This window comes from Pseudomonas sp. B21-009, from assembly GCF_024749345.1.
In the GTDB taxonomy this organism is placed as follows: domain Bacteria; phylum Pseudomonadota; class Gammaproteobacteria; order Pseudomonadales; family Pseudomonadaceae; genus Aquipseudomonas.
This window is the reverse complement of record NZ_CP087199.1, coordinates 466598-581940: the sequence shown is the minus strand read 5'-3', so window position 1 is coordinate 581940 and position 115343 is coordinate 466598. Positions and strand designations below refer to the sequence as shown.

The window sequence follows — 115343 nt, the reverse complement described above, 5'->3', positions numbered from 1 at the left end:
CGGTTGAGAAAATCCACCCGCTCGCCAAAGTCCGCCTCGGCATCTTCCAGGCATTGCGCCTCCCGCTGCAGCTCGACCAGCGCCTGCCAGTTCTCCCGCGAGAGCTTGCCGCGCACCTGCGACGCCGCCCAGTGCAGACGCTGCAAATTGGCCCGCAGGCTGAAGGCCCAGTCGCCATCGTCCAGCGCCGCGCGCAGGCGCTCGGGCAACTCGCCCTCCTCCGGCAGCAGCGACAATTCATCGGCCAGTTCCACCGCCGCCTGCAGGGCCAGCGGATCGTCGCCGTCCAGGTAGCGGGTGAGGATGATCCGCAGCAGGCGCGCACTGGCATCGCAGCGCTCGCAGTAGCGCCCGAACCAGAACAGGTTCTCCACCACCCGCGACGGCAGGTAAGGGTCCTGGCGGATCAGTTCGGCCACGCCGATGGTGCGCTGGGCCCGCCATTGCTCGCCCGCTGGCGCCGCTTCGCCGAGCACCCAGGTGTCCTTGCTGGCGCCACCGCGCTGCATCGACACCACCTCGGCGTCAGCTTGCGCAGCAACCCGGGTCAGGCCACCGGGCAGCACCCGATAACCGTCCGCCGAGGCCACCGCGTACACACGCATGCCAATGGCCCGCGGCTGCACCTGGCCCTTGTCGGCCTGCCACACCGGCGCCTGGGACAACTGCGCCAACTCCTGGGCGACATAGGCGTAGGGCCGTGCCTGGATGCGTTCGGCCAGGGCCTGGCGCTGGGCCGGGTCGAGGTCACGGCCGAACACCGGGCTGAAACTCTGTGACGGGAACGCCGGCTTGACCAATAGCTTCGGCAACTGCTCCAGTGCCCGCGCCATCACCGGTGGCTCACCGCACCACCAGGTGGCGATCGACGGCAGGCTCAGTTCTTCAGCAAACAAGCGCTGGTTGATCGCCGGCAAGAAACCGAGCAGGCCCGGCGACTCAAGCACGCCGCTGCCCAGCGCATTGGCCACCAGCACCCGGCCCTGGCGCACGGCATCGAGCAAGCCGGGCACGCCCAGGGCCGAGTCGGTGCGCAGCTCCAGCGGGTCGCAGAAATCATCGTCCAGGCGCCGCATGATTGCGTGCACCCGGCGCAGGCCGCTCAGGGTCTTGAGGTATACGGTGGCATCGCGCACGGTCAGGTCGCTGCCCTCGACCAGTGGATAACCCAGCTGCCGCGCCAGGTACAGGTGCTCGAAATAGCTCTCGTTGAAGCGCCCTGGGGTCAGCAGCACCACCAGTGGCGCCTCCTGGTCACTGGGTGCCAGGCGCGCCAGGGATCGTTGCAGGGTGCGGAAAAAACCGGCCAGGTGTTGCACCTGCAAGTCGCGGTATAGCTCGGGCAACGCCCGCGAAACGATGGTGCGATTCTCCAGCGCGAAGCCTGCGCCCGACGGCGCCTGGGTGCGGTCTGCCGTCACCCACCAGCGCCCGTCCGGGGCACGGGCCAGGTCCACCGCGTAGACATGCAGGTAGGTGCCTTCAGGTGGCGCTATACCCTGGCAGGGCCAGAGGAAATTGTTATGGCCATAGACCAGCTCGGCGGGCAGCAGGCCTTCGCTGATCAACTGCTGTGGCCCGTAGATATCGGCCAGTACCGCATTGAGCAAGCGCGCGCGCTGTTCGACACCGGCGGCCAGTTGCTGCCATTCGGCGGCGGGCAGCAGGTGCGGCAACAGGTCCAGCTCCCAGGGCCGGTCGGCGCCCTTGGGGTCGGCGTAAACGTTGTAGGTGACGCCGTTCTCGCGCAACTGGCGGGTCAACGAGGCCTGGCGCTGGGCCAGTTGCGCCGGCCCGCTGCGCTGCAGGTAGGCGCACAACGGCTGCCAGTGCGCACGCACCGCACCCTGGCTTTCGAGCATCTCGTGATAAGTCCCCGCACTCAGCGGGTAAGCATCCAACAGGTCAGGCATGGCAATGCTCGAAGGCCACAGGTCAGTTCAGAGTAGCGCTCAGCCGCGGCGCAAATCCAGGGTAAAGGGTAGTTCCGGGTTCACCTGCGCCGATGGTATGTCCACTGCACCCGGGCTGTGTCCGAGGCGGAAGAAGCGCGCCTGGCGCCGGCTCTGGGCTTCGTTGGCATTGACCGGCAGGGTCTGGTAGTTGCGACCGCCCGGATGCGCCACGTGGTACTGGCAACCGCCCAGCGAGCGGCCCATCCAGGTATCGAGCAAGTCGAACACCAGCGGCGCCTGTACCGCAATGGTTGGCTGCAGGCAATTGGCCGGCTGCCAGGCGCGATAGCGCACCGCCGCGACGAACTCACCGACGCGCCCGGTGGCTTGCAAGGGTAGCGCCCGACCGTTACAGGTCAGTTGATAACGCTCCGGCGGCAGGCCGCTGACCTTGACCTGCAGGCGCTCCAGCGACGAGTCGACATAACGCACCGTGGCACCGCCCGCGCCCTCCTCGCCCAGTACATGCCAGGGTTCCAGGGCCTGGCGCAGTTCCAGCTCGATGCCGTTGACGGCATAGTCGCCGACCTTGGGGAAGCGAAACTCCAGGTGTGCGGCAAACCACTCGGCACGCAGCGGGTAGCCTGCGGCGTTGAGCTCGACCAGCACATCGGCAAAGTCCTGTTCGATAAAGTGCCCCAGCATGAACCGGTCATGCAGCTCGGTACCCCAGCGGGCCAGGCGTTTGGGCGCATAGGGCTCACGCCAGAAACGCGCGACCAGGGCGCGCAGCAGCAGTTGCTGGACCAGGCTCATGCGCGCATGCGGCGGCATCTCGAAGGCGCGCAGTTCCAATAACCCCAAACGCCCGGCCGGGCCGTCCGGGGAGTACAGCTTGTCGATGCAGAACTCGGCGCGGTGGGTATTGCCGGTAACGTCGATCAGCAAGTTGCGCAGCAGCCGGTCGACCAGCCACGGCGGGCCTTCCTCGCCCGCTGCCGGCATCTGCGCGAAAGCGATTTCCAGCTCATACAGCGCATCGTTACGCGCTTCATCCACCCGCGGCGCCTGGGAAGTCGGACCAATGAACAGGCCGGAAAACAGGTAGGAAAGCGACGGGTGATTGTGCCAGTAGCTGATCAGGCTACGTAGCAAGTCAGGGCGGCGCAGGAACGGCGAGTCGGCCGGGGTGGCGCCACCGAGGACGAAATGGTTACCGCCACCGGTGCCGGTGTGTCGGCCGTCGATCATGAATTTTTCGCTGCTCAAGCGCGTCAGGCGCGCCTGCTCGTATAGGAACTCGGTGCGCTCCACCAGTTCGTCCCAACTGGCCGAAGGCTGCACGTTGACCTCGATGACGCCGGGGTCGGGAGTCACCTTGAAGTTGGCCAGGCGCGGATCGGCCGGCGGCTCGTAGCCTTCGAGGATGACCGGGCAATGCAGCTCGGCCGCGGTGGCTTCGATCACCGCAACCAGTTCGAGGTAATCCTGCAAGCGAGACAGCGGTGGCATGAACAGGTACAGGCGCCCTTCTCGCGGCTCTGCACACAGCGCGGTACGGGTCAGCCAGTCGGCCGAGGCATCGACCTCGGGGGCTGCGTGCTCCTGCTCATCGAGCGCCTGCCCGGCGCTGGCCTTGAGCAGTTGGTCACGATCAGGCAGATCGCCGAGCACCTGGTTGGGATCGGTCGGATGCACGTAGGGATATTCCGCGGCCTTGACCCAGGGCTGCGCCGCCAGCGGCAAGCGGTAACCCAGCGGCGAGTCGCCCGGCACCAGGCGGCAATGCTCATCGCGCAAGTACCAGCGCCCGCTCTGCCAGCGTTGCTCGTCGGCGCTGCGGGCCAGCGGCAGCACCTGGCCGATGACCTTGTCCAGGCCCTGGCTGAACACCTTGCGCAGCCTTGCACGCTCCATCTCGTCGTCCAGGCGCGCAGCGTCGGGGCGCACGTTGGACGGCAGGCCGCCCTCGCGCCACAGGTAATAGAGTGAGTCTTCGTAGGCGCCAAAGACATAACGCGCAGGCAGCCTCAGCCGTTCGGCAACGCTGGCCAGGAAGCGCGCGGCCAGCGCGCTGTCGGCGCCGAGATCCTGGTGTTGGTCGGCGATCAACGCCGGATTGTTCCACAGCGGCACACCATCACGCCGCCAGAAGCAGTTGAGCGACCAACGCGGCAGTTGCTCGCCCGGGTACCATTTGCCCTGGCCGAAGTGCACCAGGCCATGGGGCGCGTAATGCTTGTACAGGCGCTGGAACAGCTCACCGGCCAGGCGCCGTTTGTTTGCGCCCAGCGCTGCGGTGTTCCACTCGGCGCCGTCAGGGTCGTCAATGGCCACAAAGGTCGGTTCACCGCCCATGGTCAGGCGCACGTCCGCTGCCTTCAGGTCGCTGTCTACCTGGCGCCCGAGGGCGACGATGGCCTGCCATTGCTCGTCGCTGTACGGCAGCGTCACCCGCGGCGATTCCCACAGGCGCTCGACACTCATTTCATGCTCGAAGGTGCATTCGCAGGGCTCGACCAGGCCGCTGATCGGTGCCGCTGAAGTCGGATCAGGGCTACAAGCCAATGGGATATGCCCTTCCCCGGCAAACAGCCCGGAGGTGGCATCCAGGCCGATCCAGCCGGCGCCGGGCAGGTACACCTCGCACCAGGCGTGCAGGTCGGTGAAGTCCTCTTCGGTGCCCGACGGGCCGTCCAGTGCCTTGATGTCGGCGGTCAGCTGAATCAGATAACCGGAGACGAACCGCGCCGCCAGGCCCAGGTGGCGCAACAACTGCACCAGTAGCCAGGCCGAGTCGCGGCAGGAGCCGGAACCCAGTTCCAGGGTCTGCTCCGGGGTTTGCACACCGGGCTCGAGGCGGATGAGGTAGCTGATGTCCTCGCTCAGGCGCTGATTGAGTGCCACCAGAAAATCGACACTGGCCAGTGGCGTGCGCTCGATGCTGTCCAGGTAGGTGGCGAACTTCGGCGTCAGCGGCAGTTGCTCCAGGTAGGGCAGCAGTTCGTGGCGTTCATCTCGGCCATAACTGAAGGGAATCTGCTCGGCGTAGGGTTCGAGAAAGAAGTCGAACGGATTGAACACCGCCATCTCGGCGACCAGGTCGACTTCCACGCGCAGGCTGTCAGTCTTTTCCGGGAATACCAGGCGCGCCAGGTAGTTGCCCTGTGGGTCCTGCTGCCAATTGATGAAATGTCCGTCCGGCTGCACCTTCAGCCCGTAGGAGAGGATCCTCGTGCGGCTGTGAGCAGCCGGGCGCAGGCGAACAATTTGCGGGCCCAGTTCAACTGCACGGTCGTAGCGGTACTCGGTGACATGGTGCAAGGCGACATGAATCGACACGGCGGGCCTCCTGCGAGCCTGGGCGGTAGTGGAACCGCGCAAGACTTGTGCCATGGGCCCAGGCCTGCGATTCCCTGCATGCAGCCGGTACAGTCGCACCAAAAGCGCACCGTAGCGAGGCCGCCGTGCAAGCCTTGCACAGATTTGAGGCTTTGCCAGCGATACAAACAAAAACGCCAGCCCGAAGGCTGGCGTTTCACTTAGCGCGGCAGAACCGGCTGGCGGGCGGGCTTTTTCTTGCCCTTGCCGCCCTTGGCGGCATCCTTGCGCGCCTTGGCCGCTTCCTGGTTGCGGGCAAACGCCGCCGCCTTGGCCTGTTCACGCTTGTCCCACGGCTTGGAACCATCGCTGGCACGCGGCGGCAAGCCGTTGTGCTGGGTAAGGATCTTCTGCTCTTTGGCCACCTTGTGGCTGCCGGCCGGGGTCGAGTTCTTGCGCCGGGCACTCTGGTAGCTGTCGGTCGCCGGCTGGTGCAGCGGGATCAGCTGGTGCTTGCCCGGGCCGATCAGGTCGGCGCGACCCATGCGTTCCAGGGCTTCACGCAGCATCGGCCAGCCCTTCGGATCGTGGTAGCGCAAAAAGGCCTTGTGCAAGCGGCGCTGCTGCTCGCTCTTGACGATGGTCACCGGGTCGCTCTTGTAAGTGACCTTGCGCAGCGGGTTCTTGCCCGAGTGGTACATGGCCGTGGCCGAGGCCATTGGCGACGGGTAGAACGCCTGCACCTGGTCGGCACGGAAGCCGTTGCCCTTGAGCCACAGGGCCAGGTTCATCATGTCTTCGTCGGTGGTGCCCGGGTGCGCGGCGATGAAGTACGGGATCAGGTACTGCTCTTTGCCCGCCTCTTTCGAGTACTTCTCGAACATGCGCTTGAAGCGGTCATAGCTACCGATGCCCGGCTTCATCATCTGGTTCAGCGGGCCTTCCTCGGTGTGCTCCGGGGCAATCTTCAGGTAGCCGCCGACGTGGTGGGTCACCAGCTCCTTGACGTACTCCGGCGACTCTACCGCCAGGTCGTAACGCAGGCCCGAGGCGATGAGGATCTTCTTCACCCCTGGCAGGTCACGGGCGCTGCGGTACAGCTTGATCAGCGCCGAGTGGTCGGTGTTGAGGTTCGGGCAGATGCCCGGGAACACGCACGACGGCTTGCGGCACGCCGATTCGATCTCGGGGCTCTTGCAGGCGATGCGGTACATGTTCGCAGTCGGGCCGCCGAGGTCGGAGATGACCCCGGTAAAGCCGGGCACCTTGTCGCGAATCTCTTCGATCTCGCGAATGATCGACTCGTGCGAGCGGTTCTGGATGATGCGCCCTTCGTGCTCGGTGATCGAGCAGAAGGTGCAGCCGCCGAAGCAGCCGCGCATGATGTTCACCGAGAAGCGGATCATGTCGTAGGCAGGGATTTTTTCCTTGCCGTACGCCGGGTGCGGGATGCGCGCATAGGGCATGCCGAACACGTAGTCCATTTCTTCGGTGGTCATCGGAATGGGTGGCGGGTTGAACCACACGTCCACTTCGCCATGCTTCTGCACCAGGGCACGGGCGTTACCCGGGTTGGTCTCCAGGTGCAGCACGCGGTTGGCGTGGGCATAGAGCACCGGGTCGTTGCGGACCTTCTCGAACGACGGCAGGCGGATGACCGTCTTGTCACGGGTCATGCGCGGGCTGGCGAGGATCTGCACAACCTTGGCTTCGTTGGGGTCTTCGACCTCGCCCTTTTCCTGCTCGATGGCGCAGGCCTGGGTGTCCTGGGTGTTGACGTACGGGTTGATGATCTTGTCGACCTTGCCCGGACGGTCGATACGGGTCGAGTCGACCTCGTACCAGCCTTGCGGGGTATCACGGCGTACGAAGGCGGTGCCGCGAATGTCGGTGATGCTCTCGATCGACTCGCCGAACGACAGGCGCTGGGCCACTTCGACGATGGCCCGCTCGGCGTTGCCGTACAGCAGGATGTCGGCGCAGGCGTCGATCAGGATCGAATGACGGACCTTGTCCTGCCAGTAGTCGTAGTGAGCGATGCGGCGCAGGGAGGCTTCGATGCCGCCGAGGACGATCGGCACATGCTTGTAGGCTTCCTTGCAGCGCTGGCTGTACACCAGGCTGGCGCGGTCCGGACGCTTGCCGGCCATGCCGCCCGGGGTATAGGCGTCGTCGGAGCGGATCTTCTTGTCAGCGGTGTAGCGGTTGATCATCGAATCCATGTTGCCGGCCGCGACGCCGAAGAACAGGTTCGGCTCGCCGAGCTTCATGAAGTCGTCTTTGGACTGCCAGTCCGGCTGGGCAATGATGCCCACGCGAAAGCCCTGGGCTTCCAGCAGGCGGCCAATGATGGCCATGCCGAACGACGGATGGTCGACGTAGGCATCACCGGTCACGATGATGATGTCGCAGGAATCCCAGCCGAGCTGATCCATCTCCTCCCTGCTCATCGGCAGGAACGGTGCTGGCCCGAAGCATTCGGCCCAGTACTTGGGATAGTCGAAAAGTGGTTTGGCTGCTTGCATGTCAGTGACCGGTGGCTAATCGATGAAAAATCGCGGGCGCGGAATATAGCACAAAAATTGACCAATTCCGACGCTCAAGGTCGGAATTGTCCAAATTGCCCTTACTCGTCGTCGTCGAAGTTGTAACTGCCCGGCGCGAGGTTTTCGAAGCGTGTGTACTTGCCGATGAAGGCCAGGCGGATAAAGCCGATCGGGCCGTTGCGCTGCTTGCCGATGATGATTTCGGCAATGCCCTTGTGCTCGGTCTCCGGGTGGTACACCTCGTCGCGGTAAACGAACATGATCACGTCGGCGTCCTGCTCGATCGCACCCGATTCGCGCAAGTCGGAGTTCACCGGGCGCTTGTTCGGCCGCTGTTCGAGGGAGCGGTTGAGCTGCGACAGGGCAACTACCGGGCAGTTGAACTCTTTGGCCAGGGCCTTGAGCGAGCGGGAGATCTCGGAAATCTCGTTGGTACGGTTGTCGCCGCTGGAGCCCGGGATCTGCATCAGCTGCAGGTAGTCGATCATGATCAGGGCGATGTCGCCGTGCTCGCGCACCAGGCGGCGGGTCCGGGCGCGCATTTCCGACGGGCTGATGCCGGCGGTGTCATCGATAAACAGCTTGCGGTCGTTGAGCAGGTTGACCGCCGAGGTCAGCCGCGGCCAGTCGTCGTCTTCAAGCTGGCCGGAGCGCACCTTGGTCTGGTCGATGCGCCCGAGCGACGACAGCATACGCATGATCAACGATTCGCCTGGCATCTCCAGCGAGTACACCAGCACCGCCTTGTCGCTGCGCAGTACCGCGTTCTCGACCAGGTTCATGGCGAAGGTGGTCTTACCCATCGACGGACGGCCGGCGACGATGATCAGGTCGGCCGGCTGCAGGCCGCTGGTCTTCTCGTCGAGGTCGGTGTAGCCGGTGGACAGGCCGGTGATCGCACTGTCGGTATTGAACAGCGTGTCGATGCGGTCGATGGCCTTGGTCAGCAGGTCGTTGACGCCCACCGGGCCGCCGGTCTTCGGCCGCGCTTCGGCGATCTGGAAGATCTGCCGTTCGGCTTCGTCGAGGATCTCGGCAGCATTGCGCCCTTGCGGGTTGAAGGCGCTGTCGGCGATCTCGTTGCTGATGCTGATCAGCTGACGCAGGGTTGCCCGCTCGCGGATGATCGCGGCATAGGCCTTGATGTTGGCCACCGACGGGGTGTTCTTGGCCAGTTCGCCCAGGTAACCCAGGCCGCCAACCTGCGAACTCAGGCCTTCCTTGTCCAGCTGCTCGTGCAGGGTCACCACGTCGAACGGGGCGTTCTGGTCGGCGAGCTTGTGGATGGCGCGGAAGATCAGGCGGTGGTCATGCCGATAGAAGTCGCCGTCGGAGACTTGATCGAGCACGCGCTCCCAGGCGTTGTTGTCCAGCATCAAGCCACCGAGCACGGCCTGTTCGGCCTCGATGGAATGCGGCGGCACCTTCAGGGCAGCGGTTTGCAGATCATATTGCTCGGGGGCGGTTATCTCGTTCATGGCCACGCAGGAATCAGGGTGATGAAAAAGACAAAGGGCACGACCTGCAAAGCAGGATCGTGCCCGATGTTAACCGGCTGACACCCAAGGTGCCAGCCGATCGGTACAGCTTAGGCTGCGACAACAACCACGCGAACGGTGGCTTCAACGTCGCTGTGCAGGTGCACGGCAACGTCGTATTCGCCGACGTTACGGATGGTGCCGTTCGGCAGACGAACTTCAGCTTTAGCCACTTCAACGCCGGAGGCGGTCAGGGCATCAGCGATGTCGTGGGTGCCGATCGAACCGAACAGCTTGCCTTCGTCACCGGCGGTGGCAGTGATGGTCACTTCCAGCTCAGCCAGTTGAGCAGCGCGAGTTTCGGCCGAAGCTTTTTTCTCTGCAGCGATTTTTTCCAGCTCAGCACGACGCTCTTCGAACGCAGCCAGGTTGGCAGCGGTCGCAGCGGTGGCTTTGCCGAATGGCAGCAGGTAGTTACGACCGTAACCGGACTTAACTTTTACCTTGTCGCCCAGGTTGCCCAGGTTGGCGACTTTTTCCAGCAGGATCAGTTCCATTTGGTAATAACCTCTTAACTTTTAACCTTCACCGTTCGCGGAATCGTTATCGGCACCTTTTGGGGGCGCCTTGCGACCGCGAAAATCAATCAGGCTGTCGACAATGGCCAGGACCACGAGCAACGGATAAGTCAGCTGCATAAACAGCACCAGCGTCACGTACAACCCGACCAGCCAGAACTTGGCCAGTCGTCCTTGCGCCACCAGCCCATGCAGCAGGGCGAGCCCTGCAAACATCAGTGGAATGCTGCACAGGGGTGTCAACATCGCCAGCTCAGGACCGAAATTCGGCCCCACCAGCATGAGCACCACCAGCACCAGCGCCGGCACCAGGGGGAGCCTGACCGCTTGAAACTCGCGACCAAAACCACCCGGGTTATACAACAACGCCTGCCAGTAACGGCCCAACATCAGGGCCAGCACACTGACGGCTTGCAACAACGCCGCAATCAGGCCGACGAGCACCGGTGCAATAAGGCTTCCAAGGCGGCCCCGCTCCTCTACCGATAACTGTTGGTAGAGACCGTCGAGCATCTGCGGCAGGGCTTTTTCAAGCGCTCCAGCCAGAGCTTCAATCGGTTCGCGGAACACCGAACCCAGTACAACCCCGTACACCAGGCCCATGCCGATGCTGAACAACAGCACCCGGTTCCAGGACTGCCCGGCGCGCAACAGCGCCGCCAGACCCAGCGTACCCAGCAACACCATCAAGGTGCGCGGCTCGCCGAAGAACCACCAGGCCATCGCCGGCAACAAAGCCCAGGCGAGGACACCGGAAGCGTCCTTGAAACCGCGCCGCAGGAACACCAGGCTCCCGGCGGCGGCACTCAACCAGAACAACAGCGGCAAAGCCGCACAACCCACCACCACGAGGGTGGCTTGCACGCGACCGCGCATGATGAAATCAGCCAAGGCGCGCATGCATTTTATCCTTTGCTACTTGTCGACGACCCGGTCTCAGCGGCCGTGGCTGTCGGTGTAGGGCAGCAGGGCCAGGAAGCGGGCGCGCTTGATAGCGGTAGCCAGCTGACGCTGATAACGAGCTTTGGTACCGGTGATACGGCTTGGAACGATTTTGCCGGTTTCGGATACATAAGCTTTCAGGGTGTTGAGATCTTTGTAATCGATCTCTTTCACGTCTTCAGCAGTGAAGCGGCAGAATTTACGACGACGGAAGAAACGTGCCATGTAATAGGCTCCTCAAAAGGTCCGTGGATTACTCGTCAGCGTTATCGCTGTTGTCGCTGTCATCACTATCAGCGCTTTCGGCGCTTTCGTGCTCAGGACGGTCGCGACGCTCACGGCGCTCACTGCGGTTCTCTTCAGCCTTGAGCATCTCGGACTGGCCGGTAACGGCTTCGTCGCGACGGATGACCAGGTTACGGATCACGGCATCGTTGTAGCGGAAGTTGTCTTCCAGCTCGGCCAGGGCCTTGCCGGTGCACTCAACGTTCAGCATCACGTAGTGAGCCTTGTGAACATTGTTGATTGCATAGGCCAGTTGACGACGGCCCCAGTCTTCCAGACGGTGGATTTTACCGCCGTCTTCTTCGATCAGCTTGGTGTAACGCTCAACCATGCCGCCGACTTGCTCGCTCTGGTCAGGGTGGACCAGAAAGATGATTTCGTAATGACGCATGAATGCTCCTTACGGGTTGTAGTCTGCCACCAGAGTGGTCAGACAAGGAGTGAAGGACACTTGTATGTCTTGCCCTGGGAAGAGGCGCGTGAACGCCTGCCAACATGGCAAGGGGCGCAATTGTAGAGAAGCGCCGGGGGACAAGCAAGGTCATTGGTGATTATTTGAACAGCCTTAAAAGCATCGCGGGTCCAGCCCGCTCCCACAAGGACCTGTGGGAGCGGGCTGGACCCGCGATAGATGCAACGCCGAAATCAAGCCTGGCGCTTTGCCTGGCGCTGACGAACGGCCTCGAACAGGCACACGCCCGTCGCCACCGACACGTTCAGGCTGCTGACGCTGCCTGCCATCGGCAGCTTGACCAGAAAATCACAGTGCTCGCGGGTCAAGCGGCGCATGCCCTTGCCCTCGGCGCCCATGATCAGGATGGTCGGGCCGGTCAGGTCCTGCTGATACAGCTCTTGCTCGGCCTCGCCCGCAGTACCGACCACCCACAGGCCACGTTGCTGGAGCTTCTCCAGAGTCCGCGCGAGGTTGGTGACCGCCACCAGCGGAATGACTTCTGCCGCACCGCAGGCCACTTTCCGAACCGCTGGGGTCAAGGTCGCCGACTTGTCTTTGGGCACCACCACCGCCAGCGCGCCGGCGGCATCGGCGGTGCGCAGGCAGGCGCCGAGGTTGTGCGGGTCGGTGACACCGTCGAGTACCAGGATCAACGGCGCGCCTTCAGTGCGGTCGAGCAGTTCTTCAAGCATCGCCTCGCCCCAGACCTGGCTCGGGCTGACTTCAGCCACCACGCCCTGGTGCACGCCTTCAACCCAGGCATCCATCTCGCGGCGTTCAGCCTGGCCGACCGCCACGCGGTTTTGCCCGGCCAGCTCCAGCAGCGCCTGCAGGCGCGGCTCGCTACGGCCTTCGGACAGCCAGATCTGCTTGACCCGCTTGGGGTGGTGACGCAACAGGGCTTCCACGGCATGTACGCCGTAGATTTTTTCCAACTGACTCATGACTTGGCCTTGGGTTTACGTGACGCGGAGCCGGCTTTCGGCGGCCCTTTACGATGCTTGCTCGGTTTTTCCGATTTGCCCGACTTCGACGCAGGCTTGCCGCCTGCGTGCTTGGCATCGGACATCAAGGCCTTTTTCATTTCCCGGCTCTTGCGCACTTCGGCGTTGTTGGCCACGGCATTGGCTGGGAAATAGGCTTCGGCAGTTTCGTTCTTGCGGCTGCGACGGGCAGGCTCTGCAGCCTTGGCCGGCGCCTCGGCCTTCTTGTCGAGCACCGGCACCGGCTTGCCGTCTTGCGGGCGCACGCCTTCACCACGCTGCTTGCGGCCAATCGGCGCCTTGAGGGTGTTCTCGGCCATCTCGAAGTCGATCTTGCGCTGCTCGAGATCGACGCGCATCACCCGCACTTCGACGGTATCGCCCAGGCGGAAGCTGCGCCCGGTACGCTCACCGGCCAGGCGGTGGTGCACAGGGTCGAAGTGGTAGTAGTCGCCCGGCAGGGCACTGACATGGACCATGCCTTCGACGTAGATGTCGGTCAGTTCGACGAACAGGCCAAAGCCGGTCACCGCGGTGATCACACCCGGGAAGCTCTCGCCGACGCGGTCTTTCATGTACTCGCACTTGAGCCAGTTGACCACGTCACGGGTGGCCTCGTCGGCACGCCGCTCGCTCATCGAGCACTGCTCGCCGAGCTGCTCCAGGGTCGCCTCGTCGTACGGGTAGATACGCGCCTTGGGGATGCTCATGGCACCGGCACGCTTGACGTGCGGGGTTTCCTGACGCGAACGGATCACGCTGCGGATCGCCCGGTGGGTCAGCAGGTCCGGATAGCGGCGGATCGGCGAGGTGAAGTGGGTGTACGCCTCATAGTTCAGGCCGAAGTGGCCGTTGTTGTCGGCGCTGTACACCGCCTGGCTCAGCGAGCGCAGCATCACGGTCTGGATCAGGTGGAAATCCGGGCGGTCGGCGATGCTCGCCAACAATGCCTGGTAATCCTTGGGCGACGGACCGTCCTTGCCCTTGTGCAGGGACAAGCCCAGCTCGCCGAGGAAGGCGCGCAGTTTTTCCAGGCGCTCCGGTGGCGGGCCGTCGTGAACACGGTACAGGGCCGGAATTTCGTGCTTCTTGAGGAACTCGGCGGTGGCTACGTTGGCCGCCAGCATGCACTCTTCGATCAGCTTGTGAGCGTCGTTGCGCACGGTCGGGCGGATTTCGGCGATCTTGCGCTCGGAACCGAAGATGATCCGCGTTTCCTGGGTTTCGAAGTCGATCGCGCCACGGGTATGACGGGCCGCCAGCAGCACCTTGTACAGCGCATAAAGCTGCTTGAGGTCCGGCACCACTTCGCTGTACTGCTCGCGCAGGGCCTTGCCTTCGCGGGTACGAGCGTGTTCGAGCATGCTGCTGACCTTGTTGTAGGTCAGGCGTGCATGGGAGTGGATCACCGCTTCATAGAACTGGTAATCGACCATCTGCCCGGACTTGTTGATGGTCATTTCACAGACCATCGCCAGCCGGTCGACGTGCGGGTTCAGCGAGCACAGGCCGTTGGACAGCTCTTCAGGCAGCATCGGTACCACGCGCTCGGGGAAGTACACCGAGTTGCCGCGCACCTGGGCTTCGGCATCCAGGGCAGAGCCCAGGCGCACGTAGCTGGAAACGTCGGCAATCGCCACGTACAGGCGCCAGCCACCGGAGAACAGGCGCAATTTGCCCAGGCTCTCGCAGTACACCGCATCGTCGAAGTCGCGGGCGTCTTCGCCGTCAATGGTGACGAACGGCAGGTGACGCAGGTCGACGCGGTGCTCTTTGTCTTTCTCTTCGACTTCCGGCTTGAGCTTGCGCGCTTCCTTGATCACCGCTTCGGGCCAGACGTGCGGAATGTCGTAGCTGCGCAGGGCAACGTCGATTTCCATGCCCGGGGCCATGTAGTTGCCGATCACTTCGGTAACGTCGCCCTGGGGCTGGAAGCGCGGGGTCGGCCAGTGGGTGATCTTGACTTCGACGAACTGGCCGATCTTGGCACCGCCGTTACGCCCCGGGGTGATCAGCACTTCTTGCTGGACCTTGGGGTTGTCGGGGGTGACAAAGCCGATACCGCCTTCTTCGAAGTAGCGGCCAACGATGCTTTCGTGGGCGCGGGAGATCACTTCGACCACCACGCCTTCGCGGCGGCCACGACGATCCAGGCCGGAAACCCGGGCCAGGGCGCGGTCGCCATCGAACACCAGGCGCATTTGCGCAGGGCTCAGGAACAGGTCGTCGCTGCCGTCATCCGGGATCAGGAAGCCAAAGCCGTCACGGTGGCCGGCGATGCGGCCGAGGATCAGGTCGAGCTTGTCTACCGGGGCATAAGTGCCGCGCCGGGTATAGATCAGCTGGCCGTCACGCTCCATCGCGCGCAGACGGCGGCGCAGGGCTTCGATCTGGTCTTCGGTGGTCAGGCCGAACTCTTCGACCAGCTGCTCACGGGCTGCCGGCGAGCCGCGCTCGTCCAGACGCTGGAGGATCAGCTCACGGCTAGGAATAGGGTTTTCGTATTTTTCCGCTTCACGAGCGGCCTCGGGATCGAGGGTCTGCCAATCGGCCATTAGGAGGGGTTCACCTTGTCTATATAAGGGTTAGTTTGGCATAGGCGTATTGAAACCGGAAATTTCAGGCTTGGACAGCCCTGTCAGAGCCCCCTGGATGCTGCCAAAACCATCATAAGGAACAACGACTTGAATTTTTTAAGATTTTTTCTGAACGGGGGTTTACAGCTCTCAGGAGCATCCGTATAGTGCGCACCACAACGACGGACACCGTCGTTATAGTTGAGAAGCAGCACGATGTGAAGCATCATGTTCCTCAGCGAAATGCCCAGATGGTGAAATTGGTAGACACGCCAGCTTCAGGTGCTGGTGACCTTACGGTCGTGGAAGTTCGAGTCTTCTTCTGGGCACCAATTTCAAATCTTAGAACTGCCGCTGGCTTCTGAGATTTACTGCAACACGCTACACTGTTTTCGTTACAAGCTACACCGCTTCATTTTGCCCAGATGGTGAAATTGGTAGACACGCCAGCTTCAGGTGCTGGTGACCTTACGGTCGTGGAAGTTCGAGTCTTCTTCTGGGCACCAATTCAGATCAAACCCGCGAAAGCGGGTTTTTTCGTTTCTGCCCTACCCTTTTCCTCGCCTGCAATCCCGAAACGACCGATAGCCTGCTCATGAATTTTCCCTCACAAGGGCATTTGAGAAGCGATATCGATTATCATTGTTTCCAGATATGTAGCCGCAAGCGAGGAAGTACCCGCATGACGTTCCGCAATAACCCCCTGTTGCGCGGCCTGGCCGTCTCTGTTTTCGCCATGCTGCTCGGCACCCCAGCCGCCATGGCCGCCGACCCGGTGTCGCTGACCCTGTACAACGGCCAGCACAAGGAAATCGGTGAAGCCATCGCCAAGGCCTACGAGGCCAAGACCGGCATCCACATCAATATCCGTAAGGGCAGCAGCAACCAGCTGGCCAGCCAGATCATCGAAGAAGGTGATCGCTCCCCCGCCGACGTCATCTACACCGAAGAATCGCCACCGCTGAACAACCTCGGCGAACTGGGCCTGCTGGCCAAGATCGATGATTCGACCCTGCAGGTCCTGCCCAAGGAATACGTCGCCGCCAACGGTACCTGGATGGGCGTTACCGCACGCACCCGCGTGGTCGCCTTCAACCCCAAGGTAATCGACGAGAAAGACCTGCCACCTTCAGTGATGGACTTTGCCGACCCCGAGTGGGACGGCAAGATCGGTTTCGTGCCGACCAGCGGCGCCTTCCAGGAACAGGCCGTGGCCATCCTCAAGCTGCACGGTCGCGAGGCCGCCGAAGAATGGCTGACCGGCCTCAAAGCCTTCGGCAAGACCTACACCAACAACATGGTTGCGCTCAAAGCCGTAGAGAATGGCGAAGTGGCGGCCGTGCTGGTCAACAATTACTACTGGTACGCCCTGAAGAAAGAGCGCGGCCAGCTGGATTCGAAACTCTATTACCTGGCCGACGGCGACGTCGGTGGCCTGGTGACCATCTCCAGCGCCGCGGCGGTAAAAGCCAGCAAGCACCCGAAAGAAGCCCAGGCCCTGCTGGCCTGGATGGCCAGCGAAGAAGGCCAGCGGGTAATCACCCAGACCACCGCCGAGTATCCGCTGCATAAAGGCATGGTCTCGGACCAGGGCCTGAAGCCCTTCGAAGACCTGCGTCCGCCGAAAATCACCCCGGCCGACCTGGGTAACGCTGAAGAAGCCCTGGAACTCGAACGCGAAGTTGGCCTGCTGTAATGAGCGCAGCCCTGCCCGCGGCCGCACTGGCCAGCCGTTATATTCCCAAGCGCAAGCGCCCGTCGATCTGGGTGGTGCTGCCGGTGCTGCTGCTGGTCGGGCTGAGCCTGCTGCCGCTGCTGTACGTAGCGCTGAAAACCTGGGAAGCCGGCTGGCGCGAAGCCTTGCACTTGCTCTGGCGCCCGTTCGTCTGGGGCCTGATGCGCAACACCCTGATGCTGATGGCCGGCGTCACCCTGGCCTGCATGGCCTTGGGTGTATCCCTGGCCTGGTTGCTGGAGCGCAGTGACCTGCCCGGACGGCGCCTGTGGGGCGTGATCCTGTGCCTGCCGTTTGCCGTGCCAGCCTTTGTCAGCGGCTTTACCTGGGTGTCGCTGAGCCCGCGCTTCGAAGGCCTGGGCGGTGCCATCCTGGTGATGAGCCTGTCCAAGTACCCACTGGTGTTCCTGCCGGTTGCAGCGACCCTGCGCAACCTCGATACCTCACTGGAAGAGTCGGCACGGACCCTGGGGCAGACGCGCTGGGGCGTGTTCTGGCGCATCACCCTGCCACTGCTGTGGCCGTCGATCATTGGTGGCAGCCTGCTGATTGCCCTGCACATGCTGGTGGAGTTCGGCGCCCTGTCGATCCTCGGCCTGCAGACCTTTACCACGGCGATCTACCAGCAATTTGAGCTGGAGTTCAGCAACGCCAACGCCGCGATGCTCTCGGCAGTGCTGTTGTTCATGTGCCTGCTGATGCTCTGGCTGGAGCTGCGTGTGCGCGGCAAGGCCCGCCATGTGCGCATCGGCCAGGGCGTGGCGCGTCGCGGTGCGCCGATTCGCCTGCGCGGGTGGATGCCGGTCGGGCAGCTGTATTGCCTGGTCCTGGCGCTGCTGGGCAGCGGTATTCCACTGGGCATGCTCGGTTACTGGCTGAGCGTTGGTTCGTCGGCGGCCTTTCCGGTGGCCGATATCAGTCGCGCGCTGTTCTCATCGTTGTCGCTATCGCTGGGTGGTGCCGGATTGAGCTTGCTGCTGGCACTGCCGGTGAGTTTCCTGGTGGTGCGCTACAAGGGCCGCCTGGCGATCTGGGCCGAACGCCTGCCGTACCTGCTGCACGCCCTGCCCGGCCTGGTGATCGCCCTGACCCTGGTGTACTTCGCCCTGCACTATGTGCCGGCGCTGTACCAGACCACTGGCTTGTTGCTGCTGGCCTACGCGCTGCTGTTCCTGCCCCTGGCCCAGGCGCCGGTGCGCACGGCCTTGAACAAGGCAGCGCCGCAGCTCGAAGAAGCCGCCCGCACCTTGGGCGCAACCCAGTTCACGGCGTTTTGCCGGGTGACCCTGCCGATCATCTTCCCGGCCCTGGCGGCGGCGTTCGCACTGGTGTTCCTGGACGCCATGAAGGAGCTGACCGCAACCCTGCTGCTCAGCCCGACCGGCATGACCACCCTGGCCACCGAAGTGTGGGCGCATACCGCCAACGTCGAGTTCGCGGCGGCAGCGCCCTATGCGGCGTTGCTGATCCTGGTGTCGGGGCTGCCGGTGTACCTGCTGACCACGCGGATGTATCTGAACCGCGCGTGATACCTGAAAAGCATCGCGGGGCAAGCCCGCTCCCACCGTGGGAGCGGCGGTGCGACGACTCGACTTGCCCCGCGATTACTCTCACGCGCGGAACTGCCCCAGGCTGGCCTTGAGCTGCGCCGCCAGGTCATCGAGCACCTTGCTGCTGGCGGTGGTTTGCAGCACCACCTCGGCAGCCCGCTCGGCCTGGGCGTGAATGGTCTGCACCCGACCACGCACGGCCTGCGCGCCATGAGCCTGCTGCTCGGCCGCACGGGTAGCCAGGCCAATCGCCGCATGCACCTGCTCAACCGATGCCTGCACCGATTGCTGCAAGCGCGCGTTGTCGCGCAGCACCAGCAGGCCTTCGCTAGCCTGGCGCCCGGCCTGGCTGATCGCCGCCACTGCCTCTTTGGCACCCTGCTGCAATGCGCCGATGTGCGCCTGGATATCGCCGGTCGAGCTTTGGGTCTTGCTCGCCAGTGCTCGCACCTCATCGGCCACCACGGCAAAACCGCGCCCGGTTTCCCCGGCGCGCGCCGCTTCGATGGCAGCGTTGAGCGCCAGCAGGTTGGTCTGTTCGGCAATGCCGTGAATTACCGTCAGCACCACCTCGATCTGCTCGCTTTGCTGGGCCAGGCGCTCGATGACCTTGGAGCCGGTCTCGACCTGCCCGGCCAGGTCTTCGATAAGCTTGGCCACCTGGGTGGAAGTGCGGCTGTTCTCGTCGGTGGCCTGGCGAATATCCACCACTTGCTGCAGGGCCGATTGCATCGCCTGGCTTTCGGCCTGGGCCTCATCGGCCATGCTCGACAGGTCGCGCAGGCTGGCGGCGACTTCATCACGCTGCAGCTCGGCAGCAGCATCGGCGCCGGCATTGCGCTGGGTCATGGCGCCGATCTCGATGCCGGTACGCTGGGCCACTTCGCCAGCCTCACGCACAATAGGCTGCAGCTTGGCGACGAACTGGTTGACCGCCGCCGCCATGTCGCCGATCTCGTCGCGACTGTCGATGGAAACACGCTTGGTCAGATCACCCTCACCCGCCGCCAGGTCGTTCAGTGCCGCAATCAGCAGGCGCAGCTTGTTGACTACGCGCCGGCCCAGCACCACGGCGACCACCAGCAGCACGCCCAGGCCGACCAGGGCCAGCCCCACGCCGATGTTCCAGCGCAGGGTCGCGGCCGCGTCCTGAACGCTTTGCGAGGTGTTGGCCTGCATACCGGCAGCACTGCCCTGCGCTGCCTCCAGGCGCGCGCGCAAAGCCTTGTTGCTGTCGGCGGCGGCACCCACCAGGCTGTCGCCGACCAACTGATCACCGCTGGCGATCAACGCCGAGAAGCGCTTGTCCAGCGCCACCAGCTCGTGGTCGACCACGGCCGTGGAAACGCCCATCAATACCTTGCCGATCTCGACCCCGTTAGGGTTGATCGAGGCCTCGACGAAGTACACCGAAGGGTCGTTGCGCGCGGCGTCCAGTACCTTGTCCAGCGCCCGCTCGCCCTGGCCCTTTTCCAGCAGCGCCTGGTTGATCGGGTTCTGCCGGTTGAGGTAGCGGGTCAAGTGCTGACCCTGGGCGTCGTCGTACACCACGAACAGCACGCTAGGGTTGCGCTGGGCCCGGCGGGAGAACTCCGACAGGGTCGGCACGTCGTTGTCCCACATGGCCCGTGGCGCCACCGAGGCGAGCAGTTCGGCCATGTCGTTGGCCGAATCCTTGAGGTTCTTTTCCAGGGTCGCGCGCAACTGCGCCTGCTCATCCTGCAAACGCGTGGACAAACCTGCGGTCAGGCGCTGGCGGGTACTGGCGGAGAGGCTGTCGAGCCCGGAGCTGACTTCGCGCCCGGCCTGCTCAAGCTCGGCGGAAAGTTGCTGGCTGTCGGCGGCCAGACGCTTGCCCAGATCGGCCTCAAGGGCTGTGACCGTGCTCCGGGTCAGCGCGACCGCGACCAGCACTTGCACCAAAAGAGCGATACCGAGGGCAACAAAGACAGGCCGCAACAGGCGGCTTCGTAACAGTGAGAGAACGGCGGACACGAAAGAACCCTCTACTTCTGGGGCCATTAAAGTGATGGCACCACTGGAGTGATTCTTACAGCAAAGGTTGTGCCGATCAGCCGACAGAAACGACAAAGGCCCCTATCAAGGGGCCTTTGTCTTTACATCAGTCGCGAATCAGGCGAACGGATGACGCAGCACGATGGTCTCGTTGCGGTCCGGGCCGGTGGAGATGATGTCGATCGGCGCGCCGACCAGCTCTTCCACACGCTTGATGTAGGCACGGGCGTTGGCCGGCAGTTCTTCCAGGGTCTTGGCACCCAGGGTCGACTCGCTCCAGCCCGGCATTTCTTCGTACACCGGCTCCAGGCCGATGTAGCTGTCGGCGTCGGTCGGGGCATCGATGACCGCACCGTTCTCGTTCTTGTAGCCAACGCAGATACGGATGGTTTCCAGGCCGTCGAGCACGTCCAGCTTGGTCAGGCACAGGCCGGAGATGCTGTTGACGTCGATGGCGCGACGCAGGATCACGGCATCGAACCAGCCGCAACGGCGGGCGCGACCGGTGGTGGCGCCGAACTCGTGACCACGCTTGGCCAGGAAGGCACCGACGTCATCGAACAGTTCGGTCGGGAACGGGCCCGAGCCAACGCGGGTGGTGTAGGCCTTGGTGATACCGAGGATGTAGTCCAGGTACATAGGGCCAACGCCCGAACCGGTAGCGATGCCGCCAGCGGTGGTGTTGGAACTGGTCACGAACGGGTAGGTACCGTGGTCGATGTCCAGCAGCGAGCCCTGGGCGCCTTCGAACATGATGTCCTTGCCGGCGCGACGCAGGTTGTGCAGCTCGGCGGTGACGTCGAGCATCATCGGCTTGAGCAGCTCGGCGTATTCCATGCACTCGTCCAGGGTCTTCTGGAAATCGATTGCAGGTTCTTTGTAGTAATTGACCAGCACGAAGTTGTGGTAATCCAGCAGCTCGCCGAGCTTGGCAGCGAAACGCTCGCGGTGGAACAGGTCACCGATGCGCAGGCCGCGACGGGCAACCTTGTCTTCGTAGGCCGGGCCGATGCCGCGACCGGTGGTGCCGATCTTCTGCTCGCCACGGGCTTTTTCACGAGCCTGGTCGAGGGCCACGTGGTAGGACAGGATCAGCGGGCAGGAGGGGCTGATGCGCAGGCGCTCGCGCACCGGTACGCCTTTCTCTTCGAGCTTGTTGATTTCACGCAGCAGGGCGTCCGGTGCTACCACCACGCCGTTGCCGATCAGGCACTGCACGCCTTCGCGCAGCACGCCCGACGGGATCAGGTGCAGCACGGTCTTCTCACCGTCGATCACCAGGGTGTGGCCTGCGTTGTGGCCACCCTGGTAGCGCACTACGGCGGCAGCATGTTCGGTCAGCAGATCAACGATCTTGCCTTTGCCCTCATCACCCCACTGGGTGCCCAGGACTACGACATTCTTACCCATAACACTTGTCCTCATTCGCGCAAACTTGGCGCCGGCTCGTGCCGGCGGGGAATCTCAAATGGCCAGCGGCAGAACCTGCCAAAGCCCGTTTTGCTGAATCAATTGCCGATCGCAATCCGCCTCTACGGCGGCAGTCAATGGCTGCCCAGGCAACGCCTGAACCACCCGCTGACCTTCACTGCGCAATTGGCAGACCAACTGCCAGAGTGCCGCATCGCTGCTGTCGGGCATCCAGATCCCGCCAGACGGCAATACCACCTCGGCTCGCCCCAGTGTGACCAGGGTCTTCAAATCCGTGGAGAAACCGGTAGCCGGGCGTGCCCGGCCAAAGTCCGCTCCGATGTCGTCGTAACGACCGCCCTGGGCGATCGACTGACCGACACCCGGGACGAACGCGGCAAACACCACACCGGTGTGGTAGTGGTAGCCGCGCAACTCGCCCAGGTCAAAATACAGCGGCAGCCCGGGATAACGCGTGGCCAGCCGCTCGGCAATTGCCATCAGGTCATCCAGTGCCGCCAGTACCGCAGCCGGTGCACGGCCCAGGCGCACGCGCGCCTCGGCCAGCACTTCACGGCCACCGCACAGCTCGGTGAGCGAGCGCAACATAGCGGCGAGGTCCGCTGGCAGCTTGGCAGTCAGCTCGATCACTTCGTCGACGGCCTTGCGCTGCAGGGCATCGAACAGCTGTTGCTCGATTGCCCCGGACAGCCCGGCAGCGCGGGCCAGGCCACGGTAGATACCGACATGGCCGAGGTCCATGTGCACGTCCGGCACATCGGCCAGCTGCAGCATGGCCAGCATCAGGCTGATCACCTCGACATCGCTGACCGGGCTGGCGTCGCCGTACAGCTCGGCACCGAGCTGGATCGGGCTGCGCGAAGTCGACAGCGCCCGCGGTAAGGCGTGCAGCACGCTGCCGGCATAGCACAGGCGGCTCGGGCCTTCACGACGCAGAGTGTGCGCATCGATACGCGCCACCTGCGGGGTGATGTCGGCACGGAAGCCCATCTGCCGACCCGATTGCGGGTCGATGACCTTGAAGGTCCGCAGGTCCAGGTCCTGGCCGGCACCGGTGAGCAGCGATTCCAGGTACTCGATATGCGGGGTCACGACAAAGTCATAACCCCAGCTCTGGAACAGATCCAACACCTGCCGACGCGCGATCTCGATACGCGCCGCCTCAGGTGGCAGTACTTCTTCGATGCCATCTGGCAGCAGCCAGCGGTCTACCGTTGCCATTACGCCATTTCCCCTATGGTCCGGGCGGCTTGCCCGCGGGCGAGCCTTGAGTGAAGCAGGTATCGGCAAACAATGGCGCGCAGCACCGATTCCAGCGCTACCGCCGTGCCTATACCCTCGAATACCTTGGGCTGCTCTGTAGACCCGAGCCGGGTTTGAACCGTTCGATCTTGCAGACGCAAAAAAGCCGGGAATTTCCCGGCTGCCGCATCATACACCCGTTTTCTCGCGGGATCACCCCGCCAGGCGTTTTAGCCGCCCGGCGGGGTAGATGCTTATGGCTTGGTCTTGCCCATAAAGCGGAAGAACTCGCTGCTCGGATCGAGCACCAGTACGTCGCTCTTGTCGGCAAAGCTCTCGCGGTAGGCCTTGAGGCTACGGTAGAACGCGTAGAACTCCTGGTCCTGACCGTACGCCTTGGCGTAGATCGACGCCGCCTGGGCATCACCGTCACCGCGGGTCTCTTCCGATTCCCGGTAGGCTTCAGCCAGCAGTACCCGGCGCTGACGATCGGCGTCGGCACGGATGCCTTCGGCCAGCTCGTTACCCTTGGCGCGGTGCTCGCGGGCTTCACGCTCGCGCTCGGTGCTCATGCGCTCGAACACGCTGCGGTTGACTTCCTTGGGCAGGTCGATGGCCTTGACGCGAACGTCGACCACTTCGATACCCAGTTCCTTGCTGGCCATACGGTTCAGCGAGGCAGTGATGTCAGCCATCAGCGCGTCACGTTCACCGGAGACCACTTCGTGCAGGGTGCGTTTACCGAACTGGTCACGCAGGCCGCTTTCCAGACGGCGCGACAGACGTTCGTCGGCAATCTGCTTGAGGCCCGAGGTCGCGGTATAGAAGCGCTCGGCATCCTTGACCCGCCACTTGGCGTAGGCATCGACCATCACCGCTTTCTTTTCCAGGGTCAGGAAGCGCTGGGTCGGGGCGTCCAGGGTCATCAGGCGGGCGTCGAACTTGCGCACCTGGTTGACGTAAGGAACCTTCACATGCAGGCCGGGCTGGACATCAGCCTGGACCACACGACCAAATTGCAGGAGTACCGCACGCTCGGTCTGGGCCACGATGTAGAAGCTGTTCCAGGCCACGATCCCCAGCACCACGGCCACGATCAGGGCGATCAGCGATTTATTGCTCATCAGCGGCTCTCCCTAGTACGCAACTGTGTTTGCTGCTGTTGCAGTTCCGCCGCACGGGCCGCATCAGCGTTGGCCGAAGGCGCAGCGCTGGTGGTCGGCGCAATACGCGAACCACTGTTCTGGATCATCTTGTCGAGCGGCAGGTACAGCAGGTTGCTCTGACCGTCCTTGCCGGAGACCAGGACCTTGCTGGTGTTGCTGTAGACTTCCTGCATGGTGTCCAGGTACAAGCGCTGACGGGTCACTTCAGGGGCCTTGCGGTACTCGGCGACCAGCTTGGTGAAGCGGTCGGCCTCACCCTTGGCGCGCGAGACGACTTCGTCGCGGTAACCGTTGGCGTCCTCGATGATCCGCTGGGCCTGACCACGGGCTTCTGGCACCACGCCATTGGCGTAGGACTCGGCCTGGTTGCGGGCACGCTGCTCGTCTTCACGGGCACGGATCACGTCGTCGAAGGCTTCCTGCACTTCACGCGGGGCTGCCGCGCTCTGTACGTTGACCTGGGTGACGGTGATACCGGTACGGTAGGTATCGAGGAAACGCTGCAGGCGCTCCTTGATTTCCACGGCCATCTGCTCACGACCTTCGGTCAGTACCTTGTCCATTGCGGTGGAACCCACCACATGACGCAGGGCGCTGTCGGTCGCGTGCTGCAGGCTGACTTCAGGCTGATCGACGTTCAGCACGAAATCCTGCAGGTTGGTGATCTTGTACTGCACGGTCAGCGGCACCTCGACGATGTTCTCGTCTTCGGTCAGCATCTGCCCCTGCTTGGTATAGGCACGTTCGCGGGTAACGTTCTCCATGTACTTGCGATCGATCGGCGGGAAGTAGATGTTCAGGCCCGGCCCTACGGTTTCGTAGTATTTGCCGAAGCGCAGCACGACTGCCTGCTCCTGTTCGTCGACCACGTACACGGCGCTGTACAGCCAGATAGCTGCAAGCACGGCGAGACCGATACCGAGCAGGCCGAAGCCACCGCCCTTGCCGATGCCGCCATCACCACCGCGTTTCTTGCCACTGCCGAACATGCCGTTCAGGCTGTCCTGCAGCTTGCGGAAGGCCTCGTCGAGATCCGGTGGCCCTTTCTTGTCGCCACCACGGCGCCCGCCCCACGGATCCTGATTGTTCGAGTTGCCACCCGGCTCATTCCAAGCCATAGCGCTCTCCATCTGATAAAGCAAAGACGCGCCCACGGCGCGCCGTCCAATGCTACAGAATGCCTGTCACGGCTGCCCGACCGCGTCGCCGGGCATTTATTGCAAAGTATGTTGCTCGATGAACTCCAGCGGCTGCAAACCTTCGCGGCTGACCAGGCGGTTCAACTCCACCCGCGGCAGTCGCACAGCCAGCAGGCTGCTGCCTTCATCGTCGTGCTCTTCGCTCTGCACCGCACCCAGTTCAAAGAACTGCGCGCGCAGCCGGGCAAAACGCTGCTCAAGGCGCAAGGTACCGACAAACAGGTCATCCCCCAGCAATTCGGCGACCGCCTGCCCCACCAGTTCCAGCCCCCGACCATCGCGGGCCGAGACCCAGACCCGTTGCGGCTTGCCATCGGCATCGCGCTGAATCTGCGGCTCGACGCCTTCAAGCAGGTCGAGTTTGTTATAGACCTCGAGGATCGGCAAGCCTTCTGCACCGATCTCTCCCAGTACCGCCATGACCTGCTCGATCTGCGCCATGCGCTCAGGCTCATGGGCGTCGATCACGTGCAGCAGCAGGTCGGAGTTGCTCGACTCTTCGAGCGTAGCCCGAAATGCCTCGACCAGCTTGTGCGGCAGGTGACGAATGAAGCCCACGGTGTCGGCCAGCACGATCGGCCCGAGGTCGTCGAGCTCGAGCCGGCGCAAGGTCGGGTCGAGGGTCGCGAACAATTGGTCGGCAGCGTAGACCTCGGACTGGGTCAGGGCGTTGAACAGCGTGGATTTGCCGGCGTTGGTGTAGCCGACCAGGGAAACCGAAGGGATATCCGCCCGTTTACGGCCACGACGAGCCTGCTCACGCTGGCTGCGGACCTTCTCCAGGCGCGCCTTGATCTGGCGCAGGCGTACCCGCAGCAGGCGGCGGTCGGTTTCCAGTTGGGTTTCACCCGGGCCGCGCAGGCCGATACCGCCTTTTTGCCGCTCAAGGTGAGTCCAGCCACGTACCAGCCGCGTGCTCATGTGCTCGAGCTGGGCCAGTTCGACCTGCAGCTTGCCTTCATGGGTACGCGCCCGCTGGGCGAAGATATCGAGAATCAGACCGGTGCGGTCAAGCACGCGACACTCGAAGACTCGTTCGAGGTTACGTTCCTGACTGGGGGTGAGGGTGTGATTGAAAATCACCAAATCTACCTGTTCGGCGTTGACCAGGTCGCGCAATTCTTCGACCTTGCCGCTGCCAATCAGGTATTTGGCGGTGGGCTGATGTCGCGCCACATTGGCGAACGCGACAATATCGGCCCCAGCCGACAGTGCCAGCTCCTGAAACTCCTGCGGATCTTCGCGCGCCTCAGGGTTCTGACCTTCCAAGTGAACGAGGACTGCCCGTTCACCACCACCGTGGCGCTCAAAGAACAAAGCAGACTCCTATCAGGCGTTACCTGGCTCAGCGTCGCCTTGCTCGGATTCGGTTGCGCTAGGCAGACGGATCGGACGCACAGGGACAACTGTCGAGATGGCGTGTTTGTAAACCATCTGGCTGACGGTGTTCTTCAGCAGAATCACGAACTGGTCGAAGGATTCGATCGTGCCTTGCAGCTTGATGCCGTTAACCAGATAGATCGAAACCCCAACTTTTTCTTTTCTCAAAGTATTCAAGTAAGGGTCTTGTAGCGAATGCCCTTTTGACATATGCCGCACTCCTGTAAGGATCAATAGTAAAAAAATCAAAGAAAAACTGATGGCTCAAGCCGCCCCACCCCAAGGATAGACGGCAATTGCAAGGACTCAGCTCAATATGGAGACCGATCCAAGGTATTTCAAGGTGCGAGACAGATTGTCGCAGTCCAGGCTGTCCAGCCAGTGCAGGTCAGCCCAACTACGCAACCAGGTGAACTGCCGCTTCGCCAGTTGGCGAGTGGCAATAATGCCGCGCTCCTGCATTTCAACTGAAGTCAACTTGCCATCAAGGTGATCCCAGACCTGGCGATAACCAACCGCCCGTATAGACGGCAGCCCCGCGTGCAAGTCACTTCTGGCTCGCAGCAATCGGACCTCGTCAACGAAGCCCTGTTCCAGCATTTGCCCGAATCGTAGCGCAATCCGCTCGTGCAGTATGTGCCGATCGGTTGGCGCAATGGCCAGGCTGGCGACAGTATAGGGCAATTGTCCCGCTGCGGACGCGCCTGCGGCGCTACTTTGCGCGGATTGACGCTGACGATGTTCGGTCATCGTCAGGCCGCTGACCCGGTAAACCTCCAGCGCGCGGATCAGCCGCTGCGGGTCATTGGGATGAATACGCGCCGCCGACTCCGGGTCGACCGCCGCCAGTTGCTGGTGCAGGGCGTGCAAACCCAGGCGCTGAACCTGCTCTTCGAGCTCGGCACGCACCTGCGGGTCGGCCGCCGGCATGTCCGCCAGGCCTTCGAGCAATGCCTTGTAATAAAGCATGGTGCCGCCGACCAGCAGCGGAATCTTGCCGCGCGCGGTGATCTCGGCCATGGCCTCCAGGGCATCACGACGAAAATCGGCGGCCGAATAGCTTTCGGCCGGGTCGAGGATGTCGATCAGCCGGTGCGGATGGGCGGCGAGGATCTCTTTCGACGGCTTGGCGCTGCCGATGTCCATGCCACGGTAGACCAGCGCCGAATCGACACTGATCAGCTCGCACGGCAACACCTTGGTCAGTTCGATGGCAAGGTCGGTCTTGCCCGCCGCAGTCGGGCCCATCAGGAATATCGCGGGGGGTTTGCCGCTCATGTCATCGACCGCGCAAAAACAGTTTGTCCAGATCGTCCAGGCCCATCTGGGTCCAGGTCGGCCGGCCATGGTTGCATTGACCGCTACGCTCGGTGTTTTCCATATCGCGCAGCAGGCCGTTCATTTCAGCGATGGCCAGGCGCCGGTTGGCGCGGATGGCGCCGTGGCAGGCCATGGTTCCGAGCAGTTCGTTCAGGTGTGCCTGAATGCGGTCGCTGGTGCCGTACTCCATCAGGTCGGCCAGTACGTCCTGGACCAGGCGGTTGGCCTCGGCCTGCTTGAGCAGCGCCGGAATCTGCCGGATCGCCAGGCTTTCCGGGCCCAGGCGCTGCAACTCGAAGCCCAGGCGCTGGAACCACTCGGCGTGCTCTTCGGCGCAATCGGCTTCGCGCTGGCTCAAGGCCAGGGATTCGGGCACCAGCAGCGGCTGGCCGCTGAGGCCTTCGCTGGCCATGGCCACCTTGAGGCGCTCGTACATGATCCGCTCATGGGCGGCATGCATGTCCACCAGCACCAGGCCGACGGCGTTTTCAGCCAGGATATAGATGCCCTTGAGCTGGGCCAGGGCATAGCCCAGCGGCGGGATGTCGCCCTGGCCTTCGGGCAAGGCTGGCGGTGCTGCCTCGGCCAGCGGCGCGAAAAATTCCCGGTACACACCCTGGGCCTCGGCCGCAGGCAATGCCTGGGTCGGCCTTGGCGTGTACTGGTATTGATAACCGGCGCCACTGCCATTGCTGCCCACGGACGGGCGCAGGCCCGGTTCAGCGGGCGGCTGCTCCAGCAGATTGGCGGCCAGGCGCATCTCGCCCTGGGGGCCGAATTCACCGGCCTGGATACCGCTCGGGCGGACGATCTCGCTGCTGGCAGCGGGCGCGGCCAGTTGGTCTTCCGGGCGTACATCGGCCAGGGCGCGGTGCAGGGTGCCGTACAGAAAGTCATGGACCATGCGCCCGTCACGAAAGCGTACTTCGTGCTTGGTCGGGTGCACGTTGACGTCGACACCGGTAGGGTCGACCTCGAAAAACAGCACGAAAGTCGGGTGCCGGCCGTTGAACAGCACATCACGGTAGGCCTGGCGCACGGCGTGGGCGACCAGCTTGTCGCGCACCGCGCGGCCGTTGACGAAGAAGTACTGCAGATCAGCCTGGCTGCGCGAGAAGGTCGGCAACCCGACCCAGCCCCACAGGTGCAGGCCGTTGCGCTCGACCTCGATCGGCAGTGCCTGCTCGAGGAAACCCGGGCCGCAGATTGCCGCGACACGGCGAGCGCGCGCGGTATCGTCATGGGCTTCATGCAGGCTGAGGATGCTCTTGCCGTTGTGGCGCAGGTGAAAGCCGACGTCGAAGCGCGCCAGCGCCAGGCGGCGGATCACTTCCTGCAGGTGATCGAATTCGGTTTTCTCGGTCTTGAGGAACTTGCGCCGTGCCGGGGTATTGAAGAACAGGTCGCGCACTTCCACCGAAGTGCCGACCGGATGCGCCGCCGGCTGCACCCGCGGGGCCATGTCGCGGCCTTCGGTTTCCACCTGCCAGGCCTGTTCGGCGTCGCGGGTACGCGAAGTCAGGGTCAGGCGCGCCACCGAGCTGATCGAGGCCAGGGCCTCACCGCGAAAGCCCAGGCTCATGACCCGCTCAAGGTCTTCCAGGTCGCGGATCTTGCTGGTGGCGTGACGGGCCAGGGCCAGCGGCAAGTCGTCGGCAGCGATACCACCACCGTCGTCGCGAACGCGCAGCAGCTTGACGCCGCCCTGCTCAACCTCTACATCGATGCGCTTGGCACCGGAATCGAGGCTGTTTTCCAGCAGTTCCTTGATCACCGAGGCCGGGCGTTCGACCACCTCACCGGCGGCAATCTGGTTGGCCAGCCGCGGGCTGAGCAGCTCGATCCGGGCACTGCTGCTCATTGCTGGGCCGCCAGTGCCGTGGTCGGGATGTTCAGGTGCTGGCCGACTTTCAGTTCATCGGTCTTCAGGCTGTTGGCACTGCGCAGGCTGGCGACGCTGACCTGATAACGCACAGCGATCATCGCCAGGGTCTCGCCTGGGCGCACCGAATGCTCGCGCGGGCCCTGGGCGATCTTGCCGCTGTCACGCAACCAGGCCACATAGGTGCCCGGCGGCGGGTTCTGCTGGAAGAACTGGCGTACGCCACTGTGAATCGAACGCGCCAGCGACTGCTGGTGGCTTGGGGTGGCCAGCTTGGCCGCCTCGTTGGCGTTGGAGATAAAGCCGGTTTCCACCAGGATCGACGGGATGTCCGGCGACTTCAGCACCATGAACCCGGCCTGCTCGACGCGCTGCTTGTGCAGCGGGGTGATGCGGCCCATGTTGCCCAAAACCTTCTGGCCGACGTTGAGGCTGGAGCTCAACGAAGCGGTCATCGACAGATCAAGCAGCACGCCGGCGAGCATGCGGTCCTTGTCATCGAGACTGACGTTGCCGGCGCCACCGATCAGGTCGGAGCGGTTTTCGCTATCGGCCAGCCAGCGTGCGGTTTCCGAGGTAGCGCCGCGATCGGACAGGGCGAACACCGAGGCACCGAACGCGGCCTTGGACGGCGCGGCGTCGGCGTGGATCGAGATGAACAGGTCAGCGCCCTTCTTGCGGGCAATCTCGGTGCGTTTGCGCAGCGGGATGAAGTAATCGCCGGTACGGGTCAGCTCGGCGCGAAAGCCCTTCTCGGTGTTGATCTGGCGCTGCAGCTCCTTGGCGATGGCCAGGACGATGTCTTTTTCATGCTGGCCGCGCGAACCGGAGGCACCCGGGTCTTCACCGCCGTGACCGGCGTCGATGGCGATGACGATGTCACGTTTGCCATTGGGCACCGGGGTCAGCTTGATCGCCGGTTGCGCCGGCGTGACCGGTACCGCAGGGGTGGTTGCCACCGGCGGTGTGGGCGGTGGTGGCGCGGCATCGGCTTCCTGGTCGAACAGGTCGACTACCAGGCGGTTACCGTACTGGGCATTGGGCGCCAGGGTGAAGCTCTTGGGCGTCACCGACTTTTTCAGGTCGACCACCACGCGCAGGTCGGTCGGCGTACGCTGGGCCGAGCGCACGCTGGTAATCGGGGTATTGGAGGTGGACACCGACAACGGCGCAGCCAGGGTCGCGCCATTGATGTCGATCACCAGGCGGTCCGGGGCGGTCAAGGTAAACACGCTGTGCTGCACAGGACCCGAGAGGTCGAAGACCAGCCGTGTGTTATCGGGCGCTCGCCATAAACGCACACTTTTGACTTGCGTGACGGCAAGAGCGTTAACGGTCACTACCGTAAGCAGCAGTCCTACGACAGAAACCAGTGCGCGAATGCGCATACCTATCCCCATTTTCTATTTGAATTCCAAGGCCAGAGCGGCACACCAGGCTTCGCCACGTGCCCCCTGCGGCGACAGGTTGAGCGAACGACCGCCCGCCTGGGGGCTTATGGTAATGGTCAGGTCGGGCTTTGGCAAAATGCCTGCCCCTTTTTGCGGCCACTCGAACAGGCACAAGGCGTCACCTTCGAAATAATCGCGGATGCCCATGAATTCCAGCTCCTCCGGATCGACCAGGCGATAAAGGTCGAAGTGGAAGGCACGAACATCACCAATCTCGTACGGTTCAACCACAGTAAAGGTAGGACTTTTTACCGCACCTTGGTGCCCAAGGCCGCGAATAATGCCCCGCGACAGGGTGGTCTTGCCGGCCCCCAGGTCCCCTTCAAGAAAAATCACACCGTGGCCTTTGGTCACTTCGGCAATACGCTTGCCCAAATTCACCATGGCCTCTTCATCGGCCAAAAACAGGGTTATGCCAGACACGCTGAATGTTCCTCCAATAACTGACGAATTGCCGGGACCATGTCGCTGGCGGCCAGGCCACGGCCCTGCGCGCCCAGGCGCTCGCCAGCGCAGGCATGCAGCCAGACGCCCAGGCAGGCCGCGTCCCAGGCTGACATGCCCTGGGCCAGCAAAGCGCCGAGCACGCCGCTGAGCACATCGCCCAGACCGGCGCCGGCCATGACCGGATGACCGCGCGAGCACAGCGCCAACTGCCCGGCCGGATCGGCGACCAGGGTGCCGGCGCCTTTGAGCACGCATACGACCGCGTATTTGCGTGCGAGTTTGCGCGCCGCCCCGGGCCGGTCGGCCTGTACCGCTTCGGTCGATACACCGAGCAGGCGCGCAGCCTCGCCCGGGTGCGGGGTAATGATGCTGCCCTTGGGCAGCGGCAAGGGTTGGCGCGCCAGCAGGTTGAGGGCATCGGCGTCCCACACTTGAGGCAGTGGGCTGCTGGCCACCGCCGACAACAGGCTGCGCCCCCAGGCCGCCTGGCCCAGGCCTGGACCTGCCACCAGCACCGAGGCCCGCTCGATCGGCGCCATCAGCTGGTTGGCCGAATGCACGCCCAGGCTCATCACCTCGGGCAGGCGGGCCATGGCCGCAGGCACATGCTCAGGCCGGCTGACCAGCGATACCAGGCCGGCGCCGCAGCGCAACGCCGCTTCGGCGCTGAGCAGCACCGCGCCGCCAGTGCCGCGATCACCACCCACCACCAGCACATGGCCGAAGTCACCCTTATGGGCGTCAGCAGAACGTGGCGCCAGGGGCGCAAGGGTGACGCTGGTGAGCCGATGGGGCTCGTTTGCGGGGTGTTTGGTCTGAGGCATGGGTCAAAGGCTCTGATGTCTGGCAGAATTATACGCACCTGAGTCCGTATTGCCTTATTCCCATGTCTGCTTCTGCCCCCGATCTACCTGCGCTGGCCCAATCGATCAAGGATTGGGGCCGAGAGCTCGGTTTTGCCCATGTCGGCATCACCGGGGTGGACCTGGGCGAGCATGAAAAACATCTGGAACGCTGGCTCGAGGCCGGCTACCACGGCGAAATGGATTACATGGGCGCCCACGGCAGCAAGCGCTCGCACCCCGATGAGCTGGTGCCCGGCACCTTGCGCGTGGTGTCGCTGCGCATGGACTACCTGCCGGGCGATACGCGCATGGCCCAGCAACTGGCGCAACCAGAAAAAGCCTACATCTCCCGCTACGCCCTGGGCCGCGACTACCACAAGCTGGTGCGCAAACGCGTGCAGCACCTGGCCGAGCGCATCCAGAAAGACATCGGCCCGTTCGGCTTCAGGGCCTTTGTCGACAGCGCCCCGGTGCTGGAAAAGGCCATTGCCGAGCAGGCTGGCCTGGGCTGGATCGGCAAGAACACCCTGCTGCTCAACCGCAAGGCCGGCAGTTACTTCTTTCTTGCCGAGCTGTTTGTCGACATGCCGCTGCCGGTCGACCCGCCGCAGGCCAGCGAACACTGCGGCCGCTGCAGCGCCTGCCTGGACATCTGCCCGACCCAGGCCTTTGTCGGCCCCTATGTGCTGGATGCCCGGCGCTGTATCTCGTACCTGACCATCGAACTGAAAAGCGCGATCCCGGAAGATCTGCGACCGTTGATCGGCAATCGGGTATTTGGCTGCGATGACTGCCAGATCGTCTGCCCATGGAACCGCTTCGCCCGACCGAGCGGTGAAAACGACTTCAAGCCCCGGCACAACCTCGACAGCGCCGGGCTTGCCGAGCTGTTCATGTGGGATGAACAGACCTTCCTCGACAGCACTGAAGGCTCGCCGCTGCGCCGTGCCGGCTATGAGCGCTGGTTGCGTAATTTGGCGGTAGGGCTTGGCAATGCGCCGTCGACCATCCAGGTACTGGAGGCGCTCAAGGCGCGGCAGGAGTACTCGTCGGAGCTGGTACGTGAGCATGTACAGTGGGCGCTGGCGCAGCATGCCATGAAAGCAGCGGCAAGCGCCAAGCCACAAGCGTCAAGCTGATCGCCTCGACTTGCAGCTTGTGGCTTGCCACTTGCCGCTTGCCGCTTGCCGCTTGCCGCTTAAGCCTTCAATGCTCGTCGTTGTAATGAAACTTGGGCATTTCCCAGTGGAAGCGAATCGCCAGCAGGCGTAGCAGGAAGCCGCCGAACAGGGTCAGCAGAATCGCCTGCTCGCCTGGCACATTGAAGTACACGCAGCCTAGGTAAAACCAGGCCGCGGCGAACGACACACTGGCATACAGCTCCCGACGGAAGATCAGCGGAATATCGTTACAGAAGATATCCCGGAGGATCCCGCCGAACACCCCGGTAATCACCCCACTGATCGATGCCACCAGCATGCCCTGGCCCATTTCCAGTGCGGTCATGCAGCCGATCAGGGTGAAGGCCACCAGCCCCAGGGCATCAAGCACCAGGAACAGCGAGCGCAAGTGGCGCATCAAAGGCGCGATAAAGATCGTCATCAGCGCTGCGAAACTGGTCAGCACCAGGTATTCCGGGTGCTTGACCCAGGTCAGCGGGTAATGCCCCAGCAGCACGTCGCGCACCGAACCACCGCCCAGGGCGGTGATGCAGGCGATCAGCACCACGCCGAACCAGTCCATGCCGCGGCGCCCGGCAGACAGCGCGCCAGTCATGGCTTCGGCAGTGATAGCAATGAGGTAGAGCATCAACAACATGGCGCAGATCCGTGCAAAGGGGCGCGCAGTCTAACCAGTTGCCACAGGCACCAAAAGGGGGCGCCGCGCGGATTGTCTGTACAAGCCGGCGGCGTTGCGATCAGAACTTGATGAAGTGCTGGCGATAGTGGCGCAGTTCGTTGATCGACTCGCGGATATCGTCCAGCGCCAGGTGGGTGCCGCCCTTCTTGAAGCTGTCGCGCACCTCAGGCGCCCAGCGTGCTGCCAGCTCCTTGAGGGTCGAAACGTCGAGGTTGCGGTAGTGGAAGTAGTTTTCCAGGCTGCGCATGTGGCGATAGAGGAAGCGGCGGTCCTGGCAGATGCTGTTGCCGCAGATCGGCGACTTGCCCTTTGGCACCCACTGTTCCAGGAAGGCGATGGTCTGCGCCTCGGCTTCGGCCATGCTGACGCGGCTGTCCTTGACCCGCTGGGTCAGGCCGGAGGCGCCGTGAGTGCGGGTGTTCCACTCGTCCATGCGCGCCAGCACCTCGTCACTGTGGTGAATGGCGATCACCGGGCCTTCGGCCAGGGTATTGAGGTCGCTGTCGGTGACGATGGTGGCCATTTCGATAATGACGTCTTGATCCGGATCCAGACCGGTCATTTCCAGGTCGATCCAGATCAGGTTCTGTGGGTTCTGCATGATTCTGCTCCTCGGTAGGTGCGCAGTTTAGCCTAGTGGAGCGTGCTAAACTCCCCGCGGTTAAATATTGCCTCCCGAACACGGAACCTTCATGGCCAAACGCCAGCTCAATCGACGCCAGAACTGGCGCATCGAAAAAATCCAGGGTGAACGCGCTGCCCGCGCCGCCAAACGCGAACAACAGACCCTGAAGGAGCTCGAAGGCGGTGACCTCGGCCCGGAGCAAATGGGCCTGGTCATCGCTCACTTTGGCGTGCAGGTCGAAGTCGAAGCCCAGGACGGCGACGTTGCCGGCCAGGTGTTCCGTTGCCACCTGCGGGCCAACCTGCCGGCGCTGGTCACCGGCGACAAGGTAGTCTGGCGCGCCGGCAACCAGGGCATTGGCGTGATTGTCGCGCAGATGCCGCGCCATACCGAGCTGTGCCGCCCGGACAGTCGTGGCCAGCTCAAACCGGTAGCGGCCAACGTCGACCTGATCGTGATCGTCTTCGCCCCGGCGCCGGAACCCCATGCCAACCTGATCGACCGCTACCTGGTCGCGGCCGAGCATGCCGGCATCCGCCCCTTGCTGCTGCTGAACAAGGCCGACCTGATCGACGAGCAGAACGCTCCGGCGCTCAATGCATTGCTGGCAGTGTACCGCCAGCTTGGCTACCCGTTGCTGGAAGTGTCGGCGCACCACGGCAACGGCATGGAGCAACTGCAGGCCCAGCTTGACGGCCATATCAGCGTGTTCGTCGGTCAGTCCGGGGTTGGCAAGTCGTCGCTGGTCAACAGCCTGCTGCCCGAGGTTCAGACCCGCGTCGGCGATCTGTCGGAATGGTCCGGCCAGGGTACTCACACCACCACCACCGCCCGCCTTTACCACTTCCCCGGTGGTGGCGAGCTGATCGACTCCCCGGGCATCCGCGAATTTGGCCTGGGCCACGTCAGCCGCGCCGATGTCGAAGCCGGCTTCATCGAGTTCACCGACCTGCTCGGCACCTGCCGCTTTCGCGACTGCAAACACGATCGCGAGCCGGGTTGCGCGCTGCTCAAGGCCCTCGAAGACGGCCGCGTGCAACAGCAACGGATGAACAGCTACCGCTCGATCATCGCCAGCCTGCCGCAAGACACTTACTGAAACATCTGAGGCCCGGAAACGGGCCTCAAACAGTTCAAAGTAGGACGCATCCGTAGGATTTATTACCCAGCAAAGCAGGAAGCATCTGCTTTGCTGGTCGTACCTTGCTGTGCGAAAGACTTTCGCTGATTGTCACCTTTCAAGATTCGCCGCCATGAAGCGAATCGACCCCATGCACTGCGTATGAAAGGAATCAACCATGACAATTCAGCTATTGCGCATCAACGCCACTCCCTCCAGCGTGGGAGGGCACTTCTGATGCCAGTCTTTATCAGTTATCGCCACAGCGAACGCCTGGACGCCTTCATCATCAATGAACGGCTCAAGCTTGAAGGCATCAATACCCAGCTGGACCTGTTCGACAGCGAGGCCCAGCAGACCACCGACGACATCAGCGGAATCATCCGCCGCAACATCAGCCAGTGCACCCACCTGATTGCCGTGCTCGCACCGGAAACCGCCGAGGCCTGGTGGGTGCCCTTCCAGCTTGGCGCCGCCACTCTAGTCAATCGCCGGGTAGCCTTTTACCAGTGCGGCGAGGCCACGCTGCCGGGGTATCTGGAGAAGTGGCCAACCATGACCAACCGCGAACACATCGACCTCTACGTGCGCGCCTACCATGACGAGCAGACCTTCAAGCGCTCGATCGACAGCGAAGCCTGCGAGGCCAATGCCACCAACCGCTCCAACGCCGACTTCTTCCATGCCGACCTCAAGGCCAAGATCCGCCGCGGCTTTTAGCCTGTAGCGCCTAGCAAAACGCCCGTGGGCATCGCTGCGCACGGGCGTTTTTTTCAGCTAGCAGGCTTACTGCTTGTTTTCGTCCATCTTCAACACACCGTCTTCGAAGATGTTCAGCTTCTGGCGCAACTCCCGTGGCTGCATCGGCTCGGGCTCGGCCGCCGGGGCTGGCTCCGGGGTCGCCCCTGGAGCCGGCGCTGCGGCGCCTGGCTGGCCGGCTTCGGGGGCGGCAGGCTGGGTCTGTTCGCCTTCGATGGTGCGCTGGGCCTTCTTGGTCAGGACGATGATGTCGATCCGGCGGTTGACCGGGTTGAGCGGGTTCTGCCGGTCGAACAGCGACGACGAGGCATAGCCGACCACCCGCGCCACCTGGGTATCCGGGTAGCCACCGGCGACCAGCGCGCGGCGTGCGGCGTTGGCGCGGTTGGCCGACAGCTCCCAGTTGCCGAAGTCGCCGGTGCCGGCGTATGGCTTGGCATCGGTATGGCCACTGATGCTGATCTTGTTCGGCACCGCCTTGATGGTGTCGGCCATAGCCAGCAGGATGTCCTCGAAGTACGGCTGCAGGCGCGCGCTGCCAAGGTCGAACATTGGCCGGTTCTCGGCATCCATGATCTGGATGCGCAGCCCGTCCTGAGTGATCTCGAAGAGGATCTGGTCCTTGAACTTCTGCAGTTGCGGGTTCTCTTCAACCTTGTTCTGCAGCTCCTGCAGGAGCAACTCGAGGCGCTCGCGCTCAACCTGCTCGGCCATGTTCTCGACCGTGTTCTGGTCGATCGGGATGCTGGTCTCAGGCGTTGGCTCGGACTTTTCTTCCGGGTTGATGGTCTTTTCCGGGGCGAGCTGGGGCGAGCCGCCCAGGTCGATGATGTACGGCGTGCCGCTTTCGGAAAAACCGATCGGGTCCTTGAAGTAGCCGGCAATGGCGATCTTCTGCTCCGGTGTGGCCGTCGACAGCAGCCACAGCACCAGGAAGAACGCCATCATCGCCGTAGCGAAGTCGGCGAAGGCAATCTTCCAGGCGCCACCGTGGTGGCCGTCGCCAAAGCGCTTGATGCGCTTGACGATAATGGGCTGATTGTTCTCCATGGCTTAGCGACCGCGAACTGCTTGTTCCAGCTCGGCGAAGCTCGGGCGGTGGGCCGGGAACAGCACCTTGCGCCCGAATTCCACGGCCAGCGATGGCGGCATGCCCGAGGCCGAAGCCACCAGCGAGGCCTTGATCGCCTCGTAGACGTTCAGCTCTTCCTTGGCGTCATGGCGCAGGGAAGTGGCCAGCGGGCCGAAGAAGCCGTAGGCGGCGAGAATACCGAAGAAGGTACCGACCAACGCCGCACCGACGTGCAGGCCGATCGACTTCTGGTCGCCATCGCCCAGCGAGGCCATGGTCACTACGATACCCAGTACCGCGGCAACGATACCGAAGCCGGGCATGCCGTCGGCGATGCCGGTCACGGCGTGGGACGGGTGCTCGAGCTCTTCCTTCATGCTCAGCAGCTCCATGTCGAACAGGCCCTCAAGCTCGTGCGGGGCCATGTTGCCGGTGGACATGATGCGCAGGTAGTCACAGATGAACGCGGTCATGCGTTCGTCACCCAGTACCGCCGGGTACTTGGCGAAAATCGGGCTGGCAGCGGCGTCTTCGATATCGGCTTCGATCGCCATCATGCCTTCGCGACGGGATTTGTTGAGAATCTCGTAGACCAGGCCCAGCACCTCGATATAGAAGGTGTGGGTAAAGCGCGTGCCGAACATCTTCAGCGACTTCTTGATTACATGCATGGTCATGTAACCAGGGTTGGCCTGGAGGAACGCACCGAAAGCAGCACCACCGATGATCAGCACTTCGAAAGGCTGGATCAGGGCCGCAATCTTGCCGTGGGAAAGTACATATCCGCCGAGCACACTCGCGAATACGACGATGATGCCGATAATTTTAGCCATAGATAGAAAGCACTTACTGTCGTGGTCAGGGTCGTGAGCGGAAGTTAAAAAAACTCTTCTTCTACTTATCGGCAGAACTGCGCCAGACTATAGTCAGTCAAGGCGAAAAGCCAGTTCGGCCTACCTCCAGCATGCCTATTGAAACCATCGTGCCAAGTCAAACACCAAAAACACTCGATGCCTGGGTCAAGCTCCTCGATAGCGTGCGCCTGCCGGTTCCGCTGGCCAGCTACGAACGGGTCAAAGCCGCCATTGGCGACAGCCGCCGCTCGTTGCGCGACATCGCCGAACTGATGCAGGACAGCCCGGCGCTGGTGCTCAGCGTCATGCGCGAGGCCAACCACCACAGCAATACCGGCCTGGGCGAACCGGCCGAGAGCCTGGAGATCGCCCTCAACCGCCTGGGGCTGGCGCGTACCGCAGAACTGCTGGAGCGCCTGCCGGCGCTGCCCGAAGCCGAAATTGCCCCGACCCTGCGTCAGCTGCAGCTGGTCAGCCAGCACGCCAGCCAGCAGGCCAACGGCCTGTTCGCCAGCCGCCTGGCCCGGCTGTGGCAGGAAATCCATTGGGGCAGCCTGCTGTTTCTGTCACCGCTGTGGCCCCTGGCGCTGACTCACCCCAAGCTCCTCGATGAGTGGGAGCTGCGTGTGGTGCACAAAGGCGAATCGGCACTGCGGGTGGAACAAGAGCTGTTCGGCGTGCGGGTCATGAGCCTGTGCAAGGCCCTGGCCGAACACTGGCGCCTGCCGGACTGGGTAACGCGCGGTTACCATTTACTTCAGGAGGAGCGCCGGCTACTGGCCCAGGCGATCCTCATCGCCCGTGACCAGGACAGCCTGCACCAGCAGCAGCGCCTGGACGATCAACCAAGCCTGCGCCGCTGGTTCAACCAGCCGGCCAATACCGTGCTGCTGGCCAACGGCCTGGCCCTGGCCTCGCAGGTTGGCTGGACCAATGCCCATGTGCAGCGCTGGCAACTGCTCACCAGCCTTTACCTGCAAACGCCGCTGGACGATGTCCAGCAACTGGTGCACCAGCAAGCGGCAATCAGCGCCCGTCATCACGCCTGCCCTGGCCTGTTCCATCCGGCCGAGGCGCTGCTGTGGCCCTGGCACCAGCAACGCCTGCATCAGGGCCAGATCGCCCCGCCAACGCCTTCGGCCCAGGCCCTGGGCACCTGGCGCAAACTCTGCGGCGAGCTGCTGACCGAGCCCAGCCCGTTCAGCAATGCTATCCACCTGACGACGTTGGCTCGCGACGCGCTGGTCGCCTGCGGCATGCAGCGGGTGATGCTGCTGATGACCGACAAGACCCTGAGCCAGCTGCGCGTCCACCAGATTGCCGGCCTGCCGGCGGAAGCCGCCAGCCTGGTGCTGCCGATTGAACAAAGCAAACTGCTGCAACGGTTGCTGAGCAAAGCGGCGCAACTGCGCCTGACCCCGGAAAACCACGCGCAGTTCTCAGCCCTGCTGCCGCCCAGCCTGCGCGCCCTGTTTCGCAGCGAACACGTGCTGCTGCGCTCGCTGTCGAGCAATGGCCGGGTGGTGATGCTGCTGGTCGCCGACCAGGGCGGCAAGCCGTTGGCGGACGTCAGCGTGCAAGCCTTTGGCAAAACCGCGCAATGCATCGAGCGGGCCCTGACCGCCTTCAGCAACCGCAGCGCCTGAGCCATGCGCTACAATCGCCCCCTCTGTTCCGCCCTGGAGACTCTGGATGACTGACTTTTCTGGCCTGCCCCTGGTTATCGAGCCGGCAGACCTGCTAACCCGCCTGGATGCGCCAGAGTTGATCCTGGTCGACCTGACCAGCCCCAACCGCTATGCCAGCGGGCATATTCCGGGGGCGCGCTTCGTCGACTTCAAGCGCACCCAGCTAGGCCAGCCTCCTGCGCCGGGCCTGTTGCCGGCCAAGGCCGACCTGGAAAAACTCTTCGCCGAGCTCGGCCATAACGCCAATGCGGTCTATGTGGTCTATGACGACGAGGGCGGCGGCTGGGCCGGGCGTTTCATCTGGTTGCTGGATGTAATCGGTCACTCCCGTTACCACTACCTCAACGGCGGTGTCCACGCGTGGCCAGCGAGCAACCTCAGCACTGAAGTACCCGACGCTGCCAGCGGCACGGTCAACCTGACCCTGCACGAAGAGCCTACGGCCACCCGCGAATACCTGCAAAGCCGCCTCGGCGCCGCCGACCTGGCGATCTGGGACGCGCGCAGCCCGGCCGAATACCGCGGCGAGAAAGTTCTCGCAGCCAAGGGCGGGCACATTCCCGGCGCAGTCAATTTCGAATGGACCGCCGGCATGGACCTGAACGATCACCAGCGCATCCGCAAGGACATGCCCGAGATCCTCGAGCAGCTGGGCATCAGCAAAGACAAGGAAGTGGTCACCCACTGCCAGACCCACCACCGATCCGGCTTTACCTACCTGGTGGCCAAGCATCTGGGCTACCCTCGGGTCAAAGCCTACGCCGGATCCTGGGGCGAATGGGGCAACCACCCCGACACCCCTGTCGAAGTTTAAGGAAACCCAATGAAATCCCGCTTGTTTATCATCAGCCAGTACCTGCTGCCCCACCACCTGCTCTCGCGCCTGGCCGGCTGCGTTGCCGAATGCCGCGTGCGCTGGTTCAAGAACGCCTTCACCAGCTGGTTCGCCAAGCGCTACCAGGTGGACATGTCCCAGGCCCTGGTCGAAGACGTTACCGCCTACGAGCACTTCAACGCCTTCTTCACCCGCGCCCTCAAGCCCGGTGCACGTCCGCTGGATGAAACCCCGGGGGCAATCCTCTGCCCGGCCGACGGTGCCGTCAGCCAGCTCGGCCCGATCGAGCACGGCCGCATCTTCCAGGCCAAGGGCCACAGCTTCAGCGCCCTCGAGCTGCTGGGTGGCGATCCGGCCAATGCCGCGCCGTTCATGGGTGGCCAGTTCGCGACCATTTACCTGTCGCCCAAGGACTACCACCGCGTGCACATGCCGCTGGCCGGCACCTTGCGCGAGATGATCTACGTACCGGGCCGGTTGTTCTCGGTCAACCAGACCACTGCCGAAAACGTTCCGGAGCTGTTCGCCCGCAACGAGCGCGTTGTCTGCCTGTTCGACACCGAGCGCGGGCCGATGGCCGTGGTACTGGTGGGTGCGATGATCGTCGCCTCGATCGAAACCGTCTGGGCCGGCCTGGTAACGCCACCCAAGCGTGAACTGAAGACGGTGCGCTACGACGAAGCCAGCCGCGCGCCGATCCACCTGGAAAAAGGCGCGGAGCTGGGCCGTTTCAAACTCGGTTCGACGGCCGTGGTGCTGTTCGGGCCAGAGCAGGTGAAATGGGCCGAAGAGCTCGGCGCCGGCTCTGCGGTGAGCATGGGCGAGCGCCTGGCACTGCCGGCACAGGCCTGAAACTGAAAAAGCCCGCAGCGATGCGGGCTTTTTTGTACCTGTGGGAGCCAGGTCCGTCAGGCGCGAGCGTCGCGATCGCGAAAACCCAGCAGGTAAAGCACACCATCGAGACCCAGGGTCGAGATCGCCTGTTTGGCCGACTGCTTGACCAGCGGCTTGGCCCGGAACGCCACGCCCAGGCCGGCGATCGCCAGCATCGGCAAGTCGTTGGCGCCATCGCCGACGGCAATGGTCTGCTCCATCTGCAGGCCTTCTTTGCGCGCCAGCTCACCCAGCAGGTCAGCCTTGCGCTGGGCGTCGACGATCGGCTCGACCGCCACGCCGGTCACCTTGCCATCCACTACTTCCAGCTCGTTGGCGAACACGTAGTCGATGCCCAGCTTGACTTGCAGCTGCTTGGCAAAGTAGGTGAAGCCACCGGAGAGGATGGCGGTCTTGTAACCCAGGCGCTTGAGTTCGGCGAACAGCGTTTCGGCGCCTTCGGTCAGGCGCAGCGACGCACCGATCTGGTCCAGCACGCCAACGTCCAGACCCTTGAGCAGCGCCAGGCGCTCCTTGAAGCTGGCACGGAAATCCAGCTCGCCACGCATGGCCCGCTCGGTGATTTCCGATACCTGCTCACCGACCCCGGCAGCCTTGGCCAGCTCGTCGATCACTTCGGCTTCGATCAGTGTCGAGTCCATGTCGAACACCGCCAGGCGGCGGTTGCGACGGAACAGCGAATCCTGCTGGAAGGCGATGTCGACGTTCAGCTCCTGGGCGACGCTGAGGAACTCGGCGCGCAGGGCTTGCGGATCAGCCGGCTCGCCTCGTACCGAGAACTCGATGCAGCCCTTGCTCTGCTCGGCCGGGGTGTCCAGCGCGACACGACCCGAGAGGCGATCGATATGGTCGATGTTCAGCCCGTACTTGGCGGTGATCGAGCTGACCCGCTGCAGTTGCTCGGCAGTCACCCGCCGGGTCAGCAGGGTGACGATGTGCCGGGCTTTGCCCTGGCCTTCGACCCAATTCTGGTAGTCGGCCTCGGAAACCGGGGTAAACCGCACCTGCTGGTCGAGTTCGTTACCCGCAAACTGGATGTTCTTGAGCACCGACGAGGCCTTCTCGGTATCCGGAATTTCGACCAGGATGCCAAAGGACAGGGTGTCGTGAATCACCGCCTGACCGATGTCGAGGATGTTCACTCCACCCTGGGCCAGGACGCCGGTGATGGCGGCGGTAAGACCCGGGCGGTCTTCACCGGTGATGTTAATCAGAACGATTTCGCGCAAGACGGGCTCCGACTCGTTGAAAAAAAGCGCATTCTACCGATTTTCGCTGACCATCGGGCGCAGTCGATACTTTGCCCGCCCCTGAGCGCTCGCTATACTGCGCAGCAACTTCTCCGACATAAAGAGCCGCGCTCTGTGAACCGGCCCACGCCCGTTAAGACCGACAACTTCTTCCTGCTGATCTTCCACGCCCTGCGCCAACGCCGAATACCGCTGGCGCTGCGTATCGCCTGCCATAACGTGTTTCTGGTGGCACTGGCGCTGGTGATCTACGCCTGCGTGATGGGCCTGCAGTTCAAGGAAGCCATGCATGAGCAGGCCGATGCCCTCGGGCAGAGCCTGACCACCCAGACCGCCACCTCGGCCACCGAGCTGCTGGTGTCCAACGACATCCTCAGCCTCAACGTGCTGCTGGGCAACCTGGTGAAGAACCCGCTGGTGGCCCATGCAGCGATCTACAGCGTCGACAACCGGATCCTCGCCGAAGCCGGCCAGCGCCCGAAAAACGGCCTGCTGGGTGAAGCCGAAGGCCTGTACCAGACCAAGATCACCTTCCAGGACGTGACCGCCGGGCAACTGCGCATCAGCCTGGACATGAGCCAGTTCCAGCAGCCGCTGACCATCAGCCTGCAGAGCATGGGCATCCTTGCCGGTATCCTGCTGGCCCTGGCGCTAGCCATGAGCCTGCGCCTGGGCCGCTACATCTCCACGCCGCTGTTGCAGCTGCGGGTCTGGCTGCGCGACATCAACGAGTTCACTCCGGCCATCGAACGCCAGGATGAAATCGGCGACCTGGCGCGTCAGCTGCACACCCGCCTGGCCCCGCCACCACGGGAAATCGAGCCTGAAGAAGAAGAGTCCTTCGATGAGGATGAGCCGGAGTTCGAAGTGCGCAACCTGCGGGATCCGAGCTTCGACGAACAACCGGCTGTGGCCAAGGCCGCCAAACCGGTCAAGCCTGTAACCGACGACGACAGCGATGACGCCTTCGCCGACCTGCTCGACGAGGACCACAGCCCCGCCCCTGCCCCGGCAGCCCCGGTCAACCGCGAGCCACAGGCCAGCGCCGTGCTGGCGGTGCAACTGGGCTCCCAGGAGCAACTGCGACGCCTGCCGCGCACGCGCCTGACCGAGCTGCTGGAACGCTACCGCGACTGCCTCGACCAGGCAGCTTCACTGTATGAAAGCGAAGTGCATACCCTCAACGACGGCAGCACCCTGCTGTTGTTCCACAGCCAGGACAGCGGCGAGGACTACCTCACCAATGCCATCTGCTGTGGCGAGCTGCTGCGTGCCCTGGGCCATGAGCTGCAAATCGAAGTGGCCGACAGCGGCATCACCCTGCAACTGCAGCTGGGCTTGGCCCTGGGTGAAGACCTGCACGGCCTGAGCCAGATCGACCTGCTGCTGACCGAAAAAGCCCAGGACGCCCTGGCCCTGTCGCAGCACAGCCGCAACCTGCTGCTGGTCGAGCGCAAGATCAGCGACGACGCCCTGGTTCGTCAGCGTGCGCGGATTCGCCCGATCGCCAGCCCCGAAGGCGCTTGCTGTGTCGAGCGTCTGATGGAGCCGTACCCATCGATGCTGGAGCGGCAACTGGCGCGGATGCATGAGCGCCGGGTCAAGAGCTGACCCCTTGGCAGAGCAAAAGCCCGCAGTGATGCGGGCTTTTTTATTGCTGACCTGTGGGAGCTGGCTTGCCAGCGATGAGGACAGACCGGTGCTGGCTGACTTACGACCGCTTCACGGCCGATCGTTGGCAAGCCAGCTCCCACAGGCAGGATCAGCGCCCACAAAAAAGCCCGCATCGCTGCGGGCTTCTTGTAAGTCCTCGACTTAGAAGCGGAACACTTCCAGGTCGGTACGAATCGGCGTAGCCAACGGGATCTTCGGCTTTTCCGGCTCTTTGCGCACTTGTACCGGTGCAGCTTTCTTCGGTTGTTGTTCTTCCACCACTGCCGGCTGGTTGGCCAGCGGCTTCAAGGCAATGCTCAACTGCTCGGCGAGCTTTTGCAGCAACTGGCCCTGGGCTTGTACCTGGGCGCTCTCGCTACCCTGGTGCTGCTGCTCCAGGTGCACGATGCGGTTGTCACGGACCTGGCCACGGCGATCGAGCAGGCGCCACTGGGCGTCGAGAATCGCTGGCTGGTTGGTGCCGGAGTCCAGGCGGGTAATCGACAGCAGCACTTGTACATCCGGGGTGAAACCGGTGCTGGCCGGGGCCAGGACCACACGTTGGCTGTCCAGGCGCCAGGCCAGCTGACGGACCAGTAACTGATCGATGTCGGCCGACAGGCTACCGGCCCAGCGGCCATCGGTGGCAGCAGTCAGGCTGCCATCGGCCTGGCGTTGCAGCAGGGTTTCGCGTTGCAGGTAGTCGGCAATCGACACTGGGCCGAGAACCACTGCCATACCCGCGCTTTGCTTGGGTTGGCCAGGCTCACCGCTGTCGAGCTGATACAGGGATACCGGTTGGTGCATGCTGCAACCAGCCAGTCCGAGCACGCCACACAGCAGAACCAACGGAAGGCGCAGAAATTTCATCATCCCATCCAGGCGGTCGCCACAAGGCAAACCGCAGTGATACTCATATAGATTCGTTCGGATACACAGCCACGCTGGTACCGCAAGGGGCCTATCATCCGCGAAATAGCGGCTCGACTCCAGTGTTTCAACCGCGAACGGGCACGAAAATACCCGTTCAGGCTGTCTAACCCGGCTTATCCGGGAATTTCGACCAACAGCGCGTCAACCCGCTGGAAGCCACGGGGCAATTTGTTGCCCCGGCGCCCACGTTCGCCCTTGTAATGCTCAAGGTCGTCGGCCTTCAGAGACAGGGTACGCTTGCCGGCCTGCAATACAAGGGTCGCGCCGTCGGGAATGACCGCCAGATCAGTGACAAATTCTTCACGCGAGGCCACCCGGTCGCCCGGGATGCCGATGATCTTGTTGCCCTTGCCCTTGCCCAGTTGCGGCAGGTCGCTGACCTTGAAGATCAGCAGGCGGCCTTCGGTGGTCACCGCCGCCAGCCAGTTGTGCTCGCGATCGGCGACCGGGCGCGGGGCAATGACCTTGGCACCGTTGGGCAGGCTGAGCAGGGCTTTACCGGCCTTGTTCTTGGCCTGCAGGTCCTCGCCCTTGACCACGAAGCCGTAGCCGGCGTCGGAGGCGATCACATACAGGGCGTCATCTTCGGGCAGCAGCACGCAGTCGAAGCTTGCGCCCGGTGGCGGCGTCAGACGGCCGGTCAACGGCTCGCCCTGGCCCCGGGCCGATGGCAAGGTGTGGGCGGCCAGCGAGTAGCTGCGGCCGGTGGAGTCGATCAGCACGGCAAACTGGTTCGAGCGCCCGGCAGCGGCGGCCTTGAAGCCATCGCCAGCCTTGTAGGAAAGGCCCGTGGCGTCGATATCGTGGCCCTTGGCGCAACGCACCCAGCCCTTCTCCGAGAGCACCACGGTGACCGGTTCGGTCGGCATCAGCTCGTTTTCCGACAGGGCCTTGGCTTCGGCACGGGCGACGATTGGCGAGCGGCGGTCGTCGCCGTAGGTTTCGGCATCCTTGATCAGCTCGGCACGCACCAGCTTGCGCAGCTTGGTTTCGCTGCCCAGCAGGGCGATCAGCTTGGCTTGTTCCTTGGCCAGTTCGTCCTGCTCGTTGCGGATCTTCATCTCTTCCAGGCGCGCCAGTTGGCGCAGGCGGGTCTCGAGGATGTACTCGGCCTGGGTCTCGGTAAGGTCGAAGCGGGCAATCAGCGCGGCTTTCGGCTGGTCCTCGGTGCGGATGATGTGGATAACTTCATCCAGGTTGAGGAAGGCTACCAACAGGCCTTCGAGCAGGTGCAGGCGGCGCTCGACCTTGTCGAGGCGGAACTTCAGCCGGCGGCGCACCGTCTGCACGCGAAATTCCAGCCATTCGACCAGCAGCGCCCGCAGGTTTTTCAGCTGCGGGCGGCCATCCAGGCCGATGATGTTGACGTTGACCCGGTAGCTGGACTCAAGATCGGTGGTAGCGAACAGGTGCTGCATCAGCTCGTCGAGGTCAACCCGGTTGGAGCGGGCGATGATGACGATGCGGCACGGGTTCTCGTGGTCCGACTCGTCGCGCAGGTCGGCGACCATCGGCAGCTTCTTGGCCTGCATCTGCGCGGCGATCTGCTCCAGCACCTTGGCCCCGGAGACCTGGTGCGGCAGCGCGGTAACGACGATATCGCCGTCCTCAATGCGGTAAACCGCGCGCATGCGCACCGAACCACGGCCACTTTCGTAGATTTTCAGCAGTTCGGCACGCGGGGTGATGATCTCGGCTTCGGTCGGGTAGTCCGGGCCCTGGATGTGCTCGCAAAGCTGCTCGACCGTGGCCTTGGGCTCATCGAGCAGGCGTACGCAGGCCGAGGCGACTTCGCGCAGGTTGTGTGGCGGCACGTCGGTGGCCATGCCCACGGCGATACCGGTGGTGCCGTTGAGCAGGATGTTCGGCAGGCGCGCCGGCAGCACCGCAGGCTCATCGAGGGTGCCGTCGAAGTTCGGCACCCAGTCCGCAGTGCCCTGGCCCAGCTCACTGAGCAGTACTTCGGAGTAGCGCGACAGGCGCGCCTCGGTGTAGCGCATGGCGGCGAAGGACTTCGGATCGTCCGGCGCACCCCAGTTGCCCTGGCCATCGACCAGGGTGTAGCGGTAGCTGAACGGCTGCGCCATCAGCACCATGGCTTCATAGCAGGCCGAGTCGCCATGGGGGTGGAACTTGCCGAGCACGTCACCGACGGTACGCGCCGACTTCTTGTGCTTGGAGTCGGCGTCCAGGCCCAGTTCGCTCATGGCATAGACGATGCGCCGTTGCACCGGCTTCAGGCCGTCGCCGATATGCGGCAAGGCGCGGTCCATGATCACGTACATGGAGTAGTTGAGGTAGGCCTGTTCGGTGAAGTCAGCCAGTGACCGGCGCTCTACGCCATCGAGGCTGAGATCAAGGGAGTCGCTCATGCGGGCCTCATCATTTCAGGTTCTGGCGCAGCAGCAAGGTGCCGCCACGCTGGGTAAATTCGAGTTGTTTCAGGGCACTCATGCCCAGTAAAACCTGTTCGCCATCGAGCCCCGGCACCACCAGCGCGCGCACATTGCGCAGGAGGATATCGCCCAGCTGCAGCTGGTCCAGGCGCGTGCGGTAGCCCTGGGTGCGGCCATTGGCGGTGCTCAACATCACCGGCGCGCCGCGCTCCAGGCCTAGCTTGCCGGCCAGGGCTTCGGGGATCGCCACGTCGGTCGCCCCGGTATCGAGCAGAAAATGTACCGTCTGGCCGTTGATCCGGCCATCGGCGACGAAATGCCCCTGGCCGTTGCCGGCCAGTTGCACTTCGATGTAACCCTCGCCGTGTTGCGAGGTGACCACGGCATTGGGGTTGGCCTGACGCTGCTCCCATTCGCCGAAAAAGCGCGTGGCCAGGAACAATCCGGCCGCCCAGGCCAGAATCAGCAGTACCCGGCCAGCACGCTTGCCCGGCGGCTGGCTCACGATTTGCCACTCCAGCCGCCGGCCGGCGCGGCAAAGCGCCAGACAATCGGTCGCGATTCGCCGTCCTGGCGGGTCGCACCGTTGTTGTCCAGGCCGATCCAGGCGCCCTTGTTATCGATCACCAGCGCCTCGGCCAGGCCGAATGGCTGCGAGTAACGCCGGGGCTCGGCCAGGGCATCGGCGGCAAACGACCAGCAGCGCTCGACCTTGGCTGTCTGCGCATCACGCCGGCAAATGCGATAGGCGTTGCGCTCCAGGGTAAAGAGCTTGTCGTTGAACAGGGCCAGGTCGGCAAAGTCGCGCGACACCGGGCGCGGCCTGGGCATCTGCGGCGGCTGCATCTCGACCCCGGCTTCGCTGAGCAGCACGCAACCGTTGCCGCAGTTCCAGGTGGTCTGCTGGCGGTTGATCAGCAGCAGGCCGCGGCGCTCGCGCTCGGCCGCCAGCCAGATACGGTCACCGGCCGGGCTTACCGCCAGGCCTTCGAACAACGCATTGAAGTGCAGCAGCATGCCGCTGGCGCGCGCCTGGCGGACCATGCTCGGGTCGATTTTCAGCCAGTTGGGCGCGCCTTCCATTGGTACCTGCAGCACGGCCGCATGGGCTTCACTGACCAGGTAATGGTTGCCGGCGGCATCACAGCTGATGCCTTCGAAGTCCAGCTCGCCGCCGCGCACCTGCGCGGCAGCCCAGGTGCGCGAGCGCAAGCCCCAGGGCAAACCGCTGTCCGGTACCGGCGGTACCTCCATGTGCTGCGCTTCGGCTTGCCAGACGGCAGCCGAGGTATCCAGGCGGTAAAGCAGCTCGTCATCGCGGTCGGAAACCGCCCACAGCCCGCCTCGGCATTCGCTCAGGCCAGACAGATTGCCGCCACGCATGCCCTCGACCGGGTGTTCGGCGACCAGCTTGAGCTCCGGCCACGGCGCGGCCAGTGCCGGAAGCGTCAACAGCGCCAGAGCCGCAGTCAGGGCCACACGTATCAAGCCAGGACCTCGGCCAGGTTGCCTTTGGATTCCAGCCAGTTCTTGCGATCGCCGGCGCGCTTCTTGGCCAGCAGCATGTCCATGATTTCGCGGGTGCCGTCCAGGTCGTCGAGGGTCAGCTGGACCAGGCGTCGGGTGTTCGGGTCCATGGTGGTTTCCCGCAGTTGCGGCGGGTTCATCTCACCCAGGCCCTTGAATCGGGTGACCTGCGGCTTGCCGCGCTTCTTCTCGGCCACCAGGCGGTCGAGGATGCCGTCGCGTTCGGCTTCGTCGAGGGCGTAGTAGATTTCCTTGCCCAGGTCGATGCGATACAGCGGTGGCATGGCCACATAGACGTGGCCGGCTTCGACCAGCGGGCGGAAATGCTGGACGAACAGCGCGCAGAGCAAGGTGGCGATGTGCAGGCCGTCGGAGTCGGCGTCGGCAAGGATGCAGATCTTGCCGTAGCGCAACTGGCTCATGTCGGCAGCGCCGGGATCGACGCCAATGGCCACGGCAATGTTGTGCACTTCCTGGCTGGCCAGGACTTCGCCGCCATCGACTTCCCAGGTGTTGAGGATCTTGCCGCGCAGCGGCAGGATGGCCTGGAACTCTTTGTCCCGCGCCTGCTTGGCCGAACCGCCGGCCGAGTCACCCTCGACCAGGAACAGCTCGGCACGCATCGGGTCCTGGCCGGCGCAGTCGGCCAGCTTGCCCGGCAGTGCCGGCCCCTGGGTGACGCGCTTGCGCTCGACCTTCTTGCTCGCCTTCAGGCGCCGGCCGGCGTTGTTGATCGCCAGCTCCGCCAGCTGCATGCCCACCTCCGGGTGAGCGTTGAGCCACAGGCTGAAGGCATCCTTGACCACGCCAGAAACGAACGCGGCAGCCTCGCGCGAGGACAGACGCTCTTTGGTCTGCCCGGAGAACTGCGGCTCCTGCATCTTCATCGAGAGCACAAAACTGATGCGCTCCCAGACGTCTTCCGGCGCCAGCTTGACGCCGCGCGGCAGCAGGTTGCGGAACTCGCAGAACTCGCGCATGGCATCGAGCAGGCCCTGGCGCAGGCCGTTGACGTGGGTACCGCCCTGGGCCGTGGGGATCAGGTTGACGTAGCTTTCCTGGACACTGTCGCCGCCTTCGGGCAGCCACAGCAGGGCCCAGTCGACCGCCTCCTTGTTACCGGCCAGGCTGCCGCAGAATGGCTCGTCGGGCAGGCGCAGGAACTCGCTGACCGAATCGACCAGATAGGAGCGCAGGCCGTCTTCGTAGTGCCACTCGACCTTCTCGCCGGTGCCTTTGTCTTCGAAGCTGACCAGCAGCCCCGGGCACAATACGGCCTTGGCCTTGAGCACGTGCTTGAGGCGGCTGATGGAGAATTTCGGCGAATCGAAATACTTGGGGTCCGGGGCGAAGTACACGCTGGTGCCGGTGTTGCGCTTGCCAACGCTGCCGACTACTTCAAGCTCGGTGGCCTTGTAGCCATCGGCGAAGGTCATCTGGTACTCGTTGCCGTCGCGCTTGACCTTGACCCGCACCTGGCTGGACAAGGCGTTGACCACCGAAATACCCACCCCGTGCAGGCCGCCGGAGAACTGGTAGTTCTTGTTCGAGAACTTGCCACCCGCGTGCAGCTTGGTGAGGATCAGCTCGACCCCGGACACGCCCTCTTCAGGGTGGATGTCCACCGGCATGCCGCGACCATCGTCGGACACTTCCAGGGAATGGTCGGCGTGGAGGATCACCTGCACCGACTTGGCGTGCCCGGCCAGGGCTTCGTCGACACTGTTGTCGATCACTTCCTGGGCCAGGTGGTTCGGCCGGCTGGTGTCGGTGTACATGCCCGGGCGCTTGCGCACCGGGTCAAGGCCGGAGAGGACTTCGATGGCGTCTGCGTTATAGGCACTAGCGCTGGGAATGGCCATGGGTTCTCGTCGTCAGTCGTGGGTGAAAATAGGTTATCAAAATACAGAAAAATCGAGTGTTTGATACTGCTGCGGGGCAATGCCGGCAAAGCTCAGCAGGGCTGGCAGGCGTTCGGCAAAGCCCTGGAAGCTGTGATCGCCACCGGCCTGGATGCGCAGAGCACAGGCACGGTAGAACTGCTCGGCCTGGCGGTAGTCCAGGGTTTCATCGGCGGTCTGCAGCCACACTTGAAAGCGCCCGGCATCGGTCGGCGCCGGCACTTCCAGCTCGGCCAGAGCCTGCACGTGGTCAAGGGTCAGTTCCCAGGTTTCGCCGGTATAGAGGTTCTGCTGCGGCCCCAGGTAGCCGTCGAACAGCCGGTGCGGGTTGATCGCCGGGTTGACCAGCAGGGCCTTGAGCCCGTGGCGCTCGGCCAGATGGGTGGCATAGTAGCCGCCGAGCGAGCTGCCGACCAGTAATGGCGATTCGAGCTCGGCAATCGCCGCCTCAAGCTGGGCGATGGCCTGGCGCGGGTGATGATGCAGGGCCGGCACGCGCAGGCGCTCGGCCAGCCCCAGCTGGGCCATGACTGCTACCAGCTGGCTGGCCTTCTTCGACGACGGCGCGCTGTTGAACCCGTGAATATAGAGAATCGAACCCGACATGCCGCCCCCGATGCGCCTTGAATGCCTGGATCGCCAGGCAGGAAAGCGCGCATTTTAGCCTGTTAGACGGCAGATGCAGCAGTTTCAGCGATTTGGCAACACTTAATAGCCGTCGCCTTCGTAGTCGACGGTGAATTCGAAGTCGCTGACCCGCGACACGCCGGTGTCGATCGAGCCGTCCGCCTGCAGGCGCAGCCAGCGGTAGCCGGGGGCCTGCTCGCCGACTTTGAAGTCTTCGCTGCGCGGCTCGAACTGGATGCAGGTCGAGGGTGAGGCCAATAGCCGCACGCCGTCGCGAACCTGGTCCCACTCCTGGTGAATATGGCCCCAGAGCAAGGCCCGTACCTGTGGATAACCTTGCAGCACAGCAAACAGTGCGTCGGCGTTGCGCAAGCCGATCGGCGCCATCCAGGCGCAGTCGATAGATACCGGTTGGTGATGGAAACAGATCAGGTGATGGCGCTCGGGCGCTTCGTCCAAGGCGCTCTTTAGCAACCTGAGCTGGCCGTCATCGAGCAAGCCCGGCACCGAACCGGCCACCGCCGAGTTGAGCATGAGGATTCGCCAATTGCCGATATCCACCTGCGGATCAAGCAAATCAGTGCCCTGCGCCGCCTGTTCCATTGGCAGCGGCTCGTCATGGTTGCCGGCGAGCCAGCGCGCGGGGGCCTCAAGGCTCGCGGTCAGGTCACGAAAACAGCGGTAGGACTCGACCGAACCATCCTGGGATAAATCGCCGGTGGCCAGCAGCAGGTCGATCCGCGGCTGCTCGTCGCGTACCCGCTCGATCACCCGCTGCAGGCTGTCGCGGGTATTCATGCCCAGCAGCGTGCCTTGCGCGTCGGCAAACAAATGACTGTCGGTCAGTTGCACCAGGTACACCGGCGCGTCGCTAGGGGGGATCGATGGTTGCGGCAAGGGCCGACTCCTTGAACGGATTCAGCGCGATTATGGCGGCTGGCGGGCGTTGAGCAAATACTCGAAAACGACCGTCATCACATTTCAGCGAACGACGGCCAACTCATGGCCACAGGCCAGGCAATGGCTCAGCCATTCACCGAGGAACAGATTCAGCTGGGCCTTTTCGTCCGGCTGGTGCATGGCCGCATTGGGGTACGGATAGATACTGCGAAAACGCCGGGCGTGCTCGGCGCTGACCACTTCGGCCATGCGCGCGTCGTGGTAGACCTGCACCTCCAGCTGCGGCACCGGCAGCCAGGGCAGGCTGTGCTCCTGGCGCACGCGCAAGGTGGTGGTGTAGGGACAGGCGAGCACTACATCAAGGACCAGCACGCCAAGCATCTGGTCGCCCTGGGTCATGCCGATCCGGCGCGAGCTCTGGGTGCTGCGCATGTCGGGCAGCAGGCGCATCAGGCGCGCATAGTTGGCCTCGCAGGCAGCCTGCAACCCGACCAGATCTACCCGGTAGCGCTCGCGCAGCAGATTCACGACCATAGCCCCCTGACTTCAGCGCGGTTCAAGGCCAGCCATTGCAAGGCAATGATGGTTGCCGCGTTGGCAATTTTGCCGTCGCGCACGGCCTGCAGCGCATCCTCGAACGCCCAGACCTTCACGCGAATATCCTCGCCTTCTTCTTCCAGCCCGTGCAGGCCACCGGCCCTTTCGCTGCTGCAATGGCCCAGATAAAGATGGACAAACTCGTCGCTGCCGCCCGGTGACGGGAAATACCGGGTCATCGGCCACAGCGCACTGAACGCAAGCCCAGCTTCCTCCTCGGCCTCGCGGTGCGCAACTTCTTCCGGTTGTTCGTCCTTGTCGATCAGACCGGCGACCAGTTCGATCAACCAGGGGTTGTCGACCTTGCCGATGGCGCCGACGCGAAACTGCTCGATCAGCACCACTTCGTCGCGCTGGGCATCGTAAGGCAGCACACACACCGCATCATGGCGCACGAACAGCTCGCGGCTGATCTCACGACCCATGCCACCGGCGAACAGCTCGTGGCGCAGGCGCACCTTGTCGAGGCGGTAGAAGCCCTTGTAGCAAGTGGCCCGATCGACGATCTCGACCTGGCTGGGCACAGCGTTGTTGAACGTGTCAGACATGGGAATCCTCATTACCTCATTTACCGCATCGCGCCATCCTAACCTGCGTACCGCTGTGTTTCACCTCTTTAAAGATACCGTCCAGGCTGCGAGGATAGGCACCCCGCTGGTCTATTCAGCTTAGTGGCGAACTGAAGGCCTTGCCGACGGTCCAAGTCCGATCACCTTTGCCTTACAAGGATCATCATGACGCTTGTGAAACTGACTTCCGTGGCCGTGCTGGCCCTGGCCCTTGGCGCTTGTCAGAGCCTGTTCCAGCCCAACATGCGCACGCCGCTGGAGGTCAAGCGCGACCGTTGGGAGCACATCAAGCCCGGTTGCAGCAATGCCGATTGCCCGCTGGTCAACATCGACACCATCCACTTCCCGGCCAACCCCAAGCTGGACGGGATCGTCGAGAAACGCCTGCTGCAACTGACCCAGGACAACGAGCGCAGCGCCCTGCCCAGCTCGCTCAAAGCCTACGAAGAGCAGTTCATGGCCAGCGCGCAAAGCCGCAACAGCAGCTACCTGCAAGCCAAGGTACGCGAGCAGCATGACGGACTGGTGATCATCGAACTGTCCAGCTACCTGGACACCGGCGGCGCCCACGGCATGCCCGGACGCGGCTTCATCAACTATTCGCGCCAGCAGGACAAGGTACTGAGCCTGCAGGACATGCTGGTGCCGGGCCAGGAAGCGACCTTCTGGAAGACCGCCGAAGAAGCCCACAAAGGCTGGCTGATCAGCACCGGCATGGACAAGGACGCCGAGTTCGTCAAGACCTGGCCGTTCCGCCAGACCCCGCACATCGCCCTGACCTACGGCGCGGTGGTGCTGAAGTACGAGGTCTATGCCATCGCCCCGTACTCCATGGGCCATATCGAGCTGAAAATCCCCTACCCGCGCCTGAACGGCGTGATCAGGCCGGAGTTGTTTCCCGGTCGCGGCTGACTGCCGGCGCGGCGGCCCAATAGACCACCCCTGCCAGCAGCAAGGCCGGCAGGGTCGAGCCGACGTTCGGCGCGTAGTGCGCCAGCAAATGGTAAGCCGCTACGCCAATCGCCCAGGCCAGCAATGCCGGCCAGTGCAGGCTGTGGATCGGGCTTGAGTCGCTGCGCCGGCGGCGGACGATGAAGTGATCGACCAGCACCACGCCGAACAGCGGCGCGAACACCGAGCCGATCAGCAACAGGAAGTTCTGGTACTGCGCCAGCGGCGCCAAGCTGGCGATCAGGGTGCACAGCACGCCAATGGCCAAGGCCAGGTGCTCGACCTTCAGGCGCAGCAGAAAACCTGTGGAGACCGCCGCCGAGTGAATATCGGCAAAGGCTTTTTCCGACTCATCGAGCAGGATCAGCAGCAACGGAATGCCCAGACCGGCGCCAGCCAGGGCCAATAGCAAGGTATTGACCTCGCCCGCCGGAGCAAAGGCCAGGGTGTAGGCCACGCCCAGGCTCATCATCCACACGTTGCCGATGAAATAGCCCAGCGCCGTGCCGGCAAACACCCGGCTGGCGCGCTGGCTGAAGCGTGAGTAGTCGGCAATCAATGGCAGCCACGACAGCGGCATGGCAATGGCGATATCAATGCCAATCGCCAGCGGCATCGAACCATCGCCGGCGCGCGCCCACAGCGCGGCCAGATCGGCCTTGGCAAACAGGTTCCAGGTCAGCCACAGGCAGGCGCCGATCAGCAGCCAGATGCCCCACTTGCGCAAAATCTTGCGCACGAAGGTCAACGGCCCGCTGACCGCCAGCAAGGTGGCCAGCGCGCCGAAGCACAAGGTCCACAGCAACGGATTGGTCAGCACGCTGCCTTCGCCGAAGGCGCGCTCGCCAAGCAGGCTGGCGGCATCGCGCATGACGATGATTTCGAACGAGCCCCAGCCGATCAGTTGCAGGAGGTTGAGCATGGCTGGCAGACGCGCGCCATTGCTGCCCAGGCTGCGGCGCAGGGCGGCCATCGACGACAGGCCGGTATCACTGCCGATGACCGCGACCGCGGCGAGCAGCAGCACGCCGACGCTGGTGCCGACGATGATCGCCAGCACAGCGTTGGCCAGGCCCAGGCCGGGGCCGAGCAAAGCACCGGTCTGCAGCACCATCAGGCCGATGCCGAGGGAAAACCACAAGGAACAGAGGTCGCGGCCGCTGAGCACGCGTTGCTCGGCGCTGACCGGGTGATCGGGGGAAAACTGGCTGGGTGTGCTCACGAGAGTGGTCTCGACAGGAGGGAATTTGTTGTTCTTCAGGGCCCTATCGCTGGCAAGCCAGCTCCCACCGGTACCTTGTGGGAGCTGGCTTGCCAGCGATGCGGTGTGCACCAGCACACCGCCTGAACAGCCCGATCAGACCTTCTTGTACAACTGGCTGCCTTCCTGGCGGAACCGCTCGGCCTGCTCGCGCATGCCATCCTCGACTGCCACGTCCACCGCTTCGATGCGCTGGTTGGCAGCGTATTCACGCACTTCCTGGGTGATCTTCATCGAGCAGAACTTCGGCCCGCACATCGAGCAGAAGTGCGCGACCTTGGCCGAATCCTTGGGCAGGGTTTCGTCATGGAAGCTGCGTGCGGTGTCCGGGTCCAGGCCGAGGTTGAACTGGTCTTCCCAGCGGAATTCGAAGCGCGCCTTGGACAGTGCGTTGTCGCGGATCTGCGCGCCGGGATGGCCCTTGGCGAGGTCGGCGGCATGGGCGGCGATCTTGTAGGTGATGATGCCGGTCTTGACGTCATCCTTGTTCGGCAGGCCCAGGTGTTCCTTGGGCGTGACGTAGCAGAGCATGGCGCAACCGAACCAGCCGATCATCGCCGCACCGATGCCCGAGGTAATGTGATCGTAGCCCGGGGCAATGTCGGTGGTCAGCGGGCCAAGGGTGTAGAACGGCGCTTCGTCGCAGCATTCGAGCTGCTTGTCCATGTTCTCCTTGATCAACTGCATCGGCACGTGGCCCGGGCCTTCGATCATGCACTGGACGTCATGCTTCCAGGCGATCTTGGTCAGCTCGCCGAGGGTTTCCAGCTCGCCGAACTGCGCTTCGTCGTTGGCGTCGGCAATCGAGCCCGGACGCAGGCCATCGCCGAGCGAGAAGCTGACGTCGTAGGCCTTCATGATTTCGCAGATTTCGTCGAAGTGGGTGTAGAGGAAGTTCTCTTTGTGGTGCGCCAGGCACCACTTGGCCATGATCGAGCCACCGCGGCTGACGATGCCGGTGACGCGCTTGGCGGTCAGCGGCACATAGCGCAGCAGTACGCCGGCGTGGATGGTGAAGTAGTCAACGCCTTGCTCGGCCTGTTCGATCAGGGTGTCGCGAAACAGCTCCCAGGTCAGGTCTTCGGCCACGCCATTGACCTTCTCAAGGGCCTGGTAGATCGGTACGGTACCGATTGGCACTGGCGAGTTGCGGATGATCCACTCGCGGGTTTCGTGGATGTGCTTGCCGGTGGACAGGTCCATCACCGTGTCCGAGCCCCAGCGGATGCCCCAGGTCAGCTTGGCCACTTCTTCTTCGATGGACGAGCCCAGGGCGCTGTTACCGATGTTGCCGTTGATCTTCACCAGGAAGTTGCGGCCGATGATCATCGGCTCCAGCTCCACGTGGTTGATGTTGGCCGGGATGATCGCGCGGCCGCGGGCGATTTCTTCGCGGACGAACTCGGCGGTGATTTCTTTCGGGATGCTCGCGCCGAAGCTGTGCCCGGCATGCTGTTGGTCAAGCAGGCCGGCGGCACGGGCTTCTTGAAGCTTCATGTTTTCGCGGATGGCGACGTATTCCATCTCGGCGGTGATGATGCCCTGGCGGGCGTAGTGCATCTGGCTGACGTTGGCGCCGGCCTTGGCCCGGCGCGGATTGCGCACGTGGGCAAAACGCAGCTTGGTCAGCTCGGCATCGGCCAGGCGCTGCTGGCCGAAGTCCGACGACAGGCCGGCCAGGCGCTCGGTATCGCCACGGGCGTCGATCCAGGCCGAGCGTACGTCGCCCAGGCCCTTGCGCACGTCGATGATAACGCTAGGGTCGGTGTAGGGGCCGGAAGTGTCGTAGACCAGTACCGGGGCGTTGGCTTCGCCGCCGAAGTCGGTCGGGGTGTCGTCGAGGCTGATTTCACGCATGGGCACGCGGATGTCCGGGCGCGAGCCTTCGACATAGATTTTGCGCGAGCGGGTGAATGGCTGTACGGATTGTTGATCGACCCGGGCCGATTCACTCAGATTGGTATATTTTTCTTGTTTACTCATCACAGGCTCTCCAGACGGCTTCCTAGCAGTGGAATGTCGGGGAGAACCTGAAAGGCACGGACGCACCATGGGTGGTGCTGTGCCAAATGCGCGGTGATGCCTGCAGCTGTGGTGGCTGACTCGACATTCCCGGACCTGGCACAAGAGACTCGCCGGGAAAGCGAGAAATCTTGTTCCCTACGCAGGCGCTAACCTGATCAGGTTCAACGGGATCCGGATTATCCGATCTCAGCCTCAACACAAGGCACCCCGACAAGAACGCGGCCAGTCTAAGCTGGAGTGGCATACAAAGCCAAGCACCTGGACATGGACACGATAAATGGCGCAAATAGCGGATTGTTGCAAAATGGCTGCGCAACTACACTCACCAGTTCAGAAATTCTCACCGTTCAAGGATTGCCCTATGCTGCGCAAACTTTCACTGGCCCTTGCCGTGTCTTGTGCTACCAACGGAATGGCCTGGGCAGCGGACGTGCCCCTGTCGGCGAAGACCGACCTGGTCAGTGTCTATCAGGAAGCCGTGAACAATAACGCCGACCTGGCGGCTGCCCGCGCCAACTACGGCGCCCAGAAGGAAGTGGTGCCCCAGGCCCGTGCCGGCCTGCTGCCGAACCTTTCGGCCGGCGCCGAAATGATGAACAACCGCACCAAGATCGACAGCCCTTCGATTACCGCCAACCGCAGCGGCAACTCCTGGTCCGCGACCCTGGCCCAGCCGGTCTTTCGCGCTGATCGCTGGTTCCAGTTGCAGGCGGCCGAAGCGGTCAACGAACAGGCGGCACTGGAGCTGTCGGCCACCGAGCAGAACCTGATCCTGCAAAGCGCCGAAAACTATTTCGCCGTGCTGCGCGCCCAGGACACCCTGGCCTCGACCAAGGCCGAGGAAGCGGCGTTCAAGCGCCAGCTCGACCAGTCCAACGAGCGTTTTGACGTTGGCCTGTCGGACAAGACCGATGTGTTGCAATCCCAGGCCAGCTACGACACCGCCCGGGCCAACCGCATCGTTGCCCAGCGCCAGGTCGACGACGCCTTCGAGGCGCTGATCACCCTGACCAACCGCGACTACAACTCGGTGCAGGGCATCGTCCACACCTTGCCGGTGCAACTGCCGGTGCCGAACGACGCCAAAGCCTGGGTCGAGACTGCCGGCAAGCAGAACCTCAACCTGCTGGCCACCAACTACGCGGTGAGCGCCGCCGAAGAGACCCTGCGCCAGCGCAAGGCCGGGCACGCGCCGACCGTCGATGCGGTAGCGCGCTACCAGAAGGGCGACAACGACAGCCTGGGCTTTTCCAACCCCAACCTCACCGGGCAGAACTACAGCGGCGATGTCGAGCAGACCAGCATCGGCCTGCAGTTGAACATTCCGATCTACAGTGGCGGCCTGACCAGCTCGCAGGTACGCGAGGCTTACCAGCGCCTGAGCCAGAGCGAACAGCAGCGCGAAAGCCTGCGCCGCCAGGTGGTGGAAAACACCCGCAACCTGCACCGCGCGGTGAACACCGACGTCGAGCAGGTGCAAGCGCGCAAGCAGTCGATCATCTCCAACCAGAGCGCCCTGGAAGCCACCGAAATCGGCTACCAGGTCGGTACCCGCAACATCGTCGACGTGCTCGATGCCCAGCGCCAGCTGTACACCTCGGTGCGTGACTACAACAACACCCGCTACGACTACATCCTCGACAACCTGCGACTGAAGCAAGCCGCTGGCACCTTGAGCCCGCAGGACCTGAGCGATTTGAGCCGCTACCTGAAACCGGACTACAACCCGGACAAGGACTTCCTGCCGCCAGACCTGGCAGCCGCGGCCAAGGCCAACTTCGAAGCCCGGCCCTGAAAAGCATCGCGGGTCAAGTCGAGGCGTCGCACCGCCGCTCCTACTGTGGGAGCGGCGGTGCGACGCCTCGACTTGACCCGCGATGATGTCAGAGCAAGCGCCCCAACCCTTCAAGCAAACGCTGCAAGGCGCCCTGGTTGGCCTTCATCACCGCCAACCCCGCCGCGCCCATGCGCTGCGCATCCCGCGGCAACTCAATCAGGCGGCGAACTTCGGCCGCCAGCCCCTGGGCATCATCGACTTCCTGCAAGGCGCCGGCCTCGCGCAGCATCGCCGCAATTTCCAGGAAGTTGAACAGGTGCGGGCCACTGAGCACCGGCAGCGACAGCGCCGCCGGCTCCAGCAGGTTGTGCCCGCCATTGGCCACCAGGCTGCCGCCTACGAAGGCAATATCCGCCAGGGCATAGAGAAACAGCAGCTCGCCCATGGTGTCGCCGAGCAGCACTGCGGTATCAGCCGCGACCGCTTCACCACTGGAGCGGCGCACGGTCGGCAACTGCCCGCGGCACAGCTCGAACACGCTGTTAAAACGCTCCGGGTGACGCGGCACAAGGATCAGCAAGGCGTCGGCATGGTGTTCGCGCAACTGCCGGTGGGCGGCGAGGATGATCGGGTCCTCGCCTTCATGGGTACTGGCCGCGATCCATACCGGCCGCTGGCCGGCCTGCCACTGCTCACGCAGGGCTCGGGCGCGCGGCAACAGCTGCTCGTCAATGCTCAGGTCGAACTTGATCGAGCCGGTTACCTGCACGCATTCCGGTCGCGCGCCCAACTGGCGAAAGCGCTGGGCTTCGGTTTCGGTCTGTACCGCGATCAGGCTCATCTCGGCCAGCATCGGTCGGGTCAGGCCAGCAAAGCGCGCATAGCCCCGCGCCGAACGCTCGGACAACCGCGCATTGGCCAGGGCCACCGGAATACCGCGCTTGGCGCACTGATGAATGTGGTTAGGCCACAGCTCGGTCTCCATGATCACCGCAAGCCTGGGCTGCACGTGATCGAGAAAGCGCCCGGCGGCCCAGGGCAAGTCGTAGGGCAGGTAGCAGTGCTGGATGCGCGGCTCGTTGGCGAACATCGCCCGCACCCGCTCAGAACCGGTCGGGGTCATGCAGGTGATGGTGATCGGCAGCTGTGGATAAGCCTGCAGCAAGGCGCGAATCATCGGCGCGGCGGCAATGCTCTCGCCCACCGACACCGCGTGCACCCAGATGCCGCCCCTGGCCATGGCCGGCAGCTTGCAGGCAAAACGCTCGGCGATGCGCTGCCCATAGGCCGGCGCCTTGCGCGAACGCAGGAACAGGCGCAGCGCAACCAGCGGCAGGCCCAGGTGAAACAGCAAGGTATAGAGGGTTCTGTTCATGGCGCCGAAGTGTACTAGCCAATGGCGCGCAAGTGCACTGCGAAGCGTTCGGCCAACCACTGCGCGGCGGGCCCCAGTGGCTCGTCACGGCGCCACACCAGCTCGACCACCAGAGCCGGCGGTGTCCATTCGCTGGCAAGCTCGACCATCTGCGCCTGGTAGGTGGGGTACTGCACCACATGCCGCGGCAACCAGGCCCAGCCCAGGCCACGCATCAGCAATTCGGCCATGGCGTAGAAGCTGTCGGCGCGCCAGATCTGCGGGCTGATCGGCTCGCCACCGGGGTAGCCGCTTTCCTGCGGGGTGATCAGCAACTGGCGGTGGCGGGCCAGGTCCTGACGACTGACGCGCTCAAGACGGGTCAAGGGATGATCCACGGCGCAGGCAGTAACCATCTCGATCCGCCCCACCGCCCGGCGCTCAAGAGACACCGGCATCTGGTCATGGTGGAACAGCAGGCCAAGATCGGCGCGCCGCTCGATCAGCTTGCGCGCCACGTCGCCCTGGGCGCCGCTGGCCATCTGTACTTCGAGCAAGGGAAACTGCCGGGCCAGCTCATCGAGGCTGTCGATCACCGGTTGATAGGGCATGGCCTCATCCTGGGCCACCCGCAATTGCGCCTCTTGCCCGCGCATCAGGGCCAGGGCCCGGCCATCCAGGCGCTCGCACTGGCGCAGCAGCTCGCGGGCATCTTCCAGCAAGGTTGCGCCGGCTTCGCTCAGGCGCGGCTGGCGGCCGCTGCTACGCTCGAACAGGGTCACCCCCAGGTCAGCCTCAAGCAAAGCGATGCCGTTGCTCACCGCCGATTGCGCCTTGCGCTGTTCACGGGCTACTGCCGAGAACGAGCGCAGCTCGGCGACCCGCACGAACATGCGCAACTGCTCCAGATTCCACTGCTCGGCCATCAACCTATCTCCAGAAAAGATAGGTAATGACTTTACCCCATTCAGGCTTGCTCTAGAATGCCCAGCCAGAACAGAGGATCACCGTCATGAATGCCTACACCTACCTGGCTATCGCCATCTGCGCCGAAGTCATCGCCACCGCCTCAATGAAAGCCGTCAAGGGCCTGAGCACGCCCCTGCCGCTGCTGCTGATGGTCTGTGGCTATGCCGTGGCGTTCTGGATGCTGACCCTGGTGGTGCGCAGCATTCCGGTGGGCATTGCCTATGCCATCTGGTCGGGCCTGGGCATCGTCCTGATCAGCATCGCCGCGCTGGTGATCTACGGCCAGAAGCTGGACCTGCCGGCAATGCTCGGCATGGCCATGATCGTCGGCGGCGTGGTGGTGATCCAGGTCTTCTCGAAAACCGCCGGGCATTGATCGGCAACAGGTGCAATGGCTCACAGGCTGTATACTGGGCGTCTGTCCACGCTTGTGAGGTTCATGCATGCCAACCGTAATTTCCACCGATGTGCTGATCGTCGGCGCCGGGGTCGCAGGCCTTTGGCTCAATGCCCGCCTGCGCCGGCTCGGCTATTCGACAGTTCTGGTGGAACGCGCCAGCCTCGGTGGCGAGCAGACCCTCAAATCCCAGGGGATCATCCACGGTGGCGCCAAGTACGCGCTGCACGGTGCCCTGACCGGCGCCTCGGAAGCCATCGCCGACATGCCCCGGCGCTGGCGCGAGGCCCTGGCCGGCAATGGCGAGCTGGACCTGTCCGGCGTGCGCCTGCTGTCCGAAGCCCACTACCTGTGGTCACCTGGCACCCTGGCCGGCAACCTCACCAGCTTCTTTGCCAGCAAGGCCGTGCGCGGCCGGGTCGATCAGGTCAAGGGCGAGCAGTTGCCACCCGCCCTGCAGGACCGTGCCTTCAAGGGCAAGGTCTATCGCCTGGCCGAATTGGTCGTCGATGTGCCAAGCCTGCTCAACAAGCTCGCGGAACTGGCCGGTGACAGCCTGCTTGCCGGGCAAAGCATCGAACCGTTTGAAGAGAATGGCGAACTGGCCGGCCTGCGCGTCGATGGCCGCGAAATTCGCGCCCAGCGCGTGGTGCTCAGCGCCGGTGCCGGCAACGCCGCCTTGCTCGAAGCCTTGGGCCTGAGCCAGCCAGCCATGCAGCGCCGGCCGCTGCACATGGTCATGGCCAAGGGCGCCAGCCTCAAGCCGCTGTACGCCCATTGCCTGGGCGGCGGGCCGAAGCCGCGCATCACCGTCACCAGCCACCCGGGCGCCGATGGCCAGTGGGTCTGGTACCTGGGCGGCGACCTGGCCGAAGCCGACGGCGTAGCCCGCGAGCCTGAAGCGCAGATTGCCGCGGCGAAAAAAGAAGTCAGCAACCTGCTGCCCTGGATCGACCTCAGCCAGGTGCGCTGGGCCACCGTGCGCATCGACCGCGCCGAGCCTGCGCAATCGGGCCTGGTGCGCCCCGACAACGCCTTCCTCGCCGAGCAGCAACGCCTGCTGGTGGGCTGGCCGACCAAGCTGGCCCTGGCGCCGGACTTCAGTGACCGGGTGCTGGCCAACCTTGAGCGCGACGGCATCAAGCCAGGCGGCCAGCCGGCCCTGCCCGAATTGCCGCGACCGCCCATGGCCCTGCCGGTGTGGGAGCAACTGCTGCCATGAGCCTGCCGAGCCTGCACGATTTGCATCGGCCCCTCGGCAGTACCGGCCTGACGGTTTCGCCACTGGGCCTGGGCACGGTCAAGCTTGGCCGCGACCAGGGCGTCAAATATCCCAGCGGCTTCACTATTCCTGACGACCACGAAGCACGGATGCTGCTGGCCCAGGCTCGCGAGTTGGGCATCAACCTGATCGATACCGCACCCGCTTATGGCCGCAGCGAAGAACGCCTCGGCCCGCTGTTACGCGGCCAGCGCGACCAGTGGGTGATCGTCAGCAAGGTCGGCGAGGAGTTCGAAGACGGCCAGTCGCGATTCGACTTCAGCTCAGCGCACACGCGCTTTTCCATCGAGCGTAGCCTCAAGCGCCTGGAAACCGACTGCATCGACCTGGTACTGGTGCATTCCGACGGCAACGACTTGCACATCCTTGAGCACGAGGAGGTTTACCAAACCCTCGAAGCCCTCAAGCAGGAGGGCAAGATCCGTGGTTTCGGGCTGTCCGGCAAAACCGCAGCGGGCGGTCTCAAGGCGCTCGAGCGCGGCGATTGCGCCATGGTCACCTACAATCTGAACGAGCAGGCCGAACGGCCGGTGATTGATTACGCCGCCAACCACGGCAAGGCGATCCTGGTGAAAAAGGCCCTGGCCAGCGGCCATGTGTGCCTTAGCCCCGGTGTCGACCCGGTGCGCGCCAGCTTCGAACTGCTGTTCGCCCACCCCGGGGTCAGCAGTGCTATTGTCGGCACCATCAATCCGCTGCACCTGGCCCATAACGTGGCAACCGTTGCCAAGGTGCTGCGCCGCTGACACTCACGCCGCCGCCGCGGCCGACCCCAACGCAAGACGGAGCCGACATGCCGCGAACGCTGATCCGCAAGAACCCGAGCAACTTCAAGACCCTGCCCTTGCACGTCGAGGCCAGCCCCGAAGGGCTGGTGTACCAGAGCATCGGCATGCCGCTGAACTTCGCCCAGACCCTGCAACGGCGCAAGCCGATCCAGGTTGCCGACAGCCAGCACTTTGCTGTCGAACTGGCCAACCTCGGCGTCTCGGTGCGCCTGACCCTGCGCTGGCAGAACCGCGATTACTGGGTGCTGGTACGCCAGCGCCGCCAGGACCGTGGCGATGTCGTGCTGAAACTGATTTCAGGCTATGTGCCGGCCCAGGAGCTGAACCTGCCGCTGCATACGGCAATTCAGGAGGTGGCCGAGGAATGCCTGCTGGAAACCCCGGAAGGCTGGCTGGGCGGGCGCTTCAACGATACCTGGCTGCCGGCGCCCTACGCCGACGCCCTGCACTACCGCGAAGCCCTGCCCTTTGTGCTGACGCCGCAGTCCGGCGCCGCACGCCCGGTACGCTGCGCCAACCTGCAGTTGCTGGAACGGCCACGGGCATATGTGCACTTGCCAACTGCCTCGCTGCAGCTGATCTACGACCTGTGCCTGCAAGTACCACGCGAGGCCAAGTCACTGAGCCTGTTCCACGTCGACGAACGCCTTGAAGGCGACCAACTGGTCGCGCGCCTCAACCGTAAACGCCCCGACCTGTACCTGATGCCGCTGGAAGACGGCCAGCCACGCGCCGAGCTCTACACCCTGAGCAAGGATCGCCTGGTGCCGGCCAGCACCCGCGGGCTGTACCTGGCAGAAAGCTTTGCCCAACAGGATGGCTGGCTGGTCAGGGATGAGCGGATTCGCTGGAAGGATTGGGTCAGGCAGCAAGGCCTGACACCCGCAAAACCGGACAGCGGCTTGAAGCGGCTGACCGGCAGGGCGCGGGAGTTGTTGCAGATGGCGCGTGGCGGACTGCGCAAGTAGAACCGAGTGCGGGGCGACTTGCCCCGCGATGCTTCAGTTCTTGCGGATCTTCTCGACGATGGCGGTGGTCGAGCTGTTTTCCACCAGCCCCAGCACCTTCACGGTACCGCCGTAGGCCTTGACGATGTCGGCGCCGACCACCTGGTCGATGCCATAGTCACCACCCTTGACCAGCACATCCGGCTTGACCTGGCTCAGCAGGTTTTCCGGGGTACCTTCAGGGAAGCTGATCACCCAGTCCACGGCGCCGAGGCCAGCGAGTACGGCCATGCGCCGGTCAACGCTGTTGATCGGCCGGCCCGGGCCTTTAAGGCGGCTGACCGAGGCGTCGTCGTTGACCGCGACGATCAGGCGATCGCCCTGGGCCCGGGCCTGCTCCAGGTAGGTCACGTGGCCGGCATGGAGAATGTCGAAGCAGCCGTTGGTGAAGACGATCTTCTCGTTGTGCGCGCGGGCATCGTCGATGGCCAGCAGCAACTGGTCGAGGCTCAGTACGCCACGCTCGGAACCCTCTTCGCGCTGGATCGCGCGGCGCAGCTCGGGGGCACTGATAGCTGCAGTACCCAGCTTGCCCACCACGATACCGGCGGCAAGGTTTGCCAGGCCGACCGCATGAGGCAGCTCTTCACCAGCAGCGATGGCGGCGGCGAGGGTCGAGATCACCGTGTCACCGGCACCGGTCACGTCGAACACTTCACGGGCCCGGGCCGGCAAGTGCAAGGCCGGGTGATCGGGGCGCAGCAGGGTCATGCCGTGCTCGCCACGGGTCACCAGCAAGGCACCCAGTTCCAGCTCGCTCATCAACTGGGCGCCCTTGGCCACCAGCTCGGCCTCGTCGGCACAACGGCCAACGATGGTTTCGAACTCGCTGAGGTTCGGGGTGATCAGGCTGGCGCCTCGGTAGATCGAGAAATCCTTGCCCTTGGGGTCGGCCAGCACCGGAATGCCTTTGGCGCGGGCGGCCTGGATCAGGCTCTGGTGGTTTTTCAACGCGCCCTTGCCGTAGTCCGACAACACCAGCACCTTGACGCCGTCGAGCAAGGTATCGACCTCGGCGCCCAGGGACAGCGGGTCGGTGGCGAAGGGTTCTTCGAAATCGATACGCAGCAACTGCTGGTGGCGGCTCATGACCCGCAGCTTGACGATGGTCGGCTGATGGGCGATACGCTGGAAGATCGAGCGCACACCGGCAGCCTGCAGGCTGTTGGCCAGGCTGTCGGCAGCCTCGTCCTGGCCGGTCACCCCGACCAGCGCCGCCGGCGCGCCAAGGGCAGCGATGTTCAAGGCGACGTTGGCGGCACCGCCCGGACGGTCCTCGATCTGTTCGACCTTGACCACCGGCACCGGCGCTTCAGGTGAAATCCGTGAGGTACCGCCATGCCAGTAGCGGTCGAGCATGACATCGCCCACCACCAGTACCGGGGCTTGATCGAAACGCGGCATGGACAACTTCATGGGCAACCCATATACAAAATAATTAACAGGGGCAGGATATTAGCACAGGCAAAGCGACGGCTTGTTTACCGCCTTGTTGCCAGGCATTCCAGGGAAACGCTGCCGGGGCACAAGGCCCCGGCGCAGTTGACTCAGGTGATGTCGACCTTGGCAGGCTCGTCCAGGCCCATGGCGTGCAACCTGGCGTAAAAGCCGTTGGCCGCCAGCAGCTCGGTATGGGTGCCGCGCTCGACCAGCTTGCCCTGGTCCATGACCAGGATCATGTCGGCCTTCTCGATGGTCGACAGGCGGTGGGCGATCACCAGGGTGGTGCGGCCTTTCATCACGTGGTCCAGGGCGGCCTGGATGTGCCGCTCGGACTCGGTATCCAGGGCCGACGTGGCCTCGTCGAGAATCAGCAATGGCGCATTCTTGAGCAATGCCCGGGCAATCGCCAGGCGCTGGCGCTGGCCACCGGAGAGCAGCACGCCGTTTTCACCGACCTGGGTGTCGAAGCCTTGCGGCAACTGCTCGACGAACTCCTTGGCATAGGCATCGGCGGCAGCGGCTTCGATCTCGGCCCGCGGCGCCCCGGCCAAGTCGCCATAGGCGATGTTGTTGGCCACGGTGTCGTTGAACAGGGTCACGTGCTGGGTCACCTGGGCGACGTGCTTGCGCAGGTTGCGCAGGCGGTAGTTCTCGATCTCCACGCCGTCGAGGAGGATCTGTCCGTCATCGTGGTGATAGAAGCGTGGTATCAGTGCCGCCAGGGTCGACTTGCCGCTACCTGAACGCCCCACCAGGGCGATCATCTGCCCGGGCTCTGCGGTAAAGGAAATATCGGTCAGCACCTGGCGGTCAGTACCCGGATAGGTAAAGTTCAGGTTGCGCACCTCGAGACGCCCGACCACACGGTCCAGCTCGACGGTGCCGCTGTCGACTTCCGGCGCCTCGTCCAGTTGCTCGAAGATGCTTTCGGCACCGGCCAGGCCTTTCTGGATGGTCGAGCTAACCTCCGACAACTGCCGAATCGGCTTGGGTAGCAGGCCCGCTGCGGTAATGTAGGCTACCAGGTCACCGGCAGTAGCCTCGCCGCGCAGGAACAGCACCAGGAACATCAATGCCGCCATGGCGGTGTAGATCACCAGTTGCAGCATCGGCGTGTACACCGCGCCGGTCTTGGTCATGCGCAGCTGCTTGTCGGTGTTGCTCTGGCTGGCGTTGGCAAAGCGTTGCTGCTCGTAGCTCTCGCCACCGAAGCTGCGCACCACGCGGTAGCCCTGGATGGTTTCCGAGGCAACATGGGTGACATCACCCATGGCCACCTGGATCTTCTTGCTCTGCTTACGGAATTTCTTGCTCGCGGTACCGACCATCACGGCGATGATCGGCAGGATCGCCAGCATCACCAGGGTCAGCTTCCAGTTCATCCACAGCAGGTAGATGAACAGGAAGACCACGGTCAGGCCTTCGCGGATCACCACCTTGATGGCATCGGTCGCAGCACCGGTGACCATGGTCACATTGAAGGTGATGCGCGAAATCAGGTGGCCGGAATTGTGGCTGTCAAAGTAGCGGTTGGGCAGCACCAGCAGCTTGTTGAACAACTCGACCCGCAGGTCGTGAACCAGACCCAGGGAAACCTTGGCCAGGAAGTAGTTGCCCAGGAACGAGCCCAGACCCTGCCAGGCGGCGATCAGCACGATCAGCAGCGGCACGGCCTGCAGCAGTTGCAGGTCCTTGAGATACGGCACGTTGGGGAACAACACCGCCTGCGGGTTGCTCAAGCCATCGACGAAGTACTTGAGGATGCCGGCCAGCATCGGCTGGGTCGAGGCAAAGATCACGAAGCCGATGATACTCAGCAGAAAAATGCCGATATACGGCTTCACGTAGCTCAGCAGCCGGAAGTAGATTTTCAGGCTGGAGCTCTGCTCCGCCTCTCGCGGTGTTTCGGCCATCGTCGAGCTCGCTGTTCAGATAGAACCGGAAATTTTATCACAGCCTGGCGTCCGGGCACGTACCCAGACCAGGACAGTGGCCAGGCCGACCGGCAGCCAGCTGATGAACCACTCTGCACGCGGGGTGCCGGTCAGGCTTGCGGCGTCGAACTGCATGGCCAGGGTCGAGAACAACCACAGGCCCATCAGACCTTTGCCAAAGGCTGTATCGCGGGCTTTCCAGATTTCGCGCAAGGTGCACAGCCACACCGCCAGCCACAACAGCATGCCGGGGATACCCAGTTCGATGGCAATGTGGGTGAACATGTTGTGGGTGTGGTCGAACTGCATACCGGCGGCGCTGATGGAGTAGAACGACCCCAGGCCCAGGCCGGTCCAGGGATGTTCACCGATCATCTGCAGGCTTACCTCGAAGATCTCCGGCCGGTAGGACGCCCCCCGGTACATGACCAGCGAGTACAACAGCGCAAAACCAATGGCAGCGCCTACCAGCGCTGTTGCAGCAATCACCCGGCTTCTGCGGTCACGGCACCAGAGCGGCATGGCCAGCATCGTGATCAGCAAGCCCAAGGCCGCACCACGACTCTGGCACAACAACACGAATGCCCCCAGGCAGAGCAGGGCAACACCCCAGAGCAACTGCATCAGGCGTTGTTTAGCTGGCCAATGGATCATCCAGACAATCGCTGCGCCGATGACGTAAGAACCAAGGATTGGGTGGGAAATTTCACCGATGCCATACAGCCTGGATGCCCACTCCTCGCCGCGGACCAGATAAAACTGCACGATCGACAATACGGCACCGATAGCCAGCCCCGCCCCACCCAGAAGCATCAGCAGGCGAATGCGCTGCTCTCCGAGTTGGGCCAACAGGGGGAAGAACAGCAGGAATACCGCTATGTACAGCAGGCGCTTGAGTTCACGCCCGGGCTCCTCTGTGGCGGCCCACGACAAGCTCAAAGCGGTCCAGCCGAGCATCAGCAGCAACGCCAGGCACAGTGCCTTTTGTGCATGCCAAAGCTCGATCAGCAATACGCGGGCAGACCACAGCATGACCAGCGTAGGCAGCCACAGAAACGCAACCAGCCCTTGCTGGTAAAGCTTGTTGCTTGGCGCCAGGGCAATGCCCACCAAAAACCAGAAAAAGCCAATTGCCAGCCAGGCCTGCGCCCAGCGCCTCGAATACATCATGCACTTCCCCATTGATTCAACAACACCGGCATGGTGCAACCCTGAACTTTTCGGCATTATTGCCGGTCATTTTGCTTGCCCGCTAACAAGGCCCCTACCATGCAATGTTCCCGGCTCCCCCAAGTCGACTTCAATCAGCTGACGCTTGGTGCCCAGATACTGGAGGCCGACAGCTACGGCGCTAAAGTCTACCTGTTAACAGACGGCAATATCCTCAAGCTCTTCAGGCGCAAGCGGTTAATTTCTTCTGCGCTGCTGCGACCTTACTCCCGACGCTTTATCGATAACGCGGTGATGCTAAAGAAAAAGGGAATTCCTACGCTTGAAGTGCTGGAGTACTACAAGCTGGACGCACCTGGAATGACGGCGGTACTGTACCGTCCACTGCCCGGCAAAACCTTGAGCCAGCTGTCTCGCGAGCCCGGTTTCAGCTGGCAGGAACGCCTTCCGGATCTGATCGGACTGGTGCGCCAGCTGCATCAGGCGGGTATTTACTTCCGCTCACTGCACCTTGGCAACATTGTTGTTACCCCTGAGCAGCAACTTGGCTTGATCGATGTCGCCGACATGCGTTTCCTGCGAGCCCCGTTGTCCAGCCGAATGATTCGACGCAACGTGCAACATTTTGCCCGGTACATTGCCCGGGAACAGTTGGCTGACCAGTTTCCCCTGGCTGAGCTTGAGCGCGCACTGCTGCCGTAAAGAACTCAGGCCCTGCCCAGTAACGCCCTGGAAGCCTGACTGAAGCGTTGCCAGGCCTGCTCGGGCTGCAGGGCCTGGTATTGAGCGTTGGCAACAGTGCTTGCCTGAAGATCCGAGCACGCGGCAATCGCGTTGCTCCAGGCGCCGACATCACCCGCCGGCGCATAGTAGCCTGCGATTCCCAACTGCTCGCGAAACACCGGCAACTCGCTGCACAGGACAGGCACATCGGCCATTACCGCCTCTTGCAGCACCAGGCCCAACCCTTCGGAGTGCGAAGGAATCAACAGCCAGTCAAATGCCCTGTAGAGCTTTTCCAGCCCGACACAGTGCCCTGGCATCGAGACTTTCTGAGCCAGATCAAGCGCCTGGATCCGCGCCTGCAACTGTGAGCGCAAGCCGCCCTCACCGAGGATCACCAGGCGCAGATCAGCTTGCTGCCGAGCAGCCTGGGCAAAGGCATCGAGCAAGTAGTCAAAACCCTTGCTATCGACCAACCGGCCGACTGCGCCCAGGACACGTACGCCGTGCTCCGCGAGCCCCAGCGCCTGACGTGCCTGTTGCCGGCCTAGCAAGTTGCGACGAAAGCCATCTGGTTCAAGGGCGGTACGCAACACCTGCACCGGCACCCCGAGGTCTTGCTCCAATGCATCGGCAAGGGTTTGTGAGACGGCGACAAACGTCAGCCGAGAGGCAGGAAAAGCGCGCAACAAGGCAATATCGGCCCGGCGCAGGCGGGTCTTGCCATGAAACACGACGGTGGCCCGCAAGTCCGGCATGACCTTGAGCAGCGGCAGTATCAAGCGCGACACGCCCAACCCGTCAAGCAACAGCACCTGAGCATTGGCTTGTTCCAGCGCATCGCGAAACCGCCCCCGCAACCAGGGACGCAATGCGCGCCAGACATGCCGCCCCTTGAGCAGGCGATGGGACAAATGCCACTCGCGCGTTGACTCACCGCCATAGCAGGCACCCTGCCCCTGCAGCAGCCAACTGCTGATTTTCGCCCCAGGCCCGGCCTGGGACAGAATTTGTTGATGCACCTTGTGCACCGAGACATACGGCGAACCGCCAGCCCACATAATGTTGACGATATTCACGGGGATGTACCCCTTGTATCGGACTGGATCACTGGCAAGCCAGTTGAATCAATTCGCAAGAAAGCCAATAGCCACTCCCACTGCCAAACCGATCAACAAGGCAGCTGCCAGCTTGACCCGTTCGCGCTGACGCCGGCGTGCTTTGCGCTGACGCTCTTCAGGCAGGCTGACGTGCATGCCGAAGCCGGTATGCAACACGGCATCACCTTCCAGGCTCACGCCGGTCAGGTTCAATTCTGCATAGCGCTTTGACAGTGCCTTTTCACCAGCATAGGCGGCGAACGGCGCACAGCGCTGATAATCGCTCAAACGGCGCAACCCCGGGTTCAGAGAAAAGCTCTGCCACTCAGGCTTGTCCGACAACAACGGGTAGCAGGGCACGCCGGCAATCACTTTGCGTTCGCCAAGATGAATATAGGGGCTGTGCAACTTCAGGTCGTAGACATAGCTACGCAGCCAGACCTGAAGCAGTTCAGGGCTGACCGCCAGAATGGCCTGCGAGTCCTCGACGAAGCCCGGCCGGTAGAACTCCCAGTCATCTTCACAATGGAAGATGTACGAAGTTTTTACATGGCTGTAAGCGAGATCAATCGAGGCCAGCTGACCCAGTTTCGGACGATTGACGAAGACCTTGCAGTGCGGCTTCCAATGCTCGGGCACAGCCTGGTGAACAGCGTCATCTCCCGAATCTTCGGTGATGAACACTTCACGGATAGGCGCGGTATTGAAGCGGTCAAAGCTTTCCAGCGTAAGTTTTAGCAAATCGAAGCGTCCGCAACTGGTGACAACCAGTGTTACGTCGCTATCTTGGCAGAATCGCACCGGACTCCCTCCCCATAAACTGTATTCAAATGTTCGAGACTACTTGCCTGGTTTCAGGACAGCCGGCTCATATGCCCAGTCTCAAACGCAAGCGTTGCCAGCCGGTCAGGGCTGGACGGGGACGAAGAGGTGGCTGCATTTTTTCCACGATGCTACGACCTACCTGGGCGAAGCTGAATTGCGAGACGGCCAGATCACGGCCGTTGTTGCCGATACGCTCGACCAGCCCGGGGTCGGCACGCAATACTTTCAGCTTCTCTTGCAACTGGGCAATGCTGTCATAGAGCACCACGTTATGCATGTCTTTCAAACCCAGGGCGCGATTTTCCGCCTCACCCTGGTCAAAGGCCAGCAAAACGCAGCCACAGGCCATCGCCTCGAAATTCTTGATCATGTATTCGCCCATGCCGACATCCGCGCTAACAAAAAAACGGATGCGGTTGAGCGTGTCGCAATACTCTTCACCGGACTTGGTACGGGTTACCAGCAGGTTTTCCACCTGCGCCAATTCATCGAGCAACGCCTTGCGGCCACTGTAGGCAACGCTGTTGGTGCTGCCGACAAAAGCCAGCTCGATATCCCGTTCACGACCCTGGTCGGCCAACAGCTGCTGGTCGTAGCCCTTGGGTACGAACTCGGCATCGAACCCCTCCTGGCGCAGGCGCTCACTGACCATGTAACCGGAACTGATGACCCGCGCCCAAGGCAGTTGGCGGTAATGGGCGCTGAACTTGCCGGTGTACTTGCAGGGGATGTAGTTCTGGTAGGCATCATGTTCGAGGATGACCAGATTGGGCACCGTACGAATGAAACCGACCTGGCGAATCTCTTGCTTGAAGCGCAGGAAAAACACGATCCGGTCGTACTTGTCGACGTCGACTTCGCGGCGGAAGTAGCGGCGCAGGTTGCGCTGCTCGTCACTGCTCAGCCAGCGCAGGTCGCAGTCGCTGTGCGCAGCAACGCCGTCATACAAACGGTCGAGGATCGCCCGTTGTTCTTTCTGCACCAGAAATAGAACTTTCATTGTCTTCCTTGCGGCGCTCAGGCCACAGCTTTCAATCTTGTAGCATCGTGATCAGAGCTCACGACGCCAGAACAATTCGTGTCGACGCACAGCCTTGCGAAAGAATTCGTTCTCGCCATAGGGCGAAGGACGACGCCCGGCCAGCCAGCGTTGCAGCAGGCGGCGCAGGCGGCGCTTGAACGGCGCAGGCGGCTGCAGGTCGTGCATCATGCCCAGGGCCATGGCTTTGTCGCGCTGGGCGGGCAGGCCCAGCACCAGGCAGTAGGGAGACCAGGCCTGGGCTGCTTGCAGTTGCGGCGGCAAAGCAATGCCTGCACCGCTATCACCCATGGGCCAGCGGTCGTTGTCATGCAGGTGATTGGCATAGCACAGCAGGGTTTCAGGCTGCCACTCAAGGCCTTGCAGCGCTTCGAGCACAGCAGCTTGGGCGCAGATATGATCAGGGTGCGGATCGAGGGTCGGGTGCGGCATCACCAGCACCTGCGGCCGGGCCCTGAGCAACAGTGCACGCAGATCGGCCAGCAGGTTGTTCCAGGTTGGCGCGCCGTCTTCATCACCCGGCAGGGTCAGCGGGTTGAACTGGCGAAACAGGCGGGTATCGGCAAGCCCGGCCTCGCGCGAAGCCATTGGCTCTGCAGGCGCGGCCTGCATGGCCGGGAGTTGCAAGCAGAAATACCCCAGCTGCACGCAGCGAGACTCGGGCACCCCGGCCCAACGCGGCACAGCGATGCTGTCCCAGGCTCGTAAACGGCCTTTCAGGCGCGCAGCCTCAGCCTTTTCCAGGCCCATTTGCTGGTAGTGTTCGGCTTCGATTTCACCGGCAGTCAAGGTCACCACCCAGGTCTCCTCGGCCTGGCTGTAGAAGCCAAAGGCTGCGAGCTCGGCATCATCGGCATGGGGCGCGATGACCATGACCCGGCGCTGGCGAAGATCGGCCTGTGGCGCAACCCATAGCGTTGCCTCGCCCACCAGGCGGCAGTGGCGTCCACGCAGGCGCAACTGTCCAGCCATCAACGGCTCGACCAGCCCGGTGAGGTTCAGGTAACGCAGGCCGTTCACGCCCCGCTCGAACGTCTGAACGTCGTCACTGCCCAGGCTTACCGCAGGATCAAGGAACCGCCCCAGCCAATTGCTCTTGAGGCGCACCTGCAAAATCAGCGTCTGCTCGGCGCCAAGCGACAGCGGCGATTCCAGGCGCACAATTGCATCGACCAGTCCGACCGAATGCGCCACACAGTCTGGCGGGAACTGATACTGATAGTCTTCAGCCGGAGAGTAGAACAGATGGTCGGCAAACCACGCCTCGTGGGCGACCCACAACAGCGGCAACAGCAGCAACGGCAGCCACCACTGGACAAAAATGCCCAGGGCAAGCAGCACCAACAAGCCGATCAGCAGCCCGAGGCGCTTGTTGCGCCGGTGGCGCTTGAGCAACTGCTGCTTGCGGCTCACACCTGAAACACCGGCACGGGGTTGCACCAACGGTCCTTGTACTCGCGATCGGCACGGCCGAAGGAGAACCGCAAGGGTTTGTTACGCGTACGGGCATCTTCCCAGGCAGCCTGGGTATTGAGGAAGCTGAGCACGCTACCTGGGCTGAAAGCCTTGGTTTGCGGATCGACACCCCCGTTGATGTACTCGACGCTGATCCACGCTGGCGCTTCGACCCGGTAAACCAGCTGGATGGCAATCGGCGCATCGTCAAGAAACAGCACCGAACCGATCAACAGCTCGCGCAAGCGCTCGATCACCTCGGCCATGCGCTCGGCGCCAGTAGCCGGAAATTCCCAGCGGCGCTGGAACAGGTCGCAGTAGATCGCCGCAAGGTCGCTACTGGAAAAGTCCGTGACCGACCGCACCTGGCCGCCCGCCTCTTCCAGCAGACGCAGTTCGCGGCGCTGGTTGTAGCGAAACTTCTTCGACAGGTCTTCCGGTGTGCGCGCCATGGCCAGCGATTCGGCCTGCGCCTTGAGGTTGGCAAAACGGCCCTGATTGAGCTCGGACAGATAACGCCCGGCATGACGCAGCGGCGCCTGGGCATCGGCAGCGGCGGGCAGGATCAGCTCGGCATTACCCAGGTCGTACAGGCCTTTTTTGCCCTGACGCTTAAGCACATCTTTGGACAGCGCCAGGTAGCGACCCCAGGTGGGAATCGCAGCCTTGAGCTCGCCGTTTTGCTCCCAGCCCAGGTAACGCACCGGGATCTGCGCCAGGTCAGCCAGCTGTTCAACAACCAGTGGATGGGTGGCGACACTGCCGCCAAACTTTTCCCAGGCCAGGGCGTAGGTTGGCGCATCGATCTGCGTCCAGCCGCGCTCGCGCCAGCCCTGAATATGGTTGAGCATCAGGCCTCCGCTGTCAGGGCACGAACGTGCGGCAGTTGCCAGAAGGACTCGCGCACTGCGGCATCGGAGAAGCGCTCACGCAAACGCTCAAGCATGCGCCCGGCGCACTCCTGGCGCTGCCCGGCATCCAGTGCGGCCAGGTGCTGCAAACCTTGCCCAAGACGCTCGGCGTCGCCCAGCGGGAAGAGGATGCCGACACCCTCGACCACCTCGACCGCACCGCCGCAGGCCGTAGCCAGTAGCGGCACGCCGGCGACCATGGCTTCGAGCAGGACCATGCCGAACGGCTCATGGTCGGAGCTCAAGGCGAAGGCGTCAAAAGCACGAAAGTAGCGACGAGCGTCAGGCACCTGGCCGAGAAAATCCACGTGCGCGGCGATTCCCAGTTCGGCGGCCTGCTCTTTGAGTTGCTGCTCCAGGCGACCCTTGCCAAGAATGGCCAGGCGAGCGCCGGCCGGCAGTTGCGGCAGGGCATGGGCAAAGCCACGCAGCAGGGTGGCCTGGTCTTTGTCTGGATGCAGGCGGCCGACGTTGCCGACGATCCACGCTTGCGGGTCCAGGCCCAACGCCTCGCGCGCCTGCGCGGCGGGCACCTGGCTGGCCTGCAGCGCCTCGATGTCGATGCGGTTGTAGAGGGTCTGGATACGCTCGGCCGGCCACTTGCGCAGGCATTTGCGCATGTCGTCGCGCACTGCGTCAGAAACACCGAGCAGGCTCAGGCGTTTGCTGAACAGGTTGGCAAACAGCTGGCGGCTGCGGCGCAGGTAGTCACCGAAGGCGTGGTGCACGCCGATCACTGGCAAGTTGCTGCCGAGCAAGGCGATATAGATCGGCTTGAAGCGGTGCGCGATGCAGAAGCTGAACTGGCGGCTGGCGACGATCCGCCGCAAGGCGCGGATCGCCCCCAGCTTAAGGCCACGAATGGCCTTGGAGCTGAACTCGAGGAAGATCACCTCGTCCGAGGCGCAGCCGGCCGCGACCTGAGGGTCGGCAGCGCCGGTCAGGAACACCGTGGTGACCTTGTAGCCGCTACCGTCGAACAGGCTGGCGTACTGGCGCGCACAGTCCAGGAACGGACCGTCATAACCATGACAGAACTGCAGGACGCGTTTTTCAGCCCTGGACGTCATAAGTGTCCGCGCCGTCCTTGACCACCAGGATGTCTTCCATGATCAGGTACTGCAGGTCCGAGCCGAAGAACATGTTCAGCGCATCGGTCGGCGAGCAGATCATCGGCTCGCCACGACGGTTGAGCGAAGTATTCAGCGACACGCCGTTGCCAGTCAGGGTCTCCAGCGCCTTCATCATGTCGTAGTAGCGCGGGTTGTACTCGCGCTTGAGCACCTGGGCGCGCGAGGTGCCGTCTTCGTGGACGACTTCCGGCACGCGGGTCTTCCACTCTTCAGCCACTTCGAAGGTGAAGGTCATGAACGGCGCCGGGTGATCGATCTTGATCATCTGCGGCGCGACGGTGTCGAGCATCGACGGGCAGAAAGGCCTCCAACGCTCGCGGAACTTGATCTGGTGGTTGATGCGGTCGGCAACGCCTTCCACGCTCGGGCAACCGATGATCGAACGACCGCCGAGGGCACGCGGGCCGAACTCCATGCGGCCCTGGAACCAGGCCACCGGGTTGCCGTCGACCATGATCTTGGCGATCTGCTCGGACATGTTCTCCAGCTTGCGCCATTTTGGCTGGCTCGGATGACGGGCACAGGCGGCGATCACGTCTTCGTTGGAGTACGCAGGGCCGAGGTAGACGTGTTCCATCTTCTCGACCGGAACACCACGGGCGTGGGACACATAAGCAGCAGCACCGACCGCGGTGCCGGCGTCGCCGGAAGCCGGCTGGACGAACAGTTCCTTGAGGTCAGGGCGGGCAATGATCTTCTGGTTGAGCTTGACGTTAAGCGCGCAGCCGCCAGCGAAAGCCAGTTTGCCGGTCTCCTTGAGGATGTCGCCCAGGTAGTGGTCGATCATCTGCAGGGCGAGCTTCTCGAACAGCGCCTGCATGCTCGCGGCGTAGTGGATGTACGGCTCGTCGGCGATGTCGCCTTCGCGTTTCGGGCCCAGCCACTCGATCAGTTTTGGCGAGAAGTAGAAACCCTTGCCCTTCTCTTTATAACGACGCAGGCCGATGACGTTGGCGTAGTCGGTGTTGATCACCAGCTCGCCGTTTTCGAACGAGGCCAGGCGCGAGAAATCGTACTTGGTGGCGTCGCCGTAAGGCGCCATGCCCATGACCTTGAACTCGCCATCGAGCATTTCGAAACCGAGGAACTCGGTGATCGCGCCGTACAGGCCACCAAGGGAGTCCGGATCGAAGAATTCCTTGATCTTGTGGATCTTGCCGTTTTCGCCGTAGCCAAAGAAGGTCGTGGCGTATTCGCCCTTACCGTCGATACCGAGGATCGCGGTTTTCTCTTTGAAACCGGAGCAGTGGTAGGCACTGGAGGCGTGGGCCAGGTGGTGCTCGACCGGCTCGATCTTGACCTTTTTGGGGTCGAAGCCCAGTTGCTCCAGGCACCAGACGATCTTCTTGCGGTAGCGCTTGTAGCGACGGTTGCCCATCAGGATCGCATCAAGGGCGCGGTCCGGGGCGTACCAGTAACGCTTGGCGTAGTGCCAGCGAGCCTCGCCGAACAGGCTGATCGGGGCGAACGGAATCGCCACCACATCAACGTCGGACGGCTTGATACCGGCCTGTTCCAGGCAGAACTTCGCCGATTCGTAGGGCATGCGGTTCTTTGCATGTTTATCGCGCACGAAGCGCTCTTCTTCAGCGGCGGCAATCAGCTTGCCGTCGATGTACAGGGCCGCGGAAGGGTCATGACTAAGGGCGCCGGACAGGCCAAGAATCGTCAATGCCAAGGGTCTAGCCTCTTCAATCTGTAAAAGTGCGCCTCGGCCCGGAGGGCGGATGGCAGCGAAAGGGCGGGATTATAGCGCATTCACCTGCAACGCGGCACCGGGTGGAACTGGACAGATCGCAGGTGATGAATGAAGGCACCGCGCGGTCATTGCCCGAACGAAAGCCCCACAACGGCATGCACTCATACGACTTCAGCGAAAAGAAAAAGAAAAAGAAAAAGAAAAAGAAAAAGAAAAAGAAACAACTTACATTGCCGTGAGAAGTTTCTATATATACACAAAAGCCCAATAAGAATTAGATAGTCAACACCAGGCGACCATCAACAAACAAGGGCACACACATGCAAATTGAACTTGCACCCACAATTGTTTACCCAGATGACTATGGAACCCCTACTTCAAAAGGCGGACAAACACCGCCAGGGCACCCCCTGGTTATTGCCAGAATGTGGAGCCAGCGAAACGAGGCTTATCTATCTGGCAATTGGTGGTCAATGCTTTGCCTCGACCTAAAAAGAGCGCAATACAACAAGCCTCCTTTCTCCCCCGGCCTAATGACCCTGGATCTTATTTGCGCCCACCACGCCGACCAACTAAAAGCGCTCGACCCGAAACTAGAAAACAAAGTAGCATGGCATAAGGGGCGCATCAGGGCTAATACTTACGGAGCAGACAAATCACCATCCCTGACAACCGAAGTGCAATTTTCCGGAGGAATTTTTACCGCCACAAAAGCCATCGCGCACGCCATCTATGGCAAAGGGGCAAAAGCCACAGTCTCACTGAAAGACATCGGAATCTCTCCCAGCGTCGAAAAAATCCCAGAACTCAAGAGTCTAATCGAGGCTGCAGAAATCGGCTCAACACAAATTGACATCAATGTACCGTATTACACAGGCCAAGACTCGTTCGCAGCCAGGACCTATCTCGGCAATATAACATTGCGAATTATTGGCACAATAACTCGAGACAGCGAGGGAAACGTCAGCTTCTCGGGACAGGCAAAAGCGTACAACGATCTATACGATGCAGAAGCAAGCGATCACAGAATACCTCTCGACGAATCAGCTACTACGGCATTGAGAAGCATGTTCAAAGTCACCAATGCAGTGAGCTACGAAATTGAAATGCCGGGCTCATTGCCAATCAACTATTCAACGACCCCATGAAAGCGCCAACCCTTATAACGACGGCAACTCTACTTCTACCCTCATTACTCCTGACACTAGCATGGATCAGCCTTACATTGGCCGTTCAAGGCATCCCTGAAAACCCGGACGATCCACTCGACACCAGAGGGGTGCCGGCCTCCGCAATCTGGACGGTTATTATCGCCATGCTTGGAGCACCTAGCATCGCGCTCTCAAGCATTGCAAATTTTTTAGCCAATAAGACAAGACACAAAGAGATAGGCCGATCAGTGAGTCTGCTGGCAAACCTTCCGACAATAGCGACTTCATTACTTGGGTTATTTGTTACGACAAGCTATGGCAGCGTGTCTATCGCCACAATACTTCCCGGAGCCTTGTTCCTGGCAAGCGCTGCAGCATCGAGCATCCTGATCCGGGCCCGCTTCAAAGCACCTAGCCAGTAACTGTGGGCAATCAAAGTCTGATTGCCTACCGCCCCTGCCGCGCTTATTCGGCGATCAGCCAATCCATCCGCCAGCTGCCCTGAGTCTGCGCCAGCACCTGCGACAGCCATGGCAACAGCGTGCGCAGTTCTTCTTCCAGGCCCCATGGCGGGTTGGCGATGGCCAGGCCCGAGCCGTTGAGGCCCTGCGGGCTGTCCTGCGGGTGCACATACAGCTCGACCCGCAGCAGTTTAGGCGCGCCGGTGCTGGTCAGGTCCTGGTAGAAGCGCACCAGCTGGCGCTGGTCCTTGATCGGGTACCAGATGGCCGCGACAGTCTGGCGCATGCGACTGATGGTCTCTTTCATCGCCTGGGTGCAACGCTTGAGCTCATCCGCCTGCTCGAACGGCGGGTCGATGAGCATCACCGCACGCTTTTCCTGCACCGGCAGCAAGGCCCGCGGCACATGCCAGCCCTCGCCCAGGTGCACGGCAACGCGCGGGTCCTTCTTCATGTTGTCCTTGAGCAGACGACCGTCTTCGGGGTGCTTCTCGTTGAGCAGCACGCGATCCTGCTGACGGGCCAGGCGTCGGGCCAGTTCCGGGGAGCCCGGGTAATAGCGCAGCTCGCCATCGGGGTTCATCTTGCGCAGGATGCGCAGGTAGTCCGCGGTGATTTCCGGCAGGTCGTCGCGCCCCCAGAGGCGGCCGATACCTTCCAGCCACTCGCCGGTACGTGTCGCCTGATCGCCCTGCAGGTCGTAAAGACCCAGGCCTGCGTGGGTGTCGAGGTAGGCAAACGGCTGCTCCTTGCGCGACATCAAGGCGATGAGGCGGGTCAGCACAAGGTGTTTGAAGACGTCGGCGTGGTTGCCGGCGTGGAAGGCGTGACGATAGTTCATGGCAACTCCTGCAAGACCGCGCAGTTTACCTTGTCATGCGGGCGGCGTCAGGCACGGGCCGCCAAAACGACAACGACCCGGGCTCTTGCGAGGCCGGGCCGTGGTCAGGCGAAGCTCAACAGTCGATCAATGACCGGCCTTGAACGCCTCGTCGGCGGCTTCGAAGCGCGAAACCATCGCCTTCGATGGGCTGCCGGCCCGGCTGACGAAGTAGATCGCCAGGGCGCCGAGGATGAAGCCCGGGATGATTTCGTACAGGCCCCAGATGGAGAAGTGCTTCCACACCACCACGGTGATCGCACCGACCAGGATACCGGCCAGTGCGCCGTCACGGGTCATGCCTTTCCACAGTACCGAGATCAGTACCACCGGACCGAAGGCAGCACCGAAGCCGGCCCAGGCGTAGCTGACCAGGCCCAGCACGCGGTTCTCAGGGTTGGAGGCGATCAGGATGGCGACCACGGCCACCAGCAGCACCATGGCGCGACCGACCCAGACCAGCTCCAGCTGCGAGGCACCCTTGCGCAGGAAGGTCTTGTAGAAGTCTTCGGTCAGGGCGCTGGAGCACACCAGCAGCTGGCAGCTCAGGGTACTCATGACAGCCGCCAGGATGGCCGACAGCAGGACACCGGCAATCCATGGGTTGAAGAGGATCTTGGCCAGCTCGATGAACACACGCTCGTGGTTCTCGGTGACCGGGCCTGCGACTTCAGGGTGCGCCGAGAAGTAGGCGATACCGAAGAAGCCCACAGCGCAAGTACCGACCAGGCAGAGGATCATCCAGGTCATGGAGATGCGACGGGCCTTGGCGATCGACTTGACCGAGTCAGCGGCCATGAAGCGCGCCAGGATGTGCGGCTGGCCGAAGTAGCCCAGACCCCAGCCCATCAGCGAGATAATGCCGATGAAAGTGGTGCCCTTGAGCATGTCGAAGTTGCCCGCGTCCTTCAGCTCGATGGCAGCGAAGGTGGTGTCAAAACCGCCGGTTGCGATCAGAACGATCACCGGGGTCAGGATCAGGGCGAAGATCATCAGCGTAGCCTGGACGGTATCGGTCCAGCTCACTGCCAGGAAACCACCAACGAAGGTGTAGGCAATGGTTGCCGCCGCACCAGCCCACAGCGCTGTCTCGTAGGACATGCCGAAGGTGCTTTCGAACAGACGGGCACCGGCGACGATGCCGGAGGCGCAATAGATGGTGAAGAACACCAGGATCACCACGGCGGAGATGATCCGCAGCAGCCCGCTGTTATCTTCGAAGCGGCTGGAGAAGTAATCCGGCAGGGTCAGCGCATCACCGTTGTGCTCGGTCTGCACCCGCAGGCGGCCGGCAACAAACAGCCAGTTCAGGTAGGCACCGATGATCAGCCCGATGGCGATCCAGCTTTCCGACAGGCCCGACATGTAGATGGCGCCCGGCAGGCCCATCAACAGCCAGCCACTCATGTCCGAAGCACCGGCCGAAAGCGCGGTAACCACGCTGCCGAGGCTGCGACCGCCAAGAATATAGTCGGAAAGGTTGTTGGTAGAGCGATAGGCCATGAAGCCGATCAGCACCATTGCCGCGATATAGATCACGAACGTGATCAAGGTTGGATTGCTTACACTCATTGTTGCGCCCTGGCGTTTGTTTTTATGTAGCGACAGCCTCGAAGAGGTTGCACCCAGGCCGCGAATCCTATGCAACAACGCAAAGAGGGTGCAACCTGTTTTTACAATCAAGTTGCACCTCGTCGGAAATTTTGCGTAACAGCGGGTTTTTGCTCCCTTTTGGAGCAAGAAGACCTGTTTTCAGAAGAAAACGCACCACAAACAGCCATTTTTGCTGTGTGGTTTTACCCTCCGGACGAGTAGCACTTTTTTCCTGCATATTTTGGGTTGCACTAGGTTGCACCCAAAATCGCGCACGGCTAATCTTGGCGCCAGCTTAAGCCACAGCCTGTGGCAATAATGAGGATAAGAAATGGCGACGACCACCCTTGGGGTCAAACTCGACGACCCTACCCGTGAGCGACTCAAAGCAGCTGCGACCTCTATCGATCGCACGCCGCACTGGTTGATCAAACAAGCGATCTTCAATTACCTGGAGAAGCTCGAGGGTGGCGCCACCCTGACCGAACTCAACGGTCAGCCCGGCATTCATGCCGACGATGCCGGTGAAGTACAGGCCGACCACGCCCACCAGTGCTTCCTCGAATTTGCCGAAAGCATCCTGCCGCAATCGGTCTTGCGCTCGGCCATCACCGCCGCCTACCGCCGCCCTGAGCCGGAAGTGGTACCGATGCTGCTGGAGCAGGCGCGCCTGCCGGCCGCCATGGCCGAGGCCACCAACAAGCTGGCCGCCGGCATCGCCGAAAAACTGCGTAACCAGAAGAGCGCTGGCGGCCGTGCCGGCATCGTTCAGGGCCTGCTGCAGGAATTCTCCCTGTCGTCGCAGGAAGGCGTGGCGCTGATGTGCCTGGCCGAAGCCCTGCTGCGCATCCCCGACAAAGGCACCCGCGACGCCCTGATCCGCGACAAGATCAGCACCGGCAACTGGCAGCCGCACCTGGGCAACAGCCCGTCGCTGTTCGTCAACGCCGCCACCTGGGGCTTGCTGCTGACCGGCAAGCTGGTCTCGACCCACAACGAATCCGGCCTCACCTCTTCGCTCAGCCGCATCATCGGCAAGAGCGGCGAGCCGATGATCCGCAAGGGCGTCGACATGGCCATGCGCCTGATGGGCGAGCAGTTCGTGACCGGCGAAACCATCGCCGAAGCCCTGGCCAACGCCAGCAAGTTCGAAGCCAAAGGCTTCCGTTATTCCTACGACATGCTCGGCGAAGCGGCGCTGACCGAACATGACGCGCAGAAATACCTGGCGTCCTACGAGCAGGCTATCCATTCGATCGGCAAGGCTTCCCACGGTCGCGGCATCTATGAAGGCCCGGGCATCTCGATCAAGCTCTCGGCCCTGCACCCACGCTACAGCCGCGCCCAGTACGAGCGCGTCATGGATGAGCTGTACCCGCGCCTGCTGTCGCTGACCCTGCTGGCCAAGCAATACGACATCGGCCTGAACATCGACGCCGAGGAAGCCGACCGCCTGGAGCTGTCCCTGGACCTGCTCGAGCGCCTGTGCTTCGAGCCGCAACTGACCGGCTGGAACGGTATCGGTTTCGTCATCCAGGCTTACCAGAAGCGCTGCCCGTATGTGATCGACTACGTCATCGACCTGGCCCGCCGCAGCCGCCATCGCCTGATGATCCGCCTGGTAAAAGGTGCTTACTGGGACAGCGAGATCAAGCGCGCCCAGGTCGAAGGCCTGGAAGGCTACCCGGTGTATACCCGCAAGGTGTACACCGACGTTTCCTACATTGCTTGTGCACGCAAACTGCTGTCGGTGCCGGAAGTCATCTACCCGCAGTTCGCCACCCACAACGCCCACACCCTGTCGGCCATCTACCATATCGCCGGCCAGAACTATTACCCGGGCCAGTACGAATTCCAGTGCCTGCACGGTATGGGCGAGCCGCTGTACGAGCAGGTTGTCGGCAAGGTCGCCGATGGCAAGCTGAACCGTCCGTGCCGCGTGTATGCCCCGGTCGGTACCCACGAAACCCTGCTGGCCTACCTGGTTCGCCGCCTGCTGGAAAACGGCGCCAACACCTCGTTCGTCAACCGTATTGCCGACCAGTCGATCTCGATCCAGGAACTGGTCGCCGACCCGGTCGCCACCATCGAGCAAATGGCCACCCAGGAAGGCAATACCGGCCTGCCGCACCCGCGCATTCCGCTGCCGCGTGACCTGTATGGCACCGAGCGGGCCAACTCCGCCGGTATCGACCTGGCCAACGAACACCGCCTGGCTTCGCTGTCCTGCGCCCTGCTGGCCAGCGCCCACAACGACTGGAAAGCCGCGCCGATGCTCGGTTGCGCTTCCAGCACCGAAGCAGCTGCGCCGGTGCTGAACCCGGCTGACCTGCGCGATGTGGTGGGTCATGTCCAGGAAGCCAACGTCACTGACGTCGACAACGCCATCCAGTGCGCGCTCAATGCCGCGCCGATCTGGCAGGCCACCCCGCCGGCCGAACGCGCCGCGATCCTGGAGCGTGCCGCCGACCTGATGGAAGCCGAGATCCAGCCGCTGATGGGCCTGCTCGCCCGCGAAGCCGGCAAGACCTTCGCCAACGCCATCGCCGAAGTGCGTGAAGCCGTCGACTTCCTGCGTTACTACGCCGTCCAGGCGCGCAACGATTTCAGCAACGACGCTCACCGCCCGCTGGGTCCGGTAGTGTGCATCAGCCCATGGAACTTCCCCCTGGCGATCTTCAGTGGCCAGGTTGCCGCGGCACTTGCCGCCGGTAACCCGGTGCTGGCCAAGCCGGCCGAACAGACCCCGCTGGTTGCCGCCCAGGCCGTGCGCCTGCTGCTCGAAGCCGGTATCCCCGAAGGCGTAGTGCAACTGCTGCCGGGCCGCGGCGAAACCGTCGGCGCCCGTCTGGTCGGTGACGATCGGGTCAAAGGCGTGATGTTTACCGGTTCTACCGAAGTCGCCCGCCTGCTGCAACGCAACATCGCCGGCCGCCTGGATGCCCAGGGCCGTCCGATCCCGCTGATCGCCGAAACCGGCGGCCAGAACGCGATGATCGTCGACTCCTCGGCGCTCACCGAACAGGTGGTCATCGACGTCGTATCTTCTGCCTTCGACAGCGCTGGCCAGCGTTGCTCGGCCCTGCGCGTACTGTGCCTGCAGGAAGATTCTGCCGACCGCGTCATCGAAATGCTCAAGGGCGCCATGGCAGAAAGCCGCCTGGGCAACCCCGAGCGCCTGGCCGTGGACATTGGCCCGGTGATCGACGCCGAAGCCAAGGCCGGTATCGAGAAACACATCCAGGGTATGCGCGACAAAGGCCGTACCGTGTACCAGATGGCAATCGCCGATGGTGAAGAGATCAAGCGCGGCACCTTCGTGATGCCAACCTTGATCGAACTGGAAAGCTTCGACGAACTGCAGCGCGAGATCTTCGGCCCGGTACTGCACGTGGTGCGCTACAACCGCAAGAACCTCGACCAGCTGATCGAGCAGATCAACGCCTCCGGCTACGGCCTGACCCTGGGTGTCCACACCCGGATCGACGAAACCATTGCCAAGGTCATCGACAACGTCAATGCCGGTAACGTCTACGTCAACCGCAACATCGTCGGCGCCGTGGTCGGCGTGCAGCCATTCGGCGGTGAAGGCCTGTCCGGTACCGGCCCGAAAGCCGGTGGCCCGCTATACCTGTACCGCCTGCTGTCGACCCGCCCGGCGGGCGCCATCGAGCAGTCGTTCCAGCGCACCGACGGCGAAAACGCCCCGGACACCCGCCTGCGCGACAGCCTGAGCAAACCGCTGCAAGCCCTCAAAGCCTGGGCGGCGAGCAATCAGCTGAACGACCTGAGCGGCCTGTGCGAGCAGTTCGCCCAGCAATCGCAAAGCGGTATCAGCCGTCTGCTGGCGGGCCCGACCGGCGAGCGCAACAGCTACACCATCCTGCCGCGCGAGCACGTGCTGTGCCTGGCCGAGGTCGAAGCTGACCTGCTGACCCAACTGGCGGCGGTACTGGCCGTGGGCAGCTCTGCGGTGTGGCCGGAAGGCGAGCTGAGCAAGACCCTGCGCAATCGCCTGCCGAAGGAAGTGCAAGCGCGCATCCAACTGGTGGCCGACTGGAACAAGGATGACGTGATATTCGACGCCGTCCTCCACCATGGCGACTCCGACCAACTGCGCGCCGTGTGCGAGCAGGTGGCCAAGCGCGCCGGCGCCATCGTCGGTGTTCACGGCCTGTCGTCGGGTGAAACCGCGATTGCCCTGGAGCGCCTGGTAATCGAGCGCGCACTGAGCGTCAACACTGCTGCTGCCGGTGGTAACGCGAGCCTGATGACTATCGGCTGATAGCCAGCAGCGCCTCTATCGCGGGTCAAGCCCGCTCCTACAGCGTAGGAGCGGGCTTGACCCGCGATGCTTTCTAGCCCAGAAACTTCGCACGTTGATGACGCACCAGCCACCCCAGGCTACCCGCCTTCACGACCTCGGAAGCAATGACGAAAACCAGCATGAGCCAGGGACTGTAGGCTGGTGACAGCTTTGCCCACACCAATAGAATCGAAAGGGACGGCACCATGAACATCAGGCGAAAAGGAGTCTGTAGCAAACCGAGATAAGCCCCCGACTTTCGCCCCGCCAACAACAGCAAGCAGCTGACAATGATCGAAAGATGCAAGGTGAAGCTCATACCCGCCAGCCACTTGGCGAGCATGCCATGATCCTGAAGCAACCCGATCATGTTTTGGGCGTCGGTGTAATAGGGAATCTGACCGCCACGAAAACTACCCTGGACATAAAAGACTATAAAAAGTGCATCCATCCCACCCCACCAAAACCGGGTCATACGTGGGAGCTGATTCATAGGCTGACGACTGAAGGCCTCAGACATCAACAAAGATCCCGATGAAAAAACCTGCCAGCAAAACCACGAGAAAAGACACCAGCACTATCCAAACCAGAATCCCGACCGACATCCAGGCCCAATTCAGGAGTGACAAGCGGGAATTAGACTGGCCTTTCGGGTCGCCTACGCAGGTGTTTATCGCACCCTGAATCCTGGCCATTACCCAAAGAATCACGACATCCATAGCCAATACCGCACTCAACAACGGCAGCGGCGCCAGCTCCATCATCTGGTTTGCCCACAACGAGAGCGCTGTCAGCAGGATCAAGGCGCATACCAACCAGAACGGTGACCACCTGTAGCTACGACCAGACAGGTGTAATTGCCGATCGACCCTGCTCAGCAGGCTGTAAAGAAACAGAATGCCGAAGATGCTTCTTACCAGCGGCAACACTCGCTCCCCGGTTTCCCGCCGGTAGAGCGCCCAGCTTTGGTAATGGCAAAAAAGCCAATAAAAACCAAAGGTGAACAGGTTCATCACGATCAACTTTCTGATCGATACGACGAAGAACATTGGCCCCCTGCCTGTGGCATCAGAGAGATCAGGGCTCATCGAAGCGGTGCTGTTAGTGGTCATGGCTACGGCCTTCGGTAATGGGCCGACTATCTAAGCCTGCTCGTGCATCACAGATCTGCCCTCTGGCTCCGAAGCAAGGGTACGAACATTCCCAAACGCCTTGTGCCTTGCCATCACCCGTATCTATTTCACTGTGCAGTAGCAACGTCACTACCTAGACTCGGCCCATCCCCAGACAGGAATGCCGCCATGTCCGAGACCCTGCTCAGCGCCCGCAACCTGGCCTTCGAACTCTACGAAGTGCTCGATGCCGAGGCCCTGACCCAACGCCCGCGCTTTGCCGAGCACAACCGCGAAACCTTCGATGCCGCTCTGAGCACTGCGCGGACCATCGCCGAGAAGTATTTCGCTCCGCATAATCGCAAGGGCGATGAGCACGAGCCGCGCTATGAAAATGGCGAGGCGCTGTTGATCCCCGAGGTCAAGCCTGCGGTCGATGCCTTCCTTGAAGCCGGCTTTCTCAACGCCAGCCGCGACTTCGAAGTCGGTGGCATGCAGTTGCCGACCTTGCTCTCGCAAGCCTGTTTCGCCCACTTCCAGGCGGCCAACGCCGGTACCACGGCCTACCCGTTCCTGACCATGGGCGCCGCCAACCTGATTGAAAGCTTTGGCAGCGACGAGCAGAAGCGCCTGTTCCTGCAACCGATGATCGAAGGCCGCTTCTTCGGCACCATGGCCTTGACCGAGCCGCACGCTGGCTCGTCCCTGGCCGATATTCGCAGCCGCGCCGAGCCAGCCGACGATGGCAGCTATCGGCTGCGCGGCAACAAGATATTCATTTCCGGCGGCGACCATCCGTTGTCGGAAAACATCGTGCATATGGTCCTGGCCAAGCTGCCCGATGCGCCGCCCGGGGTGAAGGGCATTTCGCTGTTTATCGTGCCCAAGTTCCTGGTCAACGCCGACGGCAGCCTCGGCCCGCGCAACGATGTGTTGCTGGCCGGGTTGTTCCACAAGATGGGCTGGCGCGGCACCACCTCGACGGCGCTGAACTTCGGCGACAACGGCCAGTGCGTCGGCTACCTGGTGGGCAAGCCACACCAGGGCCTGGCCTGCATGTTCCAGATGATGAACGAGGCGCGTATCGGCGTCGGCATGGGCGCGGTGATGCTGGGTTATGCTGGCTATCTGTACTCGCTGGAGTACGCCCGCCAGCGTCCGCAAGGGCGCCTGCCAGACAACAAGGATCCGGCCACCGCTGCCGTGCCGATCATCAATCACAGCGACGTCAAGCGCATGCTGCTGACCCAGAAGGCCTACGTCGAAGGCGCCTTCGACCTGGGCCTGTACGCCGCGCGGCTGTTCGATGACACCCAGAGCGGCGAAAGCGATACGGTTCGCCAGCAGGCCCATGAACTGCTCGACCTGCTGACGCCGATCGTCAAGTCCTGGCCTTCGGAGTTTTGCCTCAAGGCCAACGAGCTGGCCATCCAGATTCTCGGCGGTCATGGCTACACCCGCGAGTACCCGGTCGAACAGTACTACCGCGACAACCGCCTGAATCCGATTCACGAAGGCACCCACGGCATCCAGTCGCTGGACCTGCTCGGGCGCAAGCTGGCGCAGAACGGTGGTGCCGGGCTCAAGCAACTGGTCCGCCTGATCGCCAGCACCTGCGAGAGAGCCCATCCGCACAGCAGCCTGGATCGTCTGCGGGTACCGCTGGAGCAGTTGCTCAATCGCCTGCAGGAAGTGACCCTCGGCCTGCTCGGCGATCTGGCCCAGGGCCAGGTCAATGCCGCCCTGGCCAACTCGGCGCTGTATCTAAAGGCTTTCGGTCACTGCGTGATCGGCTGGCGCTGGCTGGAGCAGGCAATCCACGCCGAACAAGGCCTGGCCCGGGGCAACCCGGCCGATCGCGACTTCTACCTGGGCAAATTGCAGGCCGCGCGTTATTTCCTGACCTGGGAAGTGCCGGGCTGCCATAATGAGCTGGCATTGCTCGCGGCCCGTGACGATACCTGCCTGAGCATGCACGATGAGTGGTTCTGAGGGGGAACCACCGCGCACACGGAGGTTCCCGCATGTTCGAGTTGACCGCATTGCTGCGCCAGCGCTTCGCCGCCCTGCGCAGCAGTGGCGAATTTTTCTCCCTGCGTTATGTGCAGCAAAGCCAGCAACACCTGTCGGTGCGCAAGAATATCGCCGAGCCGCCGTTTCTCAGCCGCGACGAAGGCGCGATGCTCACCGTGCGCGTCCATGGCGTGGAAACCTACGCCGCCACCGCCGACCTCTCGCAAGCCGGCTTGCAGCGTGCCCTGGAGCAGGCTGAGGCACTGGCCCGGCAAATCGCCGGGCGCGCCCTGCTCGACCTGCGCGAGCAACCACTGGCCACCGGCCGCGCCGATTACTGCTCGCCCAACCTTGAGCAAGCCTTCCCGTCCCTGGCCGACTGCTACGCCCTGCTTGCCCAGGAATCTGCCAGCGTGCCGGACGACAGCCGCCTGGTGAACTGGCAGGCAAGCCTTGGCATCAGCACTATCGAGCAGATCTACCTGAACACCGCCGGCGCCGAACTGCGCCAGGCCCAGCGCTTTATCTACCCGGGTTTCAGCACCACCGCCTTCGACGGCCAGGACAGCCAGACCCGCACCCTGGGCCGGGAAAACTTCGGCCAGCAGGGCGGCCTCGATGTGATCGAGCGTTGCGGCCTGGTTGGTGCCGGGGCCAAAGTCGCCGAGCAGGCCCTGCAACTGCTGCTGGCGCCGAACACCCCCAGTGGTGTGCGCGACCTGCTGTTGATGCCCGACCAGATGATGCTGCAGATCCACGAATCGATCGGCCACCCGCTGGAAATGGACCGCATCCTCGGCGACGAGCGTAATTACGCCGGCACCAGCTTTGTCAAAGCCAGCGACTTCGGCAGCCTGCAGTACGGCTCGAAATTGCTCAACGTGACCTTCGACCCGTCGATCCGCGAAGAGCTTGCCAGCTACAGCCACGACGATGACGGCAGCGCTGCGCACAAGCAGTACCTGATCAAGGACGGTTTGCTGGTCCGCCCGCTCGGTGGTGCCCTGTCGCAGTTCCGTTCCGGCCTTGAAGGGGTGGCCAACAGCCGCGCCTGCGGCTGGAACCGCGCACCGATCGACCGCATGGCCAACCTCAACATCGAGCCGGGGGACAAGACCCTGGCGCAACTGATCGGCGGTATCAAGCAGGGCATCCTGATGCGCACCAACCGCTCGTGGTCGATTGATGATGCGCGCAACAAGTTCCAGTTCGGCTGCGAATGGGGCCAACTGATCGAAAACGGCGAGCTCAAGGGCGTGGTCAAGAACCCCAACTACCGCGGCATCTCCGCCCGGTTCTGGGGCAATCTCAGCGCCGTCGGTGACGCCAGCACCTTGCAGGTACTGGGCACGCCAAACTGCGGCAAGGGCGAGCCGAACCAGGTGGTACGCGTGGGCCACGCCTCCCCCGCCTGCGTATTCAGCCAGATCGACGTATTCGGAGGAGACGCCTGATGGCTGCCACCCCACTGCAAAGTTTCCAGCACCTGGTCGCCAGCCTGCGCGACGCGGTGTGCGCGCCAGAGCATTTCACCTTGAGCTACAGCGGCGAGCACTCGCAGTTCATCCGCTTCAACCACGCCAGGGTGCGCCAGGCCGGCGAAGTGCAACAGGCCAGTTGCGTGCTCAAGCTGGTCGCCGACGGGCGCCAGGCCGAGCTGCAGTTCACCCTCGGCAACGACGCCGAGGTCGATCAGTTGCGCCTGCAACAAGCCCTGGAGCAACTGCGCCAGACCCTGCCGCTGCTTGAGCCCGACCCTTACCTGCAACTCAATGACAGCGCCTGGCACAGCCATAGCGTGCAGGATCAAGCGCTGCCAGACAGCGCTGCGGTGCTGGCGCAGATCGAGCAAGGCGCGGGTGATCTGGACCTGGTTGGCATCTACGCCGCGGGCCCGATCTGCCGGGGTTTTGCCAGCTCGTTCGGGGCCTTTGGCTGGCACCAGGCCAACAGTTTCAACTTCGACTGGAGCCTGTTCCACAGCAACGGCGAAGCGGTCAAAGCCAACTATGCCGGCCAGTCCTGGGACGGCGAAGCCTTCGCCCTGCGCCTGCAGCAGGCCCGCGAACAGCTCGACTACCTCGGCCGCCCGCTGAAAAAACTCGCCCCCGGCCAATACCGCGCCTACCTGGCACCGGCAGCGCTGGACGAGATCATGGGCATGCTCTGCTGGGGCGGCTTCTCGGCCCAGGCCATCGCCACCAAGAACAGCCCGCTGCAACGCCTGTACAGCACCGATGCCAGCCTCAGCCCGATGGTCCACATTAGCGAACAAGTCAGCGGTTCGCTGAGCCCGTCGTTCTCGGACGAGGGCCTGGTGCGCAGCGACCTGCGCCTGATTGACCAGGGCCGGGCCCACGATCGGCTGATCTGCGCCCGTAGCGCCGCCGAGTTCGAACTGGCGGCTAACGGTGCCGATAGCTACGAGTCGCCATGCGCGCTGAGCATGGCCGGCGGCGAGCTTGCGCAGAGCGAGGTCCTCGCCCGCCTGGGCACCGGCCTGTACATCAGCAACCTCTGGTACCTGAACTACTCGGACCTGCCCGCTGCGCGCATGACCGGCCTGACCCGCTTCGCCACCTTCTGGGTCGAGAACGGCGAGATCCAGGCGCCGGTGAGCACCATGCGCTTTGACGACAGCGTCTACAGTTTGCTGGGTTCGAAACTGGAGGCATTGACGACCGAACGCGAGCTGATTCTGTCGACCAGCACCTACGGCCAGCGCCAGACCAGTTCGAGCCATTTGCCGGGAGCGTTGGTCAAACGCCTGACGTTGACACTGTAATTAGCCCATCGCGGGTCAAGCCCGCTGCCACAGACCCGCGATGAGGCCCTCAAGGACTGCACACTAACCCATGCCCAACCGCGCCCCGCTGGACCCGACCACCGCCCGCTGGATTCCCTGGGTGGTGGCCATCGCCTTTTTCATGCAGTCACTCGACGGCACCATCCTCAACACCGCCCTGCCGGCCATGGCCCGCGACCTGGCCGAAGACCCGCTGCGCATGCAGTCGGTGATCATCGCCTACATGCTCACCGTGGCCCTGCTGATCCCGGCCTCGGGCTGGATTGCCGACCGCTTTGGCACCAAGCGCATCTTCTTCGGCGCCATCCTCCTGTTCAGCCTTGGTTCGCTGCTCTGCGCGCTGGCCAGCAGCCTCGGCATGCTGGTAGCGGCACGGGTGATCCAGGGCCTGGGCGGTGCCTTGATGCTGCCGGTCGGGCGTCTGGTGGTACTGCGTGCCTATCCGCGCTCGGAGCTGGTGCGGATCATGAGCTTCATCACCATCCCCGGCCTGCTCGGGCCGTTGCTGGGCCCGACCATGGGCGGCTGGCTGGTGGAAATTCTCAGCTGGCACTGGATTTTCCTGCTCAACCTGCCGGTTGGCGCCATCGGCTGTTATGCGGTGTGGAAGTTCATCCCCGACCTGCGCGGCTCGGAGCGTACCCGCTTCGACGGCATCGGCTTCGTGCTGTTCGGCGCGGCAATGGTGTTGATCACCATTGCCATGGAAGGCCTGGGCGAGCTGCACCTGCCGCACCTGCGGGTGATGCTGCTGCTGTTCGCCGGCATGGCCTGCCTGGCCGCCTACTGGCTGCGCGCCGGCAGCGTCGACAACCCGCTGTTTTCGCCAAAACTGTTCCGCACCCGGACCTTTTCAGTGGGTATCCTCGGCAACCTGTTTGCCCGCCTGGGCAGCGGCGCCCTGCCGTTCCTGGTGCCGCTGTTGCTGCAAGTGGCGCTGGGTTACTCACCGTCCCAGGCCGGCATGAGCATGATCCCCCTGGCTGCGGCGGCGATGGTCGCCAAGTCGATTGCCCGGCCGCTGATCGAGCGCTTCGGCTATCGCAATATTCTCACCGGCAATACCCTGCTGCTGGGACTGCTGCTGGCAAGCCTTGGGCTGGTCGACGAACAGACGCCCTACGCCCTGTTGCTGTTGCAACTGGGCTTGCTGGGTGCGGTCAACTCGATGCAGTTCACAGCGATGAACACCGTGACCCTGATCGATCTCGACGACAACAGCGCCAGCAGCGGCAACAGCCTGCTGTCGGTGGTCGCGCAATTGTCGCTGAGCCTCGGTGTGGCCTGTGCCGGCGCCTTGCTTGGCGGTTTTACCGCAGCGGGCAGTGCCGAAGGCGTCGAGAGCACCCTCGGGGCGTTCCAGCTGACCTTTGTGACCATCGGCCTGATGGCCATGCTGGCGGCGGCGATCTTCATGCAGCTGTCCAGGGCGGACGGAAGGCGTGCCCCTCGTCCGGAACCGGAGATCGAGCCTTAGGGCTAAAGGCCATGAGGCTGGTACACTGCGCGACATTTTGTTTTGCAGGCCCGTCTCGTGACCACCATTGCCACCGCCTTCGCCACTTTGCCGCTGTCCGCCGCCATGCTGGCCAACCTGGACGCCCTCGGCTACGCCCAGATGACCCCGATCCAGGCCCAGAGCCTGCCGGTGATGCTCAAGGGCATGGACCTGATCGCCCAGGCCAAGACCGGCAGCGGCAAGACCGCCGCCTTCGGCATCGGCCTGCTCAACCCGCTCAACCCGCGTTACTTCGGGTGCCAGGCGCTGGTGCTGTGCCCGACCCGCGAGCTGGCCGACCAGGTGGCCAAAGAGCTGCGTCGCCTGGCCCGCAGCGAAGACAACATCAAGATCCTGACCCTCTGCGGTGGCGTTTCCCTGGGCCCGCAGATCGCTTCGCTGGAGCACGGCGCGCACATCATCGTCGGCACCCCGGGCCGCGTGCAGCAGCACCTGAGCAAAGGCACCCTGGTGCTCGATGGCCTCAACACCCTGGTGCTCGATGAAGCCGACCGCATGCTCGACATGGGCTTCTACGACGCCATCGCCGACATCATCGGCCAGACCCCGAAGCGCCGCCAGACCCTGCTGTTCTCCGCCACCTACCCGGCCGGCATCAAGCAACTGGCCTCGGCGTTCATGCGCGACCCGCAAACCGTCAAGGTCGAGTCGCAGCACGCCGACAGCCAGATCGAGCAGCGCTTCTACGAGATCACCCCGGAACAGCGCATGGACGCGGTGAGCAAGCTGCTCGGGCACTTCCGCCCGCAGTTGTGCGTAGCGTTCTGCTTCACCAAGCAGCAGTGCCAGGAGCTGGTCGAGCACCTGCAGGCCAAGGGTATCGCCGCCCAGGCCCTGCATGGCGACCTGGAGCAGCGTGACCGCGACCAGGTCCTGACCCTGTTCGCCAACCGCAGCCTGTCGGTGCTGGTGGCCACTGACGTCGCCGCCCGCGGCCTGGATATCGACGCCCTGGACATGGTCATCAACGTCGAGCTGGCCCGCGATGCCGAGATCCACGTGCACCGCGTCGGCCGTACCGGCCGTGCCGGCGAGAAAGGCCTGGCGGTGAGCCTGGTGGCCCCGGCTGAAGGCCATCGCGCCCAGGCCATCGAAGACATGCAGAAGGCCGCCCTGCGCTGGGAACAGCTGGACAGCCTCAAGGCCCAGAATGGTGCACCGCTGCTGCCGACCATGAGCACCCTGTGCATCGCTGCCGGGCGCAAGGACAAGCTGCGCCCTGGCGACATTCTTGGCGCCCTGACCGGCGATGCCGGACTGCCGGGCACCCAGGTCGGCAAAATTGCCATCTTCGACTTCCAGGCCTTCGTCGCCGTCGAGCGCGCGGTGGCCAAACAGGCGCTGCAGCGGCTCAACAGCGGCAAGATCAAGGGCCGCTCGTTGCGGGTGCGGATCGTCTAATTACCTTTTCGCGGGGCAAGCCCGCTCCTACACACCCTCCCTGTAGGAGCGGGCTTGCCCCGCGATCGCTTCACCACCGAATTCTCGAGGATTTTGCAGTGCGTTCCACCGAAGTGATCATCATCGGCGCTGGCGCCGCCGGCCTGATGTGCGCCCTGAGCGCCGCCAAACGCGGCCGTCAGGTGCTGCTGCTCGACCACGCCAACAAACCGGGCAAGAAGATCCTCATGTCCGGCGGTGGCCGCTGCAACTTCACCAACATGTACACCGAGCCGAGCAATTTCCTCTCGCACAACCCGCACTTCTGCAAATCGGCCCTGGCCCGCTACACCCAGTGGGACTTCATCGAGATGGTCGGCAAGCACGGCGTGCCCTACCACGAGAAAAAGCTCGGCCAGCTGTTCTGCGATAACAAGTCCAGCGACATCCTCGGCATGCTTCTGGACGAGTGCGACAACGCTGGCGCCGAGCTGCGCATGGACACCCGCATCGAGCAGATCGAAAAACTCGACAGCGGCTACCTGCTGGAAACCAGCGCCGGCCAGTTCCAGTGCCAGTCGCTGGTCATCGCCACCGGCGGCCTGTCGATCCCGACCCTGGGCGCCACCGGCTTCGGCTACCAGGTGGCCCGCCAGTTCGGTCACACCCTGCTGCCGACCCGTGCAGGCCTGGTGCCGTTCACCATCACCGAGCCGCAGCTCAAGGCGATCTGCACTGAACTGTCGGGCACCTCGGTGGATTGCATGGCCAGCTGCAACGCCAGCAGCTTCCGGGAAAACCTGCTGTTTACCCACCGCGGCCTGAGCGGCCCGGCGATCCTGCAGATTTCTTCGTTCTGGCAGGCCGGCGACACGGTTGAGATCAACCTGCTGCCCGAGCACGACGCCCTGAGCTGGCTGCAACAGCAGCAAGCCGAGCGCCCCAACAGCGAGCTCAAGACCCTGCTCGGCGAGATCTTCACCAAGAAGATGGCCAACCTGCTGGCCGAGCACTGGTTCGTCTCCAAACCGATGAAGCAGTACACCCCGGCGGAACTGGCCCAGGTCAGCGACAAGCTCGGGGCCTGGCAGGTGGTGCCGGCCGGTACCGAGGGCTACCGCACCGCTGAGGTAACCCTGGGCGGCGTCGATACCCGCGAGGTTTCGTCGAAAACCATGGAGTCGCTGAAAAGCCCGGGGCTGTACTTTATCGGTGAAGTGCTCGACGTCAGTGGCCACCTGGGCGGTTTCAACTTCCAGTGGGCCTGGGCCTCGGCGTACGCGGCCGCGCAGTTCGTCTAACCTTCGCGGTAGAATCAGCGCATCAAGGAACAAATTTTGCTGGTCAGATGGCGGCGGTAACACCGCTGCCATCTGACTGGCTCAATTTCGATCATCGCCCAAGGCCTGCCGACCCGACATGTCATCTTCCTCGTTCAGCCAATCGTTGCGCCGCCTCTGGGCCCTGGACAAGTTCAGCTACGCCATCCGCGTTCTCATCGCCCTGACCGGCAGCATGCTGCTGTGCTGGTACAAGGACGAGATGAGCCTGCTGATCCCGCTGTTTCTGGGGATTATCGCCAGCGCCCTGGCCGAGACCGACGACAGCTGGCAGGGGCGCCTGAATGCCCTGGCGGTGACCCTGGTGTGCTTCACGGTTGCCGCGCTGTCGGTGGAGTTGCTGTTCCCCTACCCGATCATCTTCGGCTGCGCCCTGGCCCTGGCCAGCTTTGCCCTGACCATGCTCGGTGCGCTCGGCGAGCGCTACGGCGCGATTGCCTCGGCGACGCTGATTTTGTCGGTGTACACCATGATCGGCGTCGACCAGCGCGGCGGCGAAGTCACTGACTTCTGGCACGAGCCGTTGCTGTTGGTGGCCGGCGCCGCCTGGTACGGCCTGCTTTCAGTGCTATGGCAGGCGCTGTTTTCCAACCAGCCGGTGCAGCAGAGCCTGGCCCGGCTGTTCCGCGAGCTGGGTCGCTACCTCAAGCTCAAGGCCACCCTGTTCGAGCCGATCCGCCAGCTGGATGTCGAAGCCCGGCGCCTGGAACTGGCGCAGCAGAACGGCCGGGTGGTGGCCGCACTGAATGCGGCCAAGGAGATCATCCTGCACCGGGTCGGCAATGGCCGGCCTGGCTCGAAGGTCAGCCGCTACCTGAAGCTGTACTTCCTGGCCCAGGACATCCATGAGCGTGCCAGTTCTTCGCACTACCCCTACAACGCCCTGACCGAAGCCTTTTTCCACAGCGACGTGCTGTTCCGCTGCCAGCGCCTGCTGCGCCAGCAGGGCGTTGCGTGCCAGCAGTTGTCCGAATCCATCCAGCTGCGCCAGCCGTTCACCTACGACACCAGCTTCGCCCAGGCCCTGGAAGACCTGCACGCCTCGCTCGAACACCTGCGCATCCAGAGCAACCCGGCCTGGCGTGGCCTGCTGCGTTCGCTGCGGGCGCTGGCGGCAAACCTGGCGACCCTCGACCGCCTGCTCAGCGATGCCAGCAACCCCGACAACCTTGCCGATGCCAGCGACAGCAGCCTGCTCGACCGCTCGCCGCGCAATTTCAAGGACGTCTGGAGCCGCCTGCGCCAGCAACTGACGCCGACCTCGTTGCTGTTTCGCCACGCCCTGCGCCTGCCTCTGGCGCTGTCGATCGGCTATGGCATGGTGCACCTGATTCACCCGACCCAAGGCTACTGGATCATCCTCACCACCCTGTTCGTCTGCCAGCCCAACTACGGCGCCACGCGGCGCAAGCTGGTGCAACGGATCATCGGTACGGGCATCGGCCTGACCGTCGGCTGGGCGTTGTTCGACCTGTTCCCCAGCCCGATCATCCAGTCACTGTTCGCCGTGGCCGCCGGGGTGGTGTTCTTCGTCAACCGCACCACCCGCTACACCCTGGCAACCGCAGCGATCACCCTGATGGTGCTGTTCTGCTTCAACCAGATCGGCGATGGCTACGGGCTGTTCCTGCCGCGCCTGTTCGATACCCTGGTGGGCAGCCTGATCGCCATCCTCGCCGTATTCCTGTTCCTCCCGGACTGGCAGGGCCGGCGCCTGAACAAGGTGCTGGCCAACACCCTGAGCTGCAACAGCACCTACCTGCGCCAGATCATGCAGCAGTACGCCCAGGGCAAGAGCGACGACCTCGCCTACCGCCTGGCCCGGCGCAACGCCCACAACGCCGACGCAGCGCTGTCGACCACCCTGGCCAACATGCTCATGGAACCGGGGCATTTTCGTAAGGAGGCCGACGTCGGTTTCCGTTTTTTGGTGCTGTCGCACACCCTGCTCAGTTATCTGTCGGGCCTCGGCGCGCACCGCGACACGGCCCTGGATGCCGAGGTTCGCCAGCAATTGATCGATGGCGCCGGGGCCAGCCTGGCCAGCAGCCTGGATGAAATCGCCGAAGGCCTGGCCAGCAAGTTGCCGGTGGCGATCCACAGTGATGCCGAAGAGGCCCTGGCCAATGAGCTTGAGCAGATGCCCGAAGAGCTCGACGAAAACCAGCGCCTGGTGCAAACCCAGCTGGCGCTGATCTGCCGGCAACTGGCGCCACTGCGCACACTCGCCGCACACCTGATCAAGGACAGCGCGCCTGCCTGATTACAGGCCGTGCTGCTTGAGCAGCCGGGCATAACTGCCATCGGCTTTCATCTGGGCAATGGCGCGGTCGAAACCGGCGACGATCTGCTGGTGCTCGGGATTCTTCAGGCTGACGAGGATATGCAGGCTGTTCTCGCTGACCGGCTTGTCGAAGAACTCCACCGCCTCACGCACCTCTTTCGGTTCGCGCTTGAGGTAATAACCGGCAACGAACTCATCCTCCAGCGCCAGGCGTACACGCCCGGCGGCGAGCATGCCGACAGCAACGGAAAAACTGCGCACCGGAACCTTCTGCAATTGGGCGTCACTGTCGAACTCGGGCGAGTAGGCGTAATCGCGCACCACAGCGACTGGGAACGGATGGAGGTCGCTCAAGGCATTGAAGCGCAGCGCATCGCCTTTGCGCTTGAGCAGCCGAATACGGTTGGTCAGGTAGCTGGCGGAGAACTGGCCAATTTGTGTACGCGAGTCGTTGTACCAGGCGTTGACCAGCACATCGTAGCGGCCTTCCCCCACCCCCAGCAGCGCCCGGGCCCAGGGCACCTGCTCGTACTGGCTGGTATAGCCGGCACGGGTCAGGGCGGTGGTGACGATGGCTGTGGCCAGGCCGCCGTTGGCCATGCTGGCATCGGTGAACGGTGGCCAGCTGTCGGCCACCAGCCGCAGCCGGGTGGCCTGCGCCGATGTGCTCAGCAGTAGCAGTATTCCCATTGAAGCCAAGACTCGAAGCAATGGCCGCATGCTCAAATCCTTTAGCGAACCCCTGGTTCGCGCCGTTGATTTCAACTGCTTGAGAATGTTCAGTGCCTATCAGCCATCGCAGGTTACACAAAGAAGAAGTAATCGGGCAGAGGCAAATGATATCAAATGGCCTCTATTCCGGTCGACTTCGAGCCTGTATTGACCTGGCGCAATTAGACCCTCGCCGCGCAGTCTGCCATGATCAGGGCTATCAACCGCTTGAGAGACGCCCATGGCCATCGACTGGATCTGCAAACACCACAGTGACATTGGCAAGGAACAACTCTATGCCATTCTGCGACTGCGTACCGAAGTGTTCGTGGTCGAACAGAAATGTGCCTACCAGGAAGTCGATGGCCAGGACCTGGAAGGCGACACCTGCCACCTGATGGCCTGGGAAGGTGACCAGTTGCTGGCGTACCTGCGTTTGCTCGATCCACAGTCCCAGGGCGGCGACGTGGTCATAGGCCGGGTGCTGATCGCCCCCGAGGCACGTGGTCGTAGACTGGGCCATGAACTGATGGAGCATGGGCTCAAGTACGCAGAGCATTACTGGCCTGAAGTGCCGGTGTACCTGTCAGCCCAGGCGCACTTGCAGGGCTACTATGCACGCCATGGTTTCAAGGTGGCGGGAGAGGAGTATCTGGAAGACGATATCCCACACATTGGTATGCGGCGGGACTAGCAGCATCGCCGGTCAAGTCGGGTCGCCGCACCGCCGCTCCCACAATTATGTAAGAGCGGGCTTGACCCGCGATGGGGCCTTCAGGGATAGCCCAGCACTTCACGAATACCGCGTAAATGCTGGGTGATCCACTGCTTGTCGATCGCCCCCCAGTCGCGAATCCGGTAGTGCCCGGCATGATTGCGCGCCCCTGCCTGCTGCTCGAACTCACAGACGATGTCCAGGTCCGCCAGGGCGGCAATGGTGTCCTGGGCGGTGCGCCGCGGCATGCCGGTGGCTTCCATCAAGGCCGGGACGGTGCTGGCAGTCTGGCTGTCGATCAGCCAGGCGACATACAGCCGGCGGTAGAAACTGCTCTTGGTCTTGCTCACTTCCATTGGCAAATCCTCAGGGCCTACAGGCTGGCGGGCAGCTCGCGGTAGGTCAGGTAAACGCGCAGGTCGAATTCCAGTTGATGGTAGCCCGGCTGCATATATTCACAGAGCTGGTAGAACGCCTTGTTGTGATCGGACTCTTTCAGGTGCGCCAGTTCGTGCACCACGATCATCTTCAGAAACTGCGGCGCCGCCTCCTTGAACAACGAAGCGATGCGGATTTCCTTCTTGGCCTTGAGCTTGCCGCCCTGCACCCGCGACACCGCCGTGTGCAGGCCGAGCGCGCGGTGGGTGAGGTCAAGACGGTTGTCGAACAGCACCTTGTCGAGGTTCGGCGCGTTGCGCAGGTGCTCCTGCTTGAGCGCCTGGGCATAGCTGTACAGCGCCTTGTCGCTTTGTACCGCGTGCCGGTCCGGGTAGCGCTGCTGCAAGTAGTCGCCCAGGCGATTGCTGGCAATCAACTGGCGGACCTGGTCTTGCAGGGCGGGCGGATAGGCTTGCAGGTACTTGAGCACGGTCATGGGCAAAACGGCTGACGGTAAAGGCGCCAGTGTACCCAACTACAGCTGCTGCCAGGCAAAAAAGCCCGGAAACGCCCCGGCATCACTGGCCGTCATCGGTCGCGCCACCAAAAAGCCCTGCACATATTCGCAGCCGTTGGCCTGCAGCCAGTGCGCCTGCTCGAGGGATTCGACACCTTCGGCGATCACGCTGATTGCATACTGGCGACACAGGTCGATGACGCAACGCACCAGCGCCGCGTCCGCTTGCGAGCCGGGCAAGCGTGCGACCAGGTGGCGGTCGAGTTTAAGCGTGTCGATTGGCAGGTCGCGCAGCAGCCGCAGCGAACAATCGCCTGCACCAAAATCGTCGAGGGCGATGCGCACGCCCAGCTCGCGCAACTTGTGCAACTGTTTCAAAGCCACGTCGTTATTGACCATCAACGACGTCTCGGCCACCTCGACCTCCAACTGCGCCGGATCAAGGCCCTGGATGGCGATCACCCGGCCCAGTTCCTCGGCCAGGTTGGGCATGGCGAACTGCACGCGACTGAGGCTGATGCCCAGCACCAGTGTCGGCTCGAAGCACTCCTGCCAGTCACGCCGCTGCGCCGCGCCCTGGGCGTATATCCAGCTGGCCAGGCGCGAAATCAGCCGCGCCTCTTCCAGCAAGGGCAGGAACAACCCCGGCGGCACGTCGCCGACACTGGGGTGCTGCCAACGCAGCAGCGCCTCGAAGCCGCGTAGACGGCCGTCGGCAAATGCCACCTGGGGCTGGTAGACCAGGCTGAAATCCTTGTGCTCGATGGCGCTGCGCACCGAGTCTTCGAGCATCAGCCGCGAGCGCGCCCGGCCATTGAGGTCCTGGTCGTAGTAGCGATACTGCTGGCGCCCGGCCTGCTTGGCCGCATACATCGCAGCGTCGGCCGCGCGCAGCAGGCCGTCGAGGTTGGCGCCGCAATCGGGGTAGGTGGCAATGCCGATGCTCACGCCGAGGGTCACTTCCATGCCCTCTATCTGCTGGCAGATCGACATGCGCTCGATCACCCCCTCGGCGAAACGCGCCGCCTGCTCGGGGTATTCCAGGGCATCGAACAAGGCGGTGAACTCATCGCCGCCCATGCGCGCCAGGATCGCATTGGCGCCCAGGCAATCCTTGAGCTGCTCGGCGACCCAATGCAGCACCCGGTCGCCGGCCTCATGGCCGAGAAAATCATTGATACGTTTGAAACCGTCCAGGTCCAGGTACATCAGCGCCTGGGTCTTGTCGCTGCGCTCATTACGCACCAGGGCGCTTTCAGCGGCCTGGTAGAAGCCACGGCGGTTGAGCAGCCCGGTCAAGGGGTCGGTAACCGCCTGAAACTCCAGTTGCTGGTGCAGGTGACGCACCACCGACATGTCCAGCACCGTCACCACCATGGCGCGCTGGCCGTCGGTCAATGGCGAGCACGACAGCGCTACCGGCACCGGCTGGCCGCCGGCAGTACGCAACAGGGCATCGTGGATACGGAAGATCTGCCGCTCCAGGTAGGCCTGGTAGAACGCCGATTCGGCCCACAAGGTCATCCCCGGCGACTGCACGAAATCCAGCAGGTTGGCACCTTGCAGCAGCTCGACCGGGGCTTGGAGCAATTGCGAAATGGCCGGGTTGGCAAAGCTGATCTCACCCTTTTCGCCCACCACCAGGATGCCTTCGGCGGCATTGTTGAGCACCGAGGCGTTGAACGCCCGCGCCGCTTCCAGGTCGCGGCTCAAGCGCTGCAGCGAGCGCCGGTTGCGCTGCTGCTCGAGCAGGGCCTGAACCTTGGGCTTGAGGATCTGCGGATCGAAGGGTTTGAACAGGTAATCCACCGCACCACTGGCATAGCCCTTGAGCACAGCGGCCTGGGACTGTTCGTTGGCGGTGAGGAAGATGATCGGCGTCAACCGCGTACGCTGGCTACCGCGCATCAGGCGGGCAACCTCGAAACCGTCCATGCCCGGCATCTGCACATCGAGCAGCACCAGGTCCACTTCATGTTCGAGCAGCGCGCTCAGGGCTTCCGTCCCCGAGCTCGCGGTGAGTACTTGCCAGTCCTGGCGGGCCAGCAAGGCCCGCATGCTGATCAGGTTTTCCGGATAATCGTCAACGACCAGCAGTACTGAGCCGCTATCGTGTGACTGAGGTTGCGCGCAATCCATGCTGCTTCTCTTAAGGCACCAATGCCGGGCTTCGGCTGAAATCTGTGCGTAACTCTAGACCCGGCTGCCATAAATCTGAAGTCAGCACATTGCCATCATGGGCGGAATGGCCTGTTAGCCGACTAACGGTCTGTCCGTCCGGGCCATGCGCATTGCCTTCCTGGCGCGCAGGCACAAAAAAGCCCGCATCGCTGCGGGCTTTTCTGTTCAGGCTTAGTTGACCTTGGCGGCCAGCTCACCTTTGGCGTAGCGCTGGAACATCGCTTCGAGGGAGATCGGCTTGATCTTCGAGGCGTTACCAGCAGTGCCGAAGGCTTCGTAACGGGCGATGCAGACGTCGCGCATGGCCTTGACGGTTTCGCCGAAGAACTTGCGTGGGTCGAATTCGCTCGGGTTGGTGGCCATCAAGCGACGCATGGCACCGGTGGACGCCAGGCGCAGGTCGGTGTCGATGTTGACCTTGCGCACGCCGTACTTGATGCCTTCGACGATTTCTTCAACCGGCACGCCGTAGGTTTCCTTGATGTCGCCGCCGTACTGGTTGATGATCGCCAGCCACTCTTGCGGTACCGAGGACGAACCGTGCATCACCAGGTGGGTGTTGGGGATGCGCTTGTGGATTTCCTTGATGCGGTCGATCGCCAGCACGTCGCCAGTAGGCGGCTTGGTGAACTTGTAAGCACCGTGGCTGGTACCGATGGCGATGGCCAGGGCATCGACCTGAGTGCGCTTGACGAAGTCGGCAGCTTCTTCCGGATCGGTCAGCATCTGGCTGTGATCCAGTACGCCTTCGGCGCCGATACCGTCTTCTTCACCGGCCATGCCGGTTTCCAGCGAACCCAGGCAGCCCAGCTCGCCTTCAACCGAAACGCCGCAGGCGTGAGCCATGGCAACGGTTTGCTGGGTAACACGGACGTTGTAGTCGTAGTCAGTCGGGGTCTTGCCGTCTTCGCCCAGCGAGCCGTCCATCATCACCGAGCTGAAGCCCAGCTGGATCGAGCGCTGGCAGACGTCAGGGCTGGTGCCGTGGTCCTGGTGCATGCACACCGGGATGTGCGGGAATTCTTCGATCGCCGCCAGGATCAGGTGGCGCAGGAACGGCGCGCCGGCGTATTTGCGGGCACCGGCCGAGGCTTGGACAATCACCGGGGAGTCGGTCTTGTCAGCGGCTTCCATGATGGCGCGCATCTGCTCGAGGTTGTTGACGTTGAAAGCTGGAACGCCGTAGCCGAATTCAGCGGCGTGGTCCAGCATCTGGCGCATGCTAATGAGTGCCATTGTGTATCTCTCTCCCGACAAGCGTCGTTTTTCGTGCAAGCCTGCCGCAGCGGCGGTTGCTATTCAAGTAGTGTGGGCCTTCGAGGCCCGGCCAGTCACGGCGCCTTGCAGCCCCGCCCTATCAAATCGTTGGTGGCGACCCAGTACACCAGGCCTTCGTCACCCTTGCTGTGGAACGCCAGCACTCCATCGCTGTACAACGCACCCGAGCCACTGGGCTCCGGCTTGAGCCGGTAGACCTGGTCGCCGCCACCCAGGCGTACGTCCACCTCCTGCTGGCTGCTATCGGCAAAGCGCCAGAGCACTTCAACCTGGCTGTCGCAGACCCAGCGGGTCCAGTTGTCGGCCGGTGCCGGCGCAGGCTTGAGGCTTGCGCAACCACCGAGTACTGCCAGGGCCATCAAGGCCGCAAGCGCTTTCATCCAATATCCTCTAGCAGACCACAAACCGGCCGGTAGGTTGCCGTGAACCGATCAAGGGCAACCCTGGGCCCGGCGCTGATGTTCGTCGTCGTATTTTTCCAGGCCATCCGGGCCCAGCCTTTTGTTGATCACCGGTGCCGTTTCAGCCTGCCATTCAGACTGATAGCAGCCGCCTTTCGGCGCGCCGGGCTTTGCCGGCGCCTGCTCCGGGTTACTGGAGCAAGCGCCGAGCAGACCGGCCAGGATAATCACAGGCAATTGCTTGACCATGCAGGTCGCTCCCTTTGCCAGGCCGAATGGATCAGGCCTTGGCTCGCTGTTCCAGCACTTCAACGGCCGGCAGCACTTTACCTTCGACGAACTCGAGGAAAGCACCGCCACCGGTAGAAATGTAGGAGATTTGCTCGGCAACGCCATATTTGTCGATGGCCGCCAGGGTATCGCCACCACCGGCAATGGAGAACGCCGCGCTCTCGGCGATGGCCTGGGCCAGGACCTTGGTGCCATTACCGAACTGGTCGAATTCAAACACGCCGACCGGGCCGTTCCAGAGGATGGTCTTCGACGACTTCAGCAGCTCGGCGAAGTTGGCCGCGGTTTGCGGGCCGATGTCGAGGATCATGTCGTCTTCGGCAACGTCGGCAACCCGTTTGACGGTCGCGGCGGCGCTTTCGGCGAATTCCTTGGCAACCACGACGTCCACTGGCAGCGGTACGTTGACCTTGGCAGCGATGGCCTTGGCGGTGTCGATCAGGTCAGGCTCGTACAGCGACTTGCCGACCGGGTGACCGGCCGCGGCCAGGAAGGTGTTGGCGATGCCGCCGCCGACGATCAGCAGGTCGCAGATCTGGCTCAGGCTGTTGAGCACGTCCAGCTTGGTCGACACCTTGGAGCCGGCAACGATCGCCGCCATCGGCTTGGCCGGGGCTTTCAGGGCCTTGCCCAGGGCATCCAGCTCGGCCGCCAGCAGCGGGCCGGCAGCAGCGACCTTGGCGAACTTGGCTACGCCGTGGGTCGAGCCTTCGGCGCGGTGAGCGGTACCGAAGGCGTCCATCACGAACACATCGCACAGGGCGGCGTACTTCTGCGCCAGCTCATCGGCGTTCTTCTTCTCGCCCTTGTTGAAGCGCACGTTCTCGAACAGGACGATGTCACCGGCCTTGATTTCGACACCGTCGAGGTAGTCGGCAACCAGCGGCACGTCGCGGCCCAGGGCCTTGCTCAGGTACTCGGCGACCGGCTTGAGGCTGTTCTCGACAGAGAACTCGCCTTCGCTCGGGCGGCCCAGGTGCGAGCAGACCATCACGGCCGCGCCCTTTTCCAGGGCCAGCTTGATGGTCGGCAGCGAAGCGAGGATGCGCGCATCGCTGGCAACCACACCGTCCTTCACAGGCACGTTGAGGTCTTCGCGGATCAGTACGCGCTTACCTTGCAGATCGAGGTCGGTCATCTTCAACACGGTCATGAATGCAGTCCTTCAGGGCTGTTTACAAGTGGAGCGGGTTTGATTGACGACGTGCAGAAAGTGATCGGCAACGTCGAGCATACGGTTGGCAAAACCCCATTCGTTGTCGAACCAGGCCAGCAGGTTGACCAGCCGGGGGCCGGAAACGCGGGTCTGGCTGGCATCGACAATCGCCGAATGCGGGTCATGGTTGAAATCACAACTGGCGTGCGGCAGTTCAGTGTAGGCCAGCAGCCCCTGCAGCGGGCCGCTCAGGGCGGCTTCGCGCAGCACCCGGTTGACCTCGCCGGCGGTGGTGTCGCGGGCGGTCTGCAGGGTGATGTCCAGGCACGACACATTGACGGTCGGCACGCGTACGGCTTTGGCCTGAATTCGCCCGGCAAGTTCCGGCAGCAGCCGTTCGATACCACGGGCAAGGCCCGTGGACACCGGGATCACCGACTGGAACGCCGAACGGGTACGGCGCAAGTCTTCGTGGTGATAGGCGTCGATGACCGGCTGGTCGTTCATCGCCGAGTGGATGGTGGTAATCGACACGTACTCCAGGCCAAAAGCCTGGTCCAGCACCCGCAACAGCGGCACGCCGCAGTTGGTGGTGCAGGAGGCGTTGGACACCAGCTTCTCGCTGCCGTCCAGGCAATCCTGGTTGATTCCGTAGACCACCGTGGCGTCGACATCCGCCTCGCTGGCCATGGGCTGGGAAAACAGCACCCGCGGCGCGCCGGCGTCGAGAAAACGCATGGCATCGGCGCGGGTGTTGTAGGCGCCGGAGCACTCCAGCACCAGGTCGACGCCCAGCGCCGCCCAGTCGATCCCTTCCGGGGTGGCACTGCGCAAGACTTTCACGCAGTCGCCATTGATATGCAGACAATCGCCGTCGACCTTCACCTCTCCGGGGAAACGCCCGTGGGTGGAGTCGAAGCGTGTCAGGTATTCGATACTGGCCTGGTCGGCCAGGTCGTTCAGCGCAACGATCTCGAAGCCCGCCTTCGCCCCCCGTTCAAAGAGTGCGCGCAAGACGCAACGACCAATACGGCCGTAGCCGTTGAGTGCAACTTTGTAAGGACGCGATTGGGGCATGGGATGCTCACGGAACAGAAGCGTTATCTGCAATCGCGGGGCAAGCCCGCTCCTACAGAACTGTAGGAGCGGGCTTGCCCCGCGATGATTCCAGCACTGTTGATCAGTCTTCCAGCAGCTCTTCAGCAGTACCCAGGATGTTTTCCAGGGTGAAACCGAACTCTTCGAACAGGGCCGATGCAGGTGCCGACTCGCCGTAGGTGGTCATGCCGATGACGCGGCCTTCGAGGCCGACGTACTTGTACCAGAAGTCGGCGTGGGCCGCTTCGATGGCGATCCGCGCGCCGACTTGCAGTGGCAGTACCGACTGCTTGTAGCCAGCATCCTGGGCATCGAACACGCTGGTCGACGGCATCGACACGACGCGGACCTTGCGGCCTTGCTCGGTCAGCTTGTCGAACGCCTGAACCGCCAGGCCGACTTCGGAACCGGTGGCGATCAGGATCAGCTCAGGCTCGCCGGCGCAGTCCTTGAGGACGTAGCCGCCGCGGCTGATGTTGGCGATCTGCCCGGCATCACGCTCTTGGTGCTGCAGGTTCTGACGCGAGAAGATCAGCGCCGACGGGCCGTCTTTACGCTCCAGGGCAAACTTCCAGGAGACCGCCGACTCGACGGCATCGGCTGGGCGCCAGGTGTCCAGGTTCGGGGTGCTGCGCAGGCTGGTCAGTTGCTCGATCGGCTGGTGGGTCGGGCCGTCTTCGCCAAGACCAATGGAGTCGTGGGTGTAGACGTGGATGACCCGCTGTTTCATCAGCGCCGACATGCGCACCGCGTTGCGGGCGTATTCCATGAACATCAGGAAGGTCGCGCCGTAAGGCACCAGGCCGCCGTGCAAGGCGACGCCGTTCATGATCGCGGTCATGCCGAACTCGCGCACGCCGTAGAACATGTAGTTGCCGCTGGCGTCTTCAGCGCTGACGCCTTTGCAGCCTTTCCACAGGGTCAGGTTGGAACCGGCCAGGTCAGCCGAGCCGCCGAGCAGTTCAGGCAGCAGCGGGCCAAAGGCGTTCAGGGCGTTCTGGCTGGCTTTACGGCTGGCGATGGTTTCGCCCTTGGCCGCGACTTCAGCGATGTAGGCTGCTGCTTTCTCGGCGAAATCGGCCGGCAGGTCACCGCTCAGGCGACGCACCAGTTCGTTGGCCAGCTCCGGGTGAGCGGCGGAGTAGGCAGCGAAACGCTGGTCCCACTCGGCTTCGACGGCCTTGCCGGCTTCCTTGGCGTCCCACTCGGCGTAGATCTCAGCCGGGATTTCGAACGGGCCGTGGTTCCAGTTCAGCTCTTTGCGCGCCAGGGCGATTTCGTCGTTGCCCAGCGGAGCACCGTGGCAATCTTCCTTGCCCTGCTTGTTCGGCGAGCCGAAACCGATGATGGTCTTGCAGCAGATCAGGGTCGGCTGCTCGCTCTTGCGCGCGGTGTCGATGGCGGTGCGGATTTCGTCGGAGTCATGGCCGTCGACATTGCGGATCACCTGCCAGTTGTAGGCTTCGAAACGCTTAGGGGTGTCATCGGTGAACCAGCCTTCGACTTCGCCGTCGATGGAGATGCCGTTGTCGTCGTAGAAGGCGATCAGCTTGCCCAGGCCCAGGGTACCGGCCAGGGAAGCGACTTCGTGGGAAATACCTTCCATCATGCAACCGTCACCCAGGAACACATAGGTGTGGTGGTCGACGACGTTGTGGCCTGCGCGGTTGAACTGGCCAGCCAGGACTTTTTCCGCCAGGGCGAAACCGACGGCGTTGGCCAGGCCCTGGCCCAGCGGGCCAGTGGTGGTCTCGACGCCCGGGGTGTAACCGAACTCCGGGTGGCCCGGGGTACGGCTGTGCAGTTGACGGAAGCTTTTCAGGTCGTCGATCGACAGGTCGTAGCCAGTCAGGTGCAGCAGCGAGTAGATCAGCATCGAACCGTGGCCGTTGGACAGCACGAAGCGGTCGCGGTCGGCGAAGTTCGGGTTGGTCGGGTTGTGCTTCAGGTAGTCACGCCACAGAACCTCGGCGATATCCGCCATGCCCATAGGGGCACCGGGGTGGCCGCTGTTGGCCTTTTGCACGGCATCCATGCTGAGGGCACGAATGGCGTTGGCACGCTCACGACGGCTGGGCATCGCTTATCTCCTGGGTGTTGAATTAGTTACGAAACGAAAAAAGGCGACCATTTTCGCCCAGGCACGTGTCCGGGGGCAATGACGGATGGTCGATGCAGCATGATTTTCCTGTGATTGAGCAAAGAATCAGGCGTTAACCCGGGCAAACAGCCGGATCGGTCGCTTGGCCTGCGACGAATTGCCCCGCTTATCGAGCAATATCAAAACTTTTTGATATTGGCCTTGCGAGGCAATCGTTGCCTGACTAGACTGCCGCTCCATGAACCTACCCGTGCCGTCGATCCGCCAAGAGCAAAGCGATGCGCTGGCCGCCCTGTGCAAAGCCGGCGGCGACCCGCTGCGCCTTAACGTATTGCGCGCCCTGGCCAGCGATTCGTTCGGCGTGCTGGAACTGGCGCAGATCTTCGCCATTGGCCAGTCGGGCATGAGCCATCACCTCAAGGTCCTGGCCCAGGCAGGCCTGGTCGCGACCCGCCGCGAAGGCAATGCGATCTTCTACCGCCGCGCCCTGCCCGATGGCCTGAGCCTGGGCGGCAAGCTGCATGCGGCATTACTTGAAGAAGTCGACGGGCTGAGCCTGGCCGATGAGGTCCAGGCCCGTATCGCCCAGGTGCAACAACGCCGTGCTGCCACCAGCCAGGACTTTTTCCTGCGTGTCGAAGAGAAATTTCGCGCCCAGCAGGATTTGATTGCCGGCTTGCCGCAGTACCGCGAAAGCTTGCTGGCCCTGCTCGACAAGCTCAGTTTTGAAGCCGGCGCCGATGCCCTTGAAGTGGGCCCCGGCGATGGCGAGTTTCTTCCCGAGCTGGCCCGGCGCTTTGCCCGGGTCACCGCCCTGGACAACAGCCCGACCATGCTCGACCTGGCCCGTAGGGTCTGCGAGCGTGAAGGTCTGGCTAATGTGAACCTGCAGTTGGCCGATGCACTCAGTGCAACGGATGTGGAAGCCGACTGCGTAGTGCTGAACATGGTCCTGCACCATTTCAGCGCCCCGGCCGAAGCCCTGCGGCAGCTGGCCAACCGCGTGAAACCAGGCGGAAGCCTGTTGGTAACAGAGTTGTGCAGCCACGACCAGAGCTGGGCCAGAGAGGCCTGTGGCGATATCTGGCTGGGCTTCGAGCAGGACGACCTGGCCCGTTGGGCCAGCGCTGCGGGACTGGCTCCCGGGGACAGCCTCTATGTGGGCTTACGTAATGGTTTCCAGATTCAGGTCCGCCATTTTCAGCGACCGGCTGGCGACATCACCATCGGTAAATTTTAGGAACCCGTCGAGATGAGCGAATACTCCCTTTTCACCTCCGAGTCCGTGTCTGAAGGGCATCCGGACAAAATCGCCGACCAGATTTCGGATGCGGTGCTGGACGCCATCATCACCCAGGACAAATTCGCCCGCGTGGCGTGCGAAACCCTGGTAAAAACCGGCGTCGCGATCATCGCTGGCGAAGTCACCACCTCGGCCTGGGTCGATCTGGAAGACATCGTTCGCAAAGTCATCGTCGATATTGGTTACAACAGCTCCGACGTTGGCTTCGACGGCGCGACCTGCGCGGTCATGAACATCATCGGCAAGCAATCGGTAGACATCGCCCAGGGCGTTGACCGCAGCAAGCCTGAAGACCAGGGCGCCGGCGACCAGGGCCTGATGTTCGGCTACGCCAGCAACGAAACCGACGTGCTGATGCCAGCACCGATCTGCTTCTCGCACCGTCTGGTCGAGCGCCAGGCCGAAGCGCGCAAGTCCGGCCTGCTGCCGTGGCTGCGCCCGGACGCCAAATCGCAGGTTACCTGCCGTTACGAAGGCGGCAAGGTAGTGGGTATCGACGCCGTGGTGCTGTCGACCCAGCACAACCCTGAAGTGTCGCAAAAAGACCTGCAGGAAGCGGTGATGGAGCTGATCGTCAAGCACACCCTGCCGGCCGAACTGCTGCACAAGGACACCCAGTTCCACATCAACCCGACCGGCCAGTTCATCATCGGTGGCCCGGTAGGCGACTGCGGCCTGACCGGTCGCAAGATCATCGTCGACAGCTACGGCGGCATGGCCCGTCACGGCGGTGGCGCGTTCTCCGGCAAGGACCCGTCCAAGGTTGACCGTTCCGCCGCCTACGCCGGGCGCTACGTGGCCAAGAACATCGTCGCCGCCGGCCTCGCCGAGCGTTGCGAGATCCAGGTTTCCTACGCCATCGGTGTCGCTCAGCCGACGTCGATCTCGCTGAACACCTTCGGCACCGGCAAGATCTCCGACGACAAAATCGTCCAGCTGGTGCGCGAGTGCTTCGACCTGCGTCCGTACGCGATCACCACCATGCTCGACCTGCTGCACCCGATGTACCAGGAAACCGCTGCCTACGGTCACTTCGGCCGTATCCCGCAGCAGAAGACTGTCGGCGACGACACCTTCACCACCTTCACCTGGGAACGCACCGACCGCGTCGACGCCCTGCGCGCTGCTGCCGGTCTGTAAGGGCTGAAGCTACAAGCTGCAAGTTGCAAGCTGCAAGCGAAGCCCCGGCCGGGTGACTGGTCGGGGCTTTTTCATTGGCCTAGACACATGACCTGACATGTTGAACACCTTCAAGGTGCTCAATCTTTCCTAGGCTTGGTATTCCATCCCACCGAGCAAGGATGCTCGCCATGCTGCACACGTCCCTGCTGTCCCTTCTGCTCTTCTTCTGGCTGCTTCCGGCACACGCGCAGACTTGCCCCGACTGGCCGCCTGTTCAGGCTCGGGCTGAAATCCGCCAGCTCCAGCAGACGCTTGCCGACTGGGACGATCACTATCACCGTCAGGGTGTCTCGCTGGTCGCTGACGAACTCTATGACCAGAGCCGCACACGCCTGGGCCATCTGCAAAGCTGCTTCCCGACGCCAGCCAGGCCGCAGGACAGCCCGTTGAAAACCGCTGTCGGCCCCTTGCGCCATCCGATTGCCCATACCGGCCTTGGCAAGCTGGCCGACGATGCGGCGGTCAAAGCCTGGATGCACGGCAAGCAGGAGCTGTGGATTCAACCCAAGGTCGATGGTGTGGCGGCCACCCTGGTTTATCGCGACGGCAAGCTGGTGCAACTGATCAGCCGCGGCGACGGCGTCCATGGCCACGACTGGAGCCGGCATATCCCGGCCCTGGGCACACTCAACCAGCAATTGCCCAAGCCGCTCGACCTGGTACTCCAGGGCGAACTGTTCTGGCGCCTGGACGGCCACGTGCAAGCCAACGCCGGCAGCCTCAACGCCCGCGGCAACGTCGCCGGCTTGCTGGCGCGCAAACGCATCAGTGCCGAACAGGGCGCTGTGGTCGGATTGTTTGTCTGGGCCTGGCCGCTGGGGCCGGCCGGCCAGCGCGAGCGGCTCAAGGGCTTGAGCGCGTTGGGTTTTGAGCATAGCGAGCGTTACAGCGAGCCCTTGAGCAGCTTCGCCGAGGCTGCCCGCTGGCGCGAACACTGGTACCGCAGCCCGCTGCCCTTCGCCAGCGACGGCGTGGTGCTGCGCCAGGGCCAGCGCCCGTACGGCAGTCGCTGGCAAGCGCGCGACCCGTACTGGGCAACCGCGTGGAAATACCCCTTTGCCCAGGCGCTGGCGCAAGTCCGGGGCGTACACTTCAACATCGGCCGTACCGGGCGTATCACCCCGGTGCTGAAGATCGAGCCGGTGCAACTGGATGACCGGC

The 115343-nt window shown here is 63.1% G+C and carries 94 protein-coding genes, 2 tRNA genes, 2 pseudogenes and 1 riboswitch (2 of these 99 running past the window's edge); of the genes and pseudogenes, 33 read left to right on the top strand and 65 right to left on the bottom strand.

All coding sequences use genetic code 11. From position 1 onward, the window contains the following. From LOY34_RS02565 to rnr, 10 genes are all read right to left on the bottom strand, one after another. Positions 1-1913, bottom strand: partial view of a circularly permuted type 2 ATP-grasp protein gene (locus tag LOY34_RS02565; protein WP_195885556.1) — the 5' portion only. The gene continues 574 nt to the left of window position 1, outside the view; only the first 1913 of its 2487 coding nucleotides appear in the window; its start codon is at positions 1911-1913; its stop codon lies off the left edge, out of view. Positions 1914-1952: 39 nt separating this feature from the next. Further along, positions 1953-5237, bottom strand: a complete 3285-nt coding sequence (locus LOY34_RS02560) for a DUF2126 domain-containing protein (RefSeq protein WP_195885555.1) — start codon at positions 5235-5237, stop codon at positions 1953-1955. Between the two features lie 200 nt (positions 5238-5437). After that, a complete protein-coding gene (locus tag LOY34_RS02555) occupies positions 5438-7741 on the bottom strand; it encodes a YgiQ family radical SAM protein (RefSeq protein ID WP_045196880.1) in 2304 nt (767 codons plus the stop codon). 101 nt (positions 7742-7842) lie between these two features. Further along, positions 7843-9240, bottom strand: coding sequence for a replicative DNA helicase (gene dnaB, locus LOY34_RS02550; protein WP_045196878.1), 1398 nt, complete (start codon positions 9238-9240; stop codon positions 7843-7845). Positions 9241-9350: 110 nt separating this feature from the next. Beyond that, positions 9351-9797, bottom strand: coding sequence for a 50S ribosomal protein L9 (gene rplI / locus LOY34_RS02545; protein ID WP_093376705.1), 447 nt, complete (start codon positions 9795-9797; stop codon positions 9351-9353). 21 nt (positions 9798-9818) lie between these two features. Continuing rightward, positions 9819-10718, bottom strand: coding sequence for a hypothetical protein (locus tag LOY34_RS02540; RefSeq protein ID WP_045196874.1), 900 nt, complete (start codon positions 10716-10718; stop codon positions 9819-9821). A 36-nt stretch (positions 10719-10754) separates the two neighbouring features. Continuing rightward, complete coding sequence (rpsR, locus tag LOY34_RS02535; protein WP_009403887.1) at positions 10755-10985, bottom strand: 30S ribosomal protein S18; 231 nt, start codon at positions 10983-10985, stop codon at positions 10755-10757. A gap of 28 nt (positions 10986-11013) precedes the next feature. Then, a complete protein-coding gene (gene rpsF, locus LOY34_RS02530; protein ID WP_045196870.1) occupies positions 11014-11436 on the bottom strand; it encodes a 30S ribosomal protein S6 in 423 nt (140 codons plus the stop codon). 254 nt (positions 11437-11690) lie between these two features. Next, a complete protein-coding gene (gene rlmB, locus LOY34_RS02525; protein ID WP_045196868.1) occupies positions 11691-12443 on the bottom strand; it encodes a 23S rRNA (guanosine(2251)-2'-O)-methyltransferase RlmB in 753 nt (250 codons plus the stop codon). Further along, positions 12440-15037 carry a ribonuclease R gene (gene rnr / locus LOY34_RS02520; protein ID WP_045196866.1) on the bottom strand — a complete coding sequence of 866 codons (2598 nt, stop codon included), beginning with the start codon at positions 15035-15037 and terminating at the stop codon, positions 12440-12442. The genes rlmB and rnr overlap by 4 nt, the downstream gene beginning before the upstream one ends. A 266-nt stretch (positions 15038-15303) precedes the next feature. Between rnr and LOY34_RS02515 the strand changes: the two genes are divergently transcribed. The 4 genes from LOY34_RS02515 (at position 15304) to LOY34_RS02500 (ending at position 18322) form a co-directional block, all read left to right on the top strand. Further along, positions 15304-15390, top strand: a tRNA-Leu gene (locus LOY34_RS02515). A gap of 87 nt (positions 15391-15477) precedes the next feature. Then, positions 15478-15564 (top strand) — tRNA-Leu (locus LOY34_RS02510). 176 nt (positions 15565-15740) lie between these two features. Then, positions 15741-16754 carry an extracellular solute-binding protein gene (locus LOY34_RS02505; protein WP_045196863.1) on the top strand — a complete coding sequence of 338 codons (1014 nt, stop codon included), beginning with the start codon at positions 15741-15743 and terminating at the stop codon, positions 16752-16754. Then, on the top strand, positions 16754-18322 hold the full coding sequence (locus LOY34_RS02500; RefSeq protein WP_195885554.1) for an iron ABC transporter permease: 1569 nt from the start codon (positions 16754-16756) through the stop codon (positions 18320-18322). The genes LOY34_RS02505 and LOY34_RS02500 overlap by 1 nt, the downstream gene beginning before the upstream one ends. A gap of 81 nt (positions 18323-18403) precedes the next feature. On the opposite strand, the gene LOY34_RS02495 is transcribed toward LOY34_RS02500, so the two are convergent. The 12 genes from LOY34_RS02495 to LOY34_RS02440 all read right to left on the bottom strand — a co-directional run bounded on the left by LOY34_RS02495 (position 18404) and on the right by LOY34_RS02440 (position 32701). Then, entirely contained in the window at positions 18404-20338 is a 1935-nt protein-coding gene (locus LOY34_RS02495) for a methyl-accepting chemotaxis protein (RefSeq protein ID WP_195885553.1), read from the bottom strand. Positions 20339-20476: 138 nt separating this feature from the next. Next, on the bottom strand, positions 20477-21769 hold the full coding sequence (locus LOY34_RS02490; RefSeq protein ID WP_010221599.1) for an adenylosuccinate synthase: 1293 nt from the start codon (positions 21767-21769) through the stop codon (positions 20477-20479). A gap of 54 nt (positions 21770-21823) precedes the next feature. Then, positions 21824-23011 (bottom strand): ATP phosphoribosyltransferase regulatory subunit, encoded by a 1188-nt coding sequence (locus LOY34_RS02485; protein WP_045193730.1) that lies wholly within the window; start codon positions 23009-23011, stop codon positions 21824-21826. 275 nt (positions 23012-23286) lie between these two features. After that, positions 23287-24156 carry a protease modulator HflC gene (hflC, locus tag LOY34_RS02480; protein ID WP_195885552.1) on the bottom strand — a complete coding sequence of 290 codons (870 nt, stop codon included), beginning with the start codon at positions 24154-24156 and terminating at the stop codon, positions 23287-23289. After that, a complete protein-coding gene (gene hflK / locus LOY34_RS02475) occupies positions 24156-25316 on the bottom strand; it encodes an FtsH protease activity modulator HflK (RefSeq protein ID WP_045193733.1) in 1161 nt (386 codons plus the stop codon). The genes hflC and hflK overlap by 1 nt, the downstream gene beginning before the upstream one ends. A gap of 96 nt (positions 25317-25412) precedes the next feature. Next, a complete protein-coding gene (hflX, locus tag LOY34_RS02470) occupies positions 25413-26714 on the bottom strand; it encodes a ribosome rescue GTPase HflX (protein WP_010221595.1) in 1302 nt (433 codons plus the stop codon). Between the two features lie 12 nt (positions 26715-26726). After that, positions 26727-26987 carry an RNA chaperone Hfq gene (gene hfq / locus LOY34_RS02465; RefSeq protein WP_010221594.1) on the bottom strand — a complete coding sequence of 87 codons (261 nt, stop codon included), beginning with the start codon at positions 26985-26987 and terminating at the stop codon, positions 26727-26729. A gap of 96 nt (positions 26988-27083) precedes the next feature. Further along, a complete protein-coding gene (miaA, locus tag LOY34_RS02460; RefSeq protein WP_195885551.1) occupies positions 27084-28055 on the bottom strand; it encodes a tRNA (adenosine(37)-N6)-dimethylallyltransferase MiaA in 972 nt (323 codons plus the stop codon). 1 nt (position 28056) lies between these two features. Next, the gene (gene mutL / locus LOY34_RS02455) at positions 28057-29958 is read right to left on the bottom strand and encodes a DNA mismatch repair endonuclease MutL (RefSeq protein ID WP_045193737.1); all 1902 of its coding nucleotides are present in this window, start codon (positions 29956-29958) and stop codon (positions 28057-28059) included. Further along, positions 29955-31379, bottom strand: a complete 1425-nt coding sequence (locus LOY34_RS02450; RefSeq protein ID WP_213602626.1) for an N-acetylmuramoyl-L-alanine amidase — start codon at positions 31377-31379, stop codon at positions 29955-29957. Before LOY34_RS02450 ends, mutL begins: the two co-directional genes overlap by 4 nt. Positions 31380-31382: 3 nt before the next feature. Then, a complete protein-coding gene (tsaE, locus tag LOY34_RS02445) occupies positions 31383-31853 on the bottom strand; it encodes a tRNA (adenosine(37)-N6)-threonylcarbamoyltransferase complex ATPase subunit type 1 TsaE (RefSeq protein WP_045193739.1) in 471 nt (156 codons plus the stop codon). Then, positions 31841-32701, bottom strand: coding sequence for an NAD(P)H-hydrate dehydratase (locus LOY34_RS02440; protein ID WP_195885550.1), 861 nt, complete (start codon positions 32699-32701; stop codon positions 31841-31843). The genes tsaE and LOY34_RS02440 overlap by 13 nt, the downstream gene beginning before the upstream one ends. Positions 32702-32763: 62 nt before the next feature. Between LOY34_RS02440 and queG the strand changes: the two genes are divergently transcribed. After that, the gene (gene queG / locus LOY34_RS02435) at positions 32764-33861 is read left to right on the top strand and encodes a tRNA epoxyqueuosine(34) reductase QueG (RefSeq protein WP_195885549.1); all 1098 of its coding nucleotides are present in this window, start codon (positions 32764-32766) and stop codon (positions 33859-33861) included. Between the two features lie 67 nt (positions 33862-33928). Here queG and LOY34_RS02430 read toward each other — a convergent pair whose 3' ends face one another. Further along, positions 33929-34540: a trimeric intracellular cation channel family protein gene (locus tag LOY34_RS02430; RefSeq protein ID WP_038997454.1), complete on the bottom strand. Its 612-nt coding sequence runs from the start codon at positions 34538-34540 to the stop codon at positions 33929-33931. Positions 34541-34640: 100 nt separating this feature from the next. Next, on the bottom strand, positions 34641-35183 hold the full coding sequence (gene orn, locus LOY34_RS02425; RefSeq protein ID WP_045193742.1) for an oligoribonuclease: 543 nt from the start codon (positions 35181-35183) through the stop codon (positions 34641-34643). Between the two features lie 91 nt (positions 35184-35274). Here orn and rsgA point away from each other — a divergent pair, with 91 nt between their 5' ends. Next, the gene (rsgA, locus tag LOY34_RS02420) at positions 35275-36306 is read left to right on the top strand and encodes a small ribosomal subunit biogenesis GTPase RsgA (protein WP_093376733.1); all 1032 of its coding nucleotides are present in this window, start codon (positions 35275-35277) and stop codon (positions 36304-36306) included. Positions 36307-36564: 258 nt separating this feature from the next. Next, positions 36565-37047, top strand: coding sequence for a TIR domain-containing protein (locus LOY34_RS02415; RefSeq protein WP_045193744.1), 483 nt, complete (start codon positions 36565-36567; stop codon positions 37045-37047). A 66-nt stretch (positions 37048-37113) separates the two neighbouring features. Here the strand turns inward: LOY34_RS02415 and motB are convergent, their stop codons facing one another. Next, entirely contained in the window at positions 37114-38136 is a 1023-nt protein-coding gene (gene motB, locus LOY34_RS02410; RefSeq protein WP_195885548.1) for a flagellar motor protein MotB, read from the bottom strand. A gap of 3 nt (positions 38137-38139) precedes the next feature. After that, on the bottom strand, positions 38140-38991 hold the full coding sequence (gene motA, locus LOY34_RS02405; RefSeq protein WP_038997459.1) for a flagellar motor stator protein MotA: 852 nt from the start codon (positions 38989-38991) through the stop codon (positions 38140-38142). A 131-nt stretch (positions 38992-39122) separates the two neighbouring features. Between motA and LOY34_RS02400 the strand changes: the two genes are divergently transcribed. The 3 genes from LOY34_RS02400 to asd are packed head-to-tail and all read left to right on the top strand — an operon-like array spanning position 39123 to position 42387. Next, positions 39123-40658, top strand: coding sequence for an HDOD domain-containing protein (locus LOY34_RS02400; protein WP_045193746.1), 1536 nt, complete (start codon positions 39123-39125; stop codon positions 40656-40658). Positions 40659-40704: 46 nt separating this feature from the next. Beyond that, positions 40705-41514, top strand: coding sequence for a rhodanese-like domain-containing protein (locus LOY34_RS02395; RefSeq protein ID WP_045193748.1), 810 nt, complete (start codon positions 40705-40707; stop codon positions 41512-41514). 9 nt (positions 41515-41523) lie between these two features. Further along, positions 41524-42387, top strand: a complete 864-nt coding sequence (asd, locus tag LOY34_RS02390) for an archaetidylserine decarboxylase (protein ID WP_045193749.1) — start codon at positions 41524-41526, stop codon at positions 42385-42387. A 56-nt stretch (positions 42388-42443) separates the two neighbouring features. On the opposite strand, the gene serB is transcribed toward asd, so the two are convergent. Next, positions 42444-43658, bottom strand: coding sequence for a phosphoserine phosphatase SerB (gene serB / locus LOY34_RS02385; protein WP_195885547.1), 1215 nt, complete (start codon positions 43656-43658; stop codon positions 42444-42446). A 135-nt stretch (positions 43659-43793) separates the two neighbouring features. On the opposite strand from serB, the gene LOY34_RS02380 reads away from it, so the two are divergent. Then, complete coding sequence (locus tag LOY34_RS02380) at positions 43794-45290, top strand: histidine kinase (protein ID WP_195885546.1); 1497 nt, start codon at positions 43794-43796, stop codon at positions 45288-45290. Between the two features lie 204 nt (positions 45291-45494). Here the strand turns inward: LOY34_RS02380 and LOY34_RS02375 are convergent, their stop codons facing one another. The 9 genes from LOY34_RS02375 to LOY34_RS02335 all read right to left on the bottom strand — a co-directional run bounded on the left by LOY34_RS02375 (position 45495) and on the right by LOY34_RS02335 (position 54761). Next, a complete protein-coding gene (locus tag LOY34_RS02375) occupies positions 45495-46202 on the bottom strand; it encodes a membrane integrity-associated transporter subunit PqiC (protein WP_045193753.1) in 708 nt (235 codons plus the stop codon). Between the two features lie 176 nt (positions 46203-46378). Then, entirely contained in the window at positions 46379-48637 is a 2259-nt protein-coding gene (gene parC / locus LOY34_RS02370; protein WP_045193754.1) for a DNA topoisomerase IV subunit A, read from the bottom strand. A gap of 10 nt (positions 48638-48647) precedes the next feature. After that, positions 48648-49166, bottom strand: coding sequence for a TIGR02281 family clan AA aspartic protease (locus LOY34_RS02365; protein WP_045193755.1), 519 nt, complete (start codon positions 49164-49166; stop codon positions 48648-48650). Continuing rightward, positions 49163-50149, bottom strand: a complete 987-nt coding sequence (locus tag LOY34_RS02360) for an esterase-like activity of phytase family protein (RefSeq protein WP_195885545.1) — start codon at positions 50147-50149, stop codon at positions 49163-49165. The genes LOY34_RS02365 and LOY34_RS02360 overlap by 4 nt, the downstream gene beginning before the upstream one ends. Then, a complete protein-coding gene (parE, locus tag LOY34_RS02355; RefSeq protein WP_195885544.1) occupies positions 50146-52050 on the bottom strand; it encodes a DNA topoisomerase IV subunit B in 1905 nt (634 codons plus the stop codon). The genes LOY34_RS02360 and parE overlap by 4 nt, the downstream gene beginning before the upstream one ends. A 36-nt stretch (positions 52051-52086) precedes the next feature. Further along, positions 52087-52695, bottom strand: coding sequence for a YqiA/YcfP family alpha/beta fold hydrolase (locus tag LOY34_RS02350; RefSeq protein ID WP_045193759.1), 609 nt, complete (start codon positions 52693-52695; stop codon positions 52087-52089). A gap of 102 nt (positions 52696-52797) precedes the next feature. Then, a complete protein-coding gene (cpdA, locus tag LOY34_RS02345) occupies positions 52798-53613 on the bottom strand; it encodes a 3',5'-cyclic-AMP phosphodiesterase (RefSeq protein ID WP_093376759.1) in 816 nt (271 codons plus the stop codon). An 84-nt stretch (positions 53614-53697) separates the two neighbouring features. Next, complete coding sequence (locus LOY34_RS02340) at positions 53698-54150, bottom strand: DUF1249 domain-containing protein (protein WP_045193762.1); 453 nt, start codon at positions 54148-54150, stop codon at positions 53698-53700. Then, complete coding sequence (locus tag LOY34_RS02335) at positions 54141-54761, bottom strand: NUDIX domain-containing protein (protein WP_195885543.1); 621 nt, start codon at positions 54759-54761, stop codon at positions 54141-54143. The genes LOY34_RS02340 and LOY34_RS02335 overlap by 10 nt, the downstream gene beginning before the upstream one ends. A gap of 186 nt (positions 54762-54947) precedes the next feature. Between LOY34_RS02335 and LOY34_RS02330 the strand changes: the two genes are divergently transcribed. Then, positions 54948-55694: an RsiV family protein gene (locus LOY34_RS02330; protein ID WP_093376769.1), complete on the top strand. Its 747-nt coding sequence runs from the start codon at positions 54948-54950 to the stop codon at positions 55692-55694. Here the strand turns inward: LOY34_RS02330 and cytX are convergent. Both cytX and thiC read right to left on the bottom strand, forming a co-directional pair. Beyond that, positions 55663-56955, bottom strand: a complete 1293-nt coding sequence (gene cytX, locus LOY34_RS02325; RefSeq protein ID WP_195885542.1) for a putative hydroxymethylpyrimidine transporter CytX — start codon at positions 56953-56955, stop codon at positions 55663-55665. The two genes, LOY34_RS02330 and cytX, sit on opposite strands and share 32 nt — an antisense overlap. Before the next feature lie 135 nt (positions 56956-57090). Next, positions 57091-58977 (bottom strand): phosphomethylpyrimidine synthase ThiC, encoded by a 1887-nt coding sequence (gene thiC, locus LOY34_RS02320; protein WP_093376779.1) that lies wholly within the window; start codon positions 58975-58977, stop codon positions 57091-57093. A 157-nt stretch (positions 58978-59134) separates the two neighbouring features. Further along, a riboswitch (TPP riboswitch) is annotated at positions 59135-59239 on the bottom strand. A 141-nt stretch (positions 59240-59380) separates the two neighbouring features. On the opposite strand from thiC, the gene LOY34_RS02315 reads away from it, so the two are divergent. Continuing rightward, complete coding sequence (locus tag LOY34_RS02315; protein ID WP_045193767.1) at positions 59381-60814, top strand: TolC family outer membrane protein; 1434 nt, start codon at positions 59381-59383, stop codon at positions 60812-60814. 88 nt (positions 60815-60902) lie between these two features. On the opposite strand, the gene waaA is transcribed toward LOY34_RS02315, so the two are convergent. Then, positions 60903-62171, bottom strand: a complete 1269-nt coding sequence (waaA, locus tag LOY34_RS02310; RefSeq protein ID WP_195885541.1) for a lipid IV(A) 3-deoxy-D-manno-octulosonic acid transferase — start codon at positions 62169-62171, stop codon at positions 60903-60905. A gap of 14 nt (positions 62172-62185) precedes the next feature. Further along, on the bottom strand, positions 62186-63076 hold the full coding sequence (locus LOY34_RS02305; protein ID WP_045193769.1) for a LysR family transcriptional regulator: 891 nt from the start codon (positions 63074-63076) through the stop codon (positions 62186-62188). A gap of 86 nt (positions 63077-63162) precedes the next feature. Between LOY34_RS02305 and LOY34_RS02300 the strand changes: the two genes are divergently transcribed. The 4 genes from LOY34_RS02300 (at position 63163) to LOY34_RS02285 (ending at position 66554) form a co-directional block, all read left to right on the top strand. Then, entirely contained in the window at positions 63163-63495 is a 333-nt protein-coding gene (locus LOY34_RS02300; RefSeq protein ID WP_028945643.1) for a multidrug efflux SMR transporter, read from the top strand. Between the two features lie 67 nt (positions 63496-63562). After that, positions 63563-64738, top strand: coding sequence for an FAD-binding oxidoreductase (locus LOY34_RS02295; RefSeq protein WP_093376795.1), 1176 nt, complete (start codon positions 63563-63565; stop codon positions 64736-64738). Beyond that, positions 64735-65544 carry an aldo/keto reductase gene (locus tag LOY34_RS02290; protein ID WP_195885540.1) on the top strand — a complete coding sequence of 270 codons (810 nt, stop codon included), beginning with the start codon at positions 64735-64737 and terminating at the stop codon, positions 65542-65544. Before LOY34_RS02295 ends, LOY34_RS02290 begins: the two co-directional genes overlap by 4 nt. A 47-nt stretch (positions 65545-65591) precedes the next feature. Next, positions 65592-66554 carry a hypothetical protein gene (locus tag LOY34_RS02285; protein WP_045193775.1) on the top strand — a complete coding sequence of 321 codons (963 nt, stop codon included), beginning with the start codon at positions 65592-65594 and terminating at the stop codon, positions 66552-66554. A 33-nt stretch (positions 66555-66587) separates the two neighbouring features. On the opposite strand, the gene hldE is transcribed toward LOY34_RS02285, so the two are convergent. From hldE to LOY34_RS02270, 3 genes are all read right to left on the bottom strand, one after another. Further along, positions 66588-68009, bottom strand: coding sequence for a bifunctional D-glycero-beta-D-manno-heptose-7-phosphate kinase/D-glycero-beta-D-manno-heptose 1-phosphate adenylyltransferase HldE (gene hldE / locus LOY34_RS02280; protein ID WP_045193776.1), 1422 nt, complete (start codon positions 68007-68009; stop codon positions 66588-66590). A 131-nt stretch (positions 68010-68140) separates the two neighbouring features. Further along, complete coding sequence (msbA, locus tag LOY34_RS02275; RefSeq protein WP_045193777.1) at positions 68141-69949, bottom strand: lipid A export permease/ATP-binding protein MsbA; 1809 nt, start codon at positions 69947-69949, stop codon at positions 68141-68143. A gap of 15 nt (positions 69950-69964) precedes the next feature. Next, positions 69965-71140, bottom strand: coding sequence for an O-antigen ligase (locus LOY34_RS02270; RefSeq protein WP_258664236.1), 1176 nt, complete (start codon positions 71138-71140; stop codon positions 69965-69967). Between the two features lie 99 nt (positions 71141-71239). Here LOY34_RS02270 and LOY34_RS02265 point away from each other — a divergent pair, with 99 nt between their 5' ends. Then, positions 71240-71842, top strand: coding sequence for a toluene tolerance protein (locus tag LOY34_RS02265; RefSeq protein WP_093376803.1), 603 nt, complete (start codon positions 71240-71242; stop codon positions 71840-71842). 5 nt (positions 71843-71847) lie between these two features. Here the strand turns inward: LOY34_RS02265 and LOY34_RS02260 are convergent, their stop codons facing one another. From LOY34_RS02260 to LOY34_RS02230, 8 genes and pseudogenes are all read right to left on the bottom strand, one after another. After that, the gene (locus tag LOY34_RS02260) at positions 71848-72942 is read right to left on the bottom strand and encodes a glycosyltransferase (protein WP_045193780.1); all 1095 of its coding nucleotides are present in this window, start codon (positions 72940-72942) and stop codon (positions 71848-71850) included. 48 nt (positions 72943-72990) lie between these two features. Beyond that, positions 72991-73764 (bottom strand): glycosyltransferase family 2 protein, encoded by a 774-nt coding sequence (locus LOY34_RS02255; protein ID WP_195885537.1) that lies wholly within the window; start codon positions 73762-73764, stop codon positions 72991-72993. 67 nt (positions 73765-73831) lie between these two features. Next, positions 73832-74788, bottom strand: a complete 957-nt coding sequence (locus tag LOY34_RS02250; protein WP_045193782.1) for a glycosyltransferase — start codon at positions 74786-74788, stop codon at positions 73832-73834. A 51-nt stretch (positions 74789-74839) separates the two neighbouring features. Beyond that, positions 74840-75949: pseudogene (locus LOY34_RS02245) on the bottom strand (PIG-L deacetylase family protein); the annotation flags it as partial. Between the two features lie 83 nt (positions 75950-76032). After that, positions 76033-76240, bottom strand: a pseudogene (locus LOY34_RS27410) (PIG-L family deacetylase); the annotation flags it as partial. Then, entirely contained in the window at positions 76237-77133 is an 897-nt protein-coding gene (locus LOY34_RS02240; protein WP_195885535.1) for an antimicrobial resistance protein Mig-14, read from the bottom strand. The gene LOY34_RS02240 and the pseudogene LOY34_RS27410, both read right to left, overlap by 4 nt. Further along, positions 77133-78263 (bottom strand): glycosyltransferase, encoded by a 1131-nt coding sequence (locus LOY34_RS02235; protein WP_195885534.1) that lies wholly within the window; start codon positions 78261-78263, stop codon positions 77133-77135. Before LOY34_RS02235 ends, LOY34_RS02240 begins: the two co-directional genes overlap by 1 nt. Continuing rightward, positions 78247-80004 carry a carbamoyltransferase gene (locus LOY34_RS02230; RefSeq protein WP_258664235.1) on the bottom strand — a complete coding sequence of 586 codons (1758 nt, stop codon included), beginning with the start codon at positions 80002-80004 and terminating at the stop codon, positions 78247-78249. Before LOY34_RS02230 ends, LOY34_RS02235 begins: the two co-directional genes overlap by 17 nt. A gap of 125 nt (positions 80005-80129) precedes the next feature. Here LOY34_RS02230 and LOY34_RS02225 point away from each other — a divergent pair, with 125 nt between their 5' ends. From LOY34_RS02225 to LOY34_RS02215, 3 genes are all read left to right on the top strand, one after another. Beyond that, positions 80130-80264, top strand: a complete 135-nt coding sequence (locus LOY34_RS02225) for a hypothetical protein (protein ID WP_258664233.1) — start codon at positions 80130-80132, stop codon at positions 80262-80264. An 81-nt stretch (positions 80265-80345) separates the two neighbouring features. Beyond that, positions 80346-81173 (top strand): lipid II-degrading bacteriocin, encoded by an 828-nt coding sequence (locus tag LOY34_RS02220; protein ID WP_258664231.1) that lies wholly within the window; start codon positions 80346-80348, stop codon positions 81171-81173. Continuing rightward, positions 81170-81598, top strand: coding sequence for a hypothetical protein (locus tag LOY34_RS02215; RefSeq protein WP_258664230.1), 429 nt, complete (start codon positions 81170-81172; stop codon positions 81596-81598). Before LOY34_RS02220 ends, LOY34_RS02215 begins: the two co-directional genes overlap by 4 nt. Before the next feature lie 43 nt (positions 81599-81641). Here the strand turns inward: LOY34_RS02215 and LOY34_RS02210 are convergent, their stop codons facing one another. Both LOY34_RS02210 and putP read right to left on the bottom strand, forming a co-directional pair. Beyond that, positions 81642-82478, bottom strand: a complete 837-nt coding sequence (locus LOY34_RS02210) for a 23S rRNA (adenine(2030)-N(6))-methyltransferase RlmJ (protein ID WP_045193787.1) — start codon at positions 82476-82478, stop codon at positions 81642-81644. A gap of 126 nt (positions 82479-82604) precedes the next feature. Beyond that, complete coding sequence (gene putP, locus LOY34_RS02205; protein WP_195885531.1) at positions 82605-84089, bottom strand: sodium/proline symporter PutP; 1485 nt, start codon at positions 84087-84089, stop codon at positions 82605-82607. A 352-nt stretch (positions 84090-84441) separates the two neighbouring features. On the opposite strand from putP, the gene putA reads away from it, so the two are divergent. Continuing rightward, entirely contained in the window at positions 84442-88395 is a 3954-nt protein-coding gene (gene putA / locus LOY34_RS02200) for a trifunctional transcriptional regulator/proline dehydrogenase/L-glutamate gamma-semialdehyde dehydrogenase (RefSeq protein WP_195885530.1), read from the top strand. A gap of 73 nt (positions 88396-88468) precedes the next feature. On the opposite strand, the gene LOY34_RS02195 is transcribed toward putA, so the two are convergent. Further along, positions 88469-88936, bottom strand: a complete 468-nt coding sequence (locus LOY34_RS02195; RefSeq protein ID WP_195885529.1) for a hypothetical protein — start codon at positions 88934-88936, stop codon at positions 88469-88471. Further along, a complete protein-coding gene (locus LOY34_RS02190) occupies positions 88929-89528 on the bottom strand; it encodes a hypothetical protein (RefSeq protein WP_195885528.1) in 600 nt (199 codons plus the stop codon). Before LOY34_RS02190 ends, LOY34_RS02195 begins: the two co-directional genes overlap by 8 nt. Before the next feature lie 189 nt (positions 89529-89717). On the opposite strand from LOY34_RS02190, the gene LOY34_RS02185 reads away from it, so the two are divergent. The 7 genes from LOY34_RS02185 (at position 89718) to yccS (ending at position 100849) form a co-directional block, all read left to right on the top strand. Then, positions 89718-91520 carry an acyl-CoA dehydrogenase gene (locus tag LOY34_RS02185; RefSeq protein ID WP_195885527.1) on the top strand — a complete coding sequence of 601 codons (1803 nt, stop codon included), beginning with the start codon at positions 89718-89720 and terminating at the stop codon, positions 91518-91520. 32 nt (positions 91521-91552) lie between these two features. Beyond that, positions 91553-92995: a TldD/PmbA family protein gene (locus tag LOY34_RS02180; protein WP_258664228.1), complete on the top strand. Its 1443-nt coding sequence runs from the start codon at positions 91553-91555 to the stop codon at positions 92993-92995. After that, positions 92995-94326: a TldD/PmbA family protein gene (locus LOY34_RS02175; protein WP_195885526.1), complete on the top strand. Its 1332-nt coding sequence runs from the start codon at positions 92995-92997 to the stop codon at positions 94324-94326. The genes LOY34_RS02180 and LOY34_RS02175 overlap by 1 nt, the downstream gene beginning before the upstream one ends. A 70-nt stretch (positions 94327-94396) precedes the next feature. Next, positions 94397-95824 (top strand): multidrug transporter subunit MdtD, encoded by a 1428-nt coding sequence (mdtD, locus tag LOY34_RS02170; protein ID WP_195885525.1) that lies wholly within the window; start codon positions 94397-94399, stop codon positions 95822-95824. A 105-nt stretch (positions 95825-95929) separates the two neighbouring features. Further along, entirely contained in the window at positions 95930-97267 is a 1338-nt protein-coding gene (gene dbpA / locus LOY34_RS02165; RefSeq protein WP_230090941.1) for an ATP-dependent RNA helicase DbpA, read from the top strand. 98 nt (positions 97268-97365) lie between these two features. Further along, positions 97366-98547: an NAD(P)/FAD-dependent oxidoreductase gene (locus LOY34_RS02160; RefSeq protein ID WP_195885523.1), complete on the top strand. Its 1182-nt coding sequence runs from the start codon at positions 97366-97368 to the stop codon at positions 98545-98547. Positions 98548-98665: 118 nt separating this feature from the next. Beyond that, positions 98666-100849: a YccS family putative transporter gene (gene yccS, locus LOY34_RS02155; RefSeq protein WP_093376854.1), complete on the top strand. Its 2184-nt coding sequence runs from the start codon at positions 98666-98668 to the stop codon at positions 100847-100849. Here yccS and LOY34_RS02150 read toward each other — a convergent pair whose 3' ends face one another. Further along, positions 100850-101590: an ABC transporter substrate-binding protein gene (locus LOY34_RS02150; protein ID WP_093376858.1), complete on the bottom strand. Its 741-nt coding sequence runs from the start codon at positions 101588-101590 to the stop codon at positions 100850-100852. Between the two features lie 232 nt (positions 101591-101822). Here LOY34_RS02150 and LOY34_RS02145 point away from each other — a divergent pair, with 232 nt between their 5' ends. After that, positions 101823-102275: a GNAT family N-acetyltransferase gene (locus LOY34_RS02145; RefSeq protein WP_195885522.1), complete on the top strand. Its 453-nt coding sequence runs from the start codon at positions 101823-101825 to the stop codon at positions 102273-102275. 80 nt (positions 102276-102355) lie between these two features. Here the strand turns inward: LOY34_RS02145 and LOY34_RS02140 are convergent, their stop codons facing one another. From LOY34_RS02140 to tkt, 9 genes are all read right to left on the bottom strand, one after another. After that, complete coding sequence (locus tag LOY34_RS02140) at positions 102356-102652, bottom strand: helix-turn-helix domain-containing protein (protein WP_093376863.1); 297 nt, start codon at positions 102650-102652, stop codon at positions 102356-102358. 17 nt (positions 102653-102669) lie between these two features. Then, positions 102670-103170: a YgjP-like metallopeptidase domain-containing protein gene (locus LOY34_RS02135; protein ID WP_045193804.1), complete on the bottom strand. Its 501-nt coding sequence runs from the start codon at positions 103168-103170 to the stop codon at positions 102670-102672. Positions 103171-103209: 39 nt separating this feature from the next. After that, a complete protein-coding gene (locus tag LOY34_RS02130; protein ID WP_195885521.1) occupies positions 103210-105330 on the bottom strand; it encodes a bifunctional diguanylate cyclase/phosphodiesterase in 2121 nt (706 codons plus the stop codon). Between the two features lie 213 nt (positions 105331-105543). After that, positions 105544-106608, bottom strand: coding sequence for a class II fructose-bisphosphate aldolase (gene fba, locus LOY34_RS02125; protein WP_043863595.1), 1065 nt, complete (start codon positions 106606-106608; stop codon positions 105544-105546). A 95-nt stretch (positions 106609-106703) separates the two neighbouring features. After that, the gene (locus tag LOY34_RS02120; protein ID WP_195885520.1) at positions 106704-107030 is read right to left on the bottom strand and encodes an MliC family protein; all 327 of its coding nucleotides are present in this window, start codon (positions 107028-107030) and stop codon (positions 106704-106706) included. A gap of 51 nt (positions 107031-107081) precedes the next feature. Continuing rightward, entirely contained in the window at positions 107082-107300 is a 219-nt protein-coding gene (locus LOY34_RS02115) for a hypothetical protein (protein WP_045193812.1), read from the bottom strand. 31 nt (positions 107301-107331) lie between these two features. Beyond that, a complete protein-coding gene (locus LOY34_RS02110; RefSeq protein ID WP_195885519.1) occupies positions 107332-108495 on the bottom strand; it encodes a phosphoglycerate kinase in 1164 nt (387 codons plus the stop codon). 12 nt (positions 108496-108507) lie between these two features. Continuing rightward, entirely contained in the window at positions 108508-109575 is a 1068-nt protein-coding gene (gene epd, locus LOY34_RS02105) for an erythrose-4-phosphate dehydrogenase (protein ID WP_045193814.1), read from the bottom strand. Between the two features lie 103 nt (positions 109576-109678). Continuing rightward, entirely contained in the window at positions 109679-111676 is a 1998-nt protein-coding gene (gene tkt, locus LOY34_RS02100; RefSeq protein ID WP_195885518.1) for a transketolase, read from the bottom strand. A 259-nt stretch (positions 111677-111935) separates the two neighbouring features. On the opposite strand from tkt, the gene LOY34_RS02095 reads away from it, so the two are divergent. From LOY34_RS02095 to ligB, 3 genes are all read left to right on the top strand, one after another. After that, positions 111936-112937: a metalloregulator ArsR/SmtB family transcription factor gene (locus LOY34_RS02095; RefSeq protein WP_123564900.1), complete on the top strand. Its 1002-nt coding sequence runs from the start codon at positions 111936-111938 to the stop codon at positions 112935-112937. Positions 112938-112949: 12 nt separating this feature from the next. Next, positions 112950-114140 carry a methionine adenosyltransferase gene (gene metK, locus LOY34_RS02090; RefSeq protein ID WP_038997515.1) on the top strand — a complete coding sequence of 397 codons (1191 nt, stop codon included), beginning with the start codon at positions 112950-112952 and terminating at the stop codon, positions 114138-114140. A 170-nt stretch (positions 114141-114310) separates the two neighbouring features. After that, on the top strand, positions 114311-115343 hold the 5' portion of the coding sequence (gene ligB / locus LOY34_RS02085; RefSeq protein WP_195885517.1) for an NAD-dependent DNA ligase LigB. The gene runs 647 nt beyond the window's last position; only the first 1033 of its 1680 coding nucleotides appear in the window; it begins with the start codon at positions 114311-114313; the stop codon falls past the right edge of the window.

Coding starts and splice junctions, on each gene's coding strand:
- LOY34_RS02555 (WP_045196880.1), bottom strand. CDS start 7,741: ATGCAAGCAGCCAAACCACTTTTCGACTATCCCAAGTACTGGGCCGAA.
- dnaB (WP_045196878.1), bottom strand. CDS start 9,240: ATGAACGAGATAACCGCCCCCGAGCAATATGATCTGCAAACCGCTGCC.
- rplI (WP_093376705.1), bottom strand. CDS start 9,797: ATGGAACTGATCCTGCTGGAAAAAGTCGCCAACCTGGGCAACCTGGGC.
- LOY34_RS02540 (WP_045196874.1), bottom strand. CDS start 10,718: ATGCGCGCCTTGGCTGATTTCATCATGCGCGGTCGCGTGCAAGCCACC.
- rpsR (WP_009403887.1), bottom strand. CDS start 10,985: ATGGCACGTTTCTTCCGTCGTCGTAAATTCTGCCGCTTCACTGCTGAA.
- rpsF (WP_045196870.1), bottom strand. CDS start 11,436: ATGCGTCATTACGAAATCATCTTTCTGGTCCACCCTGACCAGAGCGAG.
- rlmB (WP_045196868.1), bottom strand. CDS start 12,443: ATGAGTCAGTTGGAAAAAATCTACGGCGTACATGCCGTGGAAGCCCTG.
- rnr (WP_045196866.1), bottom strand. CDS start 15,037: ATGGCCGATTGGCAGACCCTCGATCCCGAGGCCGCTCGTGAAGCGGAA.
- LOY34_RS02505 (WP_045196863.1), top strand. CDS start 15,741: ATGACGTTCCGCAATAACCCCCTGTTGCGCGGCCTGGCCGTCTCTGTT.
- LOY34_RS02500 (WP_195885554.1), top strand. CDS start 16,754: ATGAGCGCAGCCCTGCCCGCGGCCGCACTGGCCAGCCGTTATATTCCC.
- LOY34_RS02490 (WP_010221599.1), bottom strand. CDS start 21,769: ATGGGTAAGAATGTCGTAGTCCTGGGCACCCAGTGGGGTGATGAGGGC.
- LOY34_RS02485 (WP_045193730.1), bottom strand. CDS start 23,011: ATGGCAACGGTAGACCGCTGGCTGCTGCCAGATGGCATCGAAGAAGTA.
- hflC (WP_195885552.1), bottom strand. CDS start 24,156: ATGAGCAATAAATCGCTGATCGCCCTGATCGTGGCCGTGGTGCTGGGG.
- hflK (WP_045193733.1), bottom strand. CDS start 25,316: ATGGCTTGGAATGAGCCGGGTGGCAACTCGAACAATCAGGATCCGTGG.
- hfq (WP_010221594.1), bottom strand. CDS start 26,987: ATGTCAAAAGGGCATTCGCTACAAGACCCTTACTTGAATACTTTGAGA.
- miaA (WP_195885551.1), bottom strand. CDS start 28,055: ATGAGCGGCAAACCCCCCGCGATATTCCTGATGGGCCCGACTGCGGCG.
- mutL (WP_045193737.1), bottom strand. CDS start 29,958: ATGAGCAGCAGTGCCCGGATCGAGCTGCTCAGCCCGCGGCTGGCCAAC.
- LOY34_RS02450 (WP_213602626.1), bottom strand. CDS start 31,379: ATGGGGATAGGTATGCGCATTCGCGCACTGGTTTCTGTCGTAGGACTG.
- LOY34_RS02440 (WP_195885550.1), bottom strand. CDS start 32,701: ATGCCTCAGACCAAACACCCCGCAAACGAGCCCCATCGGCTCACCAGC.
- queG (WP_195885549.1), top strand. CDS start 32,764: ATGTCTGCTTCTGCCCCCGATCTACCTGCGCTGGCCCAATCGATCAAG.
- LOY34_RS02430 (WP_038997454.1), bottom strand. CDS start 34,540: ATGTTGTTGATGCTCTACCTCATTGCTATCACTGCCGAAGCCATGACT.
- orn (WP_045193742.1), bottom strand. CDS start 35,183: ATGCAGAACCCACAGAACCTGATCTGGATCGACCTGGAAATGACCGGT.
- rsgA (WP_093376733.1), top strand. CDS start 35,275: ATGGCCAAACGCCAGCTCAATCGACGCCAGAACTGGCGCATCGAAAAA.
- LOY34_RS02415 (WP_045193744.1), top strand. CDS start 36,565: ATGCCAGTCTTTATCAGTTATCGCCACAGCGAACGCCTGGACGCCTTC.
- motB (WP_195885548.1), bottom strand. CDS start 38,136: ATGGAGAACAATCAGCCCATTATCGTCAAGCGCATCAAGCGCTTTGGC.
- motA (WP_038997459.1), bottom strand. CDS start 38,991: ATGGCTAAAATTATCGGCATCATCGTCGTATTCGCGAGTGTGCTCGGC.
- LOY34_RS02400 (WP_045193746.1), top strand. CDS start 39,123: ATGCCTATTGAAACCATCGTGCCAAGTCAAACACCAAAAACACTCGAT.
- LOY34_RS02395 (WP_045193748.1), top strand. CDS start 40,705: ATGACTGACTTTTCTGGCCTGCCCCTGGTTATCGAGCCGGCAGACCTG.
- asd (WP_045193749.1), top strand. CDS start 41,524: ATGAAATCCCGCTTGTTTATCATCAGCCAGTACCTGCTGCCCCACCAC.
- LOY34_RS02375 (WP_045193753.1), bottom strand. CDS start 46,202: ATGAAATTTCTGCGCCTTCCGTTGGTTCTGCTGTGTGGCGTGCTCGGA.
- parC (WP_045193754.1), bottom strand. CDS start 48,637: ATGAGCGACTCCCTTGATCTCAGCCTCGATGGCGTAGAGCGCCGGTCA.
- parE (WP_195885544.1), bottom strand. CDS start 52,050: ATGGCCATTCCCAGCGCTAGTGCCTATAACGCAGACGCCATCGAAGTC.
- LOY34_RS02350 (WP_045193759.1), bottom strand. CDS start 52,695: ATGTCGGGTTCGATTCTCTATATTCACGGGTTCAACAGCGCGCCGTCG.
- LOY34_RS02340 (WP_045193762.1), bottom strand. CDS start 54,150: ATGGTCGTGAATCTGCTGCGCGAGCGCTACCGGGTAGATCTGGTCGGG.
- LOY34_RS02335 (WP_195885543.1), bottom strand. CDS start 54,761: ATGTCTGACACGTTCAACAACGCTGTGCCCAGCCAGGTCGAGATCGTC.
- LOY34_RS02330 (WP_093376769.1), top strand. CDS start 54,948: ATGACGCTTGTGAAACTGACTTCCGTGGCCGTGCTGGCCCTGGCCCTT.
- thiC (WP_093376779.1), bottom strand. CDS start 58,977: ATGAGTAAACAAGAAAAATATACCAATCTGAGTGAATCGGCCCGGGTC.
- LOY34_RS02315 (WP_045193767.1), top strand. CDS start 59,381: ATGCTGCGCAAACTTTCACTGGCCCTTGCCGTGTCTTGTGCTACCAAC.
- waaA (WP_195885541.1), bottom strand. CDS start 62,171: ATGAACAGAACCCTCTATACCTTGCTGTTTCACCTGGGCCTGCCGCTG.
- LOY34_RS02305 (WP_045193769.1), bottom strand. CDS start 63,076: ATGGCCGAGCAGTGGAATCTGGAGCAGTTGCGCATGTTCGTGCGGGTC.
- LOY34_RS02300 (WP_028945643.1), top strand. CDS start 63,163: ATGAATGCCTACACCTACCTGGCTATCGCCATCTGCGCCGAAGTCATC.
- LOY34_RS02295 (WP_093376795.1), top strand. CDS start 63,563: ATGCCAACCGTAATTTCCACCGATGTGCTGATCGTCGGCGCCGGGGTC.
- LOY34_RS02290 (WP_195885540.1), top strand. CDS start 64,735: ATGAGCCTGCCGAGCCTGCACGATTTGCATCGGCCCCTCGGCAGTACC.
- LOY34_RS02285 (WP_045193775.1), top strand. CDS start 65,592: ATGCCGCGAACGCTGATCCGCAAGAACCCGAGCAACTTCAAGACCCTG.
- hldE (WP_045193776.1), bottom strand. CDS start 68,009: ATGAAGTTGTCCATGCCGCGTTTCGATCAAGCCCCGGTACTGGTGGTG.
- msbA (WP_045193777.1), bottom strand. CDS start 69,949: ATGGCCGAAACACCGCGAGAGGCGGAGCAGAGCTCCAGCCTGAAAATC.
- LOY34_RS02270 (WP_258664236.1), bottom strand. CDS start 71,140: ATGATGTATTCGAGGCGCTGGGCGCAGGCCTGGCTGGCAATTGGCTTT.
- LOY34_RS02265 (WP_093376803.1), top strand. CDS start 71,240: ATGCAATGTTCCCGGCTCCCCCAAGTCGACTTCAATCAGCTGACGCTT.
- LOY34_RS02250 (WP_045193782.1), bottom strand. CDS start 74,788: ATGAAAGTTCTATTTCTGGTGCAGAAAGAACAACGGGCGATCCTCGAC.
- LOY34_RS02240 (WP_195885535.1), bottom strand. CDS start 77,133: ATGCTCAACCATATTCAGGGCTGGCGCGAGCGCGGCTGGACGCAGATC.
- LOY34_RS02235 (WP_195885534.1), bottom strand. CDS start 78,263: ATGACGTCCAGGGCTGAAAAACGCGTCCTGCAGTTCTGTCATGGTTAT.
- LOY34_RS02225 (WP_258664233.1), top strand. CDS start 80,130: ATGAATGAAGGCACCGCGCGGTCATTGCCCGAACGAAAGCCCCACAAC.
- LOY34_RS02220 (WP_258664231.1), top strand. CDS start 80,346: ATGCAAATTGAACTTGCACCCACAATTGTTTACCCAGATGACTATGGA.
- LOY34_RS02215 (WP_258664230.1), top strand. CDS start 81,170: ATGAAAGCGCCAACCCTTATAACGACGGCAACTCTACTTCTACCCTCA.
- LOY34_RS02210 (WP_045193787.1), bottom strand. CDS start 82,478: ATGAACTATCGTCACGCCTTCCACGCCGGCAACCACGCCGACGTCTTC.
- putP (WP_195885531.1), bottom strand. CDS start 84,089: ATGAGTGTAAGCAATCCAACCTTGATCACGTTCGTGATCTATATCGCG.
- putA (WP_195885530.1), top strand. CDS start 84,442: ATGGCGACGACCACCCTTGGGGTCAAACTCGACGACCCTACCCGTGAG.
- LOY34_RS02195 (WP_195885529.1), bottom strand. CDS start 88,936: ATGTCTGAGGCCTTCAGTCGTCAGCCTATGAATCAGCTCCCACGTATG.
- LOY34_RS02190 (WP_195885528.1), bottom strand. CDS start 89,528: ATGACCACTAACAGCACCGCTTCGATGAGCCCTGATCTCTCTGATGCC.
- LOY34_RS02185 (WP_195885527.1), top strand. CDS start 89,718: ATGTCCGAGACCCTGCTCAGCGCCCGCAACCTGGCCTTCGAACTCTAC.
- LOY34_RS02180 (WP_258664228.1), top strand. CDS start 91,553: ATGTTCGAGTTGACCGCATTGCTGCGCCAGCGCTTCGCCGCCCTGCGC.
- LOY34_RS02175 (WP_195885526.1), top strand. CDS start 92,995: ATGGCTGCCACCCCACTGCAAAGTTTCCAGCACCTGGTCGCCAGCCTG.
- mdtD (WP_195885525.1), top strand. CDS start 94,397: ATGCCCAACCGCGCCCCGCTGGACCCGACCACCGCCCGCTGGATTCCC.
- dbpA (WP_230090941.1), top strand. CDS start 95,930: ATGCTGGCCAACCTGGACGCCCTCGGCTACGCCCAGATGACCCCGATC.
- yccS (WP_093376854.1), top strand. CDS start 98,666: ATGTCATCTTCCTCGTTCAGCCAATCGTTGCGCCGCCTCTGGGCCCTG.
- LOY34_RS02150 (WP_093376858.1), bottom strand. CDS start 101,590: ATGCGGCCATTGCTTCGAGTCTTGGCTTCAATGGGAATACTGCTACTG.
- LOY34_RS02145 (WP_195885522.1), top strand. CDS start 101,823: ATGGCCATCGACTGGATCTGCAAACACCACAGTGACATTGGCAAGGAA.
- LOY34_RS02140 (WP_093376863.1), bottom strand. CDS start 102,652: ATGGAAGTGAGCAAGACCAAGAGCAGTTTCTACCGCCGGCTGTATGTC.
- LOY34_RS02135 (WP_045193804.1), bottom strand. CDS start 103,170: ATGACCGTGCTCAAGTACCTGCAAGCCTATCCGCCCGCCCTGCAAGAC.
- LOY34_RS02130 (WP_195885521.1), bottom strand. CDS start 105,330: ATGGATTGCGCGCAACCTCAGTCACACGATAGCGGCTCAGTACTGCTG.
- fba (WP_043863595.1), bottom strand. CDS start 106,608: ATGGCACTCATTAGCATGCGCCAGATGCTGGACCACGCCGCTGAATTC.
- LOY34_RS02120 (WP_195885520.1), bottom strand. CDS start 107,030: ATGAAAGCGCTTGCGGCCTTGATGGCCCTGGCAGTACTCGGTGGTTGC.
- LOY34_RS02115 (WP_045193812.1), bottom strand. CDS start 107,300: ATGGTCAAGCAATTGCCTGTGATTATCCTGGCCGGTCTGCTCGGCGCT.
- LOY34_RS02110 (WP_195885519.1), bottom strand. CDS start 108,495: ATGACCGTGTTGAAGATGACCGACCTCGATCTGCAAGGTAAGCGCGTA.
- epd (WP_045193814.1), bottom strand. CDS start 109,575: ATGCCCCAATCGCGTCCTTACAAAGTTGCACTCAACGGCTACGGCCGT.
- tkt (WP_195885518.1), bottom strand. CDS start 111,676: ATGCCCAGCCGTCGTGAGCGTGCCAACGCCATTCGTGCCCTCAGCATG.
- LOY34_RS02095 (WP_123564900.1), top strand. CDS start 111,936: ATGAACCTACCCGTGCCGTCGATCCGCCAAGAGCAAAGCGATGCGCTG.
- metK (WP_038997515.1), top strand. CDS start 112,950: ATGAGCGAATACTCCCTTTTCACCTCCGAGTCCGTGTCTGAAGGGCAT.